This window comes from Pelomonas lactea, from assembly GCF_043555885.1.
GTDB lineage: Bacteria > Pseudomonadota > Gammaproteobacteria > Burkholderiales > Burkholderiaceae_C > Pelomonas > Pelomonas lactea.
The window spans coordinates 1-112,251 of record NZ_JBIGHX010000005.1 but is presented as its reverse complement, the minus strand read 5'-3'; the positions used below and the strand labels follow the sequence as shown (position 1 = coordinate 112,251).

The window sequence follows — 112,251 nt, the reverse complement described above, 5'->3', positions numbered from 1 at the left end:
GGCGATGACGCTGGCCACGCGCATCGTCGTCATGCACCAGGGCGTGATCCAGCAGGTGGGCACGCCGGCCGAGGTCTACGACCGGCCGAAGAACCTGCGCGTGGCCGGCTTCGTCGGCTCGCCGTCCATCAACCGCATCGACGGCCAGGTGGGCGAAGGCGGCCTGTTCGTGTCGCCCGCGCTCAAGCTGCCGCTGCCCGCCGCGCTGGCCGCGCGCAAGCAGGGCGAGGTGCTGACGCTGGCCGTGCGGCCCGAGAACGTGAAGCTGGGCGCCGACCAGCCCTTCACCGCGCAGATCCAGCTCGTCGAGCCGCTGGGCAACCAGCACGTCGTCTGGATGGCCAGCGCCGGGGTCACCGTGTCGGCCGTGCTGCCGGGCCAGCCCGAGGTGGCGGACGGCGAGGCGGTGCGCTTCGGCTTCGATGCGGCCAAGACGCTGTGGTTCGACGCCGCGGGAGATCGTATCGAGACGTGACGGCGCGGGCCGGCGTCACGGACATCTGGTGGAATGGCTCTTGCATACCCTGCTGACCCCGTTCCCGCCGCCTCGTTCATGCCCCTGTCCGCCCGACTGTCCCGTTTGCTGACCGCCCTGAGCCTGACCCTGCCGCTGCTGAGCGCCGCCCAGACGCCACCCCTCACCGACGCCGAGCGGGCCCGCCGCGACGCGGAGAAGGTGCTCAGCTTCATCAAGTTCCAGACGGTGAGGACCAAGCCGGCCGACGCGGCCGACAAGCCGCGCAAGCCCGCCCCACCCGCAACCACCGCCGCGCCGCACGCCGCACCGCGGCCGGCGGCCACGGCGCGTGCCGACACGCCCGCCGGCACGGCTGCGGCGGCGCCGGCCCCGGCCTTGGTGGCGGCCAGCGAGCACGCCGCCACGCCGCAGCCCGAGCCCGCCGCCGCGTCGTTTGCCGCGCCGGCCGGCAGCGCCCCCATGCCCACGCCCACACCGCCGGCAGCCGAGCCGGAGGCCGAGGCCGACGACGCCGACGAGGTGCCGCTGCAACTGCAGCGCTACGTGGCACCGGTGCTGTCGGCCACGGCCCAGTCGCTGCTGGTGACCGGCTCGCGCACGGTAACGGTGCGCTTCACGGTGGAAGCCAACGGCAGCGTCAGCAAGGCCGAGGCACTGGCTGACGCACCGCGCCGGCTGGCCCGGCCCGCCACCGACGCGGTGCTGCAGTGGCAGTTCGCACCACTGGCGCAGGCGCGCACGGTGGACGTCGACATCGCCTTCCGGCGCGAATGAGCCGGCGGGGCGCCGGCCGCTCAGCGGCTCACTGCGGCGCGGAGGCCGCGCCGTCCGCAGCCGGCAGCATCCAGCTGAAGCCCTCGATGCCTTTGGCGAACTGGTCCGTCAGCTCCCTGTAGGGGCTGTTGGCCGGCCCCTTGAGCAGCACGACGAGGCGGTAGCCGCCCTTGTCGGCGGTGTAGCTGATGGCGCGCAGGCCATTGGGCAGCGTGCCCTCGAAGCGTGCGCCGTCCACGCCGCCGACGGCCTGCGGCTTCGCGGCGTCGCGAGTCAGCTTGCGGTCGAAGGGGTTGCCCATGCGCACGGCCGCTTCCTGCGCATCGAAGGGCTTGGCGGCATCGGGCTCGGTGTAGCTGCAGACGACGATGAAGACGGCGCGCGGCAGGTCGTTGGCGCGCGAGAACACCACCATGCCCGACGGCTTGCCGGTCTTGGCGTCGGGCTTGTCGTCACGGTCCAGCACCTGCAGGCCGTCCGGTGCGGCGAAGCTGCCGCACGGCGTCTTCACGCTCTCGGCATGGGCGGGGAGCAGGCTGGCGAAGAGGGCGAGTGGAACGAGCAGGCGGCGCATGGCGATGAACAAAATGAAAGGGCGCGAGCATGCCCGCGCCCTCCCGTGATCCACGCCCGGGCATTCCCTGAGCCCGGGGCCGCGTCAGGGCGCCGCCGGCGCGCTCCACACGAAGCCTTCGACGCTGCGCGAGAACTGCTCCGTGAGTTCCTGGTAGGGGCTGTCCGGCGGCGACTTCATCAGCACGACGAGCCGGTAGCCGTCCTTCACCGCCACATAGCTGACGGCGCGCTGGCCATTGGGCAGCAGGCCGTCGTAGCGGCCGCCGTCGACGCCGCCCACCTGCACGGGCTTCGCCGCGTCGCGGGTCAGCGCCTTGTCGAAGGGGTTGCCGATCTTGACGGCACCGTCCAGCGGGTCGTACGGCCGGGCCGGGTCCGGCTCGGCGTAGTTCCACACCAGGATGAAGACGGCCTTGGGGTCCTTGGTGCGCGAGTAGATCGCCATGCCGGCGGGCTTGCCGGCCTTGTCGGGCTTCTCCTCGCGGTTCACGGCGGTGACGCCGTCGGGCGCGGCAAGCGTGCCGAAGGGCAGCTTGACGTCCAGCGCGTGCGCGGCCGGGGTGGCGAGCAGGCCGGCAAAGACGGCCAGCGTCAGGGTCGAGAGCAGACGGTGCATGGTGGGCGGCAACGCGGGCGCCGGAGTGCCGCCGCGCCGGTGCCCGCGATGGCCCGGCGCGCGGCGGGGGCGTGGCTCAGTCCTCTTTGTAGATGCGCACCCAGTCGACCAGCATGCGCGACGTGGCCGGCGTGGTGGCATCGGGCGCGCCGGGCCAGTCGCCGCCGATGGCGAGGTTGAGGATCACGAAGAAGGGCTTCTCGAACACCCAGGTGCCGCCGGCGGGCAGCTTGTCGGGCGAGAGGCGGTGGTACTCCTTGCCGTCGACCTGCCAGATGATCTCGTTGGGCCGCTTGATGATGGTGTAGGTGTGGAAGTCATCGATCACCGGCGCGCCGAGGTCCAGCGGCTTGCCGATGCCCTGCGCGCCGGAGTAGCCCGGGCCGTGCAGCGTGCCGTAGACCGAGTTGGGGGTCTGCGGCACGAACTCCATGATGTCGATCTCGCCCGACTTGGGCCACGGGTTGGTGGCGATGTCGGCACCCAGCGTCCAGAAGGCCGGCCAGACACCCTTGCCCGTGGGCAGCTTCATGCGCGCCTCGACCTTGCCGTAGGTGAAGCCGACCTTGCCGCTGGTGTGGATGCGGGCCGACGTGTAGTCGCAGGGCTTGCCATGCCAGCAGGGGCCGGGGTTGCTGGCCTTCTCGGCGGTGATGACCAGCATGCCGCTGCCGTCGGTCTGCGCGTTGCGCGCGTTCGACGTGTAGTACTGGTGCTCGTGGTTGCCCCAGCCGTTGTTCTCGGCGTTGCCGAGGTCGTAGTTCCAGGTCTTGGCGTCGGGCACCGTGCCGGCGGCGCCGTTGAACTCGTCGCTCCACACCAGCGTCCAGCGGTTGGACGGCGCGGAGGCGGCAGGTGCCGGCGGGGCGGCAGGTGCCGGCGGGGCGGCAGCAGCCGGCGTCGCGGCGGTGGCCGAGCCGCCGCCACCGCCGCACGCGGTCAGTGCAAAGGCGACGGCAGGCAGGACGCTGCGCCAGGGGCGCGGCGGCGGGGTCAGGGGCTTCATCGGGTGGTCTCCAGGTGTTGTCGTTGTGCCGTCAGCCCTTGCAGGCCAGCAGGAAGTCGCGGTACCAGTCGGCGCTGGCCTTGGGCGTGCGGACCTGCGTGCCGTAGTCGACATGCACGATGCCGAAACGCTTCAGGTAGCCGCTGGCCCATTCGAAGTTGTCCATCAGGCTCCAGACCATGTAGCCGGCCATGGGCACGCCCTGCTGCAGCGCGCTGGCGACGGCGGCGATGTGGGTCTGCAGGTAGGCCACGCGGTCGTCGTCCTGCACGCGGCCCAGCACGACGGCGTCGTCCCGGAAGGCGCCGCCGTTCTCGGTGATGTAGACGGGCGGCAGGTTGGCGTAGTCGTTCTTCAGCAGCACCAGCAGGTCGGTCAGGCCGTCGGGGTAGATCTCCCAGTCCATGTCCGACACCGGCAGGCCGCGGCCCTTGGCGTTCCATTCCTCGCCGCTGGCGGCGATGACGGAGCGGGTGTAGTAGTTGACGCCCAGGTAGTCCATGGGCTGCTGGATGGCCGCCATGTCGCCGGGCTGCACGACCGGTGCGTCGGCGCCCAGGTCGGCCAGCGCGTCCTCGGGGTAGGCGCCCTTGAACAGCGGGTCGGCGTACCAGCGCCGGCTGTGCGAGTCGGCCAGCTTCGCGGCGGCCACATCAGCCGGCATGGCCGTGGCCGGCACGGTGGACGACAGGTTCAGCACGATGCCCAGCTTGGCGGTCGCGCCGTCGGCGCGCAGCGCCTGCAGCGCCAGGCCGTGGCTGAGCAGCAGGTGGTGCGACACCTGCGCGGCGACCTTGCGGCTCTTGAGGCCGGGCGCAAAGATGCCCTTGTCGTGGCCCAGCGTGGCGACGACCCAGGGTTCGTTGTGCGTGGTCAGGCCGTCGAGCCGGTCGCCCAGCCGGGCCTGCACGTGGCGCGCGTAGTCGACGAAGCGGTGCACCGTGTCACGGTCGTTCCAGCCGCCGCGGTCCTGCAGGCCTTGCGGCAGGTCCCAGTGGTTCAGTGTGGCCCAGGCCTGGATGCCGCGCTGCTTCAGGCCGTCGACCAGGCGCTCGTAGAAGTCCAGGCCCTTGGGGTTGAACTCGCCGTGGCCGGCAGGCTGCACGCGCGGCCAGGCGATGGAGAAGCGGTAGGCGTTGACGCCCAGCGACGCGATGAGGTCGAGGTCTTCCTCCAGCCGGTGGAAGTGGTCGCAGGCCACGTCGCCGTTGCTCGCATCGGCGATGACGCCGGGCTGGCGGCAGAAGCGGTCCCAGATGGACTCGCCCTTGCCGTCTTCATGGGCGCCACCCTCGATCTGGAAGCTGCTGGTGGCCACGCCCCAGACGAAGTCGGGCGGGAATTGACGGGACAGGGGAGCGTGGGACATGGAGAGCTTCTGTTGTTCTTACTTGACGGCGCCGGCGGTCAGGCCCGCGATCAATTGGCGCGAGGAGATGACGAAGAGGACGATGAGCGGCAGCGTGGCGATGGCGGAGCCCGCCATCAGCGCGCCCCATTCGGTGCTGGTGGTGCTGAACAGGCTGCGCAGCGCCAGCGGCAGCGTGTAGTTCTCGGCGCTGCGCATGACGATCAGCGGGTTCATGAAGTTGTTCCATGAACTGATGAACGTGATGAGGCCCAGCGTGCCCAGCGCCGGCTTCATCAGCGGCAGCGCGATGCGCCAGTAGATGCCCAGCTCGCTGGCGCCGTCGATGCGCGCGGCGCTGAGCAGCTCCTTGGGCACGGTGCTGGCCGCGAACTGGCGCATCAGGAAGATGCCGAACGCGCTGGCCGCACCGGGCAGATACAGCGCGCGGTGGGTGTCGATCCAGCCCAGCGCGTCCATGACCATGAAGCTGGGGATCATGTTCATGAACGAGGGCACCATCAGCGTCGCCATGACCAGCGCGAACAGCGCCTTCTTGAAGCGGAACTCCAGCAGCGCGAACGCGTAGCCGGCCATGGAGCAGAACAGCAGCGTGAGCGCCGTGGACATGAGGCCCACGTACAGGCTCCAGCCAACGTTCTTCCAGAACGGCAGCCGCGTCGTCAGCACGGCAATGTTGTTCAGCAGCTCGCCGCTGAAGAACAGCGGTGGCGGCACGTTGAAGATGTCGGTGCGCGACTGCGTCGCGAACACGAACATGAAATAGAACGGCGCCAGCATGAACAGCGCGCCGATGCCGACGATGGCGTAGGCCAGCAGCTTCGGGGTCGTCTTCATCGCTGCACCTGCCGATCCGCAAACGCCTTGTTCGTCAGCCAGGTCAGCAGCGCGATGAGGCCGAACATCAGCCAGGCCAGCGCGCTGGCGCCGCCGAAGTCGCTGAAGTCGAACGCCAGGCGGTACAGGTACATGGCCACCGTCATGCCCTGCTGGTCGGCGCCGCCCTTGCCGTTGGTGAGGATGAAGGGCTCCTCGAACAGCTGCAGCCCGCCGATGATGGACAGCGTGACGCCGAACAGGATCATGGGCTTGAGGCCCGGCAGCGTGATGCGCAGGAACTGCTGCCACGGGCCCGCGCCGTCGAGCTTGGCGGCCTGGTAGAGGTCGTGCGGGATGGTCTGCAGCGCGGCCAGGTACAGCACGAGGTTGAAGCCGACGTAGCGCCAGAACACCACCATCGCGACGGCCGGCTTGATGGCGTCGGGCGAGCGCATCCAGTTGATGTTCTCGGTGCCGAACAGCGCATGCAGCGCCTGGTTGATGAGGCCGTAGTCGGTGGAGAACAGCGAGCCGGCCAGCATCGCGATGGCGACGGTGGACGTGATGTAGGGCAGGAAGTAGGCGCCCGAGAACAGCCCGCGCCAGCGGCCGAAGGCCTGGTGCAGGAACACCGCCAGCGGCAGCGCGACGAGGTGCTGCGGCAGCCCGGATGCGACGGCCAGCCACAGCGTGTTCTTCAGCGACTTCCAGAACCACCCGTCGGTCAGCGCGAAGACGAAGTTGTCGAAGCCGACGAAGGTCATCGCCTCGATGCCGCTGGTGGGCTCCCACGACTGGAACGCCAGCCAGGCCGAGAACAGCAGCGGGAACAGGCCGAAGACGGCGAACAGGATCAGGAAGGGGCTGACCAGCAGGTACGGCGCCCAGCGGGAAGGGATGCGCAAGCTCATGGTCAGCGGTTCGCTCGGTGGACGAGAAGGGCCTGGGCGTCTTCCAGCGCCTTCGGAATGGGCTTGCCGTACTCGAGCACGTTGTCGAGCTCGGCATCGACGACCTCGTCGGCGAACTTGTGCTGCTTGTGCATCTTCACGACGGGGATGCGCCGCGCCGCGTCGCGCCACAGCACACGGGCGTGCTGGCCGCCGAGGAAGGGCACGGGCTGGTCGAAGAAGGCGTCGTCCTGCGCGGCCAGCAACGCGGGGAAGGCGTCCTGCGAGCGGAAGGCATCGAGCTGGCGCTGGCGGTCCATCGTCAGCTCCTGCACCAGCTGCCAGGCCAGCTGCTTCTTCTCGGGCGCCGAGCGGCGCGGGATGGCGTAGTAGGTGCCGCCGTAGGAGCAGTACGTGTTCTCGGGCAGCTGCGCCACGCGCCACTTGCCGGCGGTGCCCGGCGCCACCCAGTTGGCCATCTGGCCGGCCATCCAGCCGCCGGACATCTCGGTGGCCAGGCGGCCGCGCTTGAGCATCTCGGCCCAGTCGTTCTGCCAGACCTCCACGCGCGCATCCAGGCCCATCTGGCGCACCTTGCGGGCCAGCTCGAACGCGCGCACGAAACGCGGCGACGTGACCTGGGCGCGGCCCTGGTTGTCGAAGAACTGCCCCTCGCCCGCCGGCGTGCCGCCGCGCACGACCATGTTCTTCAGCAGCCGCACATCGCCGATCAGGTAGGCGCCGGTCCGGGCCTTCAGCTGCGCGCCGGCCTCGACGTAGCTCTCCCACGAGCGCGTCAGGTCGTCTTCCTTCAGGCCGGCCTGGGCCAGCAGGTCCACGCGGTAGAACAGCGAGCCGGGACCGATGTCGCTCGGCATCGCGACGATGCGGCCGTCGCGGTTGCGCGCGGTATCGATGGCGAAGCTGACGAAGCGGTCGCGAAAGCGCTCGGCGCCGAAGGCCGGCGCGGACAGGTCCTCCAGCCCCGTGCCCAGCGAGAAGCGGCCCAGGTAGCTGGTCTCCAGCGCGATGACGTCCGGCAGATGGCCCGAGGTGGACAGCGCCGTCGTCATGGCGGTGTGGTGGTCGTCGTACTGGCGGCTGATGACCTGGGTACGCACCTCGGGGTGGCGCTGGGCCCAGCCCTTCAGCAGGTCCTTGGCGATGACGTCCACCAGCGGGAAGGCCGCCACCGTCAGCGGCGCAGCCTGGGCCGCCCGCACCGGGCCGGCAGCCACCCCCAGCGTGCCGCCCACAGCGGCGGCCAGCAGGTGACGGCGGGAGATGGATTCGTTTGCAGACATGGTTTGAAAGCGCTTTCAAGATTGTGCACGCCGCCGTTGCGCGCCCCAGCAGGACAAACCCTGGGGCAACTGGCGACGAAGGCTGACGCCCCCGACACCCCCTAATCCCGCCAGGCCGGCAACGTTTTGTCACCCGATGCCGGGTTTCTACCCGTGACGCCGGCCGCGCTGGTTTGCAAAGTGGTATTTAAGAGGTGGCAGATGTATCAAACTGGATGCATACCAGTTAAAGCCAGCTCGCAGAGCCTGCACGGAGCGGCAGGCCGATCGCCCGGTGGGCGCCCCGACGGCGCCCGCGTTTCAACGAGCCACTCGAGGACGTCTTTCCATGAAGCCATCACCCCTCGGCATTCCGGTGCAGCAGCTGCGCCGCCTCGCCGCCATCTCCGCCGCCGCGTTCGCACTGAGCGCCGGCGCCCAGACCTACCCCGCCTGGGCCCCCGACACCTACTACACGGCCGGCACGGTCGTGACCTACCAGGGCCGGCTGTACCGCGCCACGGTCAACCAGACCGACTACGCCTCCACCGGCTGGAACCCCACCAACGCGTCGCTCTGGACGGACCTGGGCGCCACCGGCGGCCCCGCGCCGTCGCCGGCCCCCACCCCGGCGCCGACGCCCGCGCCCACCCCGGCCCCCTCGCCCGCCCCGGCGCCCAGCGGCAGCTGCGCACCCGTGTGGGTCGCCAGCAAGGCCTACAACGGCGGTGAGATCGCCAGCAAGGGCACCACGAACTACAAGGCCAACTGGTGGACCCAGGGCAACGACCCCGCCACCAGCAGCGGCCCCACCGGCAGCGGCCAGCCGTGGACGTCGCAGGGCGCCTGCACGACGTCGCCTTCGCCGAGCCCCAGCCCCAGCCCCAGTCCGTCGCCGTCCCCCAGCCCCTCCCCGGCCCCGGCGCCCGGCCTCACCGACCCCGCCGCCAAGTCGGCCACGCAGAACGGCCGCGCCTACACGGTCTACTACCCGAGCTGGAGCGACAACTGGTTCGATGCCACCGGCAAGACCCTGAACCAGGTCTTCCAGGCCAGCAACTTCGCGCGCATCCCGGCCAACTACACGCACGTGGTGGCCGCGTTCGCGCAGCCCAACTTCACGTGGGGCGGCATGGCGGCCAACAACTGGTCGGGCACCGGCATCAACTTCAACGGCCGCCCGTCGGACATCAAGGCCGCCATCGACGTGCTGCACGCCCGCAACATCAAGGTCATCCTGGCCGTGGGCGGCGCCACGTACAACAGCTGGAGCACGCTGTCCGCCGAGGGCCACGCCGGCAGCGGGCCGACGATCACGGCGCTGGCCAACATCATGAAGGACGTCGGCTTCGACGGGCTGGACGTGGACTTCGAGATCGAAGGCCTGGACGCCTATGCCGGCGCCGTGAAGGCGATGCGCAAGGCCGTCGACCTGGCCGGCGGCGGCCGCATCCTGTCGGTGGCCGGCTGGTCCACCGGCGCGGACTGCACCGGCGCGACGCAGAACGACCCGCAGTGCGCGGGCGTGGGCGTCAGCTACTGGGGCGGCAAGGCCGGGCTGGAGCGCCAGCTCGTCAACAGCTACCCGGCGCTGAAGACCGCGTTCAACCTCGTGAACATCATGAGCTACGACGCGCGCTTCGAGCACTACGACGGCGTGACCGCCTGGAAGCAGTACCGCCAGCTCTTCCCCAGCAGCACCATCGTGTCCATCGGCTTCGAGACGGCCCCCGAGGGCTGGGCCGGCGGGCAGCTGGTGGTGAACAACGCCGACGCGCAATGCACCGGCTCGGTCATCCTGCAGAACAGCTACGGCGCCACCATCAACCAGCCCTACTCGGTGGAGCGCTACCTGAACGCGGTGACCACCAGCACGCTGGCCAACAGGAACCCGCGCGACGGCGCCATGCTGTGGCAGGCGCTGAAGACGGCCACCGGCAGCTGCGGCAGCGCGCCACTGGCGTCGCCGGGCTCCATCGGCAGGAAGGCCGCGGGTGCGCTCGGCCTGGTGGACGACCCGGCGCTGCAGAACGCGCCCTGGAAGTAAGCCCGCGGCTCGGTTGAGCCCCCCCGCCGCCCCGGCCTCGCGCCGGGGCGCTTCCGTTCATCCCTCGACTGGAGAACCCGATGATCTCGCGCCCACCCCTGCCGCGTGCGGCCAGCCCCTGGCTCGCTTCCATCCTGAGCGCCGGCGCACTGCTGCTGGCCACGCCCTCCTTCGCCCAGAGCTATCCCGCGTGGAAAGCCGACACCTACTACACCGCCGGCACCGTCGTGACCTACAACGGCCGCCTCTACCGCGCCACGGTCAACCAGACCGACTACGCATCCACCGGCTGGAACCCCACCAACGCATCGCTGTGGACCGACCTCGGCGCCGCCAGCGGCCCTGCGCCGTCACCGGCCCCCACCCCGGCCCCGACACCCGCGCCCACCCCCGCGCCGACGCCCGCCCCCTCGCCTGCCCCGGCGCCCACGCCGAACGGCGACTGCGCCGCGGCCTGGGTCAGCAGCAAGGCCTACAACGGCGGCGAGATCGCCAGCAAGGGCAGCACCAACTACAAGGCCAATTGGTGGACGCAGGGCAACGACCCCGCGACCAGCAGCGGCCCCGCCGGCAGCGGCCAGCCGTGGACGTCGCAAGGCGCCTGCGGCAACGCGCCCAGCCCGTCACCAAGCCCTGCCCCCAGCCCGGCCCCGTCGCCAAGCCCGGCGCCGTCACCATCACCCGCCCCCAGCCCATCGCCGAGCCCGGCGCCCTCTCCCAACCCCGGCAAGCATCAGCTGATCGGCTACTGGCACAACTTCACCAACCCGTCGGGGCCCACGTTCCCGATCAGCGAGGTCCCGGCGGCCTATGACGTCATCGTCGTCGCGTTCGCCGACGACGGCGGCAACGGCAACATCACGTTCAACCTCGACGGTGGTTCGGGCGGCGAGGCGCGTTTCATCGCCGACGTCGCCGCGGCGCGCGCCCGCGGCAAGAAGGTGGTGCTGTCCTTCGGCGGCCAGAACGGCACGGTGACGCTGAACAACGCGACGCATGTGACCAACTTCGTCAACAGCGTCGAGGCCATCCTGCGCAAGTACGGCTTCGACGGCATCGACATCGACCTGGAGAGTGGTGCCGGCGTGCAGTCGGGTGCGCCGGTCATCACCAACCTCGTGACGGCCGTGAAGCAGCTTAAAGCCCGCATCGGCAGCGGCTTCTACCTGTCGATGGCGCCGGAGCACCCGTACGTGCAGGGCGGCTACGTCGCCTACAGCGGCATCTGGGGCGCCTACCTGCCCATCATCGACGGCCTGCGCGACGAGCTGAACGTGCTGCACGTGCAGTACTACAACAACGGCGCCGTCTACACGCCGTACGCCACGCAGGGGCTGGCCGAGGGCAGCGCCGACATGCTGGTGGCGACCAGCCGCATGCTGATCGAGGGCTTCACGACCAACAACGGCACCGGGCCCTACGTGTTCCGCGGGCTCAGGCCCGACCAGGTCGCGTTCGGGCTGCCGTCGGGCCCGTCGTCGGCCAACAGCGGGCAGGCCAGCGTCGCCACCATCACCGCGGCGCTGAACTGCCTGACCAAGCTGACGCAATGCGGCGCCATCAAGCCGCCGGTCGCCTACCCGACGCTGCGCGGCGTGATGACCTGGTCCATCAACTGGGACAAGAAGGACGGCCTGGCCTTCTCCAACGGCGTGCGCAACGCGCTGAACGCACTGCCTTGACCCCTCGCCCGGACTGGCCGTGCTGAACGCCGGCCAGTCCAGTCGGTCCCCCAAGGGGACGGCGATGCTCGCGGCGTTGAGCCGCGAGCACATCGCCCTTGCGGGCCGGCTTGGCGCGGCCCGGCGCTCGGCCCGAATACCCCCTTCACCCAACCTCCCTAGCTTCATCACACCAAGGGTGTTGCCTAGGTTGCGCGGCCGCTCTTTTCGTCATCATGTGAAAGCGCTTTCAGCGTTCGTGACGACAACACCCAAGGAGACCCCCATGAGATTCCTGCGTTCCCTGATCCACCCCGGCCTGGCCGGGTTGCTGCTTGCCGCAACCCAGCTCGCCCATGCCCAGGGCTGGCAGCTCGTCTGGAGCGACGAGTTCAACGGCAGCATCGGCCCGAGCTGGGTCTTCGAGACCGGCGCCGGCGGCTGGGGCAACAACGAGCTGCAGTACTACCGGCGCGAGAACGCGACGATCGAGAACAACGCGCTGGTCATCACCGCCAAGCGCGAGAACTTCGGCGGCATGGCCTACACGTCGGCGCGCATGAAGACGCAAGGCCTCAAGACCTTCAAGTACGGCCGCATCGAGGCGCGCATGAAGCTGCCCAGCTTCCTCGGCGCCTGGCCGGCGTTCTGGATGCTGGGCGCCAACCTGCCGCAGGTGGGCTGGCCGGCCTCCGGCGAGATCGACGTCATGGAGAAGATCAATGACGAGCAGAAGGTCTACGGCACCATTCACTGGCAGGACCACAACAACCAGTACGCGCAGTACGGCGGCAACCTGGCAACGTCCGTGACCGACTGGCACGTCTACGCCGTCGAGTGGGACGCCAACGCCATCCGCTGGTACGTGGACGGCACCAAGTACCACGAGGCCAGCATCGCCAACGGCGTCAACGGCACCAGCGAGTTCCAGAACGACTTCTTCCTGCTGCTGAACTTCGCCATCGGCGGCAACTGGCCGGGCTTCAACGTCAACACCGCGGCGCTGCCGGCCAAGATGTACGTGGACTATGTGCGGGTGTACGCGCCCGCCACCGGCGGCGTCGCCACCGTCCACCAGGACTGCAACTACGGCGGCTACGCGGCCTCGCTGCCCGAAGGCAGCTACACGCTGGCCCAGCTGCAGGCGCGCGGCATCCGCGACAACGACCTGTCGTCGCTGCGCGTGAACGCGGGCTACCAGGTGCAGCTGTTCGACGGCGACAACTTCACCGGCGCCAGCGTCACGCGCACGGCCGACACCGGCTGCCTGGTGGACCAGGGGTTCAACGACCGCGCCACGTCCGTCATCGTGTCCAAGGCGGCGCCGGCCTGGTCGCGCCAGATCGAGGCCGAGGCCTTCAACGCGCAGGCCGGTGTGCAGCTGGAAGCCTGCGCCGAGGGCGGCCAGAACGTCGGCTGGATCGATACCGGCGACTGGATGGCCTACAACAGCGTGACCTTCCCCACCAGCGGCAGCTACCGCGTGGAGTACCGCGTGGCCAGCACCGGCGGCGGCACGCTGTCGCTGGACCTGAACGCCGGCAGCATCGCGCTGGGCCAGGTGGGCGTGCCCAACACCGGCGGCTGGCAGAACTGGCAGACCGTGTCGCACACGGTGAATATCAATGCCGGCACCTACAACGTCGGCGTGTTCGCGGCACAGGGGGGGTGGAATCTGAACTGGATCAAGTTCACCAAGCTGTAGAACCTGTTGGCCCCTCGCCCGGGCTGGTCGCGCTGAACGCGGGCCAGCCCAGTCGGTCCCCCGAGGGGACGGCGATGCTCGCGGGGGCTGCCCCGCTCGCACATCGCCCGAGCGGGCCGGCTTGGGGCGGCCCGGCGCTCGGCCCGCGGGCCACAAGCCCCTCGCCTGGTCTTGCGGGGCTGAACGCCCGCAAGACCAGTCGGTCCCCCGAGGGGACGGCGATGCTCGCGGGGGTTGCCCCGCTCGCACATTGCCTGAGCGGGCCGGCTTGGGGCGGCCCGGCGCTCGGCCTGCGTGAAGGCACGACGGCCGCGGCGATGCGGTCACGGCGCGTGGCGCGTGAAAGCCTGATGAACCCGCGCCGAAGCCCCGCCTACACTCGGTCACCTCTTTGCACGCCGATGAACGCCAAGCAGCCCCCCGCCAAGAAAGCGCCTTCAAGCCGCCCGGCCGGTGTCGTCACGCTGGAACAGGTGGCGGAAGCGGCCGGCGTGTCACCCAGCACGGTGTCGCGCATCCTCAACGGCACGGCCGCCGTCAGCCAGGCCAAGAAGGACGCCGTGCAGGCCGCCATCCGGGATCTGGGCTTCCAGCCCAACCCGGTGGCACGCGGCCTGGCCGGCGGGCGCACGCTGTCCATCGGCGTCGTCACGCAGATCATCTCCAGCCCGTTCTACGGCGAGGCGCTGCTGGGCATCGAGCGCGAGCTCGAACGTGCCGGCTACGTGCCGCTGTTCGTGTCCGGCAACTGGCACGAGGACGACGAGCGCAAGGCCATCGAGGCGCTGCTGTCGCGCCGCGTGGACGGCATCATCGTGCTGGCCGGCCGGCTGTCCAACGAGAAGCTGGTGCAGCTCACCACCGGCCTGCCGACGGTCGTCGTGGGCCGGCAGCTGGCGGGCCCCAAGCTCTACAGCTTCGGCTTCGACAACCGGCTGGGCGCCCGCCTGGCCACGCAGCACCTCATCGAGCAGGGGCACCGCCGCATCGCCTTCATCGCCGGCGACCTGCTGCACGACGATGCCGTCGAGCGCCAGGATGGCTACCTGGACGCGATGGCCGCCGCCGGCCTGCCGGTGGACCCCGACCTGATGGTGCAGAGCGACTTCACGGCCGCCGGCGGCATGCTGGCCGTCAGCCGGCTGCTGGAGCGCACCGTGTCGTTCACGGCGATGTTCGTCTCCAACGACGAGATGGCCATGGGCGCCTGCCTGGGCCTGCACCGCCGCAACCTGCGCGTGCCGGACGACGTCTCCCTGGTGGGCTTCGACGATGTCGTCATGGCCCGCTACACCATGCCGCCGCTGACCACCGTGCGCCAGTCGGTCTACGAGATCGGCAGCGAGGCCGCGACGGCCATGCTGGCCATGCTGAACGGCGGCACGCCCAAGGCGCAACTGCAGACGCCCGAGCTGGTCGTGCGCGAGAGCACGCGCCGCCTGCTGCGCTGAACCCTCCCCGCTGAACGCCCGCCGGCTGTTGTTCGGCTGGGGAAAACCATGTGGCTGATCACCCGGGTCTGCCGCATGATTGAATGAAAGCGCTTTCAGAGAATTTCAGGACGCCGCTTTCCAACCGCGAACCGCCCCGCTCCGCCATGCGGCGGCCGGCCCATCCGTCGATGGGATCGGCCCTCGCAGGCCGGTGAGGCGCCAAAACACCCCTCCGGATCCCGCCGTGCGCGCTGTTGCCGCCACGCCGCAGACCAAGGGTGTTGCCTAGGTTGAAAGCGCTTCCAATCCCGTATTCTTGAAAGCGCTTTCAGTCTTTCACATCAAAAGATCCCACCTGGAGACAACTGAATGAGAACACCCCGCCCAGCCCTCCGCCTCACCAGCCTGGCTGCCGCCAGCGGCCTGCTGTTTGCCGGCGCCGCCGCGATGGCGCAAGGCGGCAACCCGAACGCGGGCCCGACGCCCACCACCTCCGTGCCGCAGGCGCTGGCCAGCACGACGCAGCTGGAGACGGTGGTCGTCACCGGCATCCGCCGCGCGCTGGAGACCTCGGTCAACCTGAAGCGCTCGTCCTCCGGCCTGGTGGACGGCATCGTGGCCGAGGACATCGGCAAGTTCCCCGACACCAACCTCGCTGAATCGCTGAGCCGCATCTCCGGCGTGTCCATCGACCGTGCCAACGGCGAAGGCACCCGCATCACCGTGCGCGGCATGGGCCCCGACTTCAACCTGGTGCTGCTCAACGGCCGCCAGATGCCCGGCTCCAGCGTGGATGGCGGCGCGCCGTCCTCGCGCTCGTTCGACTTCTCCAACCTCGCCGCCGACGGCGTGGCCGCGCTCGAGGTCTACAAGACCAGCCGCGCCAGCAGCCCCACCGGCGGCATGGGCGCCACCATCAACGTGCGCACGCCGCGCCCGCTGGACACCCGCGACACCATCGCCCAGGTGGGCGTGAAGCTGGTCAACGACGACTCCGCCCGCCGCCTGCCCGGCGAAGAGCAGGGCAAGAAGCTGACGCCCGAAGTCAGCGGCATCTACAGCACGCAGACCAACGACGGCAGCTTCGGCATCGCGCTGATGGGCACCTACCAGGTGCGCGACTCCGGCTACTCGCAGGCCAACGTCAGCAGCGGCTGGAAGACCTTCGACGGCATCAAGGACAACAACTGGGACGGCGCCAACGCCATCTGGGGCGGCCTGCCGCCGGCCCCCACCGCCGACATCAAGAACCGCCCGGTGGCTGGCTCCGTCTACAGCGTGCCGCAGAACCTGAACTACTCGTTCACCGGCGTGCACCGTGAGCGCCTGAACGGCCAGCTCGTCCTGCAATACAAGCCCACCAAGGACCTGATCGGCACGCTGGACTTCGTCATGTCGGAGCAGAAGTTCCGCCAGCGCCGCAACGACATCTCAGCGTGGTTCAACTACGGCGGCCAGTTCGGCGAATACCAGACCGGCTCGCCCGCCTCGCCCATCATCTACGGCGAGAAGATCCCCGCCGGCAATGCCGACCTGGCCATGGGTGCCTCGCGCATCCAGACCAAGAACAAGAACCAGCAGATCGGCCTGAACCTGAAGTGGAAGGCCAACGACGCGCTGAACTTCGAGTTCGACGCCCACCACTCCACCGCCACCTCCGGCGCCAACGACCCGCTGGGCACGTCCGTCACGCTGGGCACCGCGTCCATGAACCGCGGCGACACCTCCGTCGACTTCAGCAACAAGTTCCCGGTGCTGATGATCAAGGGCACCACGCTGGACCCGGCCGCGCAGCAGCTGCAGGGCTCGGTGTTCGGCAACAGCTACCAGAAGAACCGCATCAACCAGATCCAGACCAAGGGCAACTGGAAGATCGACGCCGACAGCAGCCTGGACTTCGGCCTGACGCTGACGGACGTGAGCAACCGCTCGGCCTTCGCCAACGTGCAGCGCGACACCTGGGGCAACAACGCCGCCGGCGGCCCCGCCGGCCTGCCGGACAACATCTGGAAGGCCGACTCGATCAGCAAGTACTTCCAGAACATCCCCGGCGCCGGCGACCCGCGCCTGTTCAACCAGTTCTTCTATTTCAACTTCGAAGACCTGCGCGCCGCGGCCATCAAGACGCTGGGTTCGGACACGCTGCTGAAGGCCTCGTTCGACTGGCAGGACGACTTCCGCACGACGGAGAAGTCGCAGGCCGTGTTCGGCCAGTACAACCTCGGCTGGGAGATGGGCGTGCCGATGGAGGTCGCCATCGGCGCCCGCTACGAGCGCACCAAGGTGAGCTCGCCGTCCGTCGAGAAGATCCCGGTGTCCGTCGCCTGGGTCGCCAACAACGAAGTGCCCATCAGCTTCAACGGCACGCGCTCCTCGGGCCGTGATGGCAAGTACGGCTACTTCCTGCCCTCCATCGACTTCAGCGCCGACGTCACCAGCGACACCAAGCTGCGCGCCAGCTACGGCCAGACCATCGGCCGCCCGGGCTGGAACGCCATCCAGGGCGGCCTGAAGCTGGACCCGCTGGCCCGCGTGGACGGCGGCTCCGGCTCGGTGGGCAACCCCAACCTGAAGCCGCTGAAGTCCAGCAACCTCGACTTCTCGGCCGAGCACTACTACGCCAAGAGCAGCTATGTCGCGGCCAGCTACTTCCGCAAGTCGCTGAAGGACTACAACGAAGCCGTCATCAACAGCACCAGCCTGTTCGACCTGCACACCCCGATCGGCAACGCGATGTACAAGCAGGCGCAGACGACCGGCGGCTGCGGCGCCGACTCCGACTGCATCCGCAAGTACATCTTCACGAACTTCCCGAACGCACCGGGCGTCAACGGCACCACGGGCACCTCGCTGGGCAGCATCACCGCCCAACCGAGCGACCCGTTGCTGATGTTCAAGATCGGCAGCTACATCAACAACCAGCGCACCAGCAAGCTCAGCGGCATCGAGCTGAACGCGCAGCACATCTTCGGCAACACCGGTTTCGGCGTCTCGGCCAACTACACGAAGGTCAAGTCCAACCTGAACTACAACAACGCCAAGGCGGGCGCACAGACCGATGTGCTGGTGGGCCTGGGCAACTCCGGCAACCTGGTGGGCTTCTTCGAGAACGAGACCTTCTCGACACGGATCGCCTACAACTGGCGCGGCAAGTTCCTGGCGGCCAACTACGGCGGCTCGGAAGGCGCGCAGCCGCTGTACGTCGAGCCCTTCGGCCAGTTCGACCTGAGCGTGGGCTACAACTACACGAAGAACCTGCGGCTGCAACTCGAGATGATCAACTTCACCGACGAGTACACCCGCACGCACCTGCGCAACGAGAACCAGATCGGTGCCGTCACGCAGCTGGGCCGTCGCATCATGCTCGGCGCGCGCTACAAGTTCTGACGCCGAACGCCTCCGGGCCGGCTCCGACCGGCCCTGCAGGAAAACCGGGTGCCCTGCCCGGTTCCTTCTGAGGCACAGTCTGGTTCGGCGGTGCTCATGCTCTGGGTGCCGCCCTTGTTCGCCATTTGGCGAGGCCGCGCGAGCGGCTTTTTTTGTTGGCCCCTCGCCTGGCGCGCCCCGCTGGGCGCGGGCGCGCAGTTCGGTCCCGCGGCGACGGACACAGGCTGGCAGTTGACATGAGTGATCGAGTTCGGGAAGTGGTGGTACTCGGCGGTGGCTCGGCGGGCTGGCTGGCGGCCGGCCTGCTGGCCGCCGAGCATGCCGACCTGCACATCACGCTGATCGAGTCCAGCGACGTGCCGACCATCGGCGTCGGCGAAGGCACGTGGCCGTCCATGCGCGACACGCTGCGCCGCATCGGCTTGTCCGAGTCCGAGTTCATCCGCCGCTGCCAGGTGTCGTTCAAGCAGGGCTCGCGCTTCGACGGCTGGGCCCGCGGCGCCGCGGGCGACGCCGGCGACCGCTACTACCACCCCTTCATGCTGCCGGTGGGCCATGGCGACGCCGACCTCGTGCAGGCCTGGCTGGCCACCCAGCCCGGCCGGCCGTTCGCCGACGTCACCAGCCCGTCCGTGCAGGTCTGCGAGGCCGGCCGCGCGCCCAAGCAGGTGCAAACGCCCGAGTTCGGCGCCGTCGCCAACTACGCCTACCACTTCGACGCCGGCCTGTTCGGCCAGATGCTGCGCGAGCACGCCATCCGGAAACTCGGCGTCCGCCATGTCGTCGACCATGTCGACGCCGTCACCAGCCACGAGAGCGGCGACATCGCCGCGTTGCAGACCCGCGAGCACGGCCCGCTGGCGGCCGACCTCTTCATCGACTGCTCCGGCCTGACGTCGCGCCTCATCGGCCAGCATTTCGGCGTACCGCTGAAGAGCGAGCGCGACGTGCTGTTCAACGACGCGGCGCTGCCCGTGCAGGTGCCCTACGCCGCGCCCGACGCGCCGCTGGCCCCGGTCACCGTTGCCACCGCCTGGGCCAAGGGCTGGATCTGGGACATCGGCCTGCCCACGCGGCGCGGCGTCGGCTGCGTCTACTCGCGCGCCCATGCCAGCGACGACGAGGCCCACGCCGCGCTGCAGGCCTACCTGGACGCCACCGGCGCCCCGGCCGAGCGGCCCGCGCCGCGCTCGCTGCGCTTCGACCCCGGCTATCGCGAGCAGTTCTGGGTGCGCAACTGCGTCGCCATCGGCCTGTCCAGCGGCTTCATCGAGCCGCTGGAGGCCTCGGCGCTGGCGCTGGTGGAACTGTCGGCCCAGCGCCTGTGCGACGAACTACCGATGACGCGCGCCGCCATGCCCGCCGTCGCGCGCCGCTTCAACGAAGACTTCCGCTACCGCTGGGCCCGCGTCATCGACTTCCTGAAGCTGCACTACGCGCTCAGCCAGCGCGACGACAGCCCCTACTGGCGCGCCCACCGCGACCCGGCCACCTGGCCCGAACGCCTGCGCGAGTTGCTGCCGCAATGGCGGCTGCGCGCGCCGGCGCGGCACGACTTCGGCCGCATCGACGAGGTCTTCCCGTCTGCGAGCTACCAGTACGTGCTGTACGGCATGGGTTTCCGCCCTGACACGCAGCCCCTGTCGCCCGCCAAACTGCAGGCAGCCCAGGCCTGCTTCGACGAGGCCGCCCGCCAGGCGCGCCGCTTCGTGCCCGCCCTGCCAGGCCATCGCAGCCTGATCGACCACATCAAGAAAACCGAGACATGAAACCCGCCCTGCTCGACAACGTCACCCACCGCCACCTGCGCGTGCACACCGAGCGCTCGGCCGCGCGCGGCGACGCGCGCCAGTCGGCCCTCGCGCTGCCGGCCGAGTTCCGCCAGTTGCAGGCGCATTTCCCCATCGTCTTCCAGCTTGTCGAGGGCGACGCCGGCTTCCAGCCCGTCGCGCTGTTCGGGCTGGAGGAAGGCCAGAACCTGTTCCTGACCGACACGGGCTGGGACGCCCCCGTCATGCCGATGGCGATGCAGCGCGACCCCTTCCTGATCGGCCGCGCGCCCGACGACAGCCTGCAGCTGCACATCGACCTGGACAGCCCACGCATCGTGCGGCCCGAGGAGGGCGAGGTCGGCACCGCGCTGTTCATGCCGCACGGCGGCTTCAGCGACCACCTCGACCATGTCGTGCGGCTGATGGAGCACCTGCACGCGCAGGCCCAGCACCTGCCCGTCTTCATCGAGGCGCTGACGCGCCACCAGCTGCTCGAGCCCTTCGTCATCGACATCGAGACGCCGGACGGCGAGCAGGGCCGGCTGTCGGGCCTGTTCACCATCCACGAGGAGCGCCTGGCCGCGCTGCCCGGCGCCGCGCTGGAGGCGCTGGCGCGCGAAGGCCACCTGCTGCCCATCTACATGCAGATCGCGTCGCTGGCGCAGCTACCGGTGCTGCTGGACCGAACCACCAAACGCTGAATCTCTCCGCCATGCGAGCAGTACCCGCCTGGACCGGCCCGTTCGACGCGCAACAGCTCCCCGCCGAGCTGCTGACCGCCGACCGCCCCTACGTCGTGCGTGGCGGCTTCGCGCACTGGCCCGTCGTGCAGGCGGCGCGCCAGTCCGACGAGTCGCTGGCCCGCTACCTGATGGGCCTGTACAACGGCGTGCGCGTCGGCCTGTTCCAGCTGGCGCCCGAGGCGCAGGGCCGCGTCTTCTACGCCGACGACACGCTCACCGGCTTCAACTTCCAGCGCTTCAGCGCGACGCTGGACCAGGTGCTCAGCGGCTTGCTGGGCGTGGCGCACAACCCCGAGCCGCCGGCGCTGTACGTCGGCTCGACGACGGTGGACGCCGTGCTGCCGGGCTTCCTGGACGCCAACGTGATGGGCCTGGGCGAACGCGATGCGCTGGTCAGCCTGTGGCTGGGCAACCGCACCCGCATTGCCGCGCACTACGACCTGCCCGACAACCTCGCCGTCGTCGCCGCCGGCCGGCGCCGCTTCACGCTGTTCCCGCCCGAGCAGATCCACAACCTCTACATGGGCCCGCTGGACCCGACACCCGCCGGCCAGCCCGTCAGCCTGGTGGACTTCGCCCGGCCCGACCTCGAGCGCTTCCCGCGCTTCGCTCAGGCGCTGGAGGCCGGCGAGACGGTGGAGCTGGAGCCCGGTGACGCGCTCTTCATCCCCAGCATGTGGTTCCACCACGTCGAAGGCCTGGCGCCGGTCAACCTGCTCATCAACGCCTGGTGGCGCCAGACGCCCGAGCACGTCGACTCGCCGCTGGCCACGCTGCGGCTGGCGCTGATGACGCTGCGCGACCTGCCCGAGAAGGAAAAGCGCGTCTGGCAGCACCACTTCCAGCACTTCGTCTTCGGCGCCGACGCGCACACCTGGGACCACATCCCCGAGGCCGCCCGCGGCCTGCTGGGGCCCATCGACGAGCCGCTGTCCCGGCAGGCCCGCACCCAACTTCTGAACCAGCTCAAGCGATGAACACCACCATGAAGCCCTTCAACCGCGTCGTCATCGCCGGCGGCGGCACCGCCGGCTGGATGATGGCCGCGCTGATGAGCAAGTTGCTCGGCAAGCAGCTGGACATCAAGCTCGTCGAGTCCGAGGAGATCGGCACCGTCGGCGTCGGCGAGGCCACCATCCCCGCGCTGCACACCTTCCACAACCTGCTCGGCATCAACGAGGCCGAGTTCATGGCGGCCACCAACGCCACCTTCAAGCTGGGCATCAACTTCGAAGGCTGGAAGAACGTCGGCGAGAACTACTTCCACTCCTTCGGCGTCACCGGCAACGACCACTGGAGCGCCGGCTTCCAGCACTTCTGGCTCAAGGGCCGCCAGGAAGGTCTGTCGCGCAGCTACACCGACTACAACCTCGAGACGCTGGCCGCGTACAGCAACCGCTTCGCGCACCTGCCGCGCAACGGCATGAACTACGCGTACCACCTCGACGCCAGCCGCTACGCCAAGTACCTGCGCGCGATGAGCGAGGCCCACGGCGTGCAGCGCATCGAAGGCAAGATCGCGGCCGTGCTGATGGACGGCCCCCAGGGACGGGACGGCGACATCACCGCGCTGCAGATGCAGGACGGCAGCCGCATCGACGGCGACCTGTTCATCGACTGCACCGGTTTTCGCTCGCTGCTGCTGGGCGAGGCACTGGGCGTGGGCTACGAGGACTGGTCGTACTGGCTGCCCTGCGACCGCGCGGTGGCCGTGCAGACGGCCTCGGTGCGCGAGGCCTGGCCGTACACGCGGTCCATCGCCCACCCGTTCGGCTGGCAATGGCGCATTCCGCTGCAGCACCGCGTCGGCAACGGGCTGGTCTACAGCAGCAAGGAACTCAGCGACGCCGATGCGCCCGAGGTGCTGAAGCAGAACGTCGAGGGTGAACTGCTGACCCCGCCACGCATCATCAAGTTCCTGCCCGGCCAGCGCGACAAGGTCTGGCACCGCAACTGCGTCGCCGTGGGCCTGGCCAGCGGCTTCGTCGAGCCGCTGGAGTCCACCAGCATCCACCTCATCCAGCGCTCGGCCATCCGGCTCATGCAGATGTTCCCGGCCGGCGGCATCAGCCAGGCCGACATCGACGAGTTCAACCGCCAGAGCAAGCGCGAGCTGGAGCACATCCGCGACTTCATCGTGCTGCATTACCACGTCAACGAGCGCACCGACTCGGCGCTGTGGCAGCACGTGCGCGAGATGGACATCCTGCCCTCGCTGCGCCACCGCATCGACCTGTTCCGCGAGACGGCGCGCGTGTTCCGCCCCAGCGACGAGCTGTTCGCCGAGATCTCCTGGGTGCAGGTCATGATGGGCCAGGGCATCACGCCCCAGCGCTACCACCCGGTGGCCGACCAGATGGGTCGCCAGGAGCTGCGCGACTTCCTCGGCGACATCCACACCCGCATCACGCGCACGCTCAGCGCGCTGCCGCAGCACCAGGCCTATGTGGAGCAGCTGTGCGCGCCTTACCGCGGCGCGACGACGGCCCAGCTCGCCGCGACGCCGCTGGGGGCCTGAGCCCGGCGGCGGGCGCCCCTCTCAATACAGGTCGATGGCGTCGACCGCAAAGCCGGGGCTCAGGTAGGCCGTGCTGCCGCTGCCCGACGCGACGTTGATCGTCAGCGTGTTGGCACCGGCCACGAAGGCGCTGGCCGGCACGCTGAACGTGAACACCGTGTTGTTGCCGCGGTAGGTGCCGATGGTCAGCGAGCGGGAGTCGGGCTGTGTCGACGCCGCCGGCACGCTGCTCGTCCAGCCGTTCACGCTGATCTGCGGCCGTGCATTGGCATAGGCTGCCGAGATGCCGACACGCACCGTGCGCGCGGCCAGCTGTGCGCTGGTCAGGTTGAAGGTGATCTTGGTGTCGCCGTTCACGCCCTTCCAGATCGCGCCGGGGAACTTGTTGGTCGCACTGCCCACGGCATACGTCACCGGCCCCCACGACGGGTTGCGCGAGTCCGACGGGTGACGCACGTTGAGCGTCTGGCCGTTCAGGAACTCCAGCGGCGTGCCGTCCCACTGGCCCACGCGCCACAGCACGGGCTGCGATGACGGGTCGGCCGTGATGGCGCGCGTGTTCAGCGTCGTCGTGCCGCCGCTGCCGACGGTCACCGGCTCCGAATGGACCGCCAACTCGCCCTTGTAGACGGTCATCGTGTAGCTGCCCGGCTTCATGCCGGCGACGCTGGCCGCACCGCTGCTGCTGGCCGTGCCCCAGTACTGCGCCGTGCCGTTGGCAAAACCCACCGTGTACGTGAAGGCCGTGTCCATGCCGGTGAGGCCGTTCAGCACCACCTTGCCGCGGCTGCCGCTGGCGACCCAGCCGTTGAGACCGAGGCTGGACATCCAGCCCATGTCCGGCACGGCCGGCGTGGCGCCCGTCGTCACGACCATCGCATAGGGCCCGTGCAGGCCCATGCGAAAGGCCTCGGTCTGGTTGTGGCCCGAGTTCATGTAGTTCGTGACCTCGACGTCGGTGTCGGTCTTGAACTGGATGTCGCGGAAGAACGGGCCGCCCGACGACGACTCGCGGTTGCCGTAGGCCATGAAGACGCCGACACCGCTGCCGGTGACTCCGCGCAGCGTCAGGTCCTTGGCGCGCTGGTTGCCGTAGTACTTGGAGCGCGTGGTGCCGTCGCTCATGGCGACGACGTCGGTGCTCTCGATGGCACCGGTGTTGCCGGTGTGGTTGGACTCTGTGGGCACGCCCGTGAAGACGCTGCGGTTCAGCCGCGTGATCCAGCGCAGCTCCCCCACCGACGGCTCGGCCGTGATGTGGGTGGCCATGTAGACGATGTTCTCGCCACTGCGCACCGCGAGGTAGTGGGTGAGCGTGGACGTGGGGATGGTGATCAGCGCCGTGCTGCCCGACACGCTGTAACCGGGCATGGCCGACAGGCCGGAACTGATGTGCGAGCCCTTGGTCTGGCCCAGCAGTTCGGCGCCACCGTTGAGCTTCATGCTCGTGATGTCGCCATTGGTCTTGCTGACCTTGAACACCAGCCCCGCACCGCTGTCGACGGTGAGCACGCCGCCGGCATCGGTGACGCCGAAGGCCGCCAGCGCCGGCGCCGAAGCGAACAGGGTCGAGGCGGCCGCCGCCAGGCTCAGCGCGGCCGGGCGCGCTCGCGGAAGAGGGTTCATCGCAAAGTCTCCAATCGTTGTGGGGCGCGTGCGCCGCCTTCGCCGGCGCCGCCGCGGTGCCACTCCTTGTGATGCCGGAGCGGTCCAGCCCAGTCTAGGAAGGGCGGCGCGCGGGCCGCCTCGGGCGCGCTACCGAGAAGCGGCATTCACTCAACCGATTGATTGCTCCGCCGCCAGCGGCGACATCGGCGCTCTTGAAACCGGCGCCCGTGGCGCCAGATGCCCCCACAGCCCCAAGGCCTCTCCCGAACCACGGCACAATCGCACCCATCATGAAGATCAACCACACGACCCAAGCCCGCCTCAACACCTGAGCGCCCTTCGACCGTGTTCGGAAGGCGCCAAGCCTTCCGGTTCAAACCCAACCCCGGCAGGCTCGTCCCTCCCGGGGTTTTGTTTTTCCAGAGCTCAAGCCATGCGCACGCGCACCTTCGACAAGCTGATCGCCACGATTCCCGAGCGCCGGAGCGCGGCTCGGCCCTGCCTGTCGCGTGCGCGCTTCGGCGTCCTGACCCAGCGCTAGCCCCGTGGTTCCTCCACCGGGCTGGCAAAACCACCCGAATCAGGAACCACCATGAACTCGAACACCTTCCGCAACCTGCGCAACATCGGCGTCATCGCCCACGTCGACGCGGGCAAGACCACCACCACCGAACGCATCCTGTTCTACACGGGCGAGAACCATCGCATCGGCGACGTCAACGACGGCAACACCGCGATGGACTTCGACCCGCAGGAACGCGCCCGCGGCATCACCATCCACAGCGCGGCGACCACCGTGCACTGGCACGGCACGCAGATCAACCTGATCGACACGCCCGGCCACATCGACTTCAACCTCGAGGTGCGCCGCTCGCTGCGCGTGCTGGACGGTGCCGTCGTCGTGTTCGACGGCGTGGCCGGCGTGGAGCCGCAGACCGAGACCAACTGGCGCCTCGCGGACGAGTACCGCGTGCCGCGCCTGGCCTTCGTCAACAAGCTGGACCGCACGGGTGCGGACTTCCAGCGCGTCATCACGTCTCTGCGCGAACGCCTGGGCGTGCGCGCGCTGCCGCTGCAGCTGCCCATCGGCGCGGAAGCCGAGTTCCGCGGCGTGGTGGACCTGCTGACGATGCAGGCCCTCGTCTGGGACCGCGACGATGCGAAGGCGCCGCCGCGTGTGGACGCCATCGCGCCCGAACTGCAGGCTGCCGCCGAGGCCGCCCGCGCGCTGCTGCTGGAAGCCGCCGCGGAACAGGACTGCGCGCTGCTGGATGCCTGGCTGCGCGGCGACGCACTGCCACTGGACGGCGTGCGTGCGGCACTGCGCCGCGGCACGCTGGCGGGCGCCTTCGTGCCCGTGCTGGCCGGCTCGGCCTTCCGCAACCGCGGCGTGGAGCCGCTGCTGGATGCCGTCGTCGCCTACCTGCCCGCCCCTGGCGAGGCGCCCGGCGCGGCGTCGACCGATGGCCCGCTGTCTGCCCTTGCGTTCAAGCTGACCGCCGACGACCACGGCGCGATGGTGTTCGTGCGCGTCTACAGCGGCAGGTTGAAGCGCGGCGACACGGTCTTCAACGCGAGCACCGGCAAGGCGGAGCGCGTGGCGCGGCTGTACGAGATCCACGCCGACCGCCGCGTCGAGCGCGACGAACTCGTCGCGGGCGACATCGCGGGCGTCGTTGGGCTCAAGGACGTGCTGACCGGGCACACGCTGGCGTCCGCCAAGGACGCTGCCGTGCTGGAAAGCATCGTCGTGCCCGAGGCCGTCATCGACGTCGCCATCGAGCCGCGCGCGCAGGCCGATGCCGCGGCCCTCGCGAAGGGCCTGGGCGTGCTCGTGCGTGAGGACCCGTCGCTGCGGCTGCGTCAGGACGCCGACTCGGGCCAGACGCTGCTGTCCGGCATGGGCGAGCTGCAGCTGGAAGTGGCCGTGGAGAAGCTGCGTTCCCGCTTCGGCGTGGACGTGGCGGTGGGCCGCCCGCAGGTGGCCTATCGCGAGACCATCACGGCCGCGGCCGAGGTGCGCCATGTGCACAAGAAGCAGAGTGGCGGCCCCGGCCAGTTCGCCGAGCTGACGCTGCGCATGGCGCCGCTGCCGCGCGGTGAAGGCTTGCGCTTCGAGAGCACGGTGGTGGGCGGAGCCATCCCGCGCGAGTTCATTCCGGCGGTGGAGGCGGGCATCCGCAAGGCGGCGCAGGCCGGCCCGTTCGCGGGCTATCCGCTGGTGGACTTCGAGGCCGTGCTGGTTGACGGCAGCGCCCACGTGCGCGACTCGTCGGCGCTGGCCTTCGAGCTGGCGGCGGCGCAGGCGTTGCGCGAGGCGGTGCTGAAGGCCGCGCCAGTGGTGCTGGAGCCGCTGATGGCCGTCGAGGTCATCACGCCGCAGGACTACCTGGGCGACGTCATCGGCGACCTGCTGCGCCGCCGCGGCCACGTGCAAGGCCAGGACGCCCGCGGCAACGCGATCGTCGTGACAGCGCACGTGCCGCTGGCGCAGATGTTCGGCTACATCGGCCAGCTGCGCGCGCTCAGCTCGGGGCGCGCGCAGTTCACGATGCAGCTGAGCCACTACGCGCCAGCGCCGGCACGCGCTGCACTGGCGGCATGACGGAGGGCGAAAGGCCGACAGGCCTTTCGCCCTTTCTGCTTGGAGGCCCCCGACAAAGCCAAACCCGAAAACCGGCTGGCAGCGGCTGTTCTTCACTCCCCCTCTGAGCCCGCCGAGGAACGGAAAGCCTTGAGGCCGCGCGCGCAGCGCGCTTCAAGGCCTGACTTCGCGCAGTTGTCTGAGCGCAGCGTAGCGAAGCGAGTTCTGCGCGAGGCCTCAAGGCTTGAGTACCGCAGGGAAGCCCGCTGCGAAGCAAAGGGCCGGGCGGATCGGGGGCGACTTTTTGCCTACTTTTTGGTCGCTCAAAAAGTAGGTCGCCCGCCGGGGCGATTTCCGGCATGGGCCTCACGCGGCAGCCCGCCGTTGCCAAAGCGTCTGCCTCGCCGAGGAGGCCCATCGACCTGCACCTTTCCGGCCACTGTGGTGCGGGGATTTCGCCCCCGCGGGCGACCTACTTTCTGGACCGCCAGAAAGTAGGCAAAGAGCTCCCCCCGACCGCACCGCCCTCCGCTTCGCTTCGGGTTCCCTGCGCTGCTCAGGCCTTGAGGGCCCGCGCAAAACTCGCGCCGCTACGCTCTGCTCAAACAGTTGCGCGGAGTCAGTTGTCGAAGCGCGCTTCGCGCGCGCCCTCAAGACCTTGCGCTGCTCGGCGGTGCTAGAGGGGGCATACCGAACAGCCGCACCAGACGGCTTTCGGGCTTGGCGGTGGGCTGCGCCATCACTCCCAGCGCAGGTGCACCACCTTGAAGCCCTTGGCCCTCAACGTCTGCAGCAGGAACGGCAACGCCTTCGCCGTCTGGTCCTGCGCGTCATGCAGCAGCACGATGCCGCCGCCCGACTTGGCCAGTTGGCCCAACAGCTTGTCGGCCAGCATCTGCGGCGACTGGCCTGGAAGCCAGTCCTCGGCGCCGGCGTCGACCGACATCACGGTGATGCCCTGCTTCGAGAGCGCGCCCATCAGCACCGGCGACTCGGCTAGGAAAGGGAAGCGATAGGCCGCAGGCTGCACGCCCAGCGCGTCCACGTAGGCGGCGATCATGGCCTTGAGGTCACGCACCTGGTCCTCCGCCGGCAGCTGCGAGAAGTTGTCATGCCGATAGCCGTGCATGCCCACCGTGTGTCCGGCATCTCGCACCTGCCGTGCCAGCGCGGGGTGGCGGCTCATCGGCTCGCCGTTCATGAAGAACGTGGCCTTCACGCACTGGTCGGCCAGCGCCTTGAGCACCAGCGGCGTGGACTCGGGCCGTGGGCCGTCGTCGAAGGTCAGCACCACCTCGCCCGGCGCCAGGCCCGGCAGCGCGGCGTGCTGCGCGGTGCCCCAGGCGGCGCCCTCCCGCTTGAGGGTCAGCGTGCGTGAGGTCCCCAGCACGTCAGCGGCGCAGCCAGGCTCGGCAGCCGTGGCGGCGGTGGTGGCAGCGGCAAGCACCATGGTCAGCAGCAGCTTCATCAATGCGCTCCGGCGGGCGCAGCAGCGTCGCCCGCGGCCACCTCTTCGTGGTCGTGCGGGAACGGCGCCAGCCAGGCCAGGATGACCGGCGGAATCGAGAAGATCAGCACCCAGCCGAAGAAGCTCAAATAGTTGTGGCCGACGTGGTTCCACAGCAGGCCGCTGACGGTGCCCGTGCCCCACTTGGTGAGCGCCATGACGCCGGTGGCCATCGCGTAGTGGGCCATGCGGAACGGGCCCGGTGCCACCTGCTGCATCATGTAGAGCATGTGACCCACCGAGCCCATGCCGAAGCCGAATTTCTCGATGGACACGATGACGGCGACGGTCAGCGCGTCGGTCGGCATCGTTTGCGCGAGATAGTAGTAGGTCAGGTGCGGGATGTTGAGCACCAGGGCCAGGATGAAGAAGCTGTGCGGCAGCGTGCGCTTGGCCACCAGGAAACCGCCCAGGAAGGCGCCGGCGATGAAGGTCAGCGTGCCGACGGTGCCGTTGATGTGGCCCAGCGTCTCGTTGTCCAGCGCCAGGCCGCCGGCGGCGCGGGCGTCCAGCAGGAACAATGGGCCGAACTTCTCGATGAAGCCCTCACCGAAGCGGTAGAAGAAGATGACGGCCAGCATCATCCAGATCTGCGGCTTCTGGAAGAAGCTGACCCAGATCGTCACATTGGCCTTGAGGCCTCCCGCGAAGCCTTCGCCATGACGCGTCGGCGGCGCGCCGGGCGGCAGCACGCGCACATGCCACAGGCCGAACGCGGCCATCGCCCCCGCAGCGAGCAGCACGACGACGGTCCAGCACTGCACCCAGGGGAGCCCCAAGTGGTTGTGCAGGTAGCCGGTGAGCGACACGAACAGGCCGGAGGCCACCACCGCCCCCATGTTCCAGCACATGCCTTGCAGGCCGGCGTAGCGGGCCTGGTCGGTCTTGGACGCGGTGGTCATGAACACGCCGTCGGCGCAGGTGTCCTGCGTGGCCGACGCGAAGCCGACGATCCAGAAGAAGGCCAGCGACAGCTTGAAGAAGTCGGCCAGCGGCAGCACCAGCGCGATGAGGCCCAAAGCGGCGGCCATCGTGAACTCCATGCTGATGACCCAGAAGCGCTTGCTGCGGTAGGCCTCCAGCAGCGGCGCCCACAAGGGCTTCAACACCCAGGGCAGGTAGAGCTGCGAGGTGTAGAGCGCGATGTCCTCGTTGGGCACGCCGAGGTTCTTGTAGATGATGGCCGCGACGACGCCCACCATCACGTTGGGCAGGCCCATGGCCAGGTAGAGCGAGGGCACCCAGGTGAGCAGGTGGCGTTGGCGGGTGGTCATGTTTGTCTCCGTGTTCTTGTCGCCAACCCTCAGCGGGGCTTGGGCGTCAGGGCCTGGACCGCGGCCGATACATACACGAGCGGCGCGTTCCAGTTGATGGCTACCTCGTTACTGGCGTAGCTGCAGTGGTGGTCCAGGTAGGACAGGGCCGGCAGCTTGGAGGCATAGGCTGGGCAGTTCGTCTGGTCCTGCTGGCCGGGGTTGGGGCCGCCGGCGAGGAAGCCGGGCACCGGCGCGTCGATGCCGTCGGCTTCGGACGGGCGGTGGTGGGGGTGCAGCGGCGGCTTGGCGCCGAAGCCGGTCACGTAGCTCTGGCCCAGCGGGTTGCGGCCCAGCACGTAGTCCAGCACGGACTGCGCGGCGTCGAGCTTGCGGCGGTCGCCGTCCAGCCGGTAGGCCTGGATCAGCATCAGTGCCTGGTTCAGCGCGTGTGCGTTGCTGCCCCAGACGAAATCGGCCGGGCCCTGCATCGTCAGCCGGTAGGCAGACGACTGCCAGGCCGCGGCGAGTTCGTCGCCGAGGCCGGTCACGCGCTTCGTGACGAGCTCGGCATCGGCGCGCGAGAGGCTCTGGCGGTGCTGGGCCAGGCTCATCCAGGCCAGCCCGACGACGTCGCCCCAGCTGGGCACGCGGATGGCTTGCCGCTCCAGCGCGAGCACGTCGCGGTAGTGGGCGTTGCCGGTCGTGAGGTAGAGCTCGGCGGCGGCCCAGGCGAATTCGTCGTCGAGCTGGGCGTCACCGTACTCGCCGGTGCGCACGTCGGGCGGGTTCTTGAACGCGAACTGCGGATTTGCGCGGGCCCATGTCCACGCGGCGATGGCCGCCTCGCGCAGGCGGGCGGAAAACCCCGGCCGCTGAGCCTCGAAGGGCTTGAAGATTCGGCTGGCCTGGGCCATGACGGCGGCGAAGTCCAGCGCCGCGGCGGTGCTCTTGGCGACGACGTAGCGCGGCGCGCGTGCTTCGTGCGGCATCTGGCTGCCGTCGAAGCCCAGGTTGGTGAGCTTGTGATAGACGCCGCCATCGGCGGGGTCCTGCATCGTCAGCATCCAGTCGAGGTTCCACAGCACCTCGTCCAGCACGTCGGGCAGGTCGTTGCCGCTTTCCGGGATGTCGAGCTGCTGCGCCTTGAACAGCTCGGGGAACTGCTCCCACGCGGCCAGCAGCGTGTAGACGCTGATGCCGGAGTTGACGATGTACTTGTTGTAGTCGCCCGCGTCGTACCAGCCCTTGGGCGACGACAGGCGCGTGCCCTCGGGGCGCTTGTCGCTGGCGGCCGATGCGTGCACCAGCACGTCGGTGTCGGGGTGGCCGGCAGCGCGCGCCCAGCGGCCGGCGTGGCGCGACTGCAGCGCGGTGCTGGCGCGGTTGAAGTAGAAGGCCTTCAGGCTGGCGGCGTTCAGCGCGGCGTAGGCATCGGGCGCGATGCGGATGCGCGGCGAGGCCGGCTGGCCGTCCACGCGCAGCTCGTACTCGCCCACGTCGGTCAGCGCGGAGACGTCGGCCAGGCGCACGGCGGCACCGGCCGGGGCCCAGGTCTGCGCAGGGCCCAGGCGGCCACGCAGCACGACGTCGCCACTGCCCACGCGCACGACGCGGAACTCGTCGGCCGCGTCGGCCGGCAGCGCGGCCCATTTGGCGGCGGCGGGCAGGTAGCCCACCTGGTTGACGGCAATGCCCTGGGCCTGCGCGCCGAACGCGCCGGCCGCGGCCAGCAGGCCGGCCGCAAGGCGCCGGAAGAAGGAGGGAGCCGCGTGGCGCGGCAGACGGGTTGGCTTCATGGCAGCGGGATTCTGACAGCGCTATCCAGACCCCGGCGATCGGAGCCTGTGCCGGGGGCGGGCCGCCGCCGGCCCGGGTGGGCGGCGGCGGCCGGGGGCATCAGCCGCCCCAGCTCAGCGTGGCACCTTCGGCCAGCACCGGGCTGCGCCGGCCGTCCACGTCCAGGCCCCAGTCGCGCAGCGCGCCGTCGGTGACCCGGGCCGTGTACTGGCTGCCGGCGCGGCTGACCGTGCCGCGCGCCGCGACGTGGCCGTCCAGGCCCACGACCGTGAAGGTCGCACTGGCGCCATCCGCCAGCTCGAACACGCGCAGCACGGTGCCGCGGGCGTAGTCGTAGTCGGGCTTGTCGGTCTCGGCGCCCCACGGGATGACGCTGTTCGGTGCCGCATAGAGCGGCATCGACAGGAAGTCGTGCGTCTCGCGGTACCAGCGGCCGCCGGCCTTCTTCTCGCCCGACAGCAGGTGCGTCCACGTGCCCTCGGGCAGGTACACCTCCACCTCGCCGCTCTCGGTGAACACGGGCGCGACGAGCAGGCTCTCGCCCAGCTGGTACTGCCGGTCCAGCGTCGTGCAGGCCGGGTCCTGCGGATGCTCCAGCAGCATCGCGCGCATCAGCGGCACGCCCGTCTCCGTCGCCTCGTGCGCCTTGGCGTAGAGGTAGGGCATGAGCTGGTGCTTGAGCCGCGTGAAGACGCGCAGCACGTCGCAGCTCTCCTCGTCCACCAGCCATGGCACCCGGTAGCTGCTGCTGCCGTGCAGGCGGCTGTGCGAGGACATCAGGCCGAACTGGATCCAGCGCTTGTAGACGGCCGGCGGCGGCTTGCCCTCGAAGCCGCCGATGTCGTGGCTCCAGAACGCGAAGCCGCAACTCGTGAGCGACAGGCCGCCGCGCAGGCTCTCGGCCATGGACTCGAAGGTGCTCCAGCAGTCACCACCCCAGTGCACCGGGAAGCGCTGGCCCGACGCGTAGGTGGAGCGGGCGAAGACGATGGCGTCGCGGCCCTGGCGCTCCTGCAGCAGCTCGAACACGGCCTCGTTGTATTGCAGCGCGTAGAGGTTGTGCATCTCGACAGGATCGGAGCCGTCGAAGTACTGCACGCCCTCGCTCGGGATGCGCTCGCCGAAGTCGGTCTTGAAACAGTCGGCGCCCTGGTCCAGCAGGCGGCGCAGGTGGCCCTGGTACCAGGCCTTGGCGGCGGGGTTCGTGAAGTCCACGATGGCCATGCCGGGCTGCCACAGGTCGGTCTGGAAGGTCAGGCCGTTCGTCCGCTTGATGAAGTAGCCCTCGCGCACCCCTTCGGCGAACAGCGGCGACTTCTGCGCCACGTAGGGGTTGATCCAGAGGCTGATCTTCAGGCCCTTGGCATGCAGGCGCGCCAGCATGGCCTCGGGATCGGGGAAGCCGCGCGGGTCCCAGGCGAAGTCGCACCACTGGAACTCGCGCATCCAGAAGCAGTCGAAGTGGAAGACCGACAGCGGCAGCTCGCGGCGGGCCATCTCGTCGATGAAGTGCGTGGCCGTGGCCTCGTCGTACTTCGTCGTGAAGGACGTCGTCAGCCACAGGCCGAAGCTCCACGCCGGCGGCAGCGGCGCGCGGCCTGTCAGCGCTGTCAACCGGGACACGACATCCTTGGGCGTGGGGCCGGCGATGACGCAGTAGTCCAGGCTCTCACCCTCGCGGCTGAACTGCACGCGGGCCACCTTCTCCGAGCCGACCTCGAAGGACACCGGGCCGGCCTCGTTGACGAGCACGCCGTAGCCACGGCTGGTCAGGTAGAACGGCACGTTCTTGTAGGCCTGCTCGCAGGCGGTGCCGCCGTCCTTGTTGGTGTTCTCGACGACCTGGCCGTTCTTGACGAACGGCGTGAAGCGCTCACCCAGGCCGTACACGTTCTCGCCGACGGCCAGCGTCAGCTGCTCGTGCACGTGGTTGCGCGTGATGCCGTCCTTGCCGGCCCACTGGATGTAGCCCAGGCCGCGCCAGTCGCTCTTGGTGAGCACGCGCTCGCCTTCGCGGAACGTGAGGCCCCAGCCCTCGCCCTTCTTCACGTCGACCGAGATCGCGCCCGAGGTCAGCGTGGCCTGGGTCTCGCCGTCGACGATCTGCACGGCGGGATGGCTGGCGCCCACCATGGGGATGTGCAGGCGCGGCGCGCTCGACGCGGTGTAGTGCGCCACGCTGACGCGGATGACGCCGGGCAGCGGCGAGCTCAGCGTCACGGTGAGCGTGGGGCCCTGCAGCGTGTCGCCGCGGTGCTTGATGGGGCGCGTCGTGGCGAGCACGACAAGGCGGTCTTCGTGGACGTCAACGGCGTAGGCCTCGGCCGCGTAGTGCGCGGCGACGCCCGGCTGAAGCATCCACTGTCCGTCAGTGAACTTCATGAGGGGTTCCTGGTTGTCTCCGATCGGCGGCGCGAGGCCTGCCTCTTCGCTTGGCCACCCTTGCGGATGACGGCTGGCCCGACCGCCTCGGCGGCCTGGCGCGGCGCCATCTTCGGCGCAGCGTTGCGGAACGCGCTAGGGGCTTTCACCCAATTTACTTCGTGCGACGGCCGAACTAATATGTCCAAAAACCTGGACTCCAGGGCACAACAAGGAGACAAGCGTTGCAGGCTGAAGCCGCCGGTAGTCAGCAGTTGCTGAAGGTCATCAACCGCATGGCGCTGGTGAGGCACCTCTGTGCCCACCCGGGCCTGTCGCGGGCCGACCTGGCCGGCGCCGTGGGCCTGACGAAGTCCACCGTCAGCCTGCTGGTGCGCGAACTGGTGGCCGAGGGCTGGCTGGTGGAGAGCGAAGTCGTCGCCACCGGCGACCTGGGCCGCCGCCCCACGCCGCTGTTCATCGACCCGGCCCGCCTGCTGCTGCTGGGTGCCGAGGTAGGCATCGAGTCCGTGCGCGTCGTCGCCACGTCGCTGACCGGCGAGCTGCGCGCCTGCGCCGTCGCCAGCTACGGCGCCAGCCGCACGGCCAAGGCCTGCATCGCCACGCTGGCCACGGCGCTGCTGAAGGTGCGCAAGCAGCTGGATGCCAGCCAGCAGATCCTCGGCATCGGCGTGGGCCTGCCCGGCGGCGTCAACGAGGCGCGCGGGGTGCTGAACTTCGCGCCCAACCTCGGCTGGCGCGACATTCCCGTCGGCGCGCTGCTGGCCGAGAAGCTGCAGGACACGCTGCTGGCCGGCGTGCCGCTGTTCCTGCAGAACGAGGCCGACGTCGCCGCGTTGGGCGAGCTGGAGTTCAACCCGTCGCCCGCGTCCGACCCGCTGCTGTACGTCTCCATCAACCAGGGCCTGGGCGCCGGCGTCATCGTCGGCGACCGGCTTCTGACCGGCAGCCGCGGCTTTGCCGGCGAGGTGGGCCACATGGTGCTGCAGCTGAACGGCCCGCGCTGCTCCTGTGGCCGCCGCGGCTGCGCCGAGGCGCTGATCGCCACCCGCGCGATGCTGGGCGGCAGCCAGGACGGCACCGCACTGCGCTCGCTGGCCGAGGTGCGCGCCCACCTGGTGGATGAAGACGCCGAGACGCTGAAGGCCGTCAACTCCGCCGGCCGCAACCTGGGCGTGCTGCTGCAGAACCTCGCCACCGCCTACGACCCCTGCTGCATCGTGCTGGGCGGCTCGGTGGTCGAGCTGGGCGAGCCCTTCCTGCAACCGGCGCTGGACACGCTGCTGGACTACGCCAGCGCCGCCAACCTGCCGCCGCCCAGCGTGCGCACGTCGCGCTTCGGTGCCAACGCCGTCGCCGTGGGCGCCGCCGCGCTGGCGCGCTACCGGCTCACGCGCCCGGCGCTGCCGCTGGCCGACACCGGCGTGGCACTCACTCTCGAGGAAACCGCCTGATGTATCTGGGCATCGATCTCGGCACGTCCGAAGTCAAGCTGCTGCTGCTCGACGGCCGTGGCGCCATCGTCGGCACCGCGGGCAGCACGCTCACGCTGCAGAGCCCGCAGCCGCTGTGGTCCGAGCAGCACCCGGCCGACTGGTGGACGGCCACGCAAGCCGCCGTCGCCCAGCTGCGCAACGCCCACCCGGCCGAGTTCGCGCAGGTGCGCGGCATCGGTCTGTCGGGCCAGATGCACGGCGCCGTGCTGCTGGGCAGCGATGACACCGTGCTGCGACCCGCCATCCTGTGGAACGACGGCCGCTGCCACACCGAGTGCGCCGAGCTGGAAGCCGCCGCGCCGGCGCTGCACGACATCGCCGGCAACCTCGCGATGCCCGGCTTCACGGCGCCCAAGCTGCTGTGGGTCAGCAGGCACGAGCCCGACGTCTTCGCCCGCGTGGCCAGCGTGCTGCTGCCCAAGGACTGGCTGCGCCTGCAGCTGACGGGCGAGAAGGTCAGCGACCCGTCCGACGCCGCCGGCACGCTGTGGCTGGACGTGGCGCGCCGCGACTGGTCCGACGAGCTGCTGGCCGCCACCGGCCTGACGCGCGCCCACATGCCGCGCCTCGTGGAGGCCAGCGAGCCCAGCGGCGTGCTGCGGCCCGAACTCGCGGCCGCCTGGGGCCTGGGCGCCGAAGTCATCGTGGCCGGCGGCGCGGGCGACAACGCCGCCAGCGCCATCGGCATCGGCGCCACGCAGCCCGGTAATGGCTTCATCTCGCTCGGCACGTCGGGCGTGCTGTTCGTCGTCAACGACCGCTACCGGCCCAACCCCGCCTCCGCCGTCCATGCCTTCTGCCACGCGCTGCCGGCGCGCTGGCACCAGATGAGCGTCATGCTGTCGGCCGCCAGCTGCCTGCGCTGGTTCTGCAACCTGGTGGGCCTGCACGAAAGCACGTTGCTGGCCGAACTGGCGCGCAATGACAGCGCAGTCACCGACGCAGCGCCAATCTTCCTGCCCTACCTGGCCGGCGAGCGCACGCCGCACAACGACCCGTTCGCGCCCGGCGTGTTCCACGGCCTGAAGAGCCGGACGACACGCGCCGACTGCACCTACGCCGTGCTCGAAGGCGTGGCCTTCGGTCTGGCCGACGGGCTGGCCGCGCTGCGGGCCGCCGGCACCCAGGTGCGCCAGCTGTCGCTCGTCGGCGGCGGTTCGCGCAGCCCGTACTGGGCGCAGCTGATCGCCGATGCGCTGGACGTGGAGATCGTCGTGCACGCCGGCAGCGAGGCCGGCGGCGCCCTGGGCGCGGCACGGCTCGGCTGGCTCGCCACGGGCGGCCAGGTCGCCGACGTCTGCACCCGCCCCGCCATCTCCGCGCGCTTCGCGCCGAGTTCCACACGCCACGCCCGCCTGGCCCCGCGCCTGGCGCGCTTCCGTGACCTGTACCAGCGCCTCAAAGGCGCATGACCTGCCCCCCTGCCATGAGCTACTTCGAACATATCCAGCCCATCCGCTTTGAAGGTGCCGACAGCCCGAACGACCTGGCCTTCAAGCACTACGACAAGGACCGCCTCGTGCTGGGCAAGCGCATGGAAGACCACCTGCGCTTCGCCGCCTGCTACTGGCACAACTTCGTGTGGACCGGCCTGGACCCGTTCGGCGGCGCCACCTTCGAGCGCCCCTGGTTCCAGGGCGGCTCGCCGATGGAACTGGCGCGCGCCAAGGCCGACGCGGCCTTCGAGTTCTTCGCCAAGCTGGGCGTGCCGTACTACTGCTTCCACGACCGCGACGTCGCCCCCGAGGGCGCCACGCCGCGCGAAAGCCAGGACAACTTCCACCGCATCGTCGACCTGCTGGGCGAGAAGCAGCAGGCCACAGGCCTGAAGCTGCTGTGGGGCACGGCCAACCTGTTCAGCCACCGCCGCTTCATGTCGGGCGCCGCGAGCAACCCCGACCCCGAGATCTTCAAGATGGCCGCGCTGCAGGTGCGCGACGCGCTGGAGGCCACGCTGAAGCTGGGCGGCGAGAACTACGTGCTGTGGGGCGGCCGCGAGGGCTACGAGACGCTGCTGAACACGCGCCTCGCCCAGGAGATGGACCAGCTGGGCCGCTTCCTGACCATGGTCGTCGAGCACAAGCACAAGATCGGTTTCAAGGGCGCCATCCTCATCGAGCCCAAGCCGCGCGAGCCGTCCAAGCACCAGTACGACTTCGACACCGCCACCGTCTACGGCTTCCTCGTGCGCTACGGGCTGGAGAAGGAAGTCAAGGTCAACATCGAGGCCAACCACGCGACGCTGTCGGGCCACAGCTTCGAGCACGAGATCGCCACCGCCGGCGCCCTGGGCATCCTCGGCAGCCTGGACATGAACCGCGGTGACCCGCAGCTGGGCTGGGACACCGACCAGTTCCCCAACAACGTGCCCGAGACGGCCATCGCGCTGTACCACGTGCTCAAGGCCGGCGGCCTGGGCTCGGGCGGCCTGAACTTCGACGCCAAGGTGCGCCGCCAGAGCATCGACGCGGCCGACCTGTTCCACGGCCACATCGGCGGCATGGACGTCTGCGCGCAGGCGCTGCTGGTGGCCGAGAAGATGATCAACGACGGCCGCCTGCAGGCCGCGCAGGACGCGCGTTATGCCGGCTGGGACACGCCCGCCGGCCAGGACATCCTGTCGGGCAAGCGCTCGCTCGCCGAGCTGGCCGACGACGTGCTCGCGAAGAACGCGGACGTCGCGCCCGTGTCGGGCCGCCAGGAGGTCCTGGAGAACCTCGTCAACCGCTTCTGCGGCTGATCGCTTGCGCCCCAACCCCCAGCCCGCGCCCACCGACACCGCTGACATGGCGACCACCCGAGCCGCAGCCAGCCCCCGTCGGCGCGGGCGATGTTGACCCCCACCCATTCCCGCCGAACCAGCAGCAGTACCCGGCAACACCAGCCCCCCGTGCCAACGAGCACATCCAGAGGAGACAACTGTGAACCAGCCCCAGAGAACCCTGATTTCCCTCGCCGCCGCCCAGGCCGCGCTGCTCAGCAGCGGCCTGGCGATGGCGCAGACCGCGCCGGCCCCGGCGCCCACCCAGAAGGTCGAGACCGTCGTCGTGTCGGGCAAGCGCGCCGCGCTGCAGTCGGCACAGAAGATCAAGCAGGACTCCGACGAGATCGTCGACTCCATCGTCTCGGAAGACATGGGCGCCCTGCCCGACCGCTCCGTCACCGAGGTGCTGCAGCGCATCGTCGGCGTGACCATCGACCGCACCATGTCCAAGGGCGACCCCGAGCACTACTCGGTGGAGGGCTCCGGCGTCACCATCCGCGGCCTCACCTACGTGCGCTCCGAGCTGAACGGCCGTGACTCGTTCTCCGCCAACGGCGGCCGCGCGCTGAACTTCGAGGACGTGCCGCCCGAACTGATGGCGGCCGTGGACGTCTACAAGAACCCGTCGGCCGAGCAGATCGAAGGCTCCATCGGCGGCCTCGTGAACCTGCGCACCGCGCTGCCGTTCGACTACCCCGGCTTCAAGGCCTCGCTGTCGGCGCAGACCACCTATTCCAAGCTCAAGGGCACGCGCGCGCCGTCGTTCTCGGGCCTGCTGTCCAACCGCTGGGACACGCCCATCGGCCGCGTCGGCGCGCTGATCAGCCTGGCCTCGTCGGAAAGCGGCACCCGCACCGACGCCTTCCAGGTCGAGCCCTACTATCCGCGCACCGACGCCGTCGCCAACCAGGCCGCCGGCACGACGCTGTGGATCCCGAAGGGCGCGCAGTGGCGCACGCTGGAGTTCGACCGCAAGCGCAAGGGCACCTATGCCGCGCTGCAGTGGAAGAACGAGGCGCTGGAATCGTCGCTGACCTACTTCAAGTCCAAGTACCGCATGGACTGGACGGAGAACGCGATCTTTGCGCAGTCCTCGCCGTACAAGATCAAGGTCGCCGACGGCCAGTTCGACGCCAACGGCGCGATGGTCTACGGCACGCTGAGCAACAGCGACGGCTCGCCCATCGACTTCGGCGCCGACACCCGCATCGCCTTCCGCAACTCCACCACGCGCGACGTGGGCTGGAACGTGACCTGGAAGCCCAGCGAGCGCTGGACGCTCAAGTCCGACCTGCAGCACATCAAGGCCAAGACCGACAGCTTCGACTCCACCGTCGCCACCGGCGTGCAGATGCTCAAGGAGACGCTGGACCTGCGCGGCACCTACCCGACGCTGGTGTTCGACGACGCGTCGCGCGCCGCCCTCCTCGACCCGGCCAAGAACTACTGGGCCTTCACGATGGAGGACATGAGCAAGAGCACGGCGACCGAGACCGCGTGGAAGGGCGACGCCAAGTTCAACTTCGACCACGCCGTGCTGCAGGACCTGCGCTTCGGCCTGCGCTTGGCCAAGCGCAACGCGGAGTCGGTCAACTCGCGCCCCGGCTACCACTGGGCGGCCATCACGCAGACCTGGCAGCAGGGCTGGGCCATCGACGACGTCGCGCGCCTGAGCAACCCCAAGTACGCCAGCGGCACGCACGTCTACAACTTCCCGAACTTCTTCAACGGCAAGGCCTCGGTGCCGTCGCTGATCTTCCCGGACCGCGCACTGGCCGCCAATTTCCCGCAGAGCTACCAGCAGCTGCACGGCTACGGCCTGGCGCAGTGCGAGGCCAAGAACGGCGTCGGCGCGCAGATCTGCAAGGAGTCCTGGTCGTCGGTGCCGTGGAGCCCCGCCACCTTCGGCGTCGACCCGTCCGGCAACAACGACCAGGATGAGCGCACGCAGGCCGGCTACGCGCAGCTGCGCTTCGGCTTCGAGGACCTGAAGTACCCCATCGACGGCAATGTCGGCGTGCGCGTCGTGCACACGTCGTCCACCGCGCATGGCTACACCGTCTTCAGCGGCAAGGCGGCGCCTCCGGGAGCGCTGGGGGTGCCGGTGCCCATCATGCCCAGCTACGAGGAAGCCAAGAGCTACGAGAACAGCTACACCAACGTGCTGCCGACGCTGAACCTGCGCATGAAGGCCGGCAGCGACCTGCAATACCGCTTTGCGCTCGGCAAGGGCATGACCCGCCCCGACTTCTCGCAGATGCAGGCCTACACCAAGCTCACGCAGGACTTCAAGTCGACGACCACCGGCACGGCCCCCAACACCGTGACCACGGTCGACAGCGTCAGCTTCACCGGCGAAGCCTCGGGCAACCCGATGCTCAAGCCCATCCGCTCCACGCAGGCGGACCTGACGGCCGAGTGGTACATCAACAAGTCCAGTTCGCTGACCGGCGCGGTGTTCTACAAGAAGCTCAGCGACGTCATCCTGAACCAGACGTCCATCAAGCAGCTGCCCGATGTGGCCGGCAAGCTGTACGACTTCACCGTCACCACGCCCATCAACGGCGCCGACGGCCATGCCAAGGGCATCGAGCTGGCCTACCAGACCTACTTCGACTTCCTGCCGGGCTGGCTGTCGGGCCTGGGCATGCAGGCCAACTACACCTACGTGGACAGCAGCACCAAGCTGAAGACGCCGGTGCAACAGCTGTACTGCTCGGGCGGCAACTCGGCCGCCAACGTCAACCTGAACCTCAACGGCTGCGATGTGGATGGCCGCACCTTCGGCAACCTGCCGCTGCAGAACCTGTCGAAGAACGCGTTCAACCTGGCCTTCATGTTCGACCGCGGCCCGTTCTCGGCGCGCGTGGCGTACAGCTGGCGCTCCAAGTACCTGCAGAACGTCAACGTGAACGGCACGCAGGGCGGTGATGGCCTGGACACCAACCCCAACAGCCCCACGAAGGGCCAGACCAACGTCGCCTGGGGTCTGCCCACGTGGGCCGACGGTTTCGGCCAGGTGGACGCCAGCGTGTTCTACAAGATCACCGACCAGTTCACGGTGGGCCTGGAAGGTCAGAACCTGACCGACTCGACCTACAAGCAGCTCATGCAGCAGCACATCGGCATGAAGGGCCGCGCCTGGTTCGCCACCGGTCCGCGCTACACGCTGCAGATGCGCTACAGCTACTAAGCTCCGGGCCCAGCAAGCCTTGCCGGCGGCGGCCCACGCCGCCGCCGGCTATTTTTTGGCTCCTACCTCCCATCGCCTCATGCGCAAGCTCCTCATCTCCCTGCTCGCGTGTGCCGCTTCGCTGGCCGCCCAGCCCGCGTTGTCGGCCGAAGCGCCCCGCCTCGTCAGCCAGAACGGCCGCCATGCGCTGTTGGTCGACGGCAAGCCCTTCCTCATCCTCGGCGCGCAGGCGCACAACTCCAGCAATTACCCCGGCGCGCTCCAGCCCGTCTGGGCCGCCGCCAACGACCTGAAGGCCAACACCGTGCTGATGCCGGTGGCGTGGGAGCAGGTCGAGCCCGTCGAGGGCCGGTTCGACTTCAGCTTCGTCGACACCCTCGTCAAGCAGGCCCGCGCGCAGAAGAAGCGGCTGGTGATCCTGTGGTTCGGCACCTGGAAGAACACCAGCGCGCAGTACACGCCCGAGTGGGTCAAGCTCGACCCCAAGCGCTTCCCCTTCAACCGGGACCGCGACGGCAGCTCGAACTACAGCCTCAGCCCCTTCGGCGCCGAGACGCTGAAGGCCGACAAGCGCGCCTTCGTCGCGCTGATGGGCCACCTGAAGAAGCTCGACTCGACCGAACGCACCGTGCTGATGGTGCAGGTGGAGAACGAGGTGGGCACCTACGGCCTGGTGCGCGATTTCAGCCCCGCCGCGCAGGCCGCGTTCGAGCAGCCGGTGCCCGCCGCCGTGCTGGCGCGCCAGAAGCCCAAAGCTGCGGCCACGGGCACCTGGCGCGAGGTCTACGGCGACTACGCCGACGAGTACTTCCACGCCTGGGCCATCGCCCGCTACATCGGCGAGATCGCCGCGGCCGGCAAGGCCGTCTACGACCTGCCCATGTACGTGAACAACGCGCTGCGCAACCCGCTGGAGCAGCCGCCCAAGCCCTGGAACAAGGACTTCGCCAGCGGCGGCCCGACCTGGGACGTCATCGACATCTACAAGGCCGCCGCACCCGCCGTCGACATCGTCGCGCCGGACATCTACAACCCCGAATCCGCCCAGGTGAACGCCAATCTGCGCCTGTTCGGGCGCGCCGACAACGCGCTGTGGGTGCCCGAGATCGGCACCAAGCCGGCCTATGGCCGCTTCCTGTACGCGATGCTGGGCCGCGGCGCCATCGGCGTGTCGCCGTTCGGCATCGACTACTTCGACTACAGCAACCACCCGCTGGGCGCGACGGCCACCGACAAGACCATCGTCGAGCCCTTCGAGCGCGTCTACCGCATGTTCGCGCCCATCCAGCGCCAGTGGGCGCAGTGGGCGTTCGACGGCAAGACCCAGGGCATCGGTGAAGGCGACGACCGCAAGCCCCAGCAGCTGGACTTCCCCGGCTGGAGCGCCAAGCTGACCTACCGCCTGGGCCGCTTCGGCGAGGCCGCGTGGGGCGGCGAGTTCGCCAAGCCCGCAGCCGGCACCGAGGAGCCGGGCGGCGGCGCCGCCATCGCGCAGATCGCGCCCGACGAGTTCCTCGTCATCGGCCATCGCGTGCGCGTGCGCATGGAGCCCGCCGAAGGCACCAAGGGCATGATGCTGCGCGCCGAGCAGGGCCGCTTCGACGCACAGGGCCGCTGGGTCATGGAGCGCGTGTGGAACGGCGACCAGGTCGACTACGGCCTGAACCTCCCCGCCGAGCCGATGATGCTCAAGGTCAAGATGGGCCGTCCGGCGCAGCCATGATGCAGCGCCGCCACCTGCTGCAGGCCGCAGGCCTGCTCGCGCTGCCCGCCTGGGCGGCCGACAACGCGCCGTCGTACGACTGGCGCAGCCTCACCTACGGCGCTGGCGGCTTCATCGACGGCTTCGTGTTCCACCCCGCCGAGCGCGGCCTGCTGTACGCGCGCACCGACATCGGCGGCGCCTACCGCTTCGACCCCGCGGCCAGGCGCTGGCTGCCGCTGCTGGACCACCTGCCCAAGGCCGACGCCGACCTGATGGGCGTGCTCAGCCTCGCGGTGGACCCGACCGACGCCAACCGCGTCTACGCCGCCTGCGGCCTCTACACCGGCGAGTGGGCGCGCAAGGCGGCGCTGCTGGCGTCCACCGACCGCGGCGCGACGTGGACCTTGCACGAGCTGGGCATCAGGCTCGCCGGCAACGGCCCCGGCCGCGGCAGCGGCGAGCGCCTGCAGGTGGACCCGCGCCGCCCCGAGCGCCTGCTGCTGGGCACCACGCAGGACGGCCTGCTGCAGAGCACCGACCGCGGCCGCAGCTTCAGCCGCGTCGGCGGCTTCCCGGCCCGGCACGTGTCGCTGGTGCTGTTCGCCGGCCCGCGCACGGTCTATGCCGGCAGCCACGACCAGCCCGGCCTGTTCGTCTCCACCGACGACGGCGCCACGTTCACGCGCATCGCCGAGCTGCCCGCACAGGCGCCGCAGCGCGCGGCACTCGGGCCGGACGGCTCGCTGTACGTCAGCCTCGCCGCCGGCGACGCCGGCCAGGTCGTCAACCCCAGCTACGCCAAGACCGGCAGCGTCTGGCGCCGCGCGCCGGACGGCCGCTGGCGCGACATCACGCCAGTCCGGCCTGGCGGCGGCCAGACCTTCGGCTACTCGGGGCTGGACGTCGACGCCAAGCGCCCCGGCCGCGTCGTCGTCACCACCATCGAGCGCTGGAGCCAGGGCGACGAGCTCTACGTCTCCGACGACTTCGGCGCCAGCTGGGCGCCGCTGAGCCCGCGCTCCGCGTTCGACGCGAGCACGCACCCGTGGCTGCAGGCCTACCAGGCCAAGACGCACCATCAGCAGGGCCACTGGCTGGCCGACTTCAAGATCGACCCGCACGACGGCGACCACGCCGTCTACGGCACCGGCTACGGCCTGTGGATGACCGGCAACCTCGGCGCTCCCAAGGTGAACTGGGCGTTCACCGTCGACAACCTGGAAGAGACCGCCGTGCTGGGGCTGGAAAGCCCGTCCGGCGGCGCGTCGCTGCTGGCGGCCATGGGCGACGTGTCCGGCGCCGCGTGGGACGACCTGGCGCAAGGCCCGAAGACCGGCTTGTTTATGCCAGCCGGCGAAACCTGCCGTTCGGTGTCCTATGCGGAGTTGAACCCGGGCATCGTCGCGCGCACGTCCGACGCGGCGGCCAACGGCGGCTACTGGTCGCCCGACGGCGGCGCCAGCTGGCGCGCGTTCGGCCCGTCCACGCGCAACACCAAGACGCCCGAGGGCTGGACCGCATCCAGCGGCCAGGTGGCCGTGTCGGCCAAGGGGGGCTTCTTCCTGTGGGCACCCGACAAGCAGCCGGCACTGTGCTCGCGCGACCGCGGCAAGACCTGGACCGCGAGCCAGGGCTGGCCGGCCGAACGCGACGTGACGCTCACGCCCGTGGCCGACCGCACCGTCGAAGGCGTGTTCCACGTGTTCGACCGTGCCAACGGCCGCATCCTCACCAGCACCGACGGCGGCGCCAGCTTCCAGCCCGGCATCACCGGCCTGCCCAAGCTGCAGAACTGGCAGAGCGCACAACTCGTCTGCGCACCGGGCCAGCTGCGCGACCTCTGGCTGGCGCTGCCCGACGGCCTGCTGCACCTGCCCGGCGTGGACAGCAAGCCTCAGGGCGTGCGCGGCGTCGTCGAACCGTGGCGCGTGGCCGTCGGCAAGGCGGCACCCGGCGCGGCCTACCACGCGGTCTACGTGTGGGGCCGCGTGAAGGTGGGCGGCCAGGACGTCGAAGGCCTGTTCCGCTCCGTCGACACCGGCGCGACCTGGCAGCGCATCAACGACGACGCCCACCGCTACGGCCGCCTCAACGCGCTGGCCGCGGACCCGCTGGAGTTCGGCGTCGTCTACCTGGCGCCGGAAGGGCGCGGCGTCGTCATCGGCAAACCGAAGGCATGAAGCGTCTGGTCGTCACCGCCCTGCTGGCCCTCGCGCTGCCGCTGCAGGCCGCGGAGCTGGTGCTGCGCTATGCCACGCCGGCACCCGACACACCACAGGGCTGGGAGCAGCAGGCGCTGCCCATCGGCAACGGTCGCCTCGGCGCGATGCTGTTCGGCCAGGTCGCGCGCGACCGGTTGCAGTTCAACGACATCACGCTGTGGACCGGCGACGCCCAGACGATGGGCGCCTACCAGCCGTTCGGCGACGCGGTGCTGACGCTGGACGGCGCCGACGCCCCCGTGACCGGCTACCGCCGCGAGCTGGACATCGCCCGCGCGGTGAACCGCGTGCGCTACACGCAGGCCGGCACGCGCTTCACGCGCGAGGCCCTCGCCAGCCACCCGGCGCAGGTCATCGCGTGGCGGCTCACGGCCGACCGGCCCGGCCGCTACAACGGCCGCATCGCGCTGACCGACCGCCACGGCGCGGCACTCAGCGCCGCCGGCCAGACGCTGACGGCCACCGGCACGCTGCCCAACAGCCTGGCCTACGCCAGCCAGCTGCGCGTGCAGCACGACGGCGGCACGGTCGCCATCGACGGCGACACGCTGACCTTCCGCGGTGTCAACGCGCTGACGATCCTCCTCGGCGCCGGCACGAGCTTTGCCGACAGCCTGCCGCCGCTGCCGCGCGTGCAGGCGCAGGTGGCCGCCGCCAAGCCCTGGCCGCAGCTGCGCGCCGACCACGAACGAGACGTGGCCTCGCTGCTGGGCCGCGTGCAGCTGGACCTGGGCGCCAGCCCCGCCGACCGCCGTGCACTGACGACCGACGCCCGCCTGGCCGCCTACACCCGGAGCGGCGGCGACCCGGAACTGGAGGCGCTGTACTTCCACTACGGCCGCTACCTGCTCGCCAGCAGCTCGCGTGACGCGTTGCCCGCCAACCTGCAGGGCCTGTGGAACGACCACCTGCAGCCGCCGTGGAACAGCGACTACCACTCCAACATCAACCTGCAGATGAACTACTGGCCGGCCGAGGTGACCCACCTCGCCGACGCCGCGCGGCCGCTGCATCGCTTCGTGCAGCGCCTCATCCCCGAATGGCGCCGCCCCGTGGCCGAGCGCGCGATGCAGGCACTGAAAGACCCCGCCTCGCTGCCGCCCGAGACGCCGCCGTGGGACAACTCCGTGCAGCCGCCCGTCGAGACCTTCCTGAAGGACGGCCGCCCCGTGCGTGGCTGGACCGTGCGCACCGAGACCAACCCCTTCGGCGCACAGAGCTACCTGTGGAACATGACCGGCAACGCCTGGTACGCGCGCCACTTCTGGGAGCACTACGCGTTCACGCAGGACAAGGCCTTCCTGCGCGAGCAGGCCTGGCCGGTGCTGAAGGAAGTGGGCGAGTTCTGGGAAGACCGGCTGAAGGCCTTGCCGGACGGTCCGATGAAGGGTCGCCTCGTCGCACCCAACGGCTGGTCGCCCGAGCATGGGCCCATCCAGGACGGCGTGGCGTATGACCAGCAGATCCTGTGGGATCACTTCGACAACATGGCGCAGGCCGCGGCGGCGCTGGGCGAGCGGGCCGCGCAGACGCACGCCGAGTCCCTCCGCGACCGCCTGGCCAGCCCGCGTATCGGCAGCTGGGGCCAGTTGCTGGAGTGGCTGGACGAGCTGACCGACCCCGTGCTGGACACGCCGCATGACACGCACCGCCACGTGTCCCACCTGTTCGCGCTGTTCCCCGGCCGGCAGATTTCGCCGGCGCTCACGCCCGCGCTGGCCGCCGCCGCGCGCAAGACGCTGGACGCGCGGGGCGACGTCAGCACCGGCTGGTCCATGGCCTGGAAGATGGCCTGGTGGGCCCGGCTGCACGACGGTGACCGCGCCCACCGCCTGCTGCGCGGGCTGCTCGCCACGCCCGGCGCCGCCGCCGCGCGGCCGGGTGCCGAGGTGCACCAGGGCGGCACCTACCCCAACCTGTTCGACACGCACCCGCCGTTCCAGATCGACGGCAACTTCGGCGCCACGGCGGCCATCGCGGAGATGCTGCTGCAGTCGCAGGACGGCGTCATCGACCTGCTACCCGCACTGCCTGCCGCCTGGCCGCAAGGCTCGGTGCGCGGCCTGCGCGCGCGCGGCGGCTTCGAGGTCGACATCGCCTGGGCGAACGGCCGCGTGACCAGCGCCATCGTGCGGTCCATCGCCGGCGCCGGCGGCGGCCGTGTTCGCGTGGGGGAGCGCGTGATCGACCTCCGACTCCAGCCCGGCCAGTCGCGCACGCTGCGCGCCAAGGACCTCTTCTGACATGACCCGCTTCCTGCTCGCCCTCCTTGCGCTGCTGCCACTGACAGCGCAGTCACTGGACCTCGACACCGGCAAGCCCGCCAAGGGCTGGTCCATCGCCGTCACCGATTTCGAAGGCGATGCCCAGCTGACCGGCAGCCGCGTCACCGTGCCCAAGCCGGCCCACCCGCGCGTGCCGGCCAGCCGTGTCGCGGCCCACCGCAGCGACGATGGCGCGGTGACGCTGCAGTTCACCAACACGTGGATCGCGCAGCTGCGCTGGCAAGGCGGCCCGCCGCTGGACCTGCGCGCCTACGTACCCGCCGGCACCGTCGAGTTCGACCTGGACGTCATCGACCTCGCCCGCGGCGGCATGAAATTCAAGCTCGGCTGCGGCCAGGACTGTGAACGCAAGATCCCCTTCCTGTTCGCCGGCCGCGAGCTCGCCGGCAAGGGCCGGCAGCACCTGTCGTTCGCGCTGAAATGCTTCGCGCGCGACGGCGACGACTTCTCCGCCGTCAACGTGCCGTTCGCGCTGGAAGGCACGGGCAATGGCGAGGTCCGCATCGCCAACCTGCGCCTCAACAAGACCGGCAGGCCGACGACTGCCTGCCCGGACTCCCGCACGCAGTCGGTCACGCCCGAGCGGCTGCAGGAGTCGTGGGCCGTGGACTGGTGGCTGCCGCGCCACGAGACGAAGCTCGCCGAGATCCGCGCCCATCGCGACGCCGGCCAGCGCGTGGACCTCGTGTTCCTCGGCGACTCCATCACGCAAGGCTGGGAGAACGAAGGCCAGGCCGCGTGGGCGCAGCACTTCGCGAAGCACAACGCCGTGGCGCTTGGCTTTGGTGGCGACCGCACCGAGAACCTGCTGTGGCGGCTGCGGCACGGCGAGCTGGATGGCATGGCGCCCAAGGCCGTCGTCATGATGATCGGCACCAACAACACCGGCGAGCGGCTGGAGGACCCGGCACTGACGGTGGCCGGCATCCGCGCCAACCTCGACGAGATCCGCAAGCGCCAGCCGCAGGCACGCGTGCTGCTGCTGGCGCTGTTCCCGCGCGGCGAGAAGCCCGACGACCTGACCCGCCGGCACAACGCGAAGATCAACGCGCTGCTGCCGGCGCTGGCCGACGGCAAGCGGGTCGTCTTCCTCGACATCGGCCGCGCGTTGATGAACCCCGACGGCACGCTGTCCAAGGACATCCTGCCCGACTACCTGCACCTGAGCCCCCGGGGCTACGAAATCTGGGCCCGCAGCCTGGAAGCCCCCCTGAACGACGCCTTGATGGCGGCCAACCCCTGACCCCATGACCGCACTGACCTACGCCAGCCCCTTCCCCGCCGACTTCGTGTTCGGCGTCGCCGCCGCCTCCGCCCAGATCGAGGGCGCCGCCTTCGAGGACGGCAAGGGCGAGTCCATCTGGGACCGCTTCGCCCGCCAGCCCGGCAAGGTGCACGACGGCGACACGCTGGACGTGGCCTGCGACCACTACCACCGCTTCGACGAAGACTTCGCGCTGATGGCGTCGCTGGGCTACAAAAACTACCGGCTCTCCATCAGCTGGCCGCGCATCTACCCGAACGGCGATGGCGAACTCAACCAAGCGGGGCTGGACTTCTATCACCGCCTGTTCGCCAGCATGAAGAAGCACGGCATCACGCCGTGGGTCACGATGTTCCACTGGGACCTGCCGCAGAGCCTGGAAGACCGCGGCGGCTGGACGTCGCGCGTCACCGTCGACGCCTTCGCGCGCTACGCCGACACCATCGTCAAGGCCTTCGCCGGCGAGGTGACGCACTGGATCACGATGAACGAGATCCGCTGCTTCACGCTGCTGGCCTACGGCTACGGCACCAAGGCGCCGGGCCGCCAGGAAAGCGCCCAGGTTGTCAACCAGACCTTCCACCACGCACTGCTGTGCCACGGCCACGGCGTGCGTGCGGTGCGCGAGTTCGGCGGCGCGGGCGCAGTCGTCGGCCTGACGGACAACCTCGACGTCTGCATCCCCGTCACCGAGACGCCCGAGGACATCGCCGCGGCCAAGGCCTGGTTCCTGGAGAAGAACGCCCACGTGCTGGGCGCCATGCACGCCGGCCGCTACCCCGACGACTACCTGGCCCGGGTCGGCGCCGACGCACCTGAAGTGCTGCCGGGCGACTTCGACCTCATCAGCCTGCCCACCGACCATCTGGGCCTGAACATCTACACCGGCACCTATGTGCGCGCCGGCAAGGCCGGTGCCTGGGAGCCCGTGGCGCTGCCCGCAAACTACCCCAAGGCCGACAGCCCCTGGCTGCACATCGCGCCGCAGTGCATCTACTGGGCCACGCGCTTCGCGGCCGAGTGCTACGGCCACCAGGCGCTCTACATCACCGAGAACGGCTGCGGCTACAACGACGAGCCCGTGGTGAACGGCGAGGTGCTGGACCTGCACCGCCGCGACTTCCTGCGCAACCACCTGCGCGAGGCGCACCGTGCCATCAGCGACGGCGTGCCGCTGAAGGGCTACTTCCTGTGGAGCTTCATCGACAACTACGAGTGGGAAGACGGCTACCAGCGCCGCTTCGGCATCGTGCACTGCGACTACGCGACGCTGGCGCGCACGCCCAAGCTGTCCGCGCACTACTACGCGGCCGTCGTTCGCGAACGCCGCATCCTCTGACCTGAAGCAGGCCAGGCCCGTGACGCCTATATTCCTCGCGCCGCCCCGGGCCTGTCGCCCGCTGCGCGGTTCAACGAGGAACCACAGATGACTTCGCCCCGCTCCCCGCGCCGCCGCCAACTGTTCGCCGCCGCCGCCCTGGCGCCCACCGCGGCGCTCGCCGCCTCGCCGCAACGCCCCGCAGCTCCCGCGATGACAGCGCTGACTTCCGCCAGCGCCTTCCCCGCCGACTTCGTGTTCGGCGTGGCAGCAGCGTCCGCGCAGATCGAGGGAGCGGCGTTCGAGGACGGCAAGGGCGAGTCCGTCTGGGACCGCTTCGCGCGCATCCCGGGCAAGGTCCACAACGGCGACACGCTGGACGTGGCCTGCGACCACTACCACCGCTTCGACGAGGACTTCGCGCTGATGGCCTCGCTGGGCATCAAGACCTACCGGCTGTCCATCGCCTGGCCGCGCATCTACCCCAACGGTGATGGCGAGCTGAACCCCAAGGGGCTGGACTTCTACCGACGCGTCTTCGCCAGCATGAAGAAGCACGGCATCACGCCGTGGGTCACGCTGTTCCACTGGGACCTGCCGCAGGCGCTGGAAGACCGCGGCGGCTGGACCTCGCGCGTCACCGTCGACGCGTTCGCGCGCTATGCCGACACCGTCGTCAAGGCCTTCGCCGGCGACGTGAAGCACTGGATCACGCTCAACGAGATCGTCTGCTTCACGCTGCTGGGCTACGGCACCGGCACCAAGGCGCCGGGCCGCAAGGAGAACGCAAGGACAGTCAACCAGACCTACCACCACGCGCTGCTGTGCCACGGGCATGGGGTGCGGGCCGTGCGCGCTTTTGGCGGCAAGGGCGCGCAGGTGGGGCTGACCGACAACTGCAGCGTCGCCGTGCCGGTGACCGAGAAGCCAGCGGACATCGCCGCCGCCAAGACCTGGTTCATCGACCGCAATGCCCAGGTGCTGGGCGCCATCCACGCCGGCAGGTACACCGACAACTTCCTGAAGCGCGTCGGCGCCGACGCGCCCGACGTGAAGCCCGGCGACTTCGACCTCATCAGCCTGCCGACCGACTTCCTCGGCCTCAACATCTACAGCGGCACCTTCGTGCGCGCGGGCAAGAACGGCGCCACCTACGAGGCCCTGCCCCACCCGGCGGCCTACCCGCGCGCCGACAGCCACTGGCTGCGCCTCGTGCCGCAATCGCTTTACTGGGGCCCGCGCTTCTGCCACGAGGTCTACGGCCACAAGGCCATCCACATCACCGAGAACGGCTGCGGCTATGACGACGAGCCGGTCGTGAACGGCGAGGTGCTGGACCTGCACCGCCGCGACTACGTGCGCAGCTACCTGCGCGAAGCCCAGCGCGCCATTGCCGACGGCGTGCCGGTGAAGAGCTACTTCCTGTGGTCCTTCATCGACAACTACGAATGGGAAGACGGCTACCAGCGCCGCTTCGGCATCGTGCACTGCGACTTCAAGACGCAGGTGCGCACACCCAAGCTGTCCGCCCGTTACTACTCAGACGTCATCAAAGAACGACGAATCCTGTGAACACCAGCACCCTCCACATGACGCACGCCGCGCCGGCGGCCAGCGACCGCCTGCCGCTGAAGCAGAAGATCGGCTTCGGCCTCGGCTCCATCCTCGACATGTGGGGGCACTGGCTCTATGCCTCGCTGGCCTTCCAGGTGTTCAACATCTTCCTGGGCGTGGCGCCCGGGCTGATCTCCACCGTCCAGGCCATCAAGATCGTCATCGACGCCGGCTCGGACGCGCTGTTCGGCTGGCTGTCCGACAACACCCGCACAAGGTACGGGCGGCGGCGCCCGTTCATCCTCGTCGGCGGCGTGCTGGCCGGCATCGGCCTGCCGCTGATGTTCGCCGTCGGCCGCGGCTGGACCGACATGCAGTACTTCTGGTTCATGCTGGTCAGCATGATCATCTACGTGCCGGTGATGAGCTGCTTCAACATGCCGTGGGTCAGCCTGGGCGCGGAGATGACGCCCGACTATCACGAGCGCACCTCGGTGATGGCCGTGCGCAACGCCATCCAGAAGGCGCCCGAGCTGGCGATGTTCTTCGCCGCGCAGTTCACGACGCTGTCCTGGTTCCACGACGCCAACGGCAAGCCCGACATCCTGCGCGGCGCGCAGGTCTACACCGCCATCCTCGGCGCCATCATGGTGGCCGTCTCCATCGCCATCTTCCTGCTGACGCGCGAGCGCTACTACGAGAAGCTGGTGGCCCGCACGCAGACCCACATCCCGCTGGCCGACACGCTGTGGCGCACGCTGCGCTGCAAGCCCTTCCGCACCGTGCTGACGATGTCGCTGGCCTACAGCATAGGCACGGCCATGGTCGGCGCTTTAGGCTACTACGCCACCGTCTACTACGTCTGCAAGGGCGACATCGTGCTGGCCACGCAATGGAACACCGCGATGGGCCTGGCCGGCATGGCCTTCGGCTTCGCGGGCATCCCGTTCTTCTCGTGGATCGCGCGCCGCTGGGGCAAGCGCACGGGCCTGGCCTGCGTGCTGGTGCTGGCCATCGGCGCCTTCATCGGCGACTGGTGGCTGTACGACCCCGAGCGGCCGTATCTGCAGCTGTTCGCCTGCGGCTTCGTGGCCTTCACCGGCGCGGGCTTCTGGACGCTGTACGCCGCCACCATCGGCGACGTCGTCGACTACGACGAATCCCAGACCGGCCAACGCCGCGAGGGCTCGTTCTCGGCCTGCCAGTCGTGGATCTCCAAGGTCGGCATCGCCTTGGGCGTGGGCGCGTCGGGCTGGATCCTGCAGTTCACGGGCTTTGACGCCGCCAAGGAAGGCGCGCAGTCGCCTGAGGCCATCTTCTGGATCCGCATCCTGCTGTCGGGCATCCCCGTCATCGGCCTGGTACTGGCGTTGATCGCCATCCTGCGCTTCCCGCTGACGGAAGCCCGCATGCTGGAGATCCGCGGCAAGCTCGAAGCCACGCGGGGCAAGGTATGACGATGAACCGTCGCCTGGCCGTGCAGGCCGCGCTGGCAGGTGCCTCGCTGCCGGCCGTTGCGGCGCCACGCTTCGGCAATGGCGTCGAGGGCCAGCGCAAGGCCGACCTGGGCAACGGCACCTACATCAACCCCATCGTGCCGGGCGACCACGCCGACCCCACCATCCTGAAGGACGGGGCCGACTACTACATGACCTTCTCGTCCTTCCAGTCCTACCCAGGCGCCGTCATCTGGCACTCGCAGGACCTGGTGAACTGGACGCCCATCACCGCGGCGCTGACACAGCCCATCGGCACCGTCTGGGCGATGGACCTCATCAAGCACCAGGGCCGCTACTACCTCTACATCCCGGTGCTGCAGGATGCCGGCACGGGCATCTACGTCACGCACGCCGACGACATCCGCGGCCCGTGGAGCGCGCCCATCGACCTGAAGGTGCCGGGCTGCATCGACCCAGGCCATGTTGTCGGTGAAGACGGCAAGCGCTACCTGTTCGTCAACGGCGGCCGGCGCATCCGGCTCAAGGACGACGGCCTCGCCACCGACGGCGCACTGGAAGCCAACGCCTGGAAGCCGTGGCAATACCCCAAGGACTGGGTCGTCGAGATGTTCGCGCCCGAAGGCCCCAAGCTTTTCCGGCGCGGCGAGTGGTTCTACCTGATCAGCGCCGTCGGCGGCACCGCCGGCCCGCCCACCAGCCACATGGTCACCGTGGCCCGCAGCGCTTCAGTGCACGGCCCGTGGGAAGACGCGCCCAACAACCCCCTCGTCCGCACACAGAGCATCGAAGAGCCCTGGTGGTCGCGCGGCCATGCCAGCGTCGTCGAAGGGCCCAGTGGTGACCCTGGCGACTGGTGGATGGTCTATCACGGCTACGAGAACGGCATGCGCACGCTGGGCCGCCAGGCGCTGCTGGAGCCGGTCGAATGGACGAAGGACGGCTGGCTGCGCGCCAAGGGCGGCACGCTGGACCGGCCGCTGCCCAAGCCGCGCGGCGGCAAGCCCAGCAAGGCCGGCTTTGCGCTGTCCGACGACTTCTCCAGCGGCAAGCTCGGCCTGCAGTGGGCCTTCCACGCGCCGGGACCGGACGAAGCAAAGCGTCTGCGCTTCGAGCACAAGTCCCTCGTCATCCGCGGCAAGGGCAAGGCGCTGCCCGACTCTTCGCCGCTGACCTGCGCGACCGGCGACCGCAGCTACGAGGTCACGGTCGACCTGGAGATCAGCGGCGACGGCCACGGCGGCCTCGCGCTGTTCTACGAGGAGCGCGGCCATGTCGGCATCGGCTTCAGCACGACGCAGCTGCTGACCTACGGCTACGGCCAGGAGCATGGCTGGATGCGCCAGAACATCGCCACGCGCCGCGTGCTCATCCGCCTCGTCAACCGCGAAAACGTCGTCACCTGGCACTACAGCCACGACAGCGGCACCACCTGGACCCAGCATCCCTGGCAGATGGAGGTTTCCGGCCTGCATCACAACGTGTTCGGCGGCTTCGTCAGCCTGCGGCCCGCGCTGTTCAGCGCCGGGGCCGGCGAGGTGCGCGCCCGCAACTTCACCTATCGAGGACTGTGAACGTGACTTCCCGCCGTCAACTGCTGGCCGCCGCGGCCGCCCTGCCGCTCACTGCCCATGCCGCGCCCGCCCAACCCCGCCGCATCGTCCTCGACATCGCGCAAGCGAAACAGCCGCTGGACCGCTTCTTCGACCACTGCGTCGGCGCCGACTACCCCGGCACCACCTACCGCCCCGATGCGCTCGCGCAATTGAAAACGGCGGTGGACGAGCTGGGCTTTCGCTACCTGCGCTTCCACGCCATCTTCCATGACGTGTTCAAGACCGTGACGCGCGACGCCAGCGGCAAGCTGGTGTTCGACTTCACGAACATCGACAAGCTCTACGACGCAATGCTGGCCCGCCGCATCAAGCCTTTCGTCGAGCTCGGCTTCACGCCGCTGGCGCTGAAGACCTCGGACAACAAGATCTTCTACTGGGAAGGCAACACCTCCCACCCGCAGCCGGAAGGCTGGGTGGCGCTCATCGACACCTTCATCCGCCATCTGCTGGACCGCTACGGCGCGCCCGAGGTGCACGACTGGTACTTCGAGGTCTGGAACGAGCCCAACCTCGATGGCTTCTGGGAGAAGGCCGACCAGAAGGCTTACTTCGACCTCTACACGCGCACCGCCAAGGCCATCAAGGCCGTCAGCCCGCTGCTGCGCGTGGGCGGCCCGTCGACGGCCGGCGCGGCCTGGGTGCCGGAGTTCCTCGCGCACGCCAAGGCCACCAACACGCCGGTGGACTTCATCACCACGCACACCTACGGCGTCGATGAAGGCTTCCTGGACGAGTTCGGCAAGGAAGACCGCAAACTCTCCAAGTCACCGGACGCCATCGTGGGCGACGTGCGACGCGTGCGCAAGGAGATCGAGGCCTCCCACCTGCCGGGCCTGCCGCTGTTCTTCACCGAGTGGAGCACCAGCTACAACCCGCGCGACCTGGTGCACGACAGCTACATGAGCGCGCCCTACGTGCTCACCAAACTGAAAGCTTCGCAGGGCCTGGCCCAGCACATGAGCTACTGGGTCTACAGCGACCTGTTCGAGGAGCCCGGCCCGCCGGACGCGCCCTTCCACGGCGGCTTCGGGCTGATGACGCGCGAGGGCATCCGCAAGCCGGTCTGGTTCGCCTACAAATACCTTGCGGCGCTGAAGGGCAAGGAAGTGCCCACCAGTGACGCGTCCACCTGGGCCAGCGTCGACGGCGACCTGATCCAGGCCCTGGTGTGGGACTGGCGCCAGCCCGACCAGACCGCCAGCAACCGCAGCTTCTTCGGCAAGCCGCAACCCGCCACGGCCGCGGGCACGGTCAACGTCGAGCTGCGGCATCTGCCGCCCGGCCGCTACACGCTGACGCAGCGCCGCACCGGCTACGAGGTCAACGACGCGCACACGGCCTATCTGAAGATGGGCTCGCCCAGGAACCTCGATGCGAAGCAGCTCGCGACGCTGCAGGGCCTGACAACCGACAAGCCCGAGCTGCGGCGCGAGATCGTCATCGGCACCAGCGGCTCGGCCATCGTGCCGCTGAAGCTGCGCAGCCACGACGTGGTGCTGCTGAGCCTGCAGAAGGTGGGCCCATGAGGCGGCGCAACGCATTGCTGGCCCTGCTGCCGCTGGCGGGCTGCGGCGGTGGCGGCGCCACGGCGGCCACCACGCCGGCAGCCGCCACGCCTGCCGCACCCACCGCGCCCGTCCCGCCCGCCACCACCGGCATGCGCGACCTGACCAGCCTGCAGCTCAGCAAGCTCATGGGCGCCGGCTGGAACCTCGGCAACTCGCTGGAGGCCATCGGCGGCGAGACGGCCTGGGGCAACCCGGCGACGACGCAGACGCTGATGACCGCCGTGAAGGCGGCCGGCTTCAAGACCGTTCGCATCCCGGTGTCGTGGAAGCAATACGCCGATGCCAGCGACAACATCAAGGCCAGTTGGCTGACCCGCGTCGCCGAGGTCGTCGGCTTCGCGCAGACGGCCGGCCTGTTCGTCATCATCAATGTGCACTGGGACGGCGGCTGGCTGCAGCCCACCTACGCGGCGCAGGCCGCGGGCAATGCGCGCCTCACCAGGTTCTGGACGCAGATCGCCGACCACTTCAAGGGCTTTGATGACACGCTGCTGTTCGCCGGCACCAACGAGGTCATGGTGGAAGGCGACTACGGCACGCCCAAGGCCGAGTACGTCGCCGTGCAGAACGGCTTCAACCAACAGTTCGTCAACGCCGTGCGCGCCACCGGCGGCAACAACGCGGTGCGCCACCTCGTCGTGCAGGGCTTCAACACCAACATCGACCACACGCTGGCCTTCGCCGCCATGCCGACGGACACGGCCCGCGACCGGCTGATGATGGAAGTTCACTACTACGACCCCTACAACTTCACGCTCAACGAGAAGTCGGCCATCTGGCAATGGGGTGCCGGCGCCACCGACGCCAAGGCCACCGAGACCTGGGCCAACGAAGCCTACGTGGACGCGCAATTCCAGAAGATGAAGTCCGCCTACGTCGACAAGGGCATCCCGGTCATCCTCGGCGAGTTCGGCGCGATACGCCGCACCGAGTACGCCGGCGCGGAGGCCTACCGGCTGGCATGGGACAAATACATCGCCCGCGCCGCCTGGACGCGCGGCCTGGTGCCCGTCTACTGGGACGCCGGCGCCGCCACCGAGAACCACAGCAGCGGCCTGTTCAACCGTGCCACCGGCGCGCAGGTCTACCCGGAACTGATCAAGGCGCTGGTCGACGCGGCGAACTGAGGCAACTCGTCACGCCGCCGCGCCGGCTACGCGCTCAAAGTCCATCACCCAGTTCGTCTCCCAGCTGACGCCGCCGTCGGCCGAGAACGCCTGCTGCCAGCGCGGCCGGCCCGTGTCGGTGTCGGTCCAGCGGTAGCGCACGCGAATGGGCTGGCCACGCAGTTCGTCGTCGCACTGAAACTCGCCCACGCCGTCGGCAAAGCCACCCACCACGGGCGGGTCCAGCCGGTGCGGGTGGCGACTGTCCACCCACCAGATCGCCCACCGGTGCGTGTTCGGGTCAAAAGTGCGCATCGAAAGCGCGCGGTAGGGGCCGGTGGGGAGCTGCAACACGTTGTCGTCGAGATTGGCCAGCCCGCCGAGCAGTGGCCACATATGGCAACTGCCCTCGAAGGTTTCCCAGTCCTCACAGCCGAGCAGGCGCTCCTTGAGGCGCCGGTGGCTGACACGCCAATGGCCGACCAGGAAATCGAAATCTTGTGGTGTGGAGATTGCCAGTTTGTCGAAGGCAGGCATGGCGCGGGGCTCACGGAGTTCAAGGTCCGCGCAGTCTGCGCCGCCATACCTGTCAATGCATGGCATGTTTGGCGGCCGGCGCCCATCGGGCGCCCAGCCGCCGCCGTGCGGCTGATCAGCGGGAGATCAGCAGGTCTTCCGGCTGCTTGCCCGCGGCAATGGCGTCCTTGAACCAATTCGGGCGCTTGCCCACGCCGGACCAGGTGCGACCGGCGCCGTCGGTGTACTTGGCCGTGCCGCCCGCCTTCTTGGCCGCCGGCTTGCGGGCCTTGCCGGCTGCGGCCGCCGCGCGCTTGCGGGCCGCGCGGGGCGCCGCCGTGCCGAACAACTCGGCGGCCGTGATGTCGTAATGGGCAATGGCCTCCTTGATCCGTTCGATCACGTCGGTCTTCTCACGCGAGCGCAATGCGTCCGCCTGTTTCTGCAATTGCGCAATCTGCTTCAGCAGTGTCTGCAGGCTTTTTGCCATCGAGTCTCCAGCGACTTGTTGTTTTGACTGCGGGATTCAATCACAGCCGGCGACTGCGCGAATGAATGCGGCGCAATGGCGGCGCAACAGTCAGCGCAATGAAAGAAAGCAATGGCGCGAATGCCCGCCGAATGAATGGCCGGGGAGGCACCGGCCTACAGGCAGAGGGCGCACGGCCCGACTCGGCGTGCTGGCGGGCACGCGCACATTGGGCATCGGCGCACGCGCCACGACGGCCGCCCTCCCCCGGCGCGCACCGCGCACGGTGGCCGGCATTTCCTCAACTCATAGGAGCACACCATGTCCTACCCCACCATCTCTTCCTCCAAGGTCGAAGGCACGACGGTCTACAACCTGCAGGGCGACAAGCTCGGCTCCATCGACGATCTCGTCATCGACAAGCGCAGTGGTCAAGTGCGTTACGCCGCGCTGGAGTTCGGTGGTTTTCTCGGCATCGGGACGGACCGCTATCCGCTGCCCTGGAACATGCTGAAGTACGACACCGACAAGGATGGCTATGTCGTCAACATCGACAAGGGTCAACTGGAGGGCGCGCCCCGCTACACGGAGGACGAGGCGCCCAATTACACGGACGACTACGGCCGCAAGGTTTACGACCACTACGGCTTCCCCTGGATGTGACCGTGATCGGCGCCGCGCTGACGGCGTCGTCTGACGCGGCGCAGGCGGCGGCGCTGACAAGCCGGCCGGTGCCGGGTTCCTAAGCTGACCGACGCGGCAAAAGGCCTGCCGGCCAAGCCCGCCCACCAACCCAAGGAGAGCCAAGATGACCCGATTCCATACCCCCCGCGTCCTGTGCGCCCTGCTGCTGGCCGGCCTGGCCGGCGCGGCGTCCGCCAACCTGACCAAGCCCGTCTACGACACCGCCAAGGACGAGGTCAAGGCGATGTTCAAGGCCGAACGCGACAGCTGCGACAAGCTGTCCGGCAACACCAAGGACGTGTGCGTCGAGCGCGCCAAGGGCCAGGAGAAGGTGGCGCTGGCGCACCTGGAGTACCAGTACACCGGCAACACCAAGGACCGCAACGACTACCTGGAAGCGCGCTACGAAGCGAAGTACAAGGTCGCCAAGGAAGCCTGCGACTCGCTGTCGGGCAATGCCAAGGACGTCTGTGTGGCCGATGCGAAGGCGGCACACGACAAGGCCAAGGCCGACCTGAAGGCGAACAAGAAGATCGCCGATGCGCAGAACGACCAGATGGAGGCCAAGCTCAAGGCCGACTACAAGGCCGCCAACGAGCGCTGCGACACGCTGTCGGGCAACGCCAAGGACAGCTGTCAGGCCAGCGCCAAGGCGCGCTACTTCCAGTAAGCCGTCGCATCCAGAAAGAAAGGCGGGCCCCGGCGGCCCGCCTTTTCATTGCGGCGGTTTCAACGCAGCTTGAGCTGCGCGACGCGGGCCTCGCCAAGGTCGACCGGCGCAGCCTGGACGACCGTCCGCCCTGCCGCCGCCAACTGCGCCCGCCGAAGCTCGTCGCCGCGGCGCAGATGCGCGTGCAGGGTGTCGACGAAGGTGGACAGCAGCCATGCGGCAAACAGCGCGGCCACGCCCGCGGTCAGCCACAGCGTCGCGACAGGGCGGGCAAGCGTGGAGGTCCAGACTTTCATTGCGAGGCTCCCGGCCGGCCACCGAGGCCGGATGACGGCACTGTGCGACGCCCGTGCGGTGCCGCTTGCGCGGCGCGGCCGCGGTGCGGCCTAGGACAAATCGGCAGGCGCTTGCCAGCCGCGTCCGAGCGGGCATGGGGCTTGCTCCTACCTTGGCGTTACAAGCGGTGTCTTGACCGAATCTCGCCGCGTTCGGGACCGCCTGGCCTGTGCCGGGCGCGAGGAGCAATCATGTCGCGCGAGGACATCCGTGTCGTGCTGGTCGATGACGATATCGACACCTGTGAAACCCTGAGCAGCCTGCTGCAGTTCGACGGCTACAGCGTCCGCGTGGCCACGACCGCGCAGGACGCGATCACGGCCGTCAATGAGTACCAGCCCGTCTGTGCGCTGGTGGATCTGGGGCTGCCCGACTTCGACGGCTGCGAGCTCAGCAAACGGCTGCGCGCCGCGCATGGTGCCGACCTCGTGCTGATCGCCGTGACCGGCCGCAGCGGCGATGACGAGCACAACGAGGCCATGGCCGCCGGCGTGGACCACGTGCTCTGCAAGCCGCTGTCGCAGGAAAGCCTGAGGCGCTTCTTTCCGCCGCGCACCTGATTTACCGGTATTTCTTACCGATACGCCCGCCACAGAGCAGCCGTTCGCGACCGCTGCCACATGACCCGCGACCGGCGCCGCCGGCATGGGTCTTGCGTCGTGCGTCGGCATCGGCGGCGCAGCGGCGCGCGCGCCACAACAAGGACAAGCGATGACCGAGACAAGGCCGGAGGACACGGGCCAATTCCGCCGCATCCTGACACGCAACCTGCTGCTGCCGCTGGGCATCGGCCTGCTCAGCATCACCGTGTTCGTCGCGCTGCTGATGCACCTGCTGTCGCTGCTGAACTGGGTGGACCACACCCACCGCGTCATCAACCAGGCGCAGGACCTGACCACGCACATGGCCGACCAGGAGAGCGGCATGCGCGGCTTCCTGCTGTCGGGCCAGGACAACTTCCTGACCCCGTACAAGCTGGCCCGCGGCCGCTTCCTGTCGGAAACCGACTCGCTGCGCAAGCTGGTGGCCGACAACCCCGCGCAGCTGGAGCGGCTGGAGCGCGTGCGCATCGCCGCCGAGGCATGGAACGAATTCGCCACGGACGGCATCGCGCTGCGGCGCAGCGGCAAGCCGGTGGAAGACTTCGTGCGTACGGAGCGCGGCAAGCGGCTGTCTGACGACATCCGCCGCGACCTGCGCACCGTCATCGACGCTGAACTGCGCTTGCTGGGAGAACGCAAGGAGGCTGCCAACGACGGCACCTGGACGGCGGTCACCGGTTTCGTGACGCTGCTGATGGTCGTCAGCGGGCTGATTGCCTGGACCGGGCGGCGCGACATCCGGGCGCTGTCCGGCGAGTACAACAACGCGCTGGCCCTCACCATGGAGGAAGCCCGGGAAAGCGAGCGGCGCGCCTGGCTGCGCGAGGCCCAGGCGGAGCTGTCCACCGCACTGGCTGGCGAGCGCGCGGCTGCCGGGCTGGCCAGGCGCACGCTGGACTTCCTGGCCCACCGCGTGGATGCCGTCGTGTCGGCCGCCTTCATCCGTGGCGAGGACGGCCGTCTGGAGCGTGTGGCCGCCCACGGCCTGCACGGCGACGCCGGCACGCCGGCCGACATCGAGCAGGGCCTTGTGGGCCAGGTGTGGCGAGACGGCGCGCTGCGCCGCCTGCCCGGGCTGCAGACCGACTTCCTGAAGGTCGCCACCAGCCTGGGCACCATGCCGCCGCGCGAGCTGGTGCTGCTGCCGGCGCTGTACGAGGGCCAGGTCAACGGCGTGCTGGAGCTGGGCTTCCTGCAGGCTCCGGACGAGCGCACGCTGGCCCTGCTGGAGGTGCTGCAGGCCTCGCTCGGCGTGCAGCTGGAGGCCGCCGCCTACCGGCAGCGCCTGCAGCGGTCGCTGGAAGAGACGCGCCAGCTCAACGAGGAGCTGCAGGTGCAGCAGGAGGAGCTGCGCACCGCCAACGAGGAGCTCGGCGAGCAGTCGCGCGTGCTGGCCGAGTCGCAGCTGCAGCTGGAAGAGCAGCGTGCGGAACTGGAGCAGACCAACGTGCAGCTGGGCGAGCAGTCCGAGACGCTGTCGCGGCGCAACGCCGCGCTGACGCAGGCGCAGACCGAGCTCAAGGAGCGCGCGATGGAACTGCAGCGGGCCAGCCGCTACAAGTCCGAGTTCCTCGCCAACATGAGTCACGAGCTGCGCACGCCGCTGAACAGCTCGCTGATCCTGTCCAAGCTGCTGTCCGAAAACAAGCCGGGCAACCTGACCGACGAGCAGCTGCGGTTCGCCAAGACCATCTACGGCGCGGGCCAGGACCTGCTGACGCTGATCAACGACATCCTGGACCTCTCCAAGGTGGAGGCCGGCAAGCTGGACATCGCGGCGCGCCCGATGTCGCTGCGCGCGCTGGCCGACAGCATGCGCCGGCTGTTCGAGCCGCTGGCGCAGGACAAGCACCTGGGCTTTGTCGTGCGCCTCGCCGACGGGCTGCCCGGCACCGTGGTGACCGACGTGCAGCGCGTCGAGCAGATCCTGCGCAACCTGCTGTCCAACGCGATCAAGTTCACCGAGAAGGGCGAGGTCACGCTGCATATGGAGCCGCGCCCGGCAGGCGTCGCCTTCGTCGTCAAGGACACCGGCATCGGCATTCCCGCCGCGCAGCAGCAGCGCGTGTTCGAGGCCTTCCACCAGGGCGACGGCGCGCTGAACCGCCGCTTCGGCGGCACGGGGCTGGGCCTGTCCATCTCTCGCCAGCTCAGCAGCCTGCTGGGCGGCGACATCCAGCTCAGCAGCGTCGAGGGCGAGGGCAGCCAGTTCACGCTGCTGCTGCCGCTGTCGATGCCCACCAAGCGTGCGCCGGCCGCCGAGCGCCGCGAACCGCCGCAGCCCCCACCGCCGGCGCCGCCACGGCACCAGCCGGCTCCGCCCGCCTTCGACGACGACCGTGCCGAGCTCGGCCCGGACGCGTCGCAGCGCCGCCTCGCACTGGTGGTGGAGGACGACCCGGGCTTCGCCAGCGTGCTGTACGACCTGGCCCACGAGATGCAGTACCGCTGCCTCGTCGCCTCGCAGGCCAGCGAAGCGCTGGCGCTGGCCAGCACGCACCTGCCACAGGCCATCCTGCTGGACGTGCGCCTGCCCGACGGCTCCGGCCTGGCCGTGCTGCAGCGACTCAAGGAAGACCCGCGCACCCGCCACATCCCCGTGCACGTCATCGCCGGCGAGGACTTCCGCGACGTGGCGTTGCCGCTGGGCGCCGTGGGCACGGCCATCAAGCCCACCACGCGCGACGAGCTGATCGCCATCTTCCGCAAGCTGGAGCACCACGGCGCCGACGAGGTGCGCCGGCTGCTGCTGGTGGAGGACGACCCGCGCCAGCGCGACAGCATCACGCAGCTGGTGGGCGACGACGGCATCGAGGTCGTCGCCGTGGGCCGCGGCGAGGAAGCGCTGGCCCGGCTCGACGGCGACCAGCACTTCGACTGCATGATCATCGACCTCAAGCTGCCCGACATGGACGGCACCGAGCTGCTGGCCCGCATGGCCGAGCGTGACCCCGGGGCCCCGACGCCGCCGGTCATCGTCTACACGGGCCGCCACCTCAGCCGCGACGAGGAGGCCGAGCTCAACCGCTACTCGCGCTCCATCATCATCAAGGGCGCGCGCTCGCCCGAGCGGCTGCTGGACGAGGTGACGCTGTTCCTGCACCGCGTCGAGTCGCGCATGAGCGGCGAGCGCCGCGACATGCTGCGCGCCGCGCGCAACCGCGAGCAGGTGTTCGAAGGCCGCAAGGTGCTGCTGGTGGATGACGACATGCGCAACATCTTTGCGCTGACCAGCGTGCTGGAGCAGCGCGGCCTGACGGTGGAGCCGGCGCGCAACGGTGTGGAGGCGCTGGAGAAGCTGGAGGCGCACGCTGATGTCGACGTCGTGCTGATGGACATCATGATGCCGGTCATGGACGGCCTGGAGGCCACGCGCCGCATCCGCGCCGACCCGCGCTGGCAGAAGCTGCCCGTCATCGCCATCACCGCCAAGGCCATGCGCGACGACCAGGAGCAATGCCGCAAGGCCGGCTGCAACGACTACCTGGCCAAGCCGGTGGAGCTGGACCGCCTGGTCTCGCTGCTGCGGGTCTGGCTGCCGAGCACCGCATGAAGCGCCCGAACTTGCGGGCCGAGCGCCGGGCGGGGGTCTGATGCCGCAGGCTCTCCTTGACCTGGAAGTGCGCCTGCTGATGGAGGCCATCTATGCACGCTACAACCACGACTTCCGCGAGTACTCCGGCGCGTCGCAGAAGCGCCGTGTGCTGCATGCGGTAGAGCAGCTGCAATGCGACTCGGTGTCGGCGCTGCAAGGCCTCGTGCTGCGCGACGCGCGCGCGTTCGCGCAGCTGCTGGAGATCCTGACCGTGCCGTTCACCGAGATGTTCCGCGAGCCGACGTTCTTCGTCGCGCTGCGCGAGCAGGTCATGCCGGTGCTGCAGACCTACCCGTCGCTGAAGGTCTGGGTGGCCGGCTGCGCCAGCGGCGAGGAGGTCTACTCGCTGGCCATCCTGCTGCACGAGGAAGGGCTGCTGGAGCGCAGCATCATCTACGCGACCGACATCAACCCGGCCATGCTGGAGCGGGCGCGCCAGGGCATCTTCTCCATCAACGATGTGCAGCAATACACCCGCAACTACCAGGCCGCCGGCGGCCGGCGCGGCTTCTCCGACTACTACACCGCCGCCTACGGTGCCGCGCGTTTCGACCGCGAGCTCGTCAAGCGCGTCACCTTCGCCGACCACAGCCTCGCCACCGACCACGTGTTCTCCGAGACCCACCTGATCTGCTGCCGCAACGTGCTGATCTACTTCAACCGCAACCTGCAGGACCGTGCCATCGGCCTGTTCGCGCAGTCGCTGTGCCACCGCGGCTTCCTGGGGCTGGGCAGCAAGGAAAGCCTGGACTTCTGCACCAACGGCGCAGCCTTCGAGCCCGTCGTGGCCCGCGAGCGCCTGTTCCGCAAGCGATGAACACCCGCCGCACCGACCTCATCGTCATCGGCGCGTCCGCCGGCGGCGTGTCGGCCCTGCTCACGCTGCTGTCGCCGCTGCCGGCCACCTACCCACTGCCCATCGTTGCGGGGCTGCACCTGCTGCCGCGCCATGAAAGCCAGCTCGGCAGCGTGCTGGGCCACCACCTGGCGCTGCCGGTGCGCGAGCCGCGCGACAAGGAGCCCGTGCGCGCCGGCGCCGTCTACGTGGCTGCCGCCGACTACCACCTGCTCATCGAAGCCGACCGCAGCTTCGCATTCAGCAGCGAGCCACCGGTCAGCTTCGCGCGGCCCTCCCTCGACGTGCTGATGACCAGCGCCGCCGACGCCTACGGCCCCGCGCTCGCCGGGGTGCTGCTGACGGGCGCCAACATGGATGGCGCCGAGGGCATGGCCGCCATCCACGCGGCCGGCGGCCTCACCATCGTGCAGCAGCCGCAGGACGCCGACGTGGCCACCATGCCCGAGGCCGCCATCGCGCGCTGCGCGCCCAGCCACATCCTGCCGCTCAGCGGCATACGCGCGCTGCTGCTGCAGCTGGGCGCCGAAAGGGCCGCGGCATGAGCGATGCGGTCAACATCCTCATCGTCGACGACCTGCCCGAGAACCTGCTGGCGCTGCAGGCACTGCTGCACGACGACCATCTGATGCTGCACACGGCCACGTCGGGCGAGGCCGCGCTGTCGCTGCTGCTGGAACACGAGTTCGCACTGGCGCTGCTGGACGTGCAGATGCCCGGCATGTCGGGCTTCGAGCTGGCGGAGCTGATTCGCGGCAGCTCGCGCACGCGACACCTGCCCATCGTCTTCGTCAGCGCCGCCGACCGCGACCAGTCCCACACCTTCCGCGGCTACGAGAACGGCGCCGTCGACTTCCTCTACAAGCCGCTGGACGCGCACACGGTGAAGAGCAAGGTGCGCGTGTTCACGGAGCTGCACTGCAAGAGCCGCGAACTGCGCCGCCAGCTCGTCGAGCTGGAAGCCGCGCGCGCCGACCAGCAACGCCTGCTGGACGAGTTGCAGCACACCCAGGCCGACCTGCAGCGCGCGCTGAAGATGCGCGATGAGTTCATGTCCATGGTCACGCACGAGCTGCGCACGCCGCTGGGCGTCATGGCGCTGGAGGTCATCATGCGCCAGCAGCGGCTGGACAAGGGCGACCTCGGCTGGTTCAGCCGCGAGCGCCTGCAGGCCATGCTGGACAAGGACGCGCGCCAGGTGCGCAGCATGACCCGCCTCATCGAGGACATGCTGGACATCTCGCGCATCCAGCACGGCATGCTGTCCATCCGCCCGCAGCCCACCGACCTGGGTGAACTGGCCCGCCGCGTCGTCGCGGATTTCGAAGCGCAGTACCAGCAGGTGCCGCTGCAGCTGGCCACGCAGGCCGGCATCGTCGGCCACTGGGACGACAGCCGCATCGCGCAGGTGCTGGTCAACCTGCTGAGCAACGCGCTGCGCTACGGCCAGGGCAGGCCCGTGCGCGTGGACGTGGGTCTCGCCGACGCCGGCATCGCCCGGCTGGCCGTCACCGACCAGGGCCCCGGCATTCCGCCGCAGGACCAGCAGCGCATCTTCGAGCAGTTCCAGCGCCTGCCCACATCGGCCAGGGCGCCTGGCATGGGGCTGGGGCTGTTCATCAGCCAGCAGTTCGTCCAGGCCCACGGCGGGCACATCGCCGTGCACAGCGCACCGGGCGAAGGCGCCTGCTTCGAGGTGCTGCTGCCGCTGACGCCGGCCTGACGGCCGCACTGTTGCGGGCGACCCGCAGCCGGCCCCCACCGGTGCGACGTCTGCCGGCCTTTTGCCGCACAAGTCACGGCAATCCGGACCGCCAGCGCCGCCCAGAAGGCATGGGGGCACCCATTTCTGGTGAAATTTCAGCCGGTTTCATCCGCCGCCGCCCGCCGCCAGCACCCCTTCCCCGGGCGGCCTCGTCGCACCTCCATCCAAGGCTGCTCCCATGAATTTTTTGGCAAACCTGCGCATCGGCCAGCGCCTTGCGGCGGGCTTCACGCTCGTGACGCTGTGCCTGGTTGTGATCGCCGGGCTGGGCTACGTCGCCATCCGGTCGCTGAACGCCGAGATCAACCAGCTCATCGGCGCCGACTACAAGGCCGTCGCGCTGGCCAACCGCGCCAAGGCCGAGGTGGGCGACGCATCGCGCAGCCTGATGACGACGCTCATCATGACCGGCGAGGAACAGATCAAGAAGGAGCTGGACAGCATCGCCTCGCTGATGGCCTCGCACGACAAGACCATGGCCGAGCTCAAGCCGCTGCTGACCGACGAGGCGAGCCTGGAGCTGCTCAAGGCCGTCGACGACGCGCGCGCCAAGTTCATGCCGGCGCAGGCCGGCGTCGTGAAGATGGTGGCCGCCGGCGACGCCGAGGGCGCGACGCTGAAGTACCAGTTCTCCGTGCGCCCCGCCCAGGCCAAGTACATGGCGGCGCTGAACAAGCTGGTCGACGCCCGCAACGTCGCGATGGACGAGGCCGGCCAGAAGTCCAACGGCGTGGCCGACAAGACCCAACTGCTGCTGGCCGTGCTGGCTGCCGCCGCCATCGCCGCCAGCGTACTGACCGGCGTGCTCATCACCCGCGGCATCGTCAATCCGTTGCGCGGCGCCGTGAGCCTGGCGCGCAAGGTCGCCTCCGGCAACCTGACCAGCCAGATCGAGGTACGCAGCCGCGACGAGACCGGCGAGCTGTTGCAGGCCCTGTCGGAGATGAACGAGAGCCTCAAGGGCATCGTCGGCCGCGTGCGCGAGGGCACGGAGTCCATCGCGTCGGCGTCCAGCGAGATCGCCAGCGGCAACCTGGATCTGTCGGTGCGCACCGAGGCGCAGGCGGCGTCGCTGGAGCAGACGCTGTCGGCCATGAAGACGCTGACCGACGCGGTGCAGCAGAACGCGCAGAACGCTCAGCAGGCCAACCAGCTGGCGCAGGCCGCATCCACCGTCGCCGGCGAGGGCGGCGCCGTGGTGGCCCAGGTCGTCACGACGATGGGCAGCATCGATGCGTCCAGCAAGAAGATCGTCGACATCATCAGCGTCATCGACGGCATCGCGTTCCAGACCAACATCCTGGCGCTGAACGCGGCGGTGGAAGCCGCACGCGCCGGCGAGCAGGGCCGCGGCTTCGCCGTGGTGGCCGGCGAGGTGCGCTCGCTGGCTGGCCGCAGCGCCGAGGCGGCCAAGGAGATCAAGCGACTCATCGGCGACTCGGTCGAGAAGGTGGCCCAGGGCAGCGAGCTGGTGGCCAAGGCCGGCAGCACCATGCAGGGCGTGGTGGCGAGCGTGCAACGGATGACCGACATCATGGGCGAGATCACCCACGCCAGCACCGAACAGAGCGCCGGCATCGAGCGCGTCACGCATACCATCCACGACATGGACAAGAGCACGCAGCAGAACGCCGCGCTGGTGGAGCAAGCCGCCGCCGCCGCCGACTCGCTGCGCACCCAGGCCCAAGGTCTCGAAGAAGTCGTCAGCCTTTTCCAGCTCGAAGCGGCGCGCTGACACGCCGCCCCCACAAGACCAGGAGACTCCATGAAGACGAAGCCCCTCATCCGCTGCATCGCCGCCCTGGGCCTGGCCCTCGGTCTGGCAGGCGCCGCGCAGGCCATCGAGGTCGGCGGCCTGAAGTTCGACGACACCGCCAAGGTCGCCGGCAAGGAGCTGAAGGTCAACGGCGCCGGCGTGCGCACGCGCGTCATCGTCAAGGTCTACGCGCTGGTGCTCTACCTGCCCGAGAAGAAGGACACCACCGCCGGCGTGCTGGAGAGCAGCGGCCCGCGCCGCTTCAGCCTGGGGCTGCTGCGCGAGGTGACCGGCGAGGACCTGGGCCAGGCCTTCATGGCCGGCATCACCGCCAACACCGACAAGGCGGAGCGCTCCAAGTTCGTCAACCAGCTGGCCCAGTTCGGCGAGGCCTTCGTCAACATCCCGCAGGGCAAGAAGGGCGACGTCATCACCGTCGACTGGGTGCCCGACACCGGCACCGTCATGTTCCTCAACGGCAAGCCCATCGGCGAGCCGATGAAGGACATCGCGTTCTACAACGCCGTGCTGAAGATCTGGCTGGGCGACAAGCCTGTCGACTCCTCCCTAAAACCCCAGCTGCTCGGCAAGAGCTGACACCGCACAGGCCAGCGACTGGCCAACTGACCTCATTTTGAGCCGCAAGCCCTCGTCCTCCCTGTTCGCAGCGCTGGCCCTTGGCGCCAGCGTCGGCCTGCTGTTGCCCGCGGTCATCGTGGGCGGGCTGTTCATCGGCCTGCGCGAGTCGCAGGTCACCGAGCAGGCGCTGCAGCGCGACCTGGACGCCAAGCTGGACGTGCTGGCCAGCAGCCTGCCCGAACTGCTGTGGAACCTGGACGCCGTCGCCGCGCGCGAGGTGGTCTCGGCCATCGTCAAGTCGCCCGAGGTCGTGCGCGTCAGCGTCAGCGACGCGTCGCAGGGCCTGCCCTTCATCGAGAACCACCTGCCCGAGCGGCGGCTGGGCAAGACGCTGACCGGCGCTCGCGACATCATGCGCGGCGCCACGCGCATCGGCCACATCCAGATCGAGATCGACGACCACCTCAGCACCACCGCGCTGGCCCGCCAGCGCTGGCTGTACGGCGCCACGGTGGGCGGCCAGTTGCTGGTGTCGCTGGCGCTGGTGCTGTGGCTGCTCAATTCCCGGCTGTTCCGCCCGCTGCGCGAGCTGGGCGGCTTCGCCAACGACCTGGCGCAGGGCCGCTTCAGCGCCAAGCTGGAGCACAAGCGCCAGGACGAGATCGGCCTGCTGGGCGGCGACCTGGAGCACATGCGCGACGCGTTGCAGCAGCAGTTCGACGCGCAGCGTGCCCTCATCGAGCGGCTGCGCGGCATGGCCGAGACGGTGCCCGGCGTCGTCTTCCAGCTGCGGCTGGCGGTGAATGGCGAGTTCAGCTTCGCCTACGTCAGCGAGGCGGTGCGCGAGTACTTCCCGCTGGGCGGTGCCGAGCTGAACCGCAGTGCCGCGCCCTGGTTCGAATGCATACACGGCGACGACCGCGCCGCGGTGCGCGAGAGCCTGCTGGCCTCGGGGCGCTCGCTGAGCCCGTGGCAGCAGGAGTTCCGCACGCCGCAGCCCGACGGCGCGGAGCGCTGGATCTACGGCAACGCCATCCCGCAGCGCGAGGCCGACGGCGGCGTGCTGTGGCACGGCTTCCTGACCGACATCTCACGCGAGCGCCGCGACGCGCTGGAGCTGGAGCGCTATCGCCACCACCTCGAGGAGCTGGTGGAGGCCCGCACCGCCGAACTGGCCGAGGCGTCGCAGGCGGCCCAGGCCGCCAGCCTGGCCAAGAGCGCCTTCCTGGCCAACATGAGCCACGAGATCCGCACGCCGATGAACGCCATCATCGGCCTGACCTACCTGGCACAGAGTGACGCCGTGGAGCCCAGCCAGCAGCAACGGCTGCAGAAGGTGGCCAATGCCGCGGAGCACCTGCTCAGCGTCATCAACAACGTGCTGGATTTCTCCAAGATCGAGGCCGGCAAGGTGCAGCTGGAACAGCGGCCGTTCACCGTCGACGAGGTGCTGGACAACATCGCCAACATGACGACGCAGGCCGCCGCCGCGAAGCGGCTGCGCGTGGAGACGGACGTGGCGCCCGAGCTGTCGGGCCGCGTGCTGCTGGGTGACCCGCAGCGCATTGCCGAGGTGCTGCTGAACTTCGCCGGCAACGCCGTCAAGTTCACCGAGGCGGGCTTCGTGCGGCTGGCCGTGCGGGTGGACGGCGCCCCCGACGGCGCGATGCTGCCGCTGCGCTTCGAGGTGCAGGACAGCGGCATCGGCATCTCCGCCGAGGCGCAGACGCGGCTGTTCCGCGACTTCGAGCAGGCCGACAGCTCCACCACGCGCCGCTACGGCGGCACGGGCCTGGGGCTGGCCATCTGCCGACGCCTGGCCGGGCTGATGGGCGGACGCGTCGGCGTGGACAGCGAACTGGGCCGCGGCAGCCGCTTCTGGTTCGCGCTGGACGTGGAGGCCATGGCCGGTGCGCAACCCGCGCCGGCCATCGCGCCGCGCCCGCATTCCGTGCGCGAGCGCCTGGCCGAGCTGGCGCGCAGCCAGTCGCCGCGCATCCTGCTGGCCGAGGACAACGCGGTGAACCAGGAAGTGGCCGTCGCGCTGATCGGCAGCGCCGAGCTGACGGTGGACGTGGCCGCGGACGGCCAGCAGGCCATCGACATGGTGAAGACCGGCGACTACGCGCTGGTGCTGATGGACGTGCAGATGCCCGTCATGGACGGGCTGGACGCGACGCGCGCGATACGCCGCCTGCCGCAGGGCATCACGCTGCCCATCCTCGCGATGACGGCCAACGCCTTCGACGAGGAACGCCAGCGCTGCCTGGAGGCCGGCATGGACGACCACGTCGCCAAGCCCGTCGTTGCCGAGCAGCTGTTCGCGACGCTGTACGACTGGCTGTCCGGCCAGCGCCGCAACGGCCGCGGCTAGACCGCCGGCAACCGGCGGCGCGCGGCTATTGCGATTCCTTGATCAACCGCCCCGACCCCGCCTGCAACGGCCGCGCGTTCATCGGGTACAGCCGCGCGAACACGTTGATCTGCTGCAGCGTCACCGCCACCGGCTGGCGCATGACCATCCACAGCACGCCCTCGCTGCACGGCGGCGTCGTCAACGACCCCATGTAGGTGTAGTAGCTGCGGTTCTCGGGCAGCAGCTGGTTCAGGTCGATCTGGGCCTGCGCCGGCAGCGTCTCCCCCTTCTCCAGCGGCAGGTTGGCCCACACGGTCTGCAGCACCGGCTGTGGCTTGTTGTCGGCCCCACGCTCCAGCAGCACGGCCACGACAGCCAGCTTGCCGGCCGCGTCCCGATGCACCAGGTGAGCCACCATGTCGAACTGCCGGCCGTTGACGCGCTCCTCGCCCGGGCGGTGGAAGTGGAACTGCACCAGCTCGAAGCGGCGGCCCATCACCGTCAGCCCGTTGCCCGGCGCGACGTTGACCTGCACCGTGTGGCCGTTGTCCAGCACCGAGAAGCTGCTGGGCCGGTAGTCGAACGCGATCTTCTCCAGGTCCACCGCGATGCCGTCGCGGATGTCGATGGGGCTCTGCCGCGTGCCGACGGCACAAAGCTTGTTCTCCGGCGAGAGCTCGGCCCAGCGGTCGGGGCCGACGTCGCCGGTGTAGCCCCAGTGCGCCGCCTTGGGCGGCTCGGCCTTGGCCGGCCGGCCTGCGGCACGCGGCGCCGGCTTTGCGGTGGTGGTCCCCTCGGGCTTGGTCGCCAGGCGCTCGGCCAGCCGCTGGCGCAGCGTCTCGACCGGCGCGTCCTCGGCCCGTGCCTGAGCGGCCAGCGCCAGCACGCAGGCGGCAATGGCCAAGGGTGTGTTCTTCCTCATCCCTGCGATTTCGGCCGCTGCGCCGTCAGCTTGAGGGCCCCACACCCGCCTCAGCTGGCGACGGAACGCCGCACGCCGTACCACGCAGCCAGGCCCACCCCCATCAGCGCGGCCGAGGCCAGCGCCAGCGCCACGGTGGAATGCATGACCAGCGGCACCAGCAGCCCGGCCACCAGCCCGTTGGCCGCGGAGCCGATGCTGGCCTGCAGCGACGAGGCCATGCCGCGGCGCTCGGGCACCTGGTCCAGCACCAGCAGCGTGACCACCGGCACCATCAGCGCCCAGCCGAACGAGAACAGCCCGATCAGCGGCAGCGCCCAGAACGCGCTCAGCGGCGCGAACAGGTTCAGCGTGACGTTGACCACCGACACCGCCACCATGATGCGGAAGCCCCGCATGATCTGGCGCTGCGGGCTCATCTTGCCGGCCAGCCGGCCGCTGACCGCCGCGCCGGCCATGATGCCGCCGATGGTGCACAGGAAGAACCAGAAGAACTGCGTCGCGCCGAAGTGCAGGTGCTCGCCGAGGAACACCGGCGTGGCCAGCACATACAGGAACATGCCGTTGAACGGGATGCCGCTGGCCAGCACCAGCATCATGAACTTGGGGCTGGTGCACAGCCGCCAGTAGTCGCGCATCAGTGCGCCGACCTGGAAGGGCTGGCGCATGTCGGCGTGCAGCGTCTCCGGCAGCAGCCGCCAGTTGGCCACCAGCAGCACAGCGCCGACCGCGGTGAGGAACCAGAAGATGGAATGCCAGTCGGCGTGCACGAACAGGAAGCCGCCCACGATGGGTGCGATGGCCGGCGCCACGCCGAAGAACAGCGTCACCTGCGACATCACGCGCTGCGCGTCCGCGGGCGGGAACATGTCGCGGATGATGGCCCGCGACACGACGATGCCCGCCCCCGCCGACATGCCCTGCACGGTGCGCCAGAACACCAGTTGGCCGATGCTGCCGGCCACCGCGCAACCCACGCTGGCGCCGGTGAACACGGCCAGCCCGATGAGCACCACGGGTCGGCGGCCGAAGCAGTCCGACAGCGCGCCGTGGAACAGATTCATCACCGCAAAGCCGAACAGATAGGCCGATAGCGTCTGCTGCATCTGCACCGGCGTCGCGTCCAGCGCCTGCGCGATACCGGAGAAGGCCGGCAGGTAGGTGTCGATCGAGAACGGCCCCACCATGGCCAAGCCGGCCAGCAGCACGGACAGGGCCCAGCGGGGCGCGCGCCACAGGCGGCTGGCGTCAGGATTCATCGGGAGGCGGTCGGTAGACGGGCGGCACAGCCGCGGGTTGCGGCGCTGGGCAGTGTATCGACGGCCCCGCGCGCACGCCGCCCCGGGGGTCTTGCGAACCGGGGCCTGACAAAACAAAGAGTGAAGCAAGCCGATAGGCCGGATTCTGTGCACCGGGGTCGCCCCCGGCGTGACCGCCATTCCTCTGGGCCGGACATCGCTGCCCGGCTCGGTGCCACCTACCCGCCAGCTCTGCGAGCCGCATCAACGCTGGCCTACTTGGTGTTGCTGCGCGTAGAGATTGCCCGTTTCACCTCTGTCAGGCAGAGCCCGACAGAGGTGCTATTCGGTTCGGGCTTTCGCCCGACGGTGCGGAGCTTTCGCTCCACCCCACGCCAGCTTGCGCTGGCGCCTCATAGACCACCCGTCAGGGTGTCCCAACAGAACTCGTCTCTGTTGCTCTGATCCTCGGCTTTCGCCGGGCAGCCGTTAGCTGCTACGCCGCTCTATGCAGTCCGGACCTTCCTCCAGGGCCTCGTTTCCGAGATTGCCCCAGCGGCGGTCTGGCTTGCTTCACACTTGCGATTATCCCCGCACAACCGACAGGAGACCCGCATGAAGGCCCACAGCGTCCTCGACACCATCGGCAACACGCCCCACATCCGCCTGCAGCGCCTGTTCGGCGCCGCCGAGGTGTGGGTGAAGTCCGAGCGCAGCAACCCGGGCGGCTCCATCAAGGACCGCATCGCGCTGGCCATGGCGGAGGACGCCGAGACGCAGGGCCTGCTCAAGCCCGGCGGCACCATCATCGAACCCACCTCGGGCAACACCGGCGTGGGCCTGGCGATGGTGGCGGCCGTCAAGGGCTACAAGCTCATCCTCGTGATGCCCGACAGCATGAGCATCGAGCGCCGCCGGCTGATGCTGGCCTACGGCGCCAGCTTCGACCTGACGCCGCGCGAGAAAGGCATGAAGGGCGCCATCGCGCGTGCCAAGGAGCTGCTGGAGCAGCACCCCGGCTCGTGGATGCCGCAGCAGTTCGAGAACGGCGCCAACCCGGCGGTGCACGTGAAGACGACGGCGCAGGAGATCCTGCGCGACTTCCCCGACGGCCTGGACGCCCTCATCACCGGCGTGGGCACGGGCGGCCACATCACCGGCTGCGCGCAGGTGCTGAAGGCCGCCTGGCCGCAGCTGAAGGTCTACGCGGTGGAGCCCACCGCGTCGCCCGTCATCAGCGGCGGCCAGCCCAGCCCGCACCCCATCCAGGGCATCGGCGCGGGCTTCATCCCCGCCGTGCTGGACACGGCGCTGCTGGATGGCGTCATCCAGGTCGAGGCCGAGGCCGCGCGCGAATACGCCCGCCGCTGCGCCCGCGAGGAAGGGCTGCTGGTGGGCATCTCCAGCGGCGCCACGCTGGCCGCCATCGCGCAGAAGCTGCCCGAGCTGCCCCCCGGCGCGCGCGTGCTGGGCTTCAACTACGACACCGGCGAGCGCTACCTGTCGGTGGACGGCTTCCTGCCGCAGGCCAGCTGACGCTCACTCGCCGCCGAGATCCTCGGCGTCGAAGCCCTCGTTGTCCTTGCGGGCCTGGCGCTGCAGCTCCGCCTTCAGGGGCTTGAGCGACTCGATCAGGTCTTCCGGCGGCCGCGGCTTGGCGATGCGCAGCGCCGGCGGCGGCAGGCTGGCCAGGTAGGGTGGGCCGAAGAAGTACTGGTTCTCCATGCGCCCGGCCGCCTGCAGGCCCAGGCCCAGCACCAGCAGCGCGGCAATGCCGCCGTTCAGGATGCGCTGCGCGCCCGGCCACACCAGCCGCGCATGCCAGGCCACCAGGGCTGCGCCCAGCACCGGCAGCGCCACGGCGTCCAGCGCCATCAGCCGCGGCAGCGAGAACGCATACGCCACCGCGGGCAGCAGCCACTCCAGCACCTGCAGCGCGACGATGACCAGCAGCGCGCGGCGCAGGTGCGTCGCGAACGGGAAGCGGTGCTGGAAGATCTGGCTGGCCACCGACCACAGCCCGGCCCAGCCCAGCACGAAGGCCAGCGGCCCCAGCAGCGGCGCGGTGTACTGGATCCAGCGCGAGTCGGAGTCCAGCTCGCTCCAGCGCTCTGCCCACTGGAAGAACAGCATCGCCAGCAGCAGCAGCGGCAGCAACGCCCAGTGGCGCACGGGCTGCACGATGAGCAGCTGCTCGGGCGCCAGTGCGTCGGCGCTGGTGCGCAGCCGCAGCGAACAGCCGGCGAGCTGGAAGGCGCCGCCCGTGGGCAGTGCGACCTCTTCGCCAGACGCCAGCCGACGGCCGGCGATCGAGCCGCCGTTGCGCGTCTCCAGCAGCTTGAGCTGCACGCGGCCATCGGCGTCCAGCCGGAGCTCGGCATGCTCGGCAGCGACGTGCACGTCGTCCACGACCACATCGCAGGCCGGCGAGCGGCCGATGCGCACCGGCCACTGCGTCACGCGCTGCACCAACGCCACGCGGCCATCCCGGCCCAGCACCTCGACGACGGCAGCGGTCGGCGCGGCGGGCATCACTTGGCCTTGCTGTTCGTCCACGCGAAGCCCTCCAGGTAATGCGCCGCCAGCTTGAGCGCGTTGTCGAAGCTGACGCCACGGGCGTCGAAGCGGCCCAGCGCGCCCTGCTCGGCGGCATCCACCGTGGTCACGAGGATGCTGACGTCGTGCAGGCCCTCCAGCTTGCGGTAGGCGCGCAGGCAGACGACGGCGCGCAGCGGGAGCCCGCCGCGGTCGACGAACTGCTCCTTGCAGAAGGCGGCGGTGCGCGACTTGTCTGGGCCGCCCAGCCGCTCGTTGCGGAAGCTGCTGGAGTACTGCCGCGCAAAGCGCAGCGTGCCCAGCTTGCTGCCGTCGTAGGCCTCGTGGGACATGTCCAGCCAGCCGGTCTGCAGGTTGCCGCCGACGAACAGGGCGTGGTCCATGCGGCACTGCGAGCGCTCGAAGTCCAGGCCCTTGGTGTCGGCCGGCGTGCCGCGGCCCCAGCAGCGCATGAAGTCCTGCCGCGGCACCGGCAGGCGGTAGCGGTCGTGGTTGGCGCTTTCCCACGGCAGCGCGAGGAAGCGCGTCACCAGTTCGTCCTGGTACTTCGTGAGCTGGTCGCGCAGCCGGCCCCAGGCCGCCGTGCGGATGGGCTTGGCCTCCAGGCTGCGCTTGACGAGCGCGGCCGCGAACTCGCCCGGCACCAGGAAGCTGACCTGCTGCGCGAACAGCATCGTCGACACGTTGACGCCGACAACGAGGCCGTCTTCGTCGAGCACCGGCCCGCCGCTCATGCCGGGGTTGATGCCGCCGGCGTAGTAGATCAGCGGGTCGAAGCTGCGCTCGACCAGCCCGTTGTAGTTGCCCTCGACGACGGCGAACGCGACGTCGTGCGGGTTGCCCATCGAGTAGATGCGCTCGCCCTTGGCCAGCGGCTGCTCAAGCGGCCGGAAAGCCAGCGCACCGCGGCCCTTGAGGCCGTTGTTGCCCTTGTCGTCGCCGACGGCGCGCAGCAGCGCGAGGTCCCGGCGGGCGTCGAAGTCCAGCAATTCCAGCGCGCCGCTCTGGCCGTCGGTGGTCGCGTAGCGCAGCCGGTAGCTGTCGGGCTCCAGCGCGAACTGGCTGATGACGTGGTAGTTGGTGAGCACATGGCCGTTGTCGCTGACGAGGAAGCCCGAGCCCACGGAGGCCTGGCTGTCCTGCGTCTTCAGCAGCGTGCGGATCTGCAGCAGCTGGCCCTTGCTGCGCTCGTACAGCCGGCGCGCGCTGGCCGACACGACGGGCGGCGCGGCCGGCCGGGCCTCGCGCTGCCCCTCGGGCGCCGACGCGGCCGGCGACGGCTGCGCCGCGGCCACACCGGCCAGCACGGCCAGCGCCAGCCCCAACAACGGCTTCAAACAGGACTTCATCAGCAAGCGACACCTCCCACCGCGGGCGCCGATGCTAGCCTGGGTTGGCGGAAGACCCGGTCGTCCGCATAGAAGCCCCGTGACGCATTGGGCGCCCACCAGCCGGGGATGCCCAGCACGGGCAGCGGCGGCAGCGCCGCGGGCGAGAGGTCGGCCGGCAGCGCCGGCGCGTCGATGTCGTCCACCCACAGCACGCGGGCGCACAGCGGCTTGCGGGGGTGCAGCAGCTTTTCCAGCAGCGCATGGCCCACGACCAGCGCGCGCACCTCGCGCCACAGCGCACGCTGCGTGAGGAACAGCGCCGGCCAGTCGCGCGCCTGCAGCGCGGCCAGCAGCGGCGCGGGGCCGGCGAGCAGCAGGCCGCTCTCGTCCAGCAGCGTCAGCGCGTCGCGCAAGGGGCCGCGGCGGCCGGGCGGCGCCGGCGGCGCGGCCACGTGGGCCGCGTTCAGTGCCGCCTTGAACGCCGGGCAGCGCAGCCACACCAGGCCGTTGAACAGGTCGTGCGCGTTGTCCCGCGTGGGCACGCGGCCGGTGGCGGCCACGTGCTGCTCATAGCCCGTGGCCAGCGATCTGGCGGGCTCGAAACGCGGGTGGCCCAGCGCCGCGTACACCGGCTGCCCGGCCGCCAGCCGCTGCAGCACCGGCGCGGCCACGTCGCGGTAGGGCGCGAACCAGGGCGCCGCCCAGTCCGGTGCGATCAAGTGGCGAAGCGCACCTGGGTGGGCTGCTTCTCGGGCTGCAGCTGGAACGCATGCGGATGCTTGCGGAACAGCCGCGTGGCCGGTGCGGACTTGGCCAGCAGCCCAGCGTCCTTCAGCGCCTTGGCCGCGGCGCCCAGGTCGTGCCACTGGCCGTCGACGAGCTTGGGCAGCAGCGCCAGCACGGCGTTGATCTCCTTGGCGGCGGCGACCTGCGGGTCGTCTGCTGCGGCCGGCGCCGCGGCCTTGGCCGGCTTGGGCGCCGGCGCGGCAGCAGGCTTGGCGGCGGGCTTGGCAGGCGGGGCGGCCTCCACGGCCGGCTTGGCCTCGGCCTTCGCGCGCGGCTTGCGCGCGGCCTTGGCGGCCGGCTTGGGCGTGGCCGCCTCCGCTGGCGCAGCGGCGATCACCTCGGGTGTCGGCGCCACGGGCGCGGCCACGTCCATCACGACGGGCGCGGCGGCCACCGGGGCCTCGACCGGCACCGCGATGGCCGGTGCGGGCAGCGGTGCCGCCTCCTCGACGCGCGGCGGGCGCGGCGCCGGGTTGGCGCGCGGCACGTCGGCCTGCGGGCGGCCATTGCCACCGCCACCACCAGCGCGCCCGCCCCGACGCCCGCGGCCGCCGCCAGCGGCCTTGGCCGGTGCGGGGTCGCGTGCGGCGCGGCCGGTGCCGTGGGCCAGTTCGTTGAACTGGTCGTAGATCTGGATGACGCCGTCGCCGGTCTTGCCGTACTGGCCGAAGCCGCGCAGCCAGGCGCCCTTCTCGCGCAGGCGCAGCACCAGCGGCGCGAAGTCGCTGTCCGACGACACCAGCACGATGACGTCGGGCCGCTCGGTGATGGCGATGTCCATCGCGTCGGCGGCCAGCGCGATGTCCGTCGAGTTCTTGCCGATGGCGAGGTTGACGATGGCGCGCAGGCCCAGGCGCTTCATGAAGGCCTGTTGGTGGTGGGCCTGCTCGGCGTTGCAGTAGGCGCGGCGGATGTGGGCGGTGCCGTAGTCCTTGAACACCATGTTCAGCGCCTGTTCGATGACGTCGGTGGCGACGTTGTCGAAGTCGACGAGGAAGGCGACTTTCTTGTTCATCACGAGATCAGTTTCCAGTTCAGGGTCTCGCCGCCACGCAGCGGCTTGAGCTGCGCCTCGCCAAAGGGCACGGCGCTGGGCAGCGTCCACGGCTCGCGCTTGAGCGTGACGGTGCCGGCGTTGCGCGGCAGGCCGTAGAAGTCCGGGCCGTGGTGGCCGGCGAAGGCATTCAGCTTGTCGAGGGCATCGATGCCCTCGAAAGCCTCGGCGTACAGCTCCAGCGCCGACACGGCCGTGAAGCAGCCGGCGCCGCAGACCGAGTTCTCCTTGAGCTGCGCGGCGTGCGGCGCGCTGTCGGTACCGAGGAAGAACTTGGACGAGCCCGACGCCGCCGCCTTCAGCAGCGCCTGGCGGTGCTCCTCGCGCTTGAGCACGGGCAGGCAGTAGTAGTGCGGGCGCAGGCCGCCGGTGAAGAGGGCGTTGCGGTTGTAGAGCAGGTGCTGCGGCGTGATGGTGGCGGCCGTGAAGCGGTCGCTGTCGGTCACGTACTGCGCGGCTTCCTTGGTCGTGATGTGCTCGAACACGACCTTCAGCTCGGGCATGGCCGCGCGCAGCGGCGTCATCACGCGGTCGACGAACACGGCCTCGCGGTCGAAGACGTCGATGTCGGCATCCGTCACCTCGCCGTGCACGAGGAACAGCAGGCCCTCGCGCTGCATCGCTTCCAGCGTCGCGTAGGTCTTGCGGATGTCGGTGACGCCGGCGTCGCTGTTGGTCGTGGCGCCTGCGGGGTAGAGCTTGAGCGCGACGACGCCGGCGTCCTTGGCGCGCTTGATCTCGTCCGGCGGCGTGTTGTCCGTCAGGTACATGGTCATCAGCGGCTGGAAGTCGGACCCTTCCGGCAGCGCCGCCAGGATGCGCTCACGGTAGGCCACGGCCTGCGCGGCGGTGGTGACCGGCGGGCGCAGGTTGGGCATGACGATGGCGCGGGCGAACTGGCGCGCGGTGTAGGGCAGCACGCTGGCCAGCGCCGCCTCGTCGCGCAGGTGCAGATGCCAGTCGTCGGGGCGGGTGAGGAGGAGGGTGTCGGTCATGATGGGTCGGGATTGTCGTCGTCCAGGTAGCTCGCGAGCTGGGTGGCCAGCCAGTCCATGAACACGCGCACGCGCCGCGGGGTGTGGCGGCGCTGGCTCATGACGAGGTTGACGGGCATGGGCGCCGGCTCGAAACCCGCCAGCACGCGCACCAGCCGGCCCTCGGCCAGCGCCGCGCGCAGGCCCACGCGCGGCCCCTGGATGATGCCCATGCCGGCCAGCGCCGCGCCTTCGTAGGCATCGGTGTGGTTGACGCTGACGCGCGCCGGCGCGGCCAGGCTGTGCTCGCGGCCGTCGGCGTCCACCCACTCGAAGCGCGAGCGGCGGTCGGTCCAGGTCTGGCTGTAGTGCACCAGCTCGTGCGCCTGCGCGAGCAGGTCCTGCGGCACCAGCGGCGTGCCGCGCGCGGCGAGATAGGCCGGGCTCGCCACGTTGATGAGGCTGACCTGGCCCAGCGGCCGCGCCACCAGCATGGGGTCGTGCACGGCGCCGACGCGCAGCACGCAGTCGAAACCCTCTTCCACCAGGTCCACGCGCCGGTCGGTGCAGCTCACCTCCACCTGCAGGCCCGGGTGCTCGGCCAGGAAGCCCGGCAGCGCCGGCACCACGCGCCCCATCGCCAGCCGCACCGGCAGGTCCACGCGCAGCCGGCCGGTGAGCTGGCGGTCCTGCTGGAACAGCGCCTCGATCTCCGTGGCGTCGGCCAGCAGGCCGCGGGCGCGCTCGGCCAGCAGCTCGCCGTCGGACGTCAGGCTGACCCGCCGCGTGGTGCGCTGGAACAGCCGCGTGCCCAGCTGCGCCTCCAGGTCACGCACGACCTGGCTGACGCGGCCCTTGGGCAGCCCCAGCTCGTCCGCCGCGCGGCTGAAGTGCGCCAGCTCGGCCACCTGCAGGAAGACGCGCAGCGCGGCGAGATCCAGATTGGAATCCATTCAGAGCACAGTCAATTCAATTCCGAGAACTTTATCCACTTTCCATCAAACAATAAATTTCATGCCGTCCCATCCCTCACGGAGAACCTCATGACCACCCCCATCACCCTCATCACCGGCGGCAGCCGCGGCCTGGGCGCGCACATGGCGCTGGCCCTGGCGCGCGACGGCCACGACATCGTGCTGACCTACCGCGAGGCCCGCGCGGCGGCCGACGCCGTCGTCACGCAGATCCAGGCGCTGGGCCGGCGCGCGTTGGCGCTGCCGCTGGATGTGGCCGACGCATCGAGCTTCGCAGCCTTCGCCACGCAACTGCGCGACGGCCTCGCCGGCTGGAGCGCCCGCCACATCGACGGCCTCATCAACAACGCCGGCGCCGGTGCCCATGCCAGCTTTGCCGAGACGACGCCCGACCAGTTCGACGCGATGCTGGCCATCCACCTGAAGGGCCCGTTCTTCCTGACCCAGGCCCTGCTGCCGCTGCTGGCTGACGGCGCCCGCGTGCTCAACGTCTCCAGTGGCCTGGCGCGCTTCACCATTCCCGGCTACGCCGCCTACGCGGCGATGAAGGGCGCGGTGGAGGTGCTGAGCCGCTACCAGGCCAAGGAGCTGGCCGTGCGCGGCATCCGCGTCAACACGCTGGCGCCGGGTGCCATCGCGACCGACTTCGGCGGCGGCGCGGTGCGCGACAACGCGGAGCTGAACCGCTTCGTCGCCTCCGTCACGGCGCTGGGCCGCGTCGGTGAAGCCGACGACATCGGCGGCGCGGCGGCGGCGCTGATGCGTCCCGGCGCCGGCTGGATCACGGGTCAACGTGTGGAGGCTTCGGGCGGCATGTTTCTTTGAAGGGGCCTGCATCCAGGATGCGGGGCGTCCGCGTATAACTTGGACGCCCTTTCCTCAGGAGACGACATGACACGTCACGCCCTCATGCTCGCCACGGCAGCCACGCTGCTCGCCGGTTGCGCCACGCCGCCCTCCGAGCCGCTGGGCCCGCCCGCCAAGGAAACCATCTACGCGGTGACGGCGGGCAACCAGCTCGTCCAGTTCAACGCCGGGCAGCCGCAGAAGACGCAGTCGTCCAAGGCGCTGACCGGCCTGACCGCCGGCGACACGCTGCTGGGCATCGACTACCGCGTCGCCAAGGGCCAGCTGTTCGGCCTGGGCGCCAGCGGCCAGCTCTACCGCATCGACACCCAGACCGGCGCCGCCATCGCCGTCGGCACGCCGAATGCGCTGCCCAAGGAGGGCGCCACCGAGTGGGGCGTGGACTTCAACCCGACGGTGGACCGCATCCGCGTCGTCAACGACGCCGGCTTCAACCTGCGGCTGCACCCGGACACCGGCGCCATCGTCGACGGCAATCCCAACGAGCCCGGCGTGCAGTTCGACGGCCGGCTGGCCTACGACGCGACGGACGTGAACGCGGGCAAGACACCCGCCATCGTCGCGGCCGGCTACACGTACAACAAGGACAACGACAAGATCACCACCAACTACGCGCTGGACGGCCGTCAGGGCGTGCTGGTGCACCAGGGCAGCAAGGAGGGCGTGCAGCCCGCCGTGTCGCCCAACACGGGCCGGCTGTGGACGGTGGGGTCGCTGGGCATCGGCAGCTTCCAGCGCGCGACGCTGGACATCTCCGACGTGTCGAACGCCGCCTACGCGGCCATCACGACGGGCGGCAGCTCGGCCTGGTACCGCATCGACCTGGCGACCGGCAAGGCCACGCGCATCGGCACCATCGCGGCCGGCGCGGTCGTCGGCGCGGCCATCGAGCCCTGATTGAAACAGGCCCGCGGGAGCGGGCCTGTCGTCCTCGGAGGGCGCCGCGTGGCGCCCTTTTTCAATGCTGCAGGATCTTGGCCAGGAAGTCCTTGGCGCGCGGCGAGCGCTCCTCGGGCTTGCCAAAGAAGTCGGCGCTGCTGCAGTCCTCGATGATCTTGCCGGCGTCCATGAAGATGACGCGGTTGCTGACCTTCTTGGCAAAACCCATCTCGTGCGTCACGCACATCATGGTCATGCCCTCGTGGGCCAGCTGCACCATCACGTCCAGCACCTCGCCCACCATCTCCGGGTCCAGCGCCGAGGTCGGCTCGTCGAACAGCATGACGATGGGGTCCATGGACAGCGCGCGCGCAATCGCCACGCGCTGCTGCTGGCCGCCGGACAGCTGGCCCGGGAACTTGTCCTTGTGCGCCGACAGGCCCACGCGGTCCAGCATCTTCAGGCCGCGCGCCTTGGCGTCTTCGGCCGAGCGGCCCAGCACCTTGATCTGCGCGATGGTCAGGTTCTCCGTCACCGACAGGTGCGGGAACAGCTCGAAATGCTGGAACACCATGCCCACGCGCGAGCGCAGCTTGGGCAGGTCGGTCTTGGGGTCGGCGATGGAGATGCCGTCGACGACGATGTCGCCCTTCTGGAAAGGCTCCAGCGCATTGACCGTCTTGATCAGCGTCGACTTGCCCGAGCCCGACGGCCCGCAGACGACGACGACCTCGCCCTTCTTGATGGACGTCGTGCAGTCGGTCAGCACCTGGAAGCTGCCGTACCACTTGGAAACGTTCTTGATGTCGATCATGGTGAGGCGCTCTTAACGAATGATCTGGATCTTGGCCTGCAGGCGGCGCACCGTCATGGACAGGCCGAAGCAGATGACGAAGTAGATGACCGCGGCGACGAGGTAGGTCTCGACCGGGCGGTTGAAGTTCTTGCCGGCCACCTCGAAGCCCTTGAGCAGGTCGTAGGCGCCGATGGCGTAGACCAGCGAGGTGTCCTGGAACAGGATGATGGTCTGCGTCAACAGCACCGGCAGCATGTTGCGGAAGGCCTGTGGCAGCACCACCAGCTGCATGGTCTGGCGGTAGGTCATGCCCACCGCGTAGCCGGCGTAGACCTGGCCCTTGGGCACGCTCTGGATGCCGGCGCGCATGATCTCGGAGTAGTACGCCGCCTCGAACAGCGTGAAGGTGATGATGGCCGACAGCTCCGCCCCGAGCGGCTTGCCCGTCAGCAGCGGGATGAGCAGGAAGAACCACAGGATCACCATCACCAGCGGGATGGAGCGCAGCGTGTTCACGTAGGCCGCCGCGGGCATCTCCAGCCACGGCTTGCCGGACAGGCGCATCAGCGCCAGCAGCGTGCCGAGCACGATGCCGCCGATCATCGCGATCAGCGTCAGCTGCAGGGAGAAGAAGAAGCCCTTGGCGACGAAGCTGGAGACGACGCCCCAGTTGAGGAAGCTGAAATCGAGATCCATCACTTGCCCCCCACCATGCCGGGCACGCGCACGCGGTGCTCGATGAAGAGCGCCACGCGGTTGATCGCGAAGGCGGACACGAAGTACAGCGCCGTCGCGGCGAGGTAGATCTCGATGCTGCGCGAGGTTTCCTCGCTGGCCTGGATGGAGAACATCGTCAGCTCGGCGATGCTGACCGCGAAGGCCACCGACGAGTTCTTGACGATGTTCATGCTCTCACTGGTCAGCGGCGGGATGACGATGCGAAACGCCATCGGCAACAGCACATAGCGGTAGGTCTGCGGCAGCGTGAAGCCCATCGCCAGGCCCGCGTAGCGCTGGCCCTTGGGCAGGCTCTGGATGCCCGCCTTCACCTGCTCGGCGATGCGCGCCGACGTGAAGAAGCCCAGTGCGAACACGACCAGCACGAAGCTGGGCACCGCCCGCAACACGGGGAAGATGGACGGCAGCACGTGGTACCAGAGGAAGATCTGAACCAGCAGCGGGATGTTGCGGAATAGCTCCGTCCACGCGTTGCCCAGGAACACCAGCCCGCGGTTCGGCACCGTGCGCAGCACGCCCATCAGCGCCCCGACGCTCAGGGCCAGCACCAGCGCCAGCAGGGCGACGCTCAGCGTCCAGCCCCAGGCCGAAATCATCCATTGCAGATAGGTGATGTCGCCATTGCTGCCGAAGCAGCTGCCGACGACCTCCTGATCCAGCGTGTTCCTGCAGAACACCTGCCAGTCCCAACTCATCGTCTCTCCCAGAACGAAGCGGGTGCCTCGCACCCGCTTCCTGTTGGCTCAAACCGTGCCCGCGATCACTTCTTCGCGGCGTACTCTTCCATCGGCTTGTCGTTGGGGTTGGCCCAGGCCTCCTTGTTGGCCGCCGACACCGGCAGGCCGATCTTGGCGTTGGTGGGCGGGATGGGCTGCATGAACCACTTGTCGTAGATCTTGGCCAGCTCGCCCGACTTCATCAGGCCCTTGATGCTGTCGTCCACGGCCTTCTTGAAGGCGGGGTCGTCCTTGCGCATCATGATCGCGATGGGCTCGACGTTCAGCACCTCGCCAACGATCTTGAACTCCGCCGGGTTCTTGGACGTGGCGATGTTCTTGGCCAGGATGGAACCGTCCATGACGAACGCGTCGGCACGGCCCGACTCCAGCAGCAGGAAGCTGTCGGCGTGGTCCTTGCCGAACACCTCCTTGAAGTCCACGCCCGTGGCGCGCTCGTGCTTGCGCAGCGTCTGCACCGACGTGGTGCCGGTGGTCGTCGCGACCGTCTTGCCGTTGAGCTGGCTGATGTTGGTGATGCCGGAATTGGCCTTCACGGCGATGCGCACTTCCTCGACGTAGGTCGTCACGGCGAAGGCCACGTCCTTCTGGCGCTGCACATTGTTGGTGGTGGAGCCGCACTCCAGGTCCACCGTGCCGTTGGTGACCAGCTGGATGCGGTTGGCCGACGTGACCGGCTGGTGCTTGACCTCCAGCTTGCCGCCCAGCTGCTTGCGCAGGTCGGCGACAACGCGGTCGCAGACGTCGATGTGATAGCCGACGTACTTGCCGTCGCCGATGGTGTAGGACAGGCCGGAGGACTCGCGCACGCCCATCGTGATGACGCCGCTGGTCTTCAGCTTCGTCAACGTGTCTTGCGCGTGGACGGCCGAGACGCCGGCAAACAGGGCGGCGACGAGCAGAACTTTCTTCATGGAGGCTCCAACAACAGAAATGGGGATATCGATAACAAAACACGAGCAGACCACGCCATGCAGACTGCCCGAATACGGGTTTTCACGACTCATGCACAGGTGCAATGACCTCATGCCGCCGACGCAAGGTAATCCCACAGCGCCTGCGCTGCCGGTTTGTGCCGGCGCGACAGTTCGGGCCGCTCGCGATAGATGCGCAACTCCATGCTCACGCTGAACGTCCCAGGCGGCGCCGCAGGCACGAGCCGGCCGCTTGCCAGCTCCTTCTGAACCGAGCTCGCGGGCAGGAAGGCCAGGCCGTGCCCCTCCAGCGCCATCGCCTTCAGGCCCTCGGCCATGTCGGTCTCGTAGATGGCATCCAGGTTCAGCGCGCAGTCGGCCTCCTTGACGATGAGCTCCACGAGGCGCCCCAGGTAGGCGCCGGCCGCATAGCTCAGGAAGGGGATCTTCTGCCCCGGCCGCCCCGGCAGGCGGAACAGTGGCTCACCGTGCGCATCCACCTTGGCGTAGGGCGACAGCGTCTCATGCCCCAGCGATGCCGTCTGGTAGCGCTCGGGGTCCAGTTGCAGCGGCTGGCTGGCGTGGTGGTAGACCAGCAGCAAATCGCAGTTGCCCTCGCTGAGCTGCAGCATCGCGTCGTGCACATTGGCCGCGTTGAGGCGGCACTTGATCGCCCCGAAGCCGCGCCGCAGCCCCATCAGCCAGTGCGGGAAGAAGCTGAAGGCCAGCGAGTGCGGCACGGCGAACTCGATCATGTCCTGGTCAGCCGCCTGGTGGCTGCGCAGCATGTTGCGCGTGGCCTGCAGGTTGCCCAGCAGGTCCACGGCCTGCGCCAGCAGCGTCGCGCCAGCAGCCGTCAGCCGCGTCGGATAGGACGAGCGGTCCACGAGGTCGACGCCCGCCCACGCCTCCAACGCCTGGATGCGACGCGAGAACGCCGGCTGCGTCACGTGGCGCAACTGTGCCGAGCGGGAGAAGCTGCGCGTCTCGGCCAGGCTGACGAAGTCTTCAAGCCATTTGGTTTCCACCGCCGGCAGTGTAGCCAAGGCCCCGGACACCCCCTAAGCCAGGTTGGCGACCGCGCACGCCCCCTCAACTGAAGGGGGAACCCCGCCCCGTGAAATATGCCGCTTGTTTACAGTCCCGCACACAAACCAACTCGAAAACCCGGACGGAGAACCTGTCATGCGCGCGAAGAGCAAATTCCTGGCCCTGGCCCTGACTGCAGCCCTGCAACCGGCTTTTGCCGCGCCTGCTCCGGCGGAGTTCTCGTTTGAGGATCTCACGACCATCGCCGACGCGAACGGCATGGCCAATCTGGTGCAGGCCAACTACGGCGCCGCCAGCGGCATTCAGTTCACCGGCAGCGCCTGGGGCGTGTTGACCAGCAAGGACTGCGACGGTCTGGTCAAGTTCGTGCCCAACATCAGCGGCTGCGGTGCGCTGATGCTGTCAGACAACCCCGGCAACGGCTCTACCAGCTCGCAGCGGCGGACCTTGACGATGAACTTCGCCGAAGGTTTCATCTCGGGCTCCTCGCTGTACTACGCGACACTGGCCGGCGCCGACGTGAGCATCATGCTGTACGAGAACGTCGACCATAGCAGCGGCCGCTCGTGGTCGCTGGGCAAGCTGGACGGCACCGGATGCGTATCGGAGCTCGGCGCGTTCTACTGCGACTGGAACAAGATCATCGTCGATCTCAAGGGTGGCACCGCCCGCTCCATGGTGGTGACCGGCAACGACAACTCTGTCATCTTCGATGACTTCAGCCTGGTGCGCGCCACCCCCGTTCCGCCGGCAAACCTGCCGGAGCCCGCCGGCATCGCGCTGACGATGGCTGCGCTGGGTGCGCTGGGCTGGACGCGCAAGCGCGCAGCCGCTCGCTGATCTGCTGCAACGTCTGCAGAAACGACCGCCGCGGCGGTCGTTTTGCTTTTGCGGCGCGCTATTTCTTCTTTTGCGGATAGATCGTCTCGCCGCGCGCCAGCATGTCGACGAATAAGGCGATCTTGCGCGCCCGAGCGGCGGCAGTCTTCAGGTTGTGGACGCGAAAGGCCAGCGCGAAGCGATTCTGCGCACTGAGGCTGGCCAGCATGAGCCGGGCCTCGGGTACTGCGTCGATGGCAGCCTGCAGGTCAGCGGGGATCAGCAGCCCCTTGCTGCCGGCATAGGCGGCGGCCCAGCGTCCGTCAGCCTTGGCGGCATCGACCTCCCTCAGCCCGTGCGTCGTCATGCGCCCGGCCAAGGTCAGCCGCTCGACGTTGGCGATGTTGACCTGGCTCCAGATACTGCGGGCGCGGCGCGGGGTGTAGCGCTGCAGGAAGCTCCGCTCGTCCAGGCCCTTGCGGATGCCGTCGATCCAACCCCAGCACAGCACCACATCAATGGCCTGCTTGGGCGTGATGGACGCCAGACCGGAGCCGACCTTGTGGATCTTGATCCACGCCTCGTCTCGCTGGTCGTGGTACTCGGCGAGCCAGTCATGGAACGCTTGCTCGTCCACGAACTCATACACGCTGGCGGGGTCGACGGTCATTGCAGCCATGGACACACTTTCAGTTCGGCGGGCCAAGTTCTATCCTGTCGCCCCGCCAACAGAACGCTCATGCGAGCCGGCGACGACGCAGCGCCCAGAAACGACAAAGCCCGCACGTGGCGGGCTTTGCTAAGTCCTCATCGGACTCGATATTTCTTGGTTGCGGGGGCCGGATTTGAACCGACGACCTTTGGGTTATGAGCCCAACGAGCTACCAGACTGCTCCACCCCGCGACTGAAGCTAGCAGTATAGCGCTGTTTTCGGGCTGTGGGCAAGAACTTTCAAAAACTTCGTCGGTGCCGCGCCGGTGTGCATGGAGCGGCGGTACGCTGCGCCGCCCCTCCCATCGCTGCCCACGTCTCATGAAACTCTCCGCCATCGCCCTGCGCACGCTGTTGAGCTGCCTCGTCCTTTCCGCCGTCCCGGCCGCCGGCCAGGCCGGCGAGCCGCTGCGTGTCGCGACGTTCAACGTGCGCCTGAACGTGGCCAGCGACGGCGCCGATGCGTGGCCGCATCGGCGTGCGCACGTGCTGGCCATGGCGCGCCATCACGGCTGGGATGTCATCGGCACGCAGGAGGCGCTGCCCGATCAAGTGGCCGACCTTGAGCAGCTCGACGGCTTCACCCGTGTGGGCGTGGGCCGGGACGATGGCGCCGGCCGCGGTGAGCATGCGGCCATCTTCGTGCGCAAGGCCCGCTTCGAGATCCTGCGCTCGGGAACGTTCTGGCTCAGCGAGACGCCCGAGCGGCCCTCCAGAGGTTGGGATGGCCGGTGCTGCAACCGCATCGCGACGTGGGTGGAGCTGCGCGACCGCCTGGCCACGGGCGGCACGCGCGCGGGCCGCTTCTTCGTGTTCAACACCCATTTCGACCACGAAGGCCAGGTGGCGCGCCGCGAGTCCGCCAAGCTGCTGCTGGCGCGCTGGAAGGCTCTCGCGGGCGAGACGCCGACGCTGGTGATCGGCGACTTCAACAGCAGCCCCGGCAGCGAGCCGCTGCAGCTGCTGGGCGCCGAACTGCAGGACGCGCATGCCAGCAGCCGCACGCCGCCGTATGGGCCGGCGGGCACGTTCCAGGGCTTTCGCATCGACGCGCCGCTGGCCGAGCAGGACCGCATCGACCATGTCTTCCACACCCGCGACATCGACGTGCTGAGCTGGGCGGCGCTGACGGACTCGATGCGCGGCCGCTTCCCGTCGGACCATCTGCCGGTGGAGGTGCGGGTGCGCCTGCCGGACGCTCGGCCCTGACGGCGGGCTCCGCGAGGTGAAGGCGTAGGCCGGCGCCGCCGGTGGCCGTCAGCCACAACGCCGACGCAAGACCCGGCACCGCCAAGGCGCCCGCAGCTTGGGCACACTGCGCGAATGCCCGACCTGGTGACCCGCCGGCCGCAGGGGCTCTACTGCGAGCCCGGCGGCTTCTACATCGACCCCTGGCTGCCGGTGGACCGCGCCGTCATCACGCACGCGCATGCCGACCACTGCCGGCCCGGTCACGGCGCCTACCTCGCGCAGCGCGACGCGCTGGGCCTGATGCGCGCCCGGCTGGGCGACGACGCGCCGCTGGAGGGGCTGGCCTACGGGGAGACGCGCCGCATCGGCGACGTGGCGGTGAGCCTGCACCCGGCCGGCCATGTGCTCGGCTCCGCGCAGGTGCGCCTCGAGCACGGCGGCGAGGTGTGGGTGGTCGCCGGCGACTATTTCGTCAGCGGCGCGGGCGACTGCAACACGACCTGCGCGCCGTTCGAGCCGGTGCGCTGCGACGTGTTCGTCACCGAGAGCACCTTCGGGCTGCCGATCTACCGCTGGGCGCCGCAGACGGCGGCGCTGGCCGACATGCGCGCCTGGTGGATGGACTGCGCCGCCCAGGGCCGGCACGCGCTGCTGATGGGCTACAGCCTGGGCAAGGCGCAGCGGCTGGTCGCCGGGCTCGCGACGGCCGACGCCCCCGGGCCGGTGCTGGTGCATGGCGCCGTGGCCCGGCTCAACGCGGCCTACCGCGAGGCGGGCATCGCGCTGCCCGACGTCGAGACGGTCACGCCGGAGACCAAGTTCAAGGCGCTGCGCGGCGCGCTGGTCATCGCGCCGCCGGCCGTGCAGGGCAGCCGCTGGGCCAAGGCACTGGGCCCGCATGGCGATGCCTTCGCCAGCGGCTGGATGCGGCTGCGCGGTGCGCGCCGGCGGCGCGGCGTGGACCGCGGCTTCGTGTTCAGCGACCACGCCGACTGGCCCGGGCTGCTGTCGGCCATCCGCGCGACCGGCGCGCAGCGAGTCATCGTCACGCATGGCGACGAGGGTGCGCTGGTGCGCTACCTGACGGAGCTGGGCCTGCAGGCCGAGGCCTTCGCCACCGAGTACGGCGACGACACGCCCGGCGCGGAGGCCGCCGAATGAAGGATTTCGTCGCCCTCTACCTCGCGCTGGATGCCAGCACATCCACGCTGGCCAAGGTGGCGGCGCTGAAGCGCTACCTGGCCGACGCCGCCCCGAGCGACGCGGCCTGGGCGGTTTACCTGCTGGCCGGCGGCACGCCGCGGCGCGCGGTGCCCACGGGCGAGCTGCGCGCACTGGCCTGTGAGGCGGCAGCGCTGCCAACCTGGCTGTTCGAGGCCGGCTACGCGGCCACCGGCGACCTGGCCGAAGCCATCGCCTACGTGCTGCCCGACCCGGAGGACCGCCTGGACGCATCGCTCGCGGACTGGATGACACAGCGCATCCTGCCGCTGCGCCAGGCGGACGCCGCGGCGCGCCGCGAGGCCGTGCTGGCCGCGTGGCGCGGGCTGTCGGCGGACGAGCGCTTCATGTACGTGAAGCTGGTGGGCGGGGGCTTTCGCGTCGGGGTCAGCAAGCTGCTGGTGCAGCGGGCGCTGGCCGAGTGGTCGGGCGCCGACGCGGCCGGCATCGCGCAGCGCATGATGGGCTACACGCAGATCGACACGCCGCCGACGGCCGAGCGCTTCCAGGCGCTGCTGGCCGACGACCCCGGCGGCGCGCGCGGCGGCCAGCCCTACCCGTTCTTCCTGGCGCACCCGCTCGCGGCCGAACCCGCCACGCTGGGTGAGCGCGGCGACTGGCTCGCCGAGTGGAAGTACGACGGCATCCGCGCGCAGGTGGTGAAGCGCGACGGCCAGGTGTGGATCTGGTCGCGCGGCGAGGAGCTGGTGACGGAGCGCTTCCCCGAGGTGACGCTGGAAGCCAGTACCTGGCCCGACGGCACGGTCGTCGACGGCGAGCTGCTGGCCTGGCGCCATGGCGAGGACGCGCCGGCGCCGTTTGCGCTGCTGCAAAAGCGCATCGGCCGCACCCGGCTGTCCAAGGCCATCCTGGCCGACGCGCCCGTGCGGCTGCTGGCCTACGACCTGCTGGAGAGCGACGGCGTGGACCGCCGCGCCGAACCGATGCACGCCCGGCGCGCGCGGCTGGAGCGCCTGGGCATCGCGATGTCGCCGCTGGTCGACGCCGCCGACTGGCCCGGCCTCGCCGCGGCCCGCACAGGCTCGCGCGAACGCCGCGTCGAGGGGCTGATGCTGAAGCACCGCGAGTCCGCCTACGGCATCGGCCGCACGGCGGGCGCATGGTGGAAATGGAAGGTCGCGCCGCTCAGCGTGGACGCGGTGCTGGTCTACGCGCAGGCCGGCCACGGCCGCCGCGCCAACCTCTACACCGACTACAGCTTCGCCGTGTGGAACCGGGCGCCGCGCGATGCGGCGGAAGCCGAGGCCGCGCTGGATGCGCCGGGTGGCGAGCTGGCGCTGGTGCCATTCGCCAAGGCCTACTCGGGCCTGACCGACGAGGAGATCAAGCGCGTGGACCGCGAGATCCGCAAGACGACGGTGGAGAAGTTCGGCCCGGTGCGGCGCGTGCGGCCCACGCTGGTGTTCGAGCTGGGCTTCGAGGGCCTGCAGGCCAGCACGCGGCACAAGAGCGGCATCGCCGTGCGCTTCCCGCGCATGCTGCGCATCCGCGACGACAAGCCGCTGCACGAGGCCGACACGCTGGACACGCTACGCGCGCTGATGGAGGTGGGGCCGCATGGCCAGCGCATCGCCGACGACTGACTGGCTGGCCGCGCGCGGCTGGCAGGCCTTCCCGTTCCAGAAGAACGTCTGGAAGGCCATGCGCGCCGGCCACTCCGGCCTGCTGCATGCCACCACCGGCAGCGGCAAGACGCTGGCCGTGTGGCTGGGCGCGCTGCAGGCGCTGGCCGACGCCGAGGCGCCGCTGACGGTGCTGTGGATCACGCCGATGCGCGCGCTGAGCCAGGACACGCTGCTGGCGCTGCAGGACGCCGCGGCCACGCTGGCGCCGCAGTGGACGCTGGCCGCCCGCACCGGCGACACCTCCAGCGGCGAGCGCGCATCGCAGCAGCGCCGCTGGCCCACGGCGCTCGTCACCACGCCGGAGTCGCTGAGCCTGATGCTCGCCCGCGCCGACGCGCCGGAGGTGCTGAGACGCGTGCGGCTGGTCGTCGTCGATGAATGGCACGAGCTGCTGGGCAGCAAGCGCGGCGTGCAGCTGCAGCTGGCGCTGGCGCGGCTGCGGCGCTGGAACCCGACGCTGATGACCTGGGGCCTGTCGGCCACGCTGGCCAACCTGGAGGAGGCCGCGGACACGTTGGCGCCCGGCGCGGTCATCGTGCGCGGGGCGCAGGACAAGAAGATCCTCATCGACACGCTGCTGCCGCCGCGCATCGAGCGCTTCGCCTGGGGCGGGCACATGGGGCTGACGATGCTGCCGGCGGTCGTCGAACACATCGACGCCGCGGCCAGCACGCTGGTGTTCACGAACACGCGCTCGCAGTGCGAGCGCTGGTTCCAGGCGCTGCTGCAAGCGCGACCCGACTGGGCCGGTCTCGTCGCGCTGCACCACGGCTCGGTGGACGCCGAGGCGCGCCGCTGGGTGGAGGCGGCGATGAAGGCGGGTCAGCTCAAGTGCGTGGTTTGCACGGCCAGCCTGGACCTGGGCGTGGACTTCCTGCCGGTGGAGCAGGTGCTGCAGATCGGCTCGGCCAAGGGCGTCGCGCGGCTGCTGCAGCGCGCCGGCCGCAGCGGCCACGCGCCGGGCCGGCGCTCGCGCGTGACGCTGGTGCCCACGCACAGCCTGGAGATCGTCGAGGCCTCGGCGCTGCGCGCGGCCGTGCAGGCCGGTCGCATCGAGCCGCGCCGCCCGCCCGAGGCGCCGCTGGACGTGCTGGTGCAGCACCTCGTCACCATCGCGCTGGGCGGCGGTTTCCGGCCCGACGAGCTGCTGCCCGAGGTGCGCAGCGCGCCGTCGTACCGGGCCCTGGGCGACGACGCCTGGCAATGGGCGCTGGACTTCGTGCGGCATGGCGGCGACTCGCTGCGCGCCTACCCGGACTTCCAGCGCGTGGTGCCCGACGACACCGGCGTCTGGCGCGTGCCCGACGCGCGCCTGGCGCGGCGCCACCGCAGCAACATCGGCACCATCGTGTCGGACGCGGTCATGAGCGTGCAGTTCCTGACCGGCGGCCGCATCGCGACGGTGGAGGAGAGCTTCATCGCCCGGCTGCGGGTCGGCGACGTGTTCCTGCTGGGCGGCCGCTCGCTGGCGCTGGTGCGCGTGGAGGGGCTGACCGCCTACGTGCGCGCCGCGCCGCCGGGCAAGGCGCTGCTGCCGCGCTGGGACGGCGGCCAGTTCGCCATCTCCGACACGCTGGCCGAGGCCATGCGCGACCGCTTCGACGAGGCGCGCGACGGCCGCTTCACCGACCGCGAGATGCGCTTCGTTGCGCCGCTGCTGCGGCTGCAGGCCGACTGGTCGGCGCTGCCGGGGTCGCAGCAGCTGCTGGCCGAGTCGATGCGCTCGGCGGACGGCCACCACCTCTTCCTCTACCCCTTCGCCGGCCGCACCGTCCACCTGGGGCTGGCGGCGCTGCTGGCCTGGCGCGCCGGGCGCGACACGCCGGCCACGTTCACGATGGCCGTCAACGAGTACGGGCTGGAGCTGCTGAGCGCCACCGAGATCGACTGGGCCGCCCGGCTGCAGCCGCTGCTGGCGCCGGTGAGCCGCGAGACGCTGCGCGAGGAGGTGCTGGCCAGTCTGAACGCCAGCGAGCTGGCGCGGCGGCGCTTCCGCCAGATCGCCCGCATCGCCGGGCTGATCTTCCAGAGCCACCCGGGCGAGGCCCGCAGCCAGCGGCAGCTGCAGGCGTCGGCATCGCTGTACTTCGATGTCTTCCGCCAGCACGACCCCGGCAACCGGCTGCTGCGCCAGGCCGAGGGCGAGCTGCTGTCAGCAGAGCTGGACGTCGACGCGCTGGACCGCTGCCTCACGCGAATGGCGGGCCAGCGGCTGGACCTGCGGCAGCCGGCGCGGGCGACGCCGCTGGCCTTCCCGCTGATGGTGGAGAGGCTGCGCGAGCGGGCGTCCACGGAGTCGCTGGCGCAGCGGCTGTCGCGCATGCTGGCCGACCTGGAGGCCGCGGCGGGCGGCAAGCCGGCTGCGGCGGTGGATGTTGGCGCGCGGCTGGCGTTCGGCCAGGCGCCGGCCCCGCCGCGCGCGCCGCGCGAACGCCGGAGGCGCCGGTGAGCCTGCCCCTCGACGTCGCGGGCGAGACGCTGTGGCTGCTGCCGGACGGCGCCGTCTGGTGGCCGGCCGCCCGCACGCTGTTCGCAGCCGACCTGCATCTCGGCAAGGGCGCGGCCTTCCGCGCACAAGGCCAGCCGGTGCCGGCCGGCAGCAGCGCGCGCACGCTGGCGCGGCTGGAAGGGCTGGTCACCCGCCACGGCGCCGAGCGGCTGATCGTGCTGGGCGATTTCTGGCACGGCGCCGACGGGCTGACGGCCGCGCTGCTGGACGACGTCGCCGCGTTCGCACGGCGCGTGCCCACCGTGTTGGTGCTGGGCAACCACGACCGGCGCATCCATCCGCCGGCACTGCCGCTGCAGACCGTCAGCGGCGTCCTGTCGCTGGGCCCGCTGGCAGCGGCCCATGAGCCGCCGCCGCACGGCGCGCCGGGCTTCACGCTGGCGGGGCACCTGCACCCCGCGGTCAGCCTGCGCGGCCGCGCGGGTGACCGGCTGCGGCGCCCGTGCTTCGTGCGCCACCCGCATGCGTTGGTGCTGCCCGCCTTCGGCGGCCTGACCGGCGCCCTCACCCTGCGCCCGCGCGACCTGATGGGCGCCCACGTTGCGGTGCTGGGGGACGACAGCGTGCACTGGCTGCCGCGCTGAACAGCGGGCGCAAAAAAGCCCGCACGAGGCGGGCTTGTCAGATCAGCGGACGCTGAGCTTATTCGGCGGCTTCGCCAGCGGTTTCGCCTTCGGCGCGATCCACCAGTTCCACGAAAGCCATGGGCGCGTTGTCGCCGACGCGGAAGCCCATCTTCAGGATGCGGGTGTAGCCGCCCGGACGAGCCGCGAAGCGCGGGCCCAGCACGTTGAACAGCTTGGTGACGATGTCACGGTCGCGCAGGCGGTCGAACGCCAGGCGGCGGTTGGCCAGCGTGGGTTCCTTGGCGAGCGTGATCAGCGGCTCAACAACGCGGCGCAGTTCCTTGGCCTTGGGGACCGTGGTCTTGATGGCTTCGTGCTCGAGCAGAGACACGCACATATTGCGCAGCATGGCAGCGCGGTGAGCGCTGGTGCGGTTGAGTTTGCGGAGGCCGTTACGGTGACGCATGGTGCTTTTCCTTTCACTTCATTAATGCCGCCAGCCGGATCAGGTACTGGCGGGTGCACCGGGTGGCGTTGGTCAACGCGCCACCCATCTTCAAAAACCTGCCCTCTCGGAGGGCTGGCCGGTGTACTCACCGGCCGGGAGCGAAAAATTAACGCTTGTCCAGACCTTGCGGCGGCCAGTTCTCGAGGCGGGCGCCGAGGGTGAGGCCACGGGAAGCCAGGACTTCCTTGATCTCGTTGAGCGACTTGCGACCCAGGTTCGGGGTCTTGAGCAGCTCGGTCTCGGTGCGCTGGATGAGGTCGCCGATGTAGTAGATGTTTTCGGCCTTGAGGCAGTTGGCCGAACGGACGGTGAGCTCGAGCTCGTCGACCGGGCGCAGCAGGATCGGGTCGAAGCTGCTGGAACGCTGGGCCGGCTGGTCGAAGGCGTCGACCAGGTCGGTGCCTTGCAGCTGAGCGAACACGGCGAGCTGTTCCACCAGGATCTTGGCGGAGGCGCGGATGGCTTCCTCGGGCGAGATGGCGCCGTTGGTCTCGATCTCCATCACGAGCTTGTCCAGGTCGGTACGCTGCTCGACGCGGGCGTTCTCGACGGCGTAGCTGACGCGCTTGACCGGGCTGAACGAGGCGTCCAGCACGATGCGGCCGATGCTCTTGGTCGGCTCGTCGCCGAAGCGGCGCATCGTGCCCGGCACGTAGCCGCGGCCCTTCTCGACCTTGATCTGCATGTCCAGCTTGCCGCCTTGCGACAGGTGGGCAATGACGTGCTCGGGGTTGATGATCTCGACGTCGTGCGGCGTCTGGATGTCAGCCGCCGTGACGGGGCCTTCGCCTTCCTTGCGCAGGACCAGCGTGACTTCCTCGCGGTTGTGCAGGCGGAAGACGACGCCCTTGAGGTTCAGCATGATGTGAACCACGTCCTCTTGCACGCCGTCGATGGCCGAGTACTCGTGCAGCACGCCGGCGATCGTCACTTCCGTCGGCGCATAACCCACCATCGACGAGAGCAGCACACGGCGCAGGGCGTTGCCCAGGGTGTGACCGTAGCCGCGTTCGAACGGCTCCAGGGTGACCTTGGCGCGATGACCGCCCAGGGGCTCCACGTTGATGGACTTGGGTTTGAGCAAGTTGGTTTGCATGAGGTCTTTCTTTCAATACCCTCGGTTCGTTACACCGATAAGGCTGAGGACCAGCCGGGCAGAGCCTTCGAAGGGCGGATAAGCCCGGACGAGGAAACGCCGACCGCGCCCTTGCAGGCGTGGTCGGCGGGGGGAACGATTAACGCGAGTACAACTCGACGATCAGCGATTCGTTGATCTCGGCGCCGAACTCGTCGCGGTCAGGAGCCTTCTTGAAGACGCCTTCCAACTTGGTGCCGTCGACGGCCACCCAGGCCGGCAGGCCGATGGAGTCGGCCAGCTTGAACGACTCGGTCACGCGCAGCTGCTTCTTGGCCTTCTCGCGCACGGCGACGGTGTCACCGGCCTTGACCAGGTAGGAGGCGATATTGACGACCTCGCCATTCACCACGATGCCCTTGTGCGAAACCAGCTGACGGGCTTCTGCGCGGGTGGAGCCGAAGCCCATGCGGTAGACGACGTTGTCCAGGCGCGATTCCAGCAGTTGCAGCAGGTTCACGCCGGTCGAGCCCTTGCGGCGCTCGGCTTCGGCGAAGTAGCGGCGGAACTGACGCTCCAGCACGCCGTACATACGCTTGACCTTCTGCTTTTCGCGCAACTGCAGGCCGAAGTCAGACGTGCGCTGACCGGACGTGCGGCCGTGCTGGCCGGGCTTGCTGTCGAACTTGGCCTTGTCGCTGATCGCGCGGCGGGCGCTCTTCAGGTAGAGGTCGGTGCCTTCGCGGCGGGAAAGTTTGGCCTTGGGGCCGAGGTAGCGTGCCACTTTGCGTGTCCTTACGTATCAATCTGACGCCGGGACGGAAAGTCCGTGCCTGACGCGAGTCCAGCCGGTGTTGTTGTGGGCTTGGACGGTGGGCTTACGAGCTGGCCATTTCACGGGAGCGAAATGAGGCCAACTCAAGACTGAAGCCGGCGCGGCACCTGAGTGCCCGCCGGCTTCGGGAAAACGCGCGATTATCGCACCGTCATCCGAATCTGCAAAATCCTTGTCACCTGATGGTGATGAGGCTGCTTAGATGCGGCGACGCTTCTGCGGACGGCAGCCGTTGTGCGGCACCGGCGTCACGTCAGAGATCGAGTTGATGCGGATGCCCAGCGCAGCCAGAGCGCGCACCGAAGACTCGCGACCCGGGCCCGGGCCCTTGATCTTGACGTCCAGGTTCTTGATGCCCTGCTCTTGAGCAGCGCGACCGGCCACTTCAGCCGCCACCTGGGCTGCGAAGGGCGTCGACTTGCGCGAACCCTTGAAGCCCTGGCCACCCGACGAAGCCCACGACAGGGCGCCGCCTTGACGGTCGGTGATGGTGATGATGGTGTTGTTGAACGAGGCGTGGACGTGCGCGATGCCATCAGCAACGTTCTTGCGAACCTTCTTGCGAACGCGCTGAGCCGCCGAATTGTTGGGAGCCTTTGCCATATTGACCTTCTTTCAGTTCGGGCAGCTTACTTCTTGCCGGTCGCAGCCGACTTGCGCGGACCCTTGCGGGTGCGGGCGTTCGTGCGGGTACGCTGGCCACGCATTGGCAGGCCACGGCGGTGACGGAAACCGCGGTAGCAACCCAGGTCCATCAGACGCTTGATGTTGATGGACTGCTCACGGCGCAGGTCACCCTCGATGGTCAGCTTGTTGACCTCGTCACGGATCTTTTCGAGATCGCCGTCGGTCAGGTCCTTGACCTTCTTGTCGAACGGGATGCCGCAAGTCGTGCAGATCTTCTGAGCGGTCGTACGGCCGATGCCGTAGATCGAGGTCAGGCCGATCTCAGTGTGCTTTTGCGGCGGAATGTTGATACCAGCAATACGTGCCATGGTGGTCCTCTAATTCTGTCGTGCGGCCAATCAGCCTTGACGCTGCTTGTGGCGCGGGTCGGTGCAGATCACGCGCACCACACCCTTGCGGCGGATGATCTTGCAATTGCGGCACATCTGCTTCACGGATGCCGAAACTTTCATGGTCTGCTCCTTGGCCTAACTCTTCTTGCGCTCTTGACGCGTTCCCGGGGGTTCAAACAGCTCACTTCGCCCGGAACACGATGCGAGCACGACTCAAATCGTAGGGTGTCAGTTCCACGGTCACCTTGTCGCCAGGCAGGATGCGGATGTAGTGCATGCGCATCTTGCCGGAGATGTGACCGAGAACGACGTGCCCGTTCTCTAACTTCACACGAAACGTTGCATTGGGAAGGTTCTCCAGAATCTCGCCCTGCATCTGAATGACGTCGTCTTTCGACATGTCTTCTTCGCTTCGTGTGGGTTAAGTCAAATTTTTCCTACTTCCAGCTCCGCCCTTAACTGGGCTTGAAGCTGGCCTTCTTCAGCAGTGATTCGTACTGCTGGCTCATGATGTAGCTCTGCACTTGGGCCCAGAAGTCCATCGTCACGACGACGATGATCAACAGGGATGTGCCACCGAAATAAAACGGTACGTTGTACTTCAGCGTCAGGAACTCGGGCAACAGGCAGACCAGCGTGATGTAGATCGCACCAGCCAACGTCAGTCGCGACAGGATCTTGTCGATGTGCTTCGCGGTCTGCTCACCCGGGCGGATGCCCGGAATGAACGCGCCACTCTTCTTCAGGTTGTCGGCGGTCTCGCGGCTATTGAACACGAGCGCCGTGTAGAAGAAGCAGAAGAACACGATGGCGCCGGCATACAGCATCACGTAGATCGGTTGCCCCGGGCTGATCGCACCAGCCAGGTCCTTCAACCAGCGCAGGCCTTCGCTGTTCGCAAACCAGCTCACCACCGTGGTCGGCAGCAGGATGATCGACGAGGCAAAGATCGGCGGGATCACGCCCGACATGTTCAGCTTCAAGGGCAGATGCGACGACTGGCCGCCGTAGACCTTGTTGCCGACCTGGCGCTTGGCGTAGTTCACCAGGATCTTGCGCTGGCCGCGTTCGACAAACACCACGACAAAGGTCACCGCAACCACCAGCGCCACGATGAACAGCGCCGTGCCGTAACCCATCGCACCGGTTCGCACCAGCTCGAAGAGGCCACCGATCGCGCTGGGCAAGCCCGCCGCGATACCGGCAAAGATCAGGATCGAGATGCCGTTGCCCAGACCACGCTCGGTGATTTGCTCGCCCAGCCACATCAGGAACATCGTGCCGGCCACCAGGCTGGACACCGCCGTCAGACGGAAGCCGAAGCCAGGGCTCAACACCAGACCTGCCGTACCTTCCAGCGCCAGCGCGATGGACAGGCTCTGGAACAGAGCGAGACCCAGCGTGCCGTAACGGGTGTACTGCGTGATCTTGCGACGGCCCGCCTCGCCCTCCTTCTTCAGCTGCTCCAGCGTCGGAACGACGTAAGTCATCAGCTGGATGACGATGGAAGCCGAGATGTAAGGCGTGATGCCCAACGCGAACACGGTGAAGCGCGACAGCGCGCCGCCCGAGAACATGTTGAACAGGCTCAGGATGCCACCGGCCTGACCCTTGAAGAACTGCTGCAGCTGGACCGGGTCGATGCCGGGCACGGGGATGTGCGCCCCGATGCGGTAGACGACCAGGGCCAGCGCCAGGAACACAAGCCGGCGACGCAGGTCGCCGAACTTGCCACTCTTGGCCAGCTGATTCGCGTTGGTAGCCACGCTGGATCAGTTCCTGTGCTGGATTAGGCGACCGAGCCGCCCGCTGCCTCGATGGCCGCCTTGGCGCCCTTCGTGGCGTTCACGCCCTTCAGCGTGACCTTGCGCTCGATGGAGCCGGCCAGGATGACCTTGACCGACTTCGTCAGCTGGGGCACCAGGCCAACGGCCTTCAACGTCGACACGTCGATTTCTTCACCGGCCAGGCCTTGCAGGTCGGTCAGCGTGATCTCGGCGTTGTACTTCAGCGTCAGCGACTTGAAGCCACGCTTGGGCAGACGGCGCTGCAGCGGCATCTGACCGCCTTCGAAGCCGACCTTGTGGTAGCCACCAGCGCGGGACTTCTGGCCCTTGTGGCCGCGACCCGCGGTCTTGCCCAGACCGGAGCCGATGCCACGGCCGACACGGCGCTTGGCGTGCTTGGCGCCCTCTGCGGGCTTGATCGTGTTGAGTTCCATCACAGCACCTGCACCAGGTAGGCGATCTTGTTGATCATGCCGCGCACGGCGGGCGTGTCTTCCAGCGTGCTCTGGCTGTTCAGCTTGCGCAGACCCAGGCCGACCACGGTGGCACGGTGCGAGGCGCGGCAGCCGATGGGGCTGCGCACCAGCTTGACCGTCACGGTTTTCTTGTCAGACATCTTGTGCTCCGCTCAGGCGATCAGTTGAAGATCTCTTCAACCGTCTTGCCGCGCTTGGCAGCGACTTCCGACGCCGTCGTGGAACGCTTCAGAGCGTCCAGCGTGGCGCGGACCATGTTGTAGGGGTTCGTCGAACCGTGGCTCTTGGACACGATGTCGGTCACGCCCATCACTTCGAAGACAGCGCGCATCGGGCCGCCGGCGATGACGCCGGTACCGACGGGAGCCGGCGCCAGCATGACGCGCGACGCGCCGTGCTCGCCAATCACGTTGTGGTGGACGGTACCGTTCTTCAGCTGGACCTTGACCATGTTGCGGCGAGCCGATTCCATGGCCTTCTGCACGGCGACCGGCACTTCCTTGGCCTTGCCCTTGCCCATGCCGATGCGGCCATCGCCGTCACCGACCACGGTCAGAGCAGCGAAGGACAGCGTGCGGCCACCCTTCACAACCTTGGTCACGCGGTTCACCGCGATCATCTTTTCCTTCAGGCCGTCGTCGTTGCCTTCAGCCTGAGCGCCACGGGGTTGAAACTTTGCCATTTCGTATTCCTTGATGCGTCAGAACTGCAGGCCGGCTTCGCGGGCTGCTTCGGCCAGCGCCTTGACGCGGCCGTGATAGGCGAAGCCCGAGCGGTCGAAAGCGACCTTCTCGACGCCGGCAGCCTTGGCCTTCTCGGCGATCAGCTTGCCGACCAGCGTGGCAGCGGCGACGTTGCCACCATTGCTCACCTGCTCGCGAACCGTCTTCTCGGCGGTCGAGGCAGCGGCCAGCACCTTGCCACCGTCTTCCGACAGGACCTGGGCGTAGATGTGCAGATTGGAGCGGAACACCGTCAGACGGGCCACGCGCTGCAGGGCGATGCGAGCACGGGTCTGGCGCGAACGACGCAGGCGTTGTTCTTTCTTGGTCATCATGGCGCGGCTCCTTACTTCTTCTTGGTCTCTTTGAGGGAGACCTTCTCGTCCGAATAACGGATGCCCTTGCCCTTGTACGGCTCGGGCGGACGGAAGGCGCGCACCTCAGCGGCGATCTGGCCGACGACCTGACGGTCAGCACCCTTGATGACGATTTCCGTCTGGGTGGGGCACTCGACCTTGATGCCGGCCGGCATGTCCTTCACCACGGGGTGAGAGAAACCGATCTGCAGGTTCAGCTTCTGACCCTGGGCCTGGGCACGGAAGCCCACGCCGACCAGGTTCAGCTTCTTCTCGAAGCCCTTGCTGACGCCGTTGACCATGTTGGCCACCAGCGCGCGCATCGTGCCGCTCATCGCGTCGGCTTCCGTCGACTCGTTGGCAGGCACGAAGCTCAGCTTGCCGGCTTCGTTCTTGATGTTGACCAGGCTGTTCGCCGGACGCACCAGCGTGCCGAGCGAGCCCTTGACGCTGATGGACTCAGCGCCGATGGTCACGTCCACACCTTGCGGGACGTTGACCGGCATTTTTCCTACGCGGGACATTGTTTCCTACTCCTTCGCTTAGGCGACGTAGCAGAGCACCTCGCCGCCGATACCGGCAGCGCGGGCCTTGCGGTCCGTCATGACGCCTTGCGGGGTCGTCACAATCGCCACGCCCAGGCCATTCATGACCTGAGGAATGTCGTGGCGGCCCTTGTAGATGCGCAGACCGGGGCGGCTGACACGCTCGATGCGCTCGATGACCGGACGGCCAGCGTAGTACTTCAGCGAGATTTCCAGCTCCGGACGGGAAGCTTCACCGCGCACGGCGAAGTCGTCGATGTAGCCTTCGTCCTTCAGGACCTTGGCAATCGCCACCTTCAGCTTGGACGACGGCATCACAACGTTCGTCTTCTCGACGATCTGCGCGTTGCGGATGCGGGTCAGCATATCGGCGATGGGATCACTCATGCTCATTTGCGATATCTCCTATCAGCCGATTACCAGCTGGCCTTGACGACACCGGGGATGTCGCCCTTGAAGGCCAGTTCACGAATCTTGTTACGGGCCAGGCCGAACTTGCGGAAGGTGCCACGCGGGCGCCCCGTCAGCTCGCAGCGATTGCGCAGGCGAGTGGGGTAGGCATTGCGGGGCAGCTTTTGCAGCTCGAGGCGAGCGGCGTAGCGCTCTTCCTCGGACTTCTTGCTGTCGTCGATGATGGCCTTCAGATCCGCGTACTTCTTGGCGAACTTGGCGACCAGCGCTTCGCGCTTCAGCTCACGTTGTTTGATCGAGAGTTTTGCCACGGGTCACCTCAGTTCTTGAACGGAAACTTGAACGCAGCCAGCAGAGCCTTGGCTTCGTCGTCCGTCTTGGCAGTCGTCGTGATGCTGATGTTCAGACCACGCAGAGCATCCACCTTGTCGTACTCGATCTCGGGGAAGATGATTTGCTCTTTGACGCCGATGTTGTAGTTGCCGCGACCGTCGAACGAACGGCCGGAGATACCACGGAAGTCGCGAACGCGCGGCAGCGCGATCGTCACGAAGCGGTCCAGGAATTCGTACATCTGGACACCGCGCAGCGTGACCATCGCACCGATCGGCACGTTGTCACGGATCTTGAAGCCGGCGATGGCCTTCTTCGACTTCGTGACGACGGGCTTCTGGCCGGCGATCTTGGTCAGGTCGCCCACGGCGTGGTCCATGACCTTCTTGTCGGCGACCGCCTCGCTCACGCCCATGTTCAGCGTGATCTTGGTGATGCGCGGCACTTCCATGACCGACTTGTAGCCAAACTTCTCAGTCAGGCTGGGCACGATTTTTTCGCGGTAATGCGTTTGCAGACGAGCCATGTCGGACCTCTTATGCCTTGATCTCTTCGCCGGTCGACTTGAAGACGCGCACCCGCTTGCCGTCGACGAGCTTGACGCCCACGCGATCGGCCTTGCCGGAGGCGGCGTTGAAGATCGCCACGTTGGATTGATGGATGGGCATGGTCTTGTCGACGACGCCGCCGGTGGTGCCCTTCATGGGATTGGGCTTGACGTGCTTCTTGACGACATTGACGCCTTCGACGACCACATGGTCTTCGTCAGCGCGCGCGGTCACGGTGCCGCGCTTGCCCTTGTCGCGGCCGGTCAACACGATGACCTGGTCGCCGGTACGGATCTTGTTCATGGCTTACCTCAGACAGTGGGGGCTCAAAGCACCTCGGGCGCCAGCGACACGATCTTCATGAAGCGCTCGGTACGCAGTTCACGCGTCACGGGGCCGAAGATGCGGGTGCCGATGGGCTCCAGCTTGGCGTTGAGCAGCACGGCGGCGTTGCCGTCGAACTTGACGAGCGAGCCGTCCTGGCGGCGCACGCCCTTGGCGGTACGAACCACCACGGCGCTGTAGACCTCGCCCTTCTTCACGCGACCACGCGGGGCAGCTTCCTTGATGCTGACCTTGATGATGTCGCCGATGTGTGCATAGCGGCGCTTGGAGCCGCCCAGCACCTTGATGCACTGAACGGACTTGGCGCCAGTGTTGTCCGCGACATCAAGCCGCGATTGCATTTGGATCATGTCTGTCCCCAACTTGTCCCGAAACACGCCGGAGCGCGAGTCGGTCAGTCTTGGGCCCGTAAGTCAGTCAGCGCCGGGCATTGCACCCTTTGCTGCCCGACGGTTGTGGGCGGATTCCGAGGCCGCAGCACATGGAGTCATGTGCCTAGCTTTCGGCGAAGCTGCGCATTATGCAGTGACAAACCCTGAGTCGTCAATGCCCTCTGCGCAGAAAAATACGGGAAGGCGGCGAACGCACTTCCCACCCCGTCATCAGAGCGCCTTGGCCTGAGCCAGCAGCGTTGCAGCATCGCTGACCTCGAACTTGCCGGGCGCCTCGATGTTCAGGCTCTTGACCACACCGTCCTTCACGAGCATGGAGTAGCGTTGCGAGCGCACGCCGAAGCCCTTGGCGGTCAGGTCGAGCACCAGACCGACGGCCTGGGTGAACGCGGCGCTGCCGTCCGCCATCATGCGGACCTTGCCGGTCGTCTTCTGGTCGCGCCCCCAGGCGCCCATGACGAACGCATCGTTGACCGACACGCACCAGATCTCATCGACGCCAGCCGCCTTCAGCTCGTCGGCCTTGGCCGCATAGCCCGGCACATGCTGTGCCGAGCAGGTCGGCGTGAAGGCGCCGGGCAGCGCGAAGATGGCCACGGTCTTGCCCGCGGTCGCCTTCTCGATGTCGAAGCTGTTGGGGCCCAGGCTGCAGCCCTCCCCGTCGACCTCGATGAATTCCTGCAGGCTGCCGGCCGGCAGCTTGTCGCCTACTTTGATCATGCGTTCCTCCGTGAACTGGCAATGGAAAAGCCGGCGCGCCAGTTTCCCAGCGCGCCGGCTTCGGCGGTCATGCGACCGACAGGTTTTAGACGATCTGCGCCTTCTCGACCAGGCGGGTCACCGCCCAAGCCTTGGTCTTGGAGACCGGGCGAGTTTCGCTGATCTCGACGACGTCGCCGATCTTGTACTCGTTGGTCTCGTCGTGCGCGTGGTACTTGCGCGAACGGGCCACGATCTTGCCGTAGAGCTCGTGCTTGGCACGGCGCTCGACGAGCACGGTCACGGTCTTGTCGCGGGCGTCGCTGACGACCTTGCCGACCAGCGTGCGCACGTTCTTCACTTGGGCCTCAGTCATTTCGTGGCCTCCTTCTTCTTTTGTGCCAGAACGGTCTTGGCACGCGCGATGTCGCGGCGGGTCTTGCCCAGCTGGCTGTGGTTGGTCAGCTGCTGGGTGGCCTTTTGCATGCGCAGGCCGAAGTGGGCCTTCAGCAGGTCGGTCACTTCCTTTTCGAGGGCAGCGACGTCCTTGGCGCGGAGTTCAGATGCTTTCATGGTGTCCTTCCTCAGGTACCGACCTGGCGGGCCACGAAGGTGCAACGCAGCGGTAGCTTGGCAGCCGCCAGCGTGAACGCCTCACGAGCCAGCGTCTCGGGCACGCCGTTGATCTCGTAGAGCACCTTGCCGGGCTGGATCTCAGCGACGTAGTACTCCGGGTTGCCCTTGCCGTTACCCATACGGACTTCGGCAGGCTTTTGCGAGATGGGCTTGTCCGGGAAGATGCGGATGAAGATCCGGCCGCCACGCTTGATGTGGCGCGAGATCGCGCGGCGAGCCGCTTCGATCTGACGGGCCGTCAGACGGCCGCGTTCCGTGGCCTTCAGGCCGAAGTCACCGAAAGACACCGCGGCGCCGCGGGTCGCAACACCGGTGTTGCGGCCCTTCTGCTCCTTGCGGTACTTGCGACGATTAGGTTGCAGCATGCTTATTCTCCTTTGGCCTCACCGGCAGCGGGAGCCTTGCGGATCACGCGCTTGCCAGCGGGCTTGGCTGCGTCACCCGTGGGGGCGGCGGCAGCGGGCTGGTCTGCTCCGTCACGCGGGCCACGGTCGCCACCCGGGCGGCCACGGCCACCGGGAGCGCCCGGACGGGCGTTACGGCGCGGGCGACGATCGTCTTCGGCGCCAGCGGGGGTGTTGATGACGGGGGCCTCGCCATTGGCCAGGCGGTCACCGCGGTAGACCCAGACCTTGACGCCGATGACGCCGTAGGTGGTCTTGGCTTCGGAGAAGCCGTAGTCGATGTCGGCCTTCAGGGTGTGCAGGGGCACACGACCTTCGCGATACCACTCGGTGCGAGCGATTTCGATGCCGTTCAGACGACCAGCGCTCATGATCTTGATGCCCTGGGCACCCAGACGCATGGCGTTCTGCATCGCGCGCTTCATGGCGCGGCGGAACATGATGCGCTTTTCGAGCTGCTGGGTGATCGAGTCGGCGATCAACTGGGCATCGACTTCAGGCTTGCGCACTTCCTCGATGTTGACGGCGACGGGCACGCCCAGACGCTTGGTCAGCTCAGCCTTCAGCGCTTCGATGTCTTCACCCTTCTTGCCGATCACGACACCCGGACGAGCCGAGAAAATCGTGATGCGGGCGTTCTTGGCGGGACGCTCGATCAGGATGCGCGAAACAGCGGCGTTCTTGAGCTTGCCCTTCAGGTAGTCACGAACCTGCAGATCTTCGGCCAGCATGCTGGCGAAGTTCTGGTTGTTCGCGTACCAGCGCGAGGCCCAGTTGCGGGTGACAGGAAGGCGGAAGCCAACCGGATGGATTTTCTGTCCCATAGTCTTCCTAACGCCTTAGTTGCCGACGGCCACGAAGATGTGGCACGTGGGCTTGCTGATGCGGTTGCCGCGGCCCTTGGCGCGAGCCGAGAAGCGCTTCAGCGTGGCACCCTGTTCGACGTAGATCGAGGTGACCTTGAGTTCATCAATGTCAGCGCCGTCGTTGTGCTCGGCGTTGGCGATGGCGCTTTCCAGCGCCTTCTTGATGATGACGGCCGCCTTCTTCTGGGTGAAGGTCAGGATGTTGAGGGCGTGATCCACCTTCTTGCCGCGGATCATGTCGGCCACGAGGCGGCCCTTGTCACACGACAGGCGGACGCCACGGACGATTGCTTTGGTTTCCATCGTCTCTAGTCCTTACTTCTTCCCGGCCTTCTTGTCGGCCGGGTGGCCCTTGAAGGTGCGGGTCAGTGCGAATTCACCCAGCTTGTGGCCGACCATCTGGTCAGACACATAGACCGGCACGTGCTGCTTGCCGTTGTGCACGGCGATCGTCAGACCGATGAACTCGGGCAGGATCGTCGAACGACGCGACCAAGTCTTGATGGGCTTCTTGTCCTTGTTGGCAACCGCCTTGTCGACCTTGGCCTGCAGGTGGTGGTCAACGAAGGGGCCCTTCTTCAGCGAACGAGTCATGGCCTAGCCCTTACTTCTTGCGACGCGAGACGATGAACGTCTGCGTGCGCTTGTTGTTGCGAGTGCGGTAGCCCTTCGTCAGGGTGTTCCACGGCGACACAGGGACCTGGCCCTCGCCGGTGCGGCCTTCGCCACCACCGTGCGGGTGATCCACCGGGTTCATGGCGACGCCACGAACGGTCGGGCGGATGCCCTTCCAGCGGATCGCGCCAGCCTTGCCGTATTGACGCAGGCTGTGCTCTTCGTTGCTCACTTCACCGATGGTGGCGCGGCAGTCGATGTGCACGCGACGCACTTCACCGGAGCGCAGGCGGATCTGGGCGTAGACGCCTTCACGAGCCATCAGAACGGCAGAGGTGCCGGCCGAACGGATCATCTGGGCACCCTTGCCAGGCTGCAGCTCGATGCAGTGGATGGTCGAACCCACCGGGATGTTGCGGATGGGCAGAGTGTTGCCAGCCTTGATCGGCGCTTCCGAGCCGCTCAGGATGGTGGAACCCACTTCCAGGCCGCGCGGGGCGATCACGTAGCGGCGCTCGCCGTCGGCGTAGCACACCAGCGCGATGTGGGCCGTGCGGTTCGGGTCGTACTCGATGGTCTCGACCTTCGCGGGGATGCCGTCCTTGTTGCGCTTGAAGTCCACGACGCGGTAGTGGTGCTTGTGACCACCGCCCTTGTGGCGCATCGTGATGTGACCGTTGTTGTTACGGCCAGACTTCTGCTTCTGGGGTTCCAGCAGCGAAGCTTCGGGAGCGCCCTTGTGGAGGTGCTTGTGCACCACCTTGACGACGCCACGGCGGCCGGGCGAAGTCGGCTTGACTTTGACGATGGCCATTTACGCGGCCTCCCCGGAGAAATTGAGCTCTTGACCAGCCTTGAGGGCCACGTAGGCCTTCTTGACGTGGTCACGGCGGCCCGGACGGCCACCGAAGCGCTTGTTCTTGCCCTTGACGTTGACCACGCTGACCGACTCGACCTCGACCTTGAACATCAGTTCAACAGCGGCCTTGATCTCGGGCTTGGTGGCGTCGCGCAGGACCTTGAACAGCACCTGGTTGTGCTTCTCGGCGACTTGCGTGGCCTTCTCGGACACGATGGGCGCGAGCAGCACGGAGGCCAGACGGCCTTCGGAATACTTGGTGACGCTCATGCCAGCATCTCCTTGAGTTGCTCGACCGCAGCCTTGGTCACCAGCACCTTCTTGTAGAAGACCAGCGACAGGGGGTCGGCGTAGCGCGGCTCGACGACCAGCACGTTGGCCAGGTTGCGCGAGGCCAGCAGCAGGTTGTCATCCACGGTGTCGGCGATGACCATCACCGAGTCCAGGCCCATGGCCTTGAACTTGGCGGCCAGCAGCTTGGTCTTGGGGGCTTCGACCGAGATCGAATCCACCACGGCCAGGCGGCCTTCACGGGCCAGCTGCGACAGGATCGCAGCCATGCCGGCGCGGTACATCTTCTTGTTCAGCTTGTGCGAGAAGTTCTCGTCAGGCATGTTCGGGAAGATGCGACCGCCCCCGCGCCACAGCGGCGACGAGGTCATACCGGCACGAGCGCGGCCGGTGCCCTTCTGGCGGAAAGGCTTCTTGGTCGAGTGGTGAACCTGTTCACGGTCCTTCTGGGCGCGGGTGCCTTGACGGGCATTGGCCTGGAAGGCGACCACGACCTGGTGCACCAGGGCTTCGTTGTAGTCGCGAGCGAAGATGGTGTCGGGCGCGTCAACCTTGGACGTGGCCTGACCCTGCTCGTTCAGGAGCTCGAGCTGCATCAGTTGGCTCCCTTCTTGATCTTGACCTTGACGGCGGGGCGAACGACGACGTGGCCGTTCTTGGCGCCCGGCACGGCACCACGGACCAGCAGCAGTTGACGAGCTTCGTCAACGCGCACGATGTCCAGGTTCTGGGTGGTGACGGTTTCGTCGCCCATGTGGCCGGTCATCTTCTTGCCCGGGAACACGCGCCCCGGATCCTGCGCCATGGAGATCGAGCCCGGCACGTTGTGCGAACGGCTGTTACCGTGCGACGCGCGCTGCGAGCCGAAGTTGTGGCGCTTGATGGTGCCTGCAAAGCCCTTACCGATGGACGTGCCTTGCACGTCGACCAGTTGGCCCGTGGCGAACAGCGTCACGGGGACGGTCGCGCCAGCCTTGTACTGGGCAGCGACGTCGGCGTCGACGCGGAATTCCTTCAGGACTTCACCGGCTTCGACACCCGCCTTGGCGAGGTGGCCGGCTTCCGGCTTGGTGACGCGCGAAGCTTTGCGCGTACCGAACGCCACCTGGATGGCGCTGTAGCCGTCGGTCTCTTGGGTCTTGATCTGGGTCACGCGGTTGTTGGACACATCCAGCACCGTCACGGGGATGGCATCGCCATCGTCCGTGAAGATGCGCATCATGCCCACCTTGCGGCCCAGCAAACCGAGACGGTTGCTCAGACTCATGTTTTTTCTCCAGCCCCGTCGGCCCAAACTTGCGTTCAAGCCTTCAAAGCTATTGCGAACACCCGACATCGATTGGCCGGGCTGACCTGTGCAGCATCTCACTCGGAAAACCGTGCGAAACACTGCGCGAACATCCGAGCAGGCATAGGCCAACCCGGAAAAGCTGGCGAGTATAGCCTGCGGGATAGCACTGATGCAAGCCATCGGCAGCAATCAGCGCAAAAGACAAGGCCCCGGCCTGTCGAGACAGGGCCGGGGCCTCGTGATCGCAGCCCGAAGGCCTCGCGGATTACTGCAGCTTGATTTCGACGTCGACGCCGGCAGGCAGGTCGAGCTTCATCAGCGCGTCAACCGTCTTGTCGGTCGGGTCGACGATGTCCATCAGGCGCTGGTGGGTGCGGATCTCGAACTGGTCGCGGCTGGTCTTGTTGACGTGGGGCGAGCGCAGGATGTCGAAACGCTCCAGGCGCGTCGGCAGGGGCACCGGGCCCTTGACGATGGCGCCGGTGCGCTTGGCGGTCTCGACGATTTCGAGGGCCGACTGGTCGATCAGCTTGTAATCAAACGCCTTCAGGCGGATGCGGATTTTTTGCTTTTGCATGACTGTTCCTTAAAGAGCGATGTGAACGCCAGACGGAAGCCGCCCGGCGCACGGTCACGCGTTGATTACTCGAGGATCGTGGCGACGACGCCCGAACCGACGGTGCGGCCGCCTTCACGGATGGCGAAGCGCAGACCGGTTTCCATGGCGATCGGAGCGATCAGCTTCACGGTGATGCCGACGTTGTCGCCGGGCATGACCATTTCCTTGTCCTTCGGCAGCTCCACGGCACCGGTCA

105 protein-coding genes, 1 tRNA gene and 1 other RNA gene (1 of these 107 only partly in view) are annotated in these 112,251 nt (G+C 68.8%); 45 read left to right on the top strand and 62 right to left on the bottom strand.

Annotated features, from left to right (window positions below):
- Together ACG04Q_RS15550 and ACG04Q_RS15545 are read left to right on the top strand one after the other, a co-directional pair.
- Nucleotides 1-475 carry the end of an ABC transporter ATP-binding protein gene (locus tag ACG04Q_RS15550; protein WP_394511832.1) on the top strand. The gene continues 587 nt to the left of window position 1, outside the view, so the window shows 475 of its 1,062 coding nt (coding positions 588-1,062); its start codon lies off the left edge, out of view; it ends in the stop codon at nt 473-475.
- Between the two features lie 105 nt (nt 476-580).
- Nucleotides 581-1,252: an energy transducer TonB gene (locus tag ACG04Q_RS15545; RefSeq protein WP_394511831.1), complete on the top strand. Its 672-nt coding sequence runs from the start codon at nt 581-583 to the stop codon at nt 1,250-1,252.
- Between the two features lie 28 nt (nt 1,253-1,280).
- Here ACG04Q_RS15545 and ACG04Q_RS15540 read toward each other — a convergent pair whose 3' ends face one another.
- From ACG04Q_RS15540 to ACG04Q_RS15510, 7 genes are all read right to left on the bottom strand, one after another.
- The gene (locus tag ACG04Q_RS15540; protein WP_394511830.1) at nt 1,281-1,826 is read right to left on the bottom strand and encodes a hypothetical protein; all 546 of its coding nucleotides are present in this window, start codon (nt 1,824-1,826) and stop codon (nt 1,281-1,283) included.
- 84 nt (nt 1,827-1,910) lie between these two features.
- Nucleotides 1,911-2,444 (bottom strand): hypothetical protein, encoded by a 534-nt coding sequence (locus ACG04Q_RS15535; protein WP_394511829.1) that lies wholly within the window; start codon nt 2,442-2,444, stop codon nt 1,911-1,913.
- Nucleotides 2,445-2,520: 76 nt separating this feature from the next.
- Entirely contained in the window at nt 2,521-3,450 is a 930-nt protein-coding gene (locus ACG04Q_RS15530) for a glycoside hydrolase family 16 protein (protein ID WP_394511828.1), read from the bottom strand.
- 31 nt (nt 3,451-3,481) lie between these two features.
- Entirely contained in the window at nt 3,482-4,819 is a 1,338-nt protein-coding gene (locus ACG04Q_RS15525) for a GH1 family beta-glucosidase (RefSeq protein WP_394511827.1), read from the bottom strand.
- 18 nt (nt 4,820-4,837) lie between these two features.
- Entirely contained in the window at nt 4,838-5,656 is an 819-nt protein-coding gene (locus ACG04Q_RS15520; protein ID WP_394511825.1) for a carbohydrate ABC transporter permease, read from the bottom strand.
- The gene (locus tag ACG04Q_RS15515) at nt 5,653-6,549 is read right to left on the bottom strand and encodes a carbohydrate ABC transporter permease (protein WP_394511824.1); all 897 of its coding nucleotides are present in this window, start codon (nt 6,547-6,549) and stop codon (nt 5,653-5,655) included. Before ACG04Q_RS15515 ends, ACG04Q_RS15520 begins: the two co-directional genes overlap by 4 nt.
- Nucleotides 6,550-6,551: 2 nt before the next feature.
- A complete protein-coding gene (locus ACG04Q_RS15510) occupies nt 6,552-7,832 on the bottom strand; it encodes an ABC transporter substrate-binding protein (protein ID WP_394511823.1) in 1,281 nt (426 codons plus the stop codon).
- A gap of 328 nt (nt 7,833-8,160) precedes the next feature.
- On the opposite strand from ACG04Q_RS15510, the gene ACG04Q_RS15505 reads away from it, so the two are divergent.
- From ACG04Q_RS15505 to ACG04Q_RS15465, 9 genes are all read left to right on the top strand, one after another.
- On the top strand, nt 8,161-9,858 hold the full coding sequence (locus tag ACG04Q_RS15505) for a glycosyl hydrolase family 18 protein (protein WP_394511822.1): 1,698 nt from the start codon (nt 8,161-8,163) through the stop codon (nt 9,856-9,858).
- Nucleotides 9,859-9,938: 80 nt separating this feature from the next.
- Nucleotides 9,939-11,540, top strand: a complete 1,602-nt coding sequence (locus ACG04Q_RS15500) for a chitinase (protein WP_394511821.1) — start codon at nt 9,939-9,941, stop codon at nt 11,538-11,540.
- 64 nt (nt 11,541-11,604) lie between these two features.
- Nucleotides 11,605-13,224 (top strand): carbohydrate-binding protein, encoded by a 1,620-nt coding sequence (locus tag ACG04Q_RS15495; RefSeq protein ID WP_474103961.1) that lies wholly within the window; start codon nt 11,605-11,607, stop codon nt 13,222-13,224.
- 401 nt (nt 13,225-13,625) lie between these two features.
- Nucleotides 13,626-14,675: a LacI family DNA-binding transcriptional regulator gene (locus ACG04Q_RS15490; RefSeq protein ID WP_394511819.1), complete on the top strand. Its 1,050-nt coding sequence runs from the start codon at nt 13,626-13,628 to the stop codon at nt 14,673-14,675.
- 351 nt (nt 14,676-15,026) lie between these two features.
- Nucleotides 15,027-18,044 (top strand): TonB-dependent receptor, encoded by a 3,018-nt coding sequence (locus tag ACG04Q_RS15485; protein WP_394511817.1) that lies wholly within the window; start codon nt 15,027-15,029, stop codon nt 18,042-18,044.
- Between the two features lie 236 nt (nt 18,045-18,280).
- A complete protein-coding gene (locus ACG04Q_RS15480; protein ID WP_394511816.1) occupies nt 18,281-19,813 on the top strand; it encodes a tryptophan halogenase family protein in 1,533 nt (510 codons plus the stop codon).
- On the top strand, nt 19,810-20,517 hold the full coding sequence (locus ACG04Q_RS15475) for a SapC family protein (RefSeq protein ID WP_394511815.1): 708 nt from the start codon (nt 19,810-19,812) through the stop codon (nt 20,515-20,517). The genes ACG04Q_RS15480 and ACG04Q_RS15475 overlap by 4 nt, the downstream gene beginning before the upstream one ends.
- 11 nt (nt 20,518-20,528) lie before the next feature.
- Nucleotides 20,529-21,536: a cupin-like domain-containing protein gene (locus tag ACG04Q_RS15470; RefSeq protein ID WP_394511814.1), complete on the top strand. Its 1,008-nt coding sequence runs from the start codon at nt 20,529-20,531 to the stop codon at nt 21,534-21,536.
- Nucleotides 21,533-23,077 (top strand): tryptophan halogenase family protein, encoded by a 1,545-nt coding sequence (locus ACG04Q_RS15465; protein WP_394511813.1) that lies wholly within the window; start codon nt 21,533-21,535, stop codon nt 23,075-23,077. The genes ACG04Q_RS15470 and ACG04Q_RS15465 overlap by 4 nt, the downstream gene beginning before the upstream one ends.
- 21 nt (nt 23,078-23,098) lie before the next feature.
- Here ACG04Q_RS15465 and ACG04Q_RS15460 read toward each other — a convergent pair whose 3' ends face one another.
- Nucleotides 23,099-24,703 carry a rhamnogalacturonan lyase B N-terminal domain-containing protein gene (locus tag ACG04Q_RS15460; protein ID WP_394511811.1) on the bottom strand — a complete coding sequence of 535 codons (1,605 nt, stop codon included), beginning with the start codon at nt 24,701-24,703 and terminating at the stop codon, nt 23,099-23,101.
- A 574-nt stretch (nt 24,704-25,277) separates the two neighbouring features.
- Here ACG04Q_RS15460 and fusA point away from each other — a divergent pair.
- Nucleotides 25,278-27,290, top strand: a complete 2,013-nt coding sequence (gene fusA, locus ACG04Q_RS15455; protein ID WP_394511809.1) for an elongation factor G — start codon at nt 25,278-25,280, stop codon at nt 27,288-27,290.
- Between the two features lie 718 nt (nt 27,291-28,008).
- Here the strand turns inward: fusA and ACG04Q_RS15450 are convergent.
- The 4 genes from ACG04Q_RS15450 to yicI all read right to left on the bottom strand — a co-directional run bounded on the left by ACG04Q_RS15450 (nt 28,009) and on the right by yicI (nt 34,211).
- The gene (locus tag ACG04Q_RS15450; protein WP_394511807.1) at nt 28,009-28,737 is read right to left on the bottom strand and encodes a polysaccharide deacetylase family protein; all 729 of its coding nucleotides are present in this window, start codon (nt 28,735-28,737) and stop codon (nt 28,009-28,011) included.
- Nucleotides 28,737-30,050 carry an MFS transporter gene (locus ACG04Q_RS15445; protein ID WP_394511806.1) on the bottom strand — a complete coding sequence of 438 codons (1,314 nt, stop codon included), beginning with the start codon at nt 30,048-30,050 and terminating at the stop codon, nt 28,737-28,739. Before ACG04Q_RS15445 ends, ACG04Q_RS15450 begins: the two co-directional genes overlap by 1 nt.
- A gap of 29 nt (nt 30,051-30,079) precedes the next feature.
- Entirely contained in the window at nt 30,080-31,828 is a 1,749-nt protein-coding gene (locus ACG04Q_RS15440) for a glycoside hydrolase family 9 protein (protein ID WP_394511805.1), read from the bottom strand.
- A gap of 100 nt (nt 31,829-31,928) precedes the next feature.
- Nucleotides 31,929-34,211, bottom strand: coding sequence for an alpha-xylosidase (yicI, locus tag ACG04Q_RS15435; protein WP_394511803.1), 2,283 nt, complete (start codon nt 34,209-34,211; stop codon nt 31,929-31,931).
- A 224-nt stretch (nt 34,212-34,435) separates the two neighbouring features.
- Between yicI and ACG04Q_RS15430 the strand changes: the two genes are divergently transcribed.
- From ACG04Q_RS15430 to ACG04Q_RS15365, 14 genes are all read left to right on the top strand, one after another.
- Complete coding sequence (locus ACG04Q_RS15430) at nt 34,436-35,665, top strand: ROK family protein (protein WP_394511802.1); 1,230 nt, start codon at nt 34,436-34,438, stop codon at nt 35,663-35,665.
- A complete protein-coding gene (gene xylB, locus ACG04Q_RS15425; protein ID WP_394511800.1) occupies nt 35,665-37,119 on the top strand; it encodes a xylulokinase in 1,455 nt (484 codons plus the stop codon). Before ACG04Q_RS15430 ends, xylB begins: the two co-directional genes overlap by 1 nt.
- Before the next feature lie 14 nt (nt 37,120-37,133).
- Complete coding sequence (gene xylA / locus ACG04Q_RS15420; RefSeq protein ID WP_394512155.1) at nt 37,134-38,447, top strand: xylose isomerase; 1,314 nt, start codon at nt 37,134-37,136, stop codon at nt 38,445-38,447.
- A 181-nt stretch (nt 38,448-38,628) separates the two neighbouring features.
- Nucleotides 38,629-41,664: a TonB-dependent receptor gene (locus tag ACG04Q_RS15415; RefSeq protein ID WP_394511799.1), complete on the top strand. Its 3,036-nt coding sequence runs from the start codon at nt 38,629-38,631 to the stop codon at nt 41,662-41,664.
- Between the two features lie 79 nt (nt 41,665-41,743).
- Nucleotides 41,744-43,387 carry a DUF5597 domain-containing protein gene (locus ACG04Q_RS15410; protein ID WP_394511798.1) on the top strand — a complete coding sequence of 548 codons (1,644 nt, stop codon included), beginning with the start codon at nt 41,744-41,746 and terminating at the stop codon, nt 43,385-43,387.
- Nucleotides 43,384-45,549, top strand: coding sequence for a hypothetical protein (locus ACG04Q_RS15405; RefSeq protein ID WP_394511797.1), 2,166 nt, complete (start codon nt 43,384-43,386; stop codon nt 45,547-45,549). Before ACG04Q_RS15410 ends, ACG04Q_RS15405 begins: the two co-directional genes overlap by 4 nt.
- The gene (locus ACG04Q_RS15400; RefSeq protein ID WP_394511796.1) at nt 45,546-47,834 is read left to right on the top strand and encodes a glycoside hydrolase family 95 protein; all 2,289 of its coding nucleotides are present in this window, start codon (nt 45,546-45,548) and stop codon (nt 47,832-47,834) included. The genes ACG04Q_RS15405 and ACG04Q_RS15400 overlap by 4 nt, the downstream gene beginning before the upstream one ends.
- 1 nt (nt 47,835) lies before the next feature.
- A complete protein-coding gene (locus ACG04Q_RS15395; protein WP_394511795.1) occupies nt 47,836-49,119 on the top strand; it encodes a GDSL-type esterase/lipase family protein in 1,284 nt (427 codons plus the stop codon).
- 4 nt (nt 49,120-49,123) lie between these two features.
- A complete protein-coding gene (locus tag ACG04Q_RS15390) occupies nt 49,124-50,479 on the top strand; it encodes a GH1 family beta-glucosidase (RefSeq protein ID WP_394511794.1) in 1,356 nt (451 codons plus the stop codon).
- Nucleotides 50,480-50,566: 87 nt separating this feature from the next.
- Nucleotides 50,567-52,030 carry a GH1 family beta-glucosidase gene (locus ACG04Q_RS15385; protein ID WP_394511793.1) on the top strand — a complete coding sequence of 488 codons (1,464 nt, stop codon included), beginning with the start codon at nt 50,567-50,569 and terminating at the stop codon, nt 52,028-52,030.
- Nucleotides 52,027-53,469 carry an MFS transporter gene (locus ACG04Q_RS15380; RefSeq protein ID WP_394511792.1) on the top strand — a complete coding sequence of 481 codons (1,443 nt, stop codon included), beginning with the start codon at nt 52,027-52,029 and terminating at the stop codon, nt 53,467-53,469. Before ACG04Q_RS15385 ends, ACG04Q_RS15380 begins: the two co-directional genes overlap by 4 nt.
- A 2-nt stretch (nt 53,470-53,471) precedes the next feature.
- Nucleotides 53,472-55,043 (top strand): family 43 glycosylhydrolase, encoded by a 1,572-nt coding sequence (locus ACG04Q_RS15375; protein ID WP_394511791.1) that lies wholly within the window; start codon nt 53,472-53,474, stop codon nt 55,041-55,043.
- 2 nt (nt 55,044-55,045) lie between these two features.
- Nucleotides 55,046-56,611 (top strand): GH39 family glycosyl hydrolase, encoded by a 1,566-nt coding sequence (locus ACG04Q_RS15370; protein ID WP_394511790.1) that lies wholly within the window; start codon nt 55,046-55,048, stop codon nt 56,609-56,611.
- A complete protein-coding gene (locus ACG04Q_RS15365) occupies nt 56,608-57,780 on the top strand; it encodes a glycoside hydrolase family 5 protein (protein WP_394511789.1) in 1,173 nt (390 codons plus the stop codon). The genes ACG04Q_RS15370 and ACG04Q_RS15365 overlap by 4 nt, the downstream gene beginning before the upstream one ends.
- Nucleotides 57,781-57,789: 9 nt before the next feature.
- Here the strand turns inward: ACG04Q_RS15365 and ACG04Q_RS15360 are convergent, their stop codons facing one another.
- A complete protein-coding gene (locus tag ACG04Q_RS15360) occupies nt 57,790-58,296 on the bottom strand; it encodes a DUF1579 domain-containing protein (protein WP_394511788.1) in 507 nt (168 codons plus the stop codon).
- Nucleotides 58,297-58,411: 115 nt separating this feature from the next.
- A complete protein-coding gene (locus tag ACG04Q_RS15355; RefSeq protein ID WP_394511787.1) occupies nt 58,412-58,765 on the bottom strand; it encodes an H-NS histone family protein in 354 nt (117 codons plus the stop codon).
- 300 nt (nt 58,766-59,065) lie between these two features.
- On the opposite strand from ACG04Q_RS15355, the gene ACG04Q_RS15350 reads away from it, so the two are divergent.
- Together ACG04Q_RS15350 and ACG04Q_RS15345 are read left to right on the top strand one after the other, a co-directional pair.
- Nucleotides 59,066-59,407 (top strand): PRC-barrel domain-containing protein, encoded by a 342-nt coding sequence (locus ACG04Q_RS15350; protein WP_394511786.1) that lies wholly within the window; start codon nt 59,066-59,068, stop codon nt 59,405-59,407.
- Between the two features lie 145 nt (nt 59,408-59,552).
- Entirely contained in the window at nt 59,553-60,098 is a 546-nt protein-coding gene (locus ACG04Q_RS15345; RefSeq protein WP_394511785.1) for a hypothetical protein, read from the top strand.
- A 59-nt stretch (nt 60,099-60,157) separates the two neighbouring features.
- Here ACG04Q_RS15345 and ACG04Q_RS15340 read toward each other — a convergent pair whose 3' ends face one another.
- A complete protein-coding gene (locus ACG04Q_RS15340; protein WP_394511784.1) occupies nt 60,158-60,394 on the bottom strand; it encodes a hypothetical protein in 237 nt (78 codons plus the stop codon).
- A gap of 231 nt (nt 60,395-60,625) precedes the next feature.
- On the opposite strand from ACG04Q_RS15340, the gene ACG04Q_RS15335 reads away from it, so the two are divergent.
- The 8 genes from ACG04Q_RS15335 (at nt 60,626) to ACG04Q_RS15300 (ending at nt 71,961) form a co-directional block, all read left to right on the top strand.
- The gene (locus ACG04Q_RS15335; RefSeq protein ID WP_394511783.1) at nt 60,626-60,994 is read left to right on the top strand and encodes a response regulator; all 369 of its coding nucleotides are present in this window, start codon (nt 60,626-60,628) and stop codon (nt 60,992-60,994) included.
- 151 nt (nt 60,995-61,145) lie between these two features.
- Entirely contained in the window at nt 61,146-64,589 is a 3,444-nt protein-coding gene (locus ACG04Q_RS15330; protein ID WP_394511782.1) for a response regulator, read from the top strand.
- 40 nt (nt 64,590-64,629) lie between these two features.
- Nucleotides 64,630-65,448: a CheR family methyltransferase gene (locus tag ACG04Q_RS15325; RefSeq protein WP_394511781.1), complete on the top strand. Its 819-nt coding sequence runs from the start codon at nt 64,630-64,632 to the stop codon at nt 65,446-65,448.
- Entirely contained in the window at nt 65,445-66,032 is a 588-nt protein-coding gene (locus tag ACG04Q_RS15320) for a chemotaxis protein CheB (protein ID WP_394511780.1), read from the top strand. The genes ACG04Q_RS15325 and ACG04Q_RS15320 overlap by 4 nt, the downstream gene beginning before the upstream one ends.
- Nucleotides 66,029-67,210 carry a hybrid sensor histidine kinase/response regulator gene (locus ACG04Q_RS15315; protein WP_394511779.1) on the top strand — a complete coding sequence of 394 codons (1,182 nt, stop codon included), beginning with the start codon at nt 66,029-66,031 and terminating at the stop codon, nt 67,208-67,210. The genes ACG04Q_RS15320 and ACG04Q_RS15315 overlap by 4 nt, the downstream gene beginning before the upstream one ends.
- A 220-nt stretch (nt 67,211-67,430) precedes the next feature.
- A complete protein-coding gene (locus tag ACG04Q_RS15310) occupies nt 67,431-68,987 on the top strand; it encodes a methyl-accepting chemotaxis protein (protein WP_394511778.1) in 1,557 nt (518 codons plus the stop codon).
- Nucleotides 68,988-69,017: 30 nt separating this feature from the next.
- Nucleotides 69,018-69,605, top strand: coding sequence for a chalcone isomerase family protein (locus tag ACG04Q_RS15305; protein ID WP_394511777.1), 588 nt, complete (start codon nt 69,018-69,020; stop codon nt 69,603-69,605).
- A 37-nt stretch (nt 69,606-69,642) separates the two neighbouring features.
- Nucleotides 69,643-71,961 carry an ATP-binding protein gene (locus ACG04Q_RS15300; protein ID WP_394511776.1) on the top strand — a complete coding sequence of 773 codons (2,319 nt, stop codon included), beginning with the start codon at nt 69,643-69,645 and terminating at the stop codon, nt 71,959-71,961.
- A 25-nt stretch (nt 71,962-71,986) separates the two neighbouring features.
- Here the strand turns inward: ACG04Q_RS15300 and ACG04Q_RS15295 are convergent, their stop codons facing one another.
- From ACG04Q_RS15295 to rnpB, 3 genes are all read right to left on the bottom strand, one after another.
- Entirely contained in the window at nt 71,987-72,865 is an 879-nt protein-coding gene (locus tag ACG04Q_RS15295) for a carbonic anhydrase (RefSeq protein ID WP_394511775.1), read from the bottom strand.
- 50 nt (nt 72,866-72,915) lie between these two features.
- Nucleotides 72,916-74,124, bottom strand: coding sequence for a multidrug effflux MFS transporter (locus tag ACG04Q_RS15290; protein WP_394511774.1), 1,209 nt, complete (start codon nt 74,122-74,124; stop codon nt 72,916-72,918).
- Between the two features lie 118 nt (nt 74,125-74,242).
- Nucleotides 74,243-74,678, bottom strand: an RNA gene (gene rnpB, locus ACG04Q_RS15285) — RNase P RNA component class A.
- A 40-nt stretch (nt 74,679-74,718) separates the two neighbouring features.
- Here rnpB and cysK point away from each other — a divergent pair.
- A complete protein-coding gene (gene cysK, locus ACG04Q_RS15280) occupies nt 74,719-75,639 on the top strand; it encodes a cysteine synthase A (protein ID WP_394511773.1) in 921 nt (306 codons plus the stop codon).
- A gap of 3 nt (nt 75,640-75,642) precedes the next feature.
- Here cysK and ACG04Q_RS15275 read toward each other — a convergent pair whose 3' ends face one another.
- From ACG04Q_RS15275 to ACG04Q_RS15250, 6 genes are read right to left on the bottom strand one after another with little or no spacing between them, the layout of a single operon-like run.
- Nucleotides 75,643-76,659: an FHA domain-containing protein gene (locus ACG04Q_RS15275; RefSeq protein WP_394511772.1), complete on the bottom strand. Its 1,017-nt coding sequence runs from the start codon at nt 76,657-76,659 to the stop codon at nt 75,643-75,645.
- Nucleotides 76,635-77,996: a S1 family peptidase gene (locus tag ACG04Q_RS15270; RefSeq protein ID WP_394511771.1), complete on the bottom strand. Its 1,362-nt coding sequence runs from the start codon at nt 77,994-77,996 to the stop codon at nt 76,635-76,637. Before ACG04Q_RS15270 ends, ACG04Q_RS15275 begins: the two co-directional genes overlap by 25 nt.
- Nucleotides 77,997-78,007: 11 nt before the next feature.
- Complete coding sequence (locus ACG04Q_RS15265) at nt 78,008-78,709, bottom strand: DUF3025 domain-containing protein (protein ID WP_394511770.1); 702 nt, start codon at nt 78,707-78,709, stop codon at nt 78,008-78,010.
- Nucleotides 78,706-79,791, bottom strand: coding sequence for an NYN domain-containing protein (locus ACG04Q_RS15260; RefSeq protein ID WP_394511769.1), 1,086 nt, complete (start codon nt 79,789-79,791; stop codon nt 78,706-78,708). The genes ACG04Q_RS15265 and ACG04Q_RS15260 overlap by 4 nt, the downstream gene beginning before the upstream one ends.
- On the bottom strand, nt 79,791-80,825 hold the full coding sequence (pyrC, locus tag ACG04Q_RS15255; RefSeq protein WP_394511768.1) for a dihydroorotase: 1,035 nt from the start codon (nt 80,823-80,825) through the stop codon (nt 79,791-79,793). Before pyrC ends, ACG04Q_RS15260 begins: the two co-directional genes overlap by 1 nt.
- A complete protein-coding gene (locus ACG04Q_RS15250; protein WP_394511767.1) occupies nt 80,822-81,757 on the bottom strand; it encodes a LysR family transcriptional regulator in 936 nt (311 codons plus the stop codon). The genes pyrC and ACG04Q_RS15250 overlap by 4 nt, the downstream gene beginning before the upstream one ends.
- Before the next feature lie 90 nt (nt 81,758-81,847).
- On the opposite strand from ACG04Q_RS15250, the gene ACG04Q_RS15245 reads away from it, so the two are divergent.
- Both ACG04Q_RS15245 and ACG04Q_RS15240 read left to right on the top strand, forming a co-directional pair.
- Nucleotides 81,848-82,603, top strand: a complete 756-nt coding sequence (locus tag ACG04Q_RS15245; protein ID WP_394511766.1) for an SDR family NAD(P)-dependent oxidoreductase — start codon at nt 81,848-81,850, stop codon at nt 82,601-82,603.
- Nucleotides 82,604-82,669: 66 nt separating this feature from the next.
- Entirely contained in the window at nt 82,670-83,542 is an 873-nt protein-coding gene (locus ACG04Q_RS15240) for a DUF4394 domain-containing protein (protein WP_394511765.1), read from the top strand.
- Between the two features lie 61 nt (nt 83,543-83,603).
- On the opposite strand, the gene ACG04Q_RS15235 is transcribed toward ACG04Q_RS15240, so the two are convergent.
- From ACG04Q_RS15235 to ACG04Q_RS15215, 5 genes are all read right to left on the bottom strand, one after another.
- Nucleotides 83,604-84,338 carry an amino acid ABC transporter ATP-binding protein gene (locus ACG04Q_RS15235; protein WP_394511764.1) on the bottom strand — a complete coding sequence of 245 codons (735 nt, stop codon included), beginning with the start codon at nt 84,336-84,338 and terminating at the stop codon, nt 83,604-83,606.
- A gap of 12 nt (nt 84,339-84,350) precedes the next feature.
- On the bottom strand, nt 84,351-85,016 hold the full coding sequence (locus ACG04Q_RS15230; RefSeq protein ID WP_394511763.1) for an amino acid ABC transporter permease: 666 nt from the start codon (nt 85,014-85,016) through the stop codon (nt 84,351-84,353).
- Entirely contained in the window at nt 85,016-85,753 is a 738-nt protein-coding gene (locus ACG04Q_RS15225; RefSeq protein WP_394511762.1) for an amino acid ABC transporter permease, read from the bottom strand. Before ACG04Q_RS15225 ends, ACG04Q_RS15230 begins: the two co-directional genes overlap by 1 nt.
- A gap of 65 nt (nt 85,754-85,818) precedes the next feature.
- Nucleotides 85,819-86,709: an amino acid ABC transporter substrate-binding protein gene (locus ACG04Q_RS15220; RefSeq protein WP_394511761.1), complete on the bottom strand. Its 891-nt coding sequence runs from the start codon at nt 86,707-86,709 to the stop codon at nt 85,819-85,821.
- 110 nt (nt 86,710-86,819) lie between these two features.
- The gene (locus ACG04Q_RS15215) at nt 86,820-87,737 is read right to left on the bottom strand and encodes a LysR substrate-binding domain-containing protein (RefSeq protein WP_394511760.1); all 918 of its coding nucleotides are present in this window, start codon (nt 87,735-87,737) and stop codon (nt 86,820-86,822) included.
- Nucleotides 87,738-87,894: 157 nt separating this feature from the next.
- Between ACG04Q_RS15215 and ACG04Q_RS15210 the strand changes: the two genes are divergently transcribed.
- A complete protein-coding gene (locus ACG04Q_RS15210) occupies nt 87,895-88,599 on the top strand; it encodes a hypothetical protein (RefSeq protein ID WP_394511759.1) in 705 nt (234 codons plus the stop codon).
- A gap of 58 nt (nt 88,600-88,657) precedes the next feature.
- On the opposite strand, the gene ACG04Q_RS15205 is transcribed toward ACG04Q_RS15210, so the two are convergent.
- Both ACG04Q_RS15205 and ACG04Q_RS15200 read right to left on the bottom strand, forming a co-directional pair.
- Nucleotides 88,658-89,248 (bottom strand): YdeI/OmpD-associated family protein, encoded by a 591-nt coding sequence (locus ACG04Q_RS15205; RefSeq protein ID WP_394511758.1) that lies wholly within the window; start codon nt 89,246-89,248, stop codon nt 88,658-88,660.
- 157 nt (nt 89,249-89,405) lie between these two features.
- Nucleotides 89,406-89,482, bottom strand: a tRNA-Met gene (locus ACG04Q_RS15200).
- A 129-nt stretch (nt 89,483-89,611) separates the two neighbouring features.
- Here ACG04Q_RS15200 and ACG04Q_RS15195 point away from each other — a divergent pair.
- The 5 genes from ACG04Q_RS15195 to pdeM all read left to right on the top strand — a co-directional run bounded on the left by ACG04Q_RS15195 (nt 89,612) and on the right by pdeM (nt 96,441).
- The gene (locus ACG04Q_RS15195; RefSeq protein ID WP_394511757.1) at nt 89,612-90,499 is read left to right on the top strand and encodes an endonuclease/exonuclease/phosphatase family protein; all 888 of its coding nucleotides are present in this window, start codon (nt 89,612-89,614) and stop codon (nt 90,497-90,499) included.
- 114 nt (nt 90,500-90,613) lie between these two features.
- Entirely contained in the window at nt 90,614-91,642 is a 1,029-nt protein-coding gene (locus tag ACG04Q_RS15190; RefSeq protein WP_394511756.1) for a ligase-associated DNA damage response exonuclease, read from the top strand.
- The gene (locus ACG04Q_RS15185; protein ID WP_394511755.1) at nt 91,639-93,306 is read left to right on the top strand and encodes an ATP-dependent DNA ligase; all 1,668 of its coding nucleotides are present in this window, start codon (nt 91,639-91,641) and stop codon (nt 93,304-93,306) included. The genes ACG04Q_RS15190 and ACG04Q_RS15185 overlap by 4 nt, the downstream gene beginning before the upstream one ends.
- Nucleotides 93,281-95,797 (top strand): ligase-associated DNA damage response DEXH box helicase, encoded by a 2,517-nt coding sequence (locus tag ACG04Q_RS15180; RefSeq protein WP_394511754.1) that lies wholly within the window; start codon nt 93,281-93,283, stop codon nt 95,795-95,797. The genes ACG04Q_RS15185 and ACG04Q_RS15180 overlap by 26 nt, the downstream gene beginning before the upstream one ends.
- Complete coding sequence (gene pdeM / locus ACG04Q_RS15175; protein ID WP_394511753.1) at nt 95,794-96,441, top strand: ligase-associated DNA damage response endonuclease PdeM; 648 nt, start codon at nt 95,794-95,796, stop codon at nt 96,439-96,441. The genes ACG04Q_RS15180 and pdeM overlap by 4 nt, the downstream gene beginning before the upstream one ends.
- 58 nt (nt 96,442-96,499) lie before the next feature.
- Here the strand turns inward: pdeM and rplQ are convergent, their stop codons facing one another.
- The 31 genes from rplQ to ACG04Q_RS15020 all read right to left on the bottom strand — a co-directional run.
- Complete coding sequence (gene rplQ, locus ACG04Q_RS15170; RefSeq protein ID WP_119046650.1) at nt 96,500-96,889, bottom strand: 50S ribosomal protein L17; 390 nt, start codon at nt 96,887-96,889, stop codon at nt 96,500-96,502.
- Nucleotides 96,890-97,037: 148 nt separating this feature from the next.
- On the bottom strand, nt 97,038-98,027 hold the full coding sequence (locus tag ACG04Q_RS15165; protein WP_056194188.1) for a DNA-directed RNA polymerase subunit alpha: 990 nt from the start codon (nt 98,025-98,027) through the stop codon (nt 97,038-97,040).
- A 139-nt stretch (nt 98,028-98,166) separates the two neighbouring features.
- Nucleotides 98,167-98,790, bottom strand: a complete 624-nt coding sequence (gene rpsD, locus ACG04Q_RS15160; protein WP_394402120.1) for a 30S ribosomal protein S4 — start codon at nt 98,788-98,790, stop codon at nt 98,167-98,169.
- Between the two features lie 249 nt (nt 98,791-99,039).
- Complete coding sequence (gene rpsK, locus ACG04Q_RS15155; RefSeq protein WP_056194196.1) at nt 99,040-99,444, bottom strand: 30S ribosomal protein S11; 405 nt, start codon at nt 99,442-99,444, stop codon at nt 99,040-99,042.
- Between the two features lie 26 nt (nt 99,445-99,470).
- A complete protein-coding gene (rpsM, locus tag ACG04Q_RS15150; RefSeq protein WP_268154334.1) occupies nt 99,471-99,836 on the bottom strand; it encodes a 30S ribosomal protein S13 in 366 nt (121 codons plus the stop codon).
- A 30-nt stretch (nt 99,837-99,866) separates the two neighbouring features.
- Nucleotides 99,867-99,980, bottom strand: coding sequence for a 50S ribosomal protein L36 (gene rpmJ / locus ACG04Q_RS15145; RefSeq protein ID WP_056194202.1), 114 nt, complete (start codon nt 99,978-99,980; stop codon nt 99,867-99,869).
- A 61-nt stretch (nt 99,981-100,041) separates the two neighbouring features.
- A complete protein-coding gene (infA, locus tag ACG04Q_RS15140; protein WP_011830996.1) occupies nt 100,042-100,260 on the bottom strand; it encodes a translation initiation factor IF-1 in 219 nt (72 codons plus the stop codon).
- A 55-nt stretch (nt 100,261-100,315) separates the two neighbouring features.
- Nucleotides 100,316-101,626, bottom strand: a complete 1,311-nt coding sequence (secY, locus tag ACG04Q_RS15135; protein WP_394511752.1) for a preprotein translocase subunit SecY — start codon at nt 101,624-101,626, stop codon at nt 100,316-100,318.
- 23 nt (nt 101,627-101,649) lie between these two features.
- The gene (rplO, locus tag ACG04Q_RS15130) at nt 101,650-102,081 is read right to left on the bottom strand and encodes a 50S ribosomal protein L15 (RefSeq protein WP_394402126.1); all 432 of its coding nucleotides are present in this window, start codon (nt 102,079-102,081) and stop codon (nt 101,650-101,652) included.
- On the bottom strand, nt 102,081-102,263 hold the full coding sequence (rpmD, locus tag ACG04Q_RS15125) for a 50S ribosomal protein L30 (protein WP_056877725.1): 183 nt from the start codon (nt 102,261-102,263) through the stop codon (nt 102,081-102,083). The genes rplO and rpmD overlap by 1 nt, the downstream gene beginning before the upstream one ends.
- A gap of 20 nt (nt 102,264-102,283) precedes the next feature.
- Nucleotides 102,284-102,805, bottom strand: coding sequence for a 30S ribosomal protein S5 (gene rpsE / locus ACG04Q_RS15120; protein WP_233374035.1), 522 nt, complete (start codon nt 102,803-102,805; stop codon nt 102,284-102,286).
- Between the two features lie 18 nt (nt 102,806-102,823).
- On the bottom strand, nt 102,824-103,180 hold the full coding sequence (gene rplR / locus ACG04Q_RS15115; protein WP_268169242.1) for a 50S ribosomal protein L18: 357 nt from the start codon (nt 103,178-103,180) through the stop codon (nt 102,824-102,826).
- A gap of 11 nt (nt 103,181-103,191) precedes the next feature.
- On the bottom strand, nt 103,192-103,725 hold the full coding sequence (gene rplF / locus ACG04Q_RS15110) for a 50S ribosomal protein L6 (protein WP_394511751.1): 534 nt from the start codon (nt 103,723-103,725) through the stop codon (nt 103,192-103,194).
- 18 nt (nt 103,726-103,743) lie between these two features.
- A complete protein-coding gene (gene rpsH, locus ACG04Q_RS15105) occupies nt 103,744-104,139 on the bottom strand; it encodes a 30S ribosomal protein S8 (protein ID WP_394511750.1) in 396 nt (131 codons plus the stop codon).
- 23 nt (nt 104,140-104,162) lie between these two features.
- Nucleotides 104,163-104,468, bottom strand: coding sequence for a 30S ribosomal protein S14 (rpsN, locus tag ACG04Q_RS15100; protein WP_268169245.1), 306 nt, complete (start codon nt 104,466-104,468; stop codon nt 104,163-104,165).
- Nucleotides 104,469-104,476: 8 nt separating this feature from the next.
- The gene (gene rplE, locus ACG04Q_RS15095) at nt 104,477-105,016 is read right to left on the bottom strand and encodes a 50S ribosomal protein L5 (protein WP_268169246.1); all 540 of its coding nucleotides are present in this window, start codon (nt 105,014-105,016) and stop codon (nt 104,477-104,479) included.
- A gap of 10 nt (nt 105,017-105,026) precedes the next feature.
- Nucleotides 105,027-105,341 carry a 50S ribosomal protein L24 gene (gene rplX, locus ACG04Q_RS15090; RefSeq protein ID WP_268169247.1) on the bottom strand — a complete coding sequence of 105 codons (315 nt, stop codon included), beginning with the start codon at nt 105,339-105,341 and terminating at the stop codon, nt 105,027-105,029.
- Nucleotides 105,342-105,364: 23 nt separating this feature from the next.
- Entirely contained in the window at nt 105,365-105,733 is a 369-nt protein-coding gene (rplN, locus tag ACG04Q_RS15085; RefSeq protein WP_056194233.1) for a 50S ribosomal protein L14, read from the bottom strand.
- A 252-nt stretch (nt 105,734-105,985) separates the two neighbouring features.
- Entirely contained in the window at nt 105,986-106,495 is a 510-nt protein-coding gene (locus ACG04Q_RS15080; protein WP_394511749.1) for a peroxiredoxin, read from the bottom strand.
- An 85-nt stretch (nt 106,496-106,580) separates the two neighbouring features.
- A complete protein-coding gene (gene rpsQ, locus ACG04Q_RS15075) occupies nt 106,581-106,850 on the bottom strand; it encodes a 30S ribosomal protein S17 (protein ID WP_394511748.1) in 270 nt (89 codons plus the stop codon).
- A complete protein-coding gene (gene rpmC / locus ACG04Q_RS15070; protein WP_310273048.1) occupies nt 106,847-107,047 on the bottom strand; it encodes a 50S ribosomal protein L29 in 201 nt (66 codons plus the stop codon). Before rpmC ends, rpsQ begins: the two co-directional genes overlap by 4 nt.
- An 11-nt stretch (nt 107,048-107,058) precedes the next feature.
- Nucleotides 107,059-107,475 carry a 50S ribosomal protein L16 gene (gene rplP / locus ACG04Q_RS15065; protein ID WP_268169250.1) on the bottom strand — a complete coding sequence of 139 codons (417 nt, stop codon included), beginning with the start codon at nt 107,473-107,475 and terminating at the stop codon, nt 107,059-107,061.
- A 2-nt stretch (nt 107,476-107,477) separates the two neighbouring features.
- A complete protein-coding gene (rpsC, locus tag ACG04Q_RS15060) occupies nt 107,478-108,338 on the bottom strand; it encodes a 30S ribosomal protein S3 (protein WP_394511747.1) in 861 nt (286 codons plus the stop codon).
- A gap of 15 nt (nt 108,339-108,353) precedes the next feature.
- Nucleotides 108,354-108,683: a 50S ribosomal protein L22 gene (gene rplV, locus ACG04Q_RS15055; protein WP_268169252.1), complete on the bottom strand. Its 330-nt coding sequence runs from the start codon at nt 108,681-108,683 to the stop codon at nt 108,354-108,356.
- A 12-nt stretch (nt 108,684-108,695) separates the two neighbouring features.
- Nucleotides 108,696-108,974, bottom strand: a complete 279-nt coding sequence (gene rpsS, locus ACG04Q_RS15050; protein ID WP_088484478.1) for a 30S ribosomal protein S19 — start codon at nt 108,972-108,974, stop codon at nt 108,696-108,698.
- A 10-nt stretch (nt 108,975-108,984) separates the two neighbouring features.
- Nucleotides 108,985-109,809: a 50S ribosomal protein L2 gene (gene rplB / locus ACG04Q_RS15045; RefSeq protein WP_394511746.1), complete on the bottom strand. Its 825-nt coding sequence runs from the start codon at nt 109,807-109,809 to the stop codon at nt 108,985-108,987.
- On the bottom strand, nt 109,810-110,124 hold the full coding sequence (gene rplW / locus ACG04Q_RS15040; RefSeq protein WP_394511745.1) for a 50S ribosomal protein L23: 315 nt from the start codon (nt 110,122-110,124) through the stop codon (nt 109,810-109,812).
- The gene (gene rplD / locus ACG04Q_RS15035; RefSeq protein WP_268169255.1) at nt 110,121-110,741 is read right to left on the bottom strand and encodes a 50S ribosomal protein L4; all 621 of its coding nucleotides are present in this window, start codon (nt 110,739-110,741) and stop codon (nt 110,121-110,123) included. The genes rplW and rplD overlap by 4 nt, the downstream gene beginning before the upstream one ends.
- Complete coding sequence (gene rplC / locus ACG04Q_RS15030; RefSeq protein WP_394511744.1) at nt 110,741-111,412, bottom strand: 50S ribosomal protein L3; 672 nt, start codon at nt 111,410-111,412, stop codon at nt 110,741-110,743. Before rplC ends, rplD begins: the two co-directional genes overlap by 1 nt.
- Nucleotides 111,413-111,701: 289 nt before the next feature.
- Entirely contained in the window at nt 111,702-112,013 is a 312-nt protein-coding gene (rpsJ, locus tag ACG04Q_RS15025) for a 30S ribosomal protein S10 (RefSeq protein ID WP_132576760.1), read from the bottom strand.
- Nucleotides 112,014-112,078: 65 nt separating this feature from the next.
- The coding region (locus ACG04Q_RS15020) for an EF-Tu C-terminal domain-related protein (protein ID WP_474103963.1) at nt 112,079-112,251 on the bottom strand (173 nt) is incomplete at its 5' end.

Excerpts from the sequence above, each read along its gene's own strand:
- ACG04Q_RS15540 (WP_394511830.1), bottom strand. The coding sequence starts at position 1,826 with ATGCGCCGCCTGCTCGTTCCACTCGCCCTCTTCGCCAGCCTGCTCCCC.
- ACG04Q_RS15535 (WP_394511829.1), bottom strand. The coding sequence starts at position 2,444 with ATGCACCGTCTGCTCTCGACCCTGACGCTGGCCGTCTTTGCCGGCCTG.
- ACG04Q_RS15530 (WP_394511828.1), bottom strand. The coding sequence starts at position 3,450 with ATGAAGCCCCTGACCCCGCCGCCGCGCCCCTGGCGCAGCGTCCTGCCT.
- ACG04Q_RS15525 (WP_394511827.1), bottom strand. The coding sequence starts at position 4,819 with ATGTCCCACGCTCCCCTGTCCCGTCAATTCCCGCCCGACTTCGTCTGG.
- ACG04Q_RS15520 (WP_394511825.1), bottom strand. The coding sequence starts at position 5,656 with ATGAAGACGACCCCGAAGCTGCTGGCCTACGCCATCGTCGGCATCGGC.
- ACG04Q_RS15515 (WP_394511824.1), bottom strand. The coding sequence starts at position 6,549 with ATGAGCTTGCGCATCCCTTCCCGCTGGGCGCCGTACCTGCTGGTCAGC.
- ACG04Q_RS15510 (WP_394511823.1), bottom strand. The coding sequence starts at position 7,832 with ATGTCTGCAAACGAATCCATCTCCCGCCGTCACCTGCTGGCCGCCGCT.
- ACG04Q_RS15505 (WP_394511822.1), top strand. The coding sequence starts at position 8,161 with ATGAAGCCATCACCCCTCGGCATTCCGGTGCAGCAGCTGCGCCGCCTC.
- ACG04Q_RS15500 (WP_394511821.1), top strand. The coding sequence starts at position 9,939 with ATGATCTCGCGCCCACCCCTGCCGCGTGCGGCCAGCCCCTGGCTCGCT.
- ACG04Q_RS15495 (WP_474103961.1), top strand. The coding sequence starts at position 11,605 with ATGCTCGCGGCGTTGAGCCGCGAGCACATCGCCCTTGCGGGCCGGCTT.
- ACG04Q_RS15490 (WP_394511819.1), top strand. The coding sequence starts at position 13,626 with ATGAACGCCAAGCAGCCCCCCGCCAAGAAAGCGCCTTCAAGCCGCCCG.
- ACG04Q_RS15485 (WP_394511817.1), top strand. The coding sequence starts at position 15,027 with ATGAGAACACCCCGCCCAGCCCTCCGCCTCACCAGCCTGGCTGCCGCC.
- ACG04Q_RS15480 (WP_394511816.1), top strand. The coding sequence starts at position 18,281 with ATGAGTGATCGAGTTCGGGAAGTGGTGGTACTCGGCGGTGGCTCGGCG.
- ACG04Q_RS15475 (WP_394511815.1), top strand. The coding sequence starts at position 19,810 with ATGAAACCCGCCCTGCTCGACAACGTCACCCACCGCCACCTGCGCGTG.
- ACG04Q_RS15470 (WP_394511814.1), top strand. The coding sequence starts at position 20,529 with ATGCGAGCAGTACCCGCCTGGACCGGCCCGTTCGACGCGCAACAGCTC.
- ACG04Q_RS15465 (WP_394511813.1), top strand. The coding sequence starts at position 21,533 with ATGAACACCACCATGAAGCCCTTCAACCGCGTCGTCATCGCCGGCGGC.
- ACG04Q_RS15460 (WP_394511811.1), bottom strand. The coding sequence starts at position 24,703 with ATGAACCCTCTTCCGCGAGCGCGCCCGGCCGCGCTGAGCCTGGCGGCG.
- fusA (WP_394511809.1), top strand. The coding sequence starts at position 25,278 with ATGAACTCGAACACCTTCCGCAACCTGCGCAACATCGGCGTCATCGCC.
- ACG04Q_RS15450 (WP_394511807.1), bottom strand. The coding sequence starts at position 28,737 with ATGAAGCTGCTGCTGACCATGGTGCTTGCCGCTGCCACCACCGCCGCC.
- ACG04Q_RS15445 (WP_394511806.1), bottom strand. The coding sequence starts at position 30,050 with ATGACCACCCGCCAACGCCACCTGCTCACCTGGGTGCCCTCGCTCTAC.
- ACG04Q_RS15440 (WP_394511805.1), bottom strand. The coding sequence starts at position 31,828 with ATGAAGCCAACCCGTCTGCCGCGCCACGCGGCTCCCTCCTTCTTCCGG.
- yicI (WP_394511803.1), bottom strand. The coding sequence starts at position 34,211 with ATGAAGTTCACTGACGGACAGTGGATGCTTCAGCCGGGCGTCGCCGCG.
- xylB (WP_394511800.1), top strand. The coding sequence starts at position 35,665 with ATGTATCTGGGCATCGATCTCGGCACGTCCGAAGTCAAGCTGCTGCTG.
- xylA (WP_394512155.1), top strand. The coding sequence starts at position 37,134 with ATGAGCTACTTCGAACATATCCAGCCCATCCGCTTTGAAGGTGCCGAC.
- ACG04Q_RS15410 (WP_394511798.1), top strand. The coding sequence starts at position 41,744 with ATGCGCAAGCTCCTCATCTCCCTGCTCGCGTGTGCCGCTTCGCTGGCC.
- ACG04Q_RS15405 (WP_394511797.1), top strand. The coding sequence starts at position 43,384 with ATGATGCAGCGCCGCCACCTGCTGCAGGCCGCAGGCCTGCTCGCGCTG.
- ACG04Q_RS15400 (WP_394511796.1), top strand. The coding sequence starts at position 45,546 with ATGAAGCGTCTGGTCGTCACCGCCCTGCTGGCCCTCGCGCTGCCGCTG.
- ACG04Q_RS15395 (WP_394511795.1), top strand. The coding sequence starts at position 47,836 with ATGACCCGCTTCCTGCTCGCCCTCCTTGCGCTGCTGCCACTGACAGCG.
- ACG04Q_RS15390 (WP_394511794.1), top strand. The coding sequence starts at position 49,124 with ATGACCGCACTGACCTACGCCAGCCCCTTCCCCGCCGACTTCGTGTTC.
- ACG04Q_RS15385 (WP_394511793.1), top strand. The coding sequence starts at position 50,567 with ATGACTTCGCCCCGCTCCCCGCGCCGCCGCCAACTGTTCGCCGCCGCC.
- ACG04Q_RS15375 (WP_394511791.1), top strand. The coding sequence starts at position 53,472 with ATGAACCGTCGCCTGGCCGTGCAGGCCGCGCTGGCAGGTGCCTCGCTG.
- ACG04Q_RS15365 (WP_394511789.1), top strand. The coding sequence starts at position 56,608 with ATGAGGCGGCGCAACGCATTGCTGGCCCTGCTGCCGCTGGCGGGCTGC.
- ACG04Q_RS15360 (WP_394511788.1), bottom strand. The coding sequence starts at position 58,296 with ATGCCTGCCTTCGACAAACTGGCAATCTCCACACCACAAGATTTCGAT.
- ACG04Q_RS15355 (WP_394511787.1), bottom strand. The coding sequence starts at position 58,765 with ATGGCAAAAAGCCTGCAGACACTGCTGAAGCAGATTGCGCAATTGCAG.
- ACG04Q_RS15350 (WP_394511786.1), top strand. The coding sequence starts at position 59,066 with ATGTCCTACCCCACCATCTCTTCCTCCAAGGTCGAAGGCACGACGGTC.
- ACG04Q_RS15345 (WP_394511785.1), top strand. The coding sequence starts at position 59,553 with ATGACCCGATTCCATACCCCCCGCGTCCTGTGCGCCCTGCTGCTGGCC.
- ACG04Q_RS15340 (WP_394511784.1), bottom strand. The coding sequence starts at position 60,394 with ATGAAAGTCTGGACCTCCACGCTTGCCCGCCCTGTCGCGACGCTGTGG.
- ACG04Q_RS15335 (WP_394511783.1), top strand. The coding sequence starts at position 60,626 with ATGTCGCGCGAGGACATCCGTGTCGTGCTGGTCGATGACGATATCGAC.
- ACG04Q_RS15330 (WP_394511782.1), top strand. The coding sequence starts at position 61,146 with ATGACCGAGACAAGGCCGGAGGACACGGGCCAATTCCGCCGCATCCTG.
- ACG04Q_RS15325 (WP_394511781.1), top strand. The coding sequence starts at position 64,630 with ATGCCGCAGGCTCTCCTTGACCTGGAAGTGCGCCTGCTGATGGAGGCC.
- ACG04Q_RS15320 (WP_394511780.1), top strand. The coding sequence starts at position 65,445 with ATGAACACCCGCCGCACCGACCTCATCGTCATCGGCGCGTCCGCCGGC.
- ACG04Q_RS15315 (WP_394511779.1), top strand. The coding sequence starts at position 66,029 with ATGAGCGATGCGGTCAACATCCTCATCGTCGACGACCTGCCCGAGAAC.
- ACG04Q_RS15310 (WP_394511778.1), top strand. The coding sequence starts at position 67,431 with ATGAATTTTTTGGCAAACCTGCGCATCGGCCAGCGCCTTGCGGCGGGC.
- ACG04Q_RS15305 (WP_394511777.1), top strand. The coding sequence starts at position 69,018 with ATGAAGACGAAGCCCCTCATCCGCTGCATCGCCGCCCTGGGCCTGGCC.
- ACG04Q_RS15295 (WP_394511775.1), bottom strand. The coding sequence starts at position 72,865 with ATGAGGAAGAACACACCCTTGGCCATTGCCGCCTGCGTGCTGGCGCTG.
- ACG04Q_RS15290 (WP_394511774.1), bottom strand. The coding sequence starts at position 74,124 with ATGAATCCTGACGCCAGCCGCCTGTGGCGCGCGCCCCGCTGGGCCCTG.
- cysK (WP_394511773.1), top strand. The coding sequence starts at position 74,719 with ATGAAGGCCCACAGCGTCCTCGACACCATCGGCAACACGCCCCACATC.
- ACG04Q_RS15260 (WP_394511769.1), bottom strand. The coding sequence starts at position 79,791 with ATGAACAAGAAAGTCGCCTTCCTCGTCGACTTCGACAACGTCGCCACC.
- pyrC (WP_394511768.1), bottom strand. The coding sequence starts at position 80,825 with ATGACCGACACCCTCCTCCTCACCCGCCCCGACGACTGGCATCTGCAC.
- ACG04Q_RS15250 (WP_394511767.1), bottom strand. The coding sequence starts at position 81,757 with ATGGATTCCAATCTGGATCTCGCCGCGCTGCGCGTCTTCCTGCAGGTG.
- ACG04Q_RS15245 (WP_394511766.1), top strand. The coding sequence starts at position 81,848 with ATGACCACCCCCATCACCCTCATCACCGGCGGCAGCCGCGGCCTGGGC.
- ACG04Q_RS15240 (WP_394511765.1), top strand. The coding sequence starts at position 82,670 with ATGACACGTCACGCCCTCATGCTCGCCACGGCAGCCACGCTGCTCGCC.
- ACG04Q_RS15235 (WP_394511764.1), bottom strand. The coding sequence starts at position 84,338 with ATGATCGACATCAAGAACGTTTCCAAGTGGTACGGCAGCTTCCAGGTG.
- ACG04Q_RS15230 (WP_394511763.1), bottom strand. The coding sequence starts at position 85,016 with ATGGATCTCGATTTCAGCTTCCTCAACTGGGGCGTCGTCTCCAGCTTC.
- ACG04Q_RS15225 (WP_394511762.1), bottom strand. The coding sequence starts at position 85,753 with ATGAGTTGGGACTGGCAGGTGTTCTGCAGGAACACGCTGGATCAGGAG.
- ACG04Q_RS15220 (WP_394511761.1), bottom strand. The coding sequence starts at position 86,709 with ATGAAGAAAGTTCTGCTCGTCGCCGCCCTGTTTGCCGGCGTCTCGGCC.
- ACG04Q_RS15210 (WP_394511759.1), top strand. The coding sequence starts at position 87,895 with ATGCGCGCGAAGAGCAAATTCCTGGCCCTGGCCCTGACTGCAGCCCTG.
- ACG04Q_RS15205 (WP_394511758.1), bottom strand. The coding sequence starts at position 89,248 with ATGACCGTCGACCCCGCCAGCGTGTATGAGTTCGTGGACGAGCAAGCG.
- ACG04Q_RS15195 (WP_394511757.1), top strand. The coding sequence starts at position 89,612 with ATGAAACTCTCCGCCATCGCCCTGCGCACGCTGTTGAGCTGCCTCGTC.
- ACG04Q_RS15190 (WP_394511756.1), top strand. The coding sequence starts at position 90,614 with ATGCCCGACCTGGTGACCCGCCGGCCGCAGGGGCTCTACTGCGAGCCC.
- ACG04Q_RS15185 (WP_394511755.1), top strand. The coding sequence starts at position 91,639 with ATGAAGGATTTCGTCGCCCTCTACCTCGCGCTGGATGCCAGCACATCC.
- ACG04Q_RS15180 (WP_394511754.1), top strand. The coding sequence starts at position 93,281 with ATGGCCAGCGCATCGCCGACGACTGACTGGCTGGCCGCGCGCGGCTGG.
- rplQ (WP_119046650.1), bottom strand. The coding sequence starts at position 96,889 with ATGCGTCACCGTAACGGCCTCCGCAAACTCAACCGCACCAGCGCTCAC.
- ACG04Q_RS15165 (WP_056194188.1), bottom strand. The coding sequence starts at position 98,027 with ATGCAAACCAACTTGCTCAAACCCAAGTCCATCAACGTGGAGCCCCTG.
- rpsK (WP_056194196.1), bottom strand. The coding sequence starts at position 99,444 with ATGGCAAAGGCTCCCAACAATTCGGCGGCTCAGCGCGTTCGCAAGAAG.
- rpsM (WP_268154334.1), bottom strand. The coding sequence starts at position 99,836 with ATGGCACGTATTGCTGGTATCAACATTCCGCCGCAAAAGCACACTGAG.
- rpmJ (WP_056194202.1), bottom strand. The coding sequence starts at position 99,980 with ATGAAAGTTTCGGCATCCGTGAAGCAGATGTGCCGCAATTGCAAGATC.
- infA (WP_011830996.1), bottom strand. The coding sequence starts at position 100,260 with ATGTCGAAAGACGACGTCATTCAGATGCAGGGCGAGATTCTGGAGAAC.
- rplO (WP_394402126.1), bottom strand. The coding sequence starts at position 102,081 with ATGGAACTCAACACGATCAAGCCCGCAGAGGGCGCCAAGCACGCCAAG.
- rpmD (WP_056877725.1), bottom strand. The coding sequence starts at position 102,263 with ATGTCTGACAAGAAAACCGTGACGGTCAAGCTGGTGCGCAGCCCCATC.
- rpsE (WP_233374035.1), bottom strand. The coding sequence starts at position 102,805 with ATGGCAAAGTTTCAACCCCGTGGCGCTCAGGCTGAAGGCAACGACGAC.
- rplR (WP_268169242.1), bottom strand. The coding sequence starts at position 103,180 with ATGATGACCAAGAAAGAACAACGCCTGCGTCGTTCGCGCCAGACCCGT.
- rplF (WP_394511751.1), bottom strand. The coding sequence starts at position 103,725 with ATGTCCCGCGTAGGAAAAATGCCGGTCAACGTCCCGCAAGGTGTGGAC.
- rpsH (WP_394511750.1), bottom strand. The coding sequence starts at position 104,139 with ATGAGCATGAGTGATCCCATCGCCGATATGCTGACCCGCATCCGCAAC.
- rplE (WP_268169246.1), bottom strand. The coding sequence starts at position 105,016 with ATGGCTCGTCTGCAAACGCATTACCGCGAAAAAATCGTGCCCAGCCTG.
- rplX (WP_268169247.1), bottom strand. The coding sequence starts at position 105,341 with ATGAACAAGATCCGTACCGGCGACCAGGTCATCGTGTTGACCGGCCGC.
- rplN (WP_056194233.1), bottom strand. The coding sequence starts at position 105,733 with ATGATCCAAATGCAATCGCGGCTTGATGTCGCGGACAACACTGGCGCC.
- ACG04Q_RS15080 (WP_394511749.1), bottom strand. The coding sequence starts at position 106,495 with ATGATCAAAGTAGGCGACAAGCTGCCGGCCGGCAGCCTGCAGGAATTC.
- rpsQ (WP_394511748.1), bottom strand. The coding sequence starts at position 106,850 with ATGACTGAGGCCCAAGTGAAGAACGTGCGCACGCTGGTCGGCAAGGTC.
- rpmC (WP_310273048.1), bottom strand. The coding sequence starts at position 107,047 with ATGAAAGCATCTGAACTCCGCGCCAAGGACGTCGCTGCCCTCGAAAAG.
- rplP (WP_268169250.1), bottom strand. The coding sequence starts at position 107,475 with ATGCTGCAACCTAATCGTCGCAAGTACCGCAAGGAGCAGAAGGGCCGC.
- rpsC (WP_394511747.1), bottom strand. The coding sequence starts at position 108,338 with ATGGGACAGAAAATCCATCCGGTTGGCTTCCGCCTTCCTGTCACCCGC.
- rplV (WP_268169252.1), bottom strand. The coding sequence starts at position 108,683 with ATGGAAACCAAAGCAATCGTCCGTGGCGTCCGCCTGTCGTGTGACAAG.
- rpsS (WP_088484478.1), bottom strand. The coding sequence starts at position 108,974 with ATGACTCGTTCGCTGAAGAAGGGCCCCTTCGTTGACCACCACCTGCAG.
- rplB (WP_394511746.1), bottom strand. The coding sequence starts at position 109,809 with ATGGCCATCGTCAAAGTCAAGCCGACTTCGCCCGGCCGCCGTGGCGTC.
- rplW (WP_394511745.1), bottom strand. The coding sequence starts at position 110,124 with ATGAGCGTCACCAAGTATTCCGAAGGCCGTCTGGCCTCCGTGCTGCTC.
- rplD (WP_268169255.1), bottom strand. The coding sequence starts at position 110,741 with ATGCAGCTCGAGCTCCTGAACGAGCAGGGTCAGGCCACGTCCAAGGTT.
- rplC (WP_394511744.1), bottom strand. The coding sequence starts at position 111,412 with ATGAGTCTGAGCAACCGTCTCGGTTTGCTGGGCCGCAAGGTGGGCATG.
- rpsJ (WP_132576760.1), bottom strand. The coding sequence starts at position 112,013 with ATGCAAAAGCAAAAAATCCGCATCCGCCTGAAGGCGTTTGATTACAAG.